Raw genomic sequence first — 115,343 nt, forward strand, 5'->3', positions numbered from 1 at the left:
TGAAATGTGCGGCAGTGTGATGCACATTGACTATGCAAAAGTAGCTGAAGGCTACGGCCTGAAAACGTACCGGGTCACGACAGAGCAAGGGTTGAAAGAAGCTATCGCTGACGCGAAAAAGCAGACGGTGTCTACGCTGATTGATGTAAAGGTGCTGCCGAAGACGATGACCGGGGATTATGAATCCTGGTGGCACGTCGGGGTTTCAGAGGTTTCTGAGCGTGAAAGTGTACGGGAGTCCTTTGAAGAAAAAGAAAAGCAGCTGCAGCATGCCCGGAAATATTAAATGGTTAAACGCGTTCATAGCCCCGGCTTTGGACGCTTTTTTTAACTGGAAATTATCTTTTTGATAAATCGCTTACATTTTTTCCGTTTACCCCTTGAATTACCTGAAAGGAAACGATAGTATAAACATAAGTTAAGCGCTTACTCAAAAACAATTATAATAACTATAAAAAACAGTGCAGGAGGTTCTAGGTCGTGGATAAAGTAAAGGTTGGAATACTGGGAGCGGGGCACATTGCTGCAGTGCATGCTGCTCTTTTAAAGCAGGATGAACGGGTCGAAATCGTTGGAATTGCTGATATTTTTGAAGAAAAGGCGAAGGAGCTGGCCGCAGAAGCAGGCCCGGAAGTTCAAACAGCGGGCTCCATCGAAGAGCTGATTGCACTTGGTGTGGACACGGTCTACGTCACCACGCCAAACACGATGCATGTCAGTCCGGTTCTTCATTGCTTGAAGAATAATGTAAACGTCTTCAGCGAAAAGCCAATGGCCACCTCGGAGGAAGAAGCAAAACAGATACGCGATGCCGCCCGGGAGTCTAAAGGCTGCTACAATCTTGGCATGAACCGCCGGTATGCCTATGTGTATAAAAAAATTAAAAGCTATATGGATTCGGGGCAGCTGGATGCGTACTCCGCCCATTTCAAAATGAACCGGGGAGAGCTGCTGTATCCTGCCTGGACTTCAGATCCAGCGAAAACTGGAGGCTTTTTATACGAAACGCCGTTTCATTTGATGGATCTCTGCCGCTATTATTTCGGGGAAGTAAAGAAAGTGAAATGCGAGGCAACACAGGCCGTGTCAGACAGCGAGCTTGATAACTTTGCGATTCTTTTAACCTTTGAATCCGGCCTGGTCATGACGTTCAACACCTTCGCCCATTCCGGATGGAGCTTCCCGTTTGAAGCAATTGAAATTTACGGCAAATACAGTACGGCGTCAACCGCTGAACTCGAAACGGTGAAAATTGCCTGCGGCCTTGAAGGGGAGATTGATTCCTCGGATTACCACCTTATGCCTGTCAGTAAAAAATGGGGATATGAAGAAGAAAACCGGCTGTTCATTGATGCTCTGGTCAACGGTACAGAACCGCCGGTAAATGCAGAGGAAGCGTACAAATCAACCTTCCTGTTAACAAGCATTTATGAAAGCGCTAAAACCGGTAAAGAAATAAATATTGCCGACCAGTTAAATAAAGTAATTTCTTAAGATAAAGAGAAAAGGAGTGGCCAGAGGCCATAAAGAAGAGCAGCTAAGTCAGGCGGACAGGAAAAACACAGGAGGTGCGCAAAATGGCACAGAACGATATAAGAGTAGCGGTGCTCGGGCTCGGACGGCTGGGACTGTTTCATGCAAGCAACATGATGAACAAAGTAAAAGGAGCCGAGCTGATACTGGTGTGTGATCCACTCGCCGAGCACGCCGAAATGGTGGCTGAACAGCTTGGGGTGGAACGCTGGACGTCTGACCCTGAAGAAGTGTTTGCCGACCAGGAAGTGGACGCAGTAGTGATTGTCACACCGACCAGTACGCACGCTGACATGATTACAAAAGCCGCCCGCAGCGGCAAGCAGATCTTTGTGGAAAAGCCGCTGACCTCCACGGTGGCAGAAGCCGAAGAGGTGATCAAAGTCGTTGAGGAGACCGGCGTTGTCTGCCAGGTCGGCTTCATGAGAAGGTACGACCCTGGCTTTCATGATGCCAAGGAGCGTATTGAAGCCGGAGAAATCGGCAAACCGATTTATTTTAAAGGCTTCTCCAGAGACAGCGGCTCACCGCCTGCCTCTTTCATTAAAAACAGCGGCGGCATATTTCTGGACTGCTCCATTCATGACTACGATATGGCCCGGTATTTAATGGGCTCGGAAATTTCTTCAGTTTCCGGCCACGGCCGCATTCTTATCAATTCCTTCATGGAAGAATACGGAGATGTCGATCAGGCGATTACGTATTTGGAATTTGAAAACGGAGGAGCCGGGGATGTAGAAGCAAGCAGAACGTCTCCGTACGGCCATGACATACGGGCAGAGATTATCGGCACCGAAGGAGCGATCTTTGTCGGTTCGCTCCGTAACAGCGATGTGACAGTGCAAAGCAGCTCGGGAAGCAACCACGAGATTGTGCCAAATTTCCAGACACGGTTCCGGGAAGCTTATATTCTCGAGCTCGAACAATTTATTAAATGCGTCAAAGGAGCCGAGGAGCCAAGGGTCACTTCACTGGATTCCAAAATCAATATGCAGGTAGCGCTTGCGGCCACCGAATCATTTAAACACAACGGAGAACGCATTTATATGAAGGATGTTCACCAGGATAAAGTTTATACCGACTAAATAGACACGGAAAAATATAACGAAATGATAAGAAAAGGGGTGCAGCATATGGCGGGACTTGGAAACTACGAGTTCCATCTCGGAATTGCAGCTATCAGCTGGGTGAATGATGATATTCCGGGACTGGGAGACCACTATTCACTGGATCAGATTCTAGGAGAAATGCGGGAAATCGGGTACGAAGCGACGGAAATGGGTCGCACCTTTCCACGTAACCTTGACGAATTAAAAGCAATTCTCGAAGCGCACGATATTACGCTTGCCAGTAAATTCGTCGGCACGCAGTTTTCCAATCTGCAGCATAAGGAACAGGAAGTCCGCGATTTCGAAGAATGGGTCCGGTTTTTGAAAGACATGGACTGCGAATACGTAATTGTGTGTGAAATGGGCAACTCGATGCACTGGGATAAAGATGATCCTGACAAAGCAAAAATTACAGCACCGTCAGAAGCACAGTGGAAAAGCATGGTGGACGGCTTGAACGAAGCCGGGCGCATCGCGGAAAAATACGGACTCAAGCTCGTGTATCATCCGCATGCCGGCACGATTGTAGAACAACGCGAGGACGTGGACCGCCTGATGGCAGAAACCGACAAGGATGCTGTATCGCTGCTGTATGATACCGGACATGCCTTTTTCGGCAACTACGACCCGATGGATCAGCTGACGCGCTACTACGACCGCATTAAGTACGTACACTACAAGGACGTACGGGAAGACATATGGAACAGGACGATTAAAGAAAACCTGACGTTCCGGGAAGCTGTACTCGAAGGCCTGTTCACCGTTCCCGGCGACGGCTGCATCGATTTTGCGCCTGTCCTTGAAGAACTGATGAAACGGGGCTACCGGGGATGGACAGTAGTAGAAGCAGAACAGGATCCAGACGTTGCCCCGCCGTATAAATATGCGAAAATGGCGAAGGATCATCTGGATGAAACGATGGACAGGATCCTGGAAAAATACGGGGAAAAAGCTGGCAGATAAACGAACGAAGGCATTTCGAGTGAATATCGAAATGCTTTTTTCTGCTTCAGGGAGCCTGCACTTCCGGAAGTTCGCAGTGAATTTTGTTTTCTCCTGGGCCAGAAAGCTTAAAAGAAAAGGCTCTCCCGGTGGATAGGAAGGAACGGAGGATTTATAATAAACGAAACGACAAAAATGAGGAAGATAAAATGAGACCGACAATTTACGACATCGCTGAGCGGGCCGAAGTTTCGATCGCTACAGTGTCAAAGGTGATTAACAACAAAGGAAAAATAGGGGAGAAAACCAAACAGCGGGTGCTCGCTATTATGGATGAGCTTGATTATCAGCCGAGCACGGTGGCTTCTGCTCTGACAGGAAAGCAGACGAATACGATCGGTCTGCTGGTTCCTGATATTGCCAACTCTTTTTTTGCCGAGCTTGCGAGAAGCGTGGAAGATACAGGGCATGCCGGCGGGTTCAATGTTGTTATATGCAATACCGACAATAATCCAGAAAAAGAAATTCAATATTTGTGGTGGCTGAATCAAAAAAGAGTGGACGGTATTATTCTGGGAACAGGCATACAAAACACGAAAGCGCTGCAGGATTTTATGAAACAGAACATTCCCCTCGCGCTCGTGGCGAGAGATGCTTCCGAGATTAACGTAGATACGGTGCTCGTTGATGATTACCGGGGCGGATACGCGGCTACGAAGCATCTGCTCGAAGCAGGACATTCCCGGATTGCTTTTGTTGTAGGCGAGATGAATAATTCGAGTGATACAGAGCGGCTGAAGGGCTTTTACGAAGCGTACGACGAGCACGGGGTAAACCGGGAGGAAGCAGTGATTGTAAAAGGCAATAATTCGATTGACGATGCTAAACAATCCATGCGCCAGATTCTGCAGGATAAGCCGGATATTACTGCAGTTTTTGCTTTGAATGACTTTTTAGCGATCGGCTGTATTCAGGCAGGCAAAGAAGCAGGACGCCGGGTGCCTGAGGATTTGTCGGTTGTCGGCTTTGATGATACATTTATTGCTACGCTGAGTGATCCGCCGCTGACTACAGTAGCGCAGCCCATCCTTGAAATGGGGCGGCTGGTGACCCAGATGCTTGTGGACCGGATCGGCGGCAAAAACGAAACGACGCGAACCGTTATTTTAAATCCGGAGCTGCACGTGCGTAAGACGACCGCAGGCATAAAAGAAGCAGAAAGGGATGTTAAGAGCTCATGAAATACAACACGCTTGGAAAAACAAACGAAGAGGTTTCTGTCGTAGGTATTGGAACATATCAATTCGGCGGCGAATGGGGGAAAACCTTTACTCAGAAAGAAGTCGATGGTCTGTTTGAAGCAGCAAGAACGGAAAACCTTAATTTTATTGATACCGCTGAATGCTACGGGGACCATCTTGCGGAAGAACTCACCGGCACAGCCATTCAAAAGGACCGCGATCAGTGGTTTGTAGCCTCCAAATTCGGCCATCATTTTCATGGGCCGAATGACCGGACCCGGCACTATGATCCAGAGGATGTGCAAAAGCAGCTCGAAGCCTCCCTCCGGGCGCTCCGGACAGATTACATTGATCTTTACCAGTTTCATTCGGGCACAGACGAAGAGTTTCAGGATGATAAGCTGTGGACGATGCTCGATAAACAGAAAAAAGCAGGCAAAATCCGTCATCTTGGCCTTTCCGTGAAAAAACAGGACTACATGAATCAGATCAGGCAGGCAGAAGCTGTCGGTGCAGAAACAATACAGCTCGTGTACAATCGTCTTGACCGTAACAACGCCGAGGATGCTTTTCCGGAATGTGACCGCCAGAATCTCGGTGTTATCGCCAGAGTCCCGATGGCGAGCGGCTACTTGAGCGGAAAATATACACCTGGAGCTTCCTTTGAAGAGAATGATGTCCGCCACCGTCATCCACAAAATGAGCAGGAAGCAGCCCTTCAGGAAGCCCTGCGGCTCAAGGAGAGTCTGCCGGATGATGTGCCTCTTGCCCAGTGGGCCCTTGCCTGGTGCCTGGCCAACTCAAGTGTGGATGCTGTCATCCCCGGCTGCAAAACGCCGGAGCAGCTGGTAAGCAACGCCAAAGCTGTAGACCTTCTTGATAATAAAGACAGTTCCCTGTTCACTATTTAACTGAACCAGCTGACGCCTTTTCCTGAATAGGGAGGGGCGTTTTTTACGTAAAGAATAGAAAATTGTCTTTGAAGTAAAGCTGTTGTTTCTTTCGGGAAGCAGAAGGGAATAGTGGGGTAATAATTCATAAACAGGAAGGATGAGGGAGTGTGGCAGAGGTAGAATACTGGAAACAGTTCGTAGTAGAACCACAAATGCTCGAGGCTTCAAAAACGGAAGTGTCTGACGTGTTGAAGGTTTGGAAGAACGGAGAAAAAGACGCAATCGTGATAGTGGATGAAGACAGCCGCCCAGTGGGTGTTCTCGATGAAACAAAAGTGTGGAATCACATCTACAAGGAAAAAAGCCTTGATAAAAAAATTAAGGACGGATGGATCTTAGAAGTTTCCCAGATTACGGAAGGACAGATTCCGGAATCATGGGAACAGCAGTATCCGCCAATCGCAGTCGTTAACAAAAAGGGGAGAGTCACCGGTGTCTGGACGGAAAAAGCGTTAAAAGAGCTACATACGTCTGAAACGGCTTCTTCCCCTACCTTCCGGCCCTCCATAGCCTCCTTCCGGCGTATCATAGGGGAAAATGAAGAGGTGCACCGGGCGATCCAAACAGCGAAGCGGGCCGCTAAAACGAAAACCCCCGTCTGGCTTTCCGGGGAAACGGGCACAGGCAAGGAATTGTTTGCCCAAGCGATTCATCAGGAAAGCGGCAGAACAGGAGAATTTGTAGCGGTGAACTGCGCCTCCATCCCGGACGCTAACCTTGAAGAGGAATTATTCGGAAAAGAAGTCCCAATGCAGCCCCAGCAGGGTGCTGTTGGCTTGCTTGAAGCAGCTCATGAAGGCACACTGTTTCTCGACGAAGTAGGCAATATGTCTATGGCGATGCAGGCAGCTCTTTTGCGCGTGCTTGAAGATTCGTATGTACGTAAGATTGGCAACGCAGCCCCGATTCCGGTAAACATGAAGATCATTTCTGCTACTAATGAAAATATTGAACAGCTGGTGGAGGAAGGGAAATTCCGCCGGGACCTGTATTACCGCCTGCATGTGGTACCCGTAGGCCTCCCGCCGCTCCGAGAGCGGACCGAAGATCTCCCGCTTCTGGTGGAATACTATAATACGCATTTTTCCACTGAGCTGGGTGTGAAGCCGTTAAAAATAACAAATAAAGCCATGGAAGCCATGAAACAGTATGACTGGCCGGGGAACATCCGGGAATTGATGAATGTTATTGAGCAGCTTTCTGCGATGCACGACGGCGGGAAAATACGTACGGAAGACCTTCCCATCTCTTCTGTGAAAGCCCGCGAAGCCACAGAGCCCGTTCAGGCAGCCCGGACCGAAAGCGCGAACGCAGCAAACTGGAAGGACCAGAAATCGGCCCAGGAGCAGACCATGATTAAGCAGGCGCTTGAAGAAGCAAACGGCAATAAGACAGAAGCTGCCAAAAAGCTTGGCATCCACCGGACAACGTTATATAAAAAAATGCGTGATCATCATATGTAACACAAAAAAAGCAGGAGCTCTCCTGCTTTTTTTATATACATAATATTATAGGGGTCAGGCCTTCTTTTCTTCATAGGCATACACCGACGATGTCCGGAAATACAAATACAAAGCCCCAATCGTCAGCAGTATAATGCCTGCCGTAATTTGATACAAATACTGATAGCCGACAGCATTCACTAAAAGTCCGAGAAAAAAGGAGCCAAGAGCGATGCCGGAGTCAAACATAATAAAAAATGTAGCGGTGGCATGCCCGCTTCGGTGCGGCTCAGCCGCCTGAATGGACATCGTTTGAAAACCAGGAAGAAGCGTTCCGTAACCAAGGCCGATCAAAGCGGCAGACAACAGCAGCATCCACCCGGCAGTGGTAAAGCTGAGTGTTACGAGGCCGATGGCGAAAATCAGCAGACAAGGGTACAGAACAGTGCCCGGCCCACGGGTATCAAATAACGGCCCGGCCACCGGGCGTGAAGCAATGACGACCACAGCGAACACGAGGAAAAAGAAACTCGATACCTGGATCAGACCCATGGCTTCGGCAAACAGGGACATGTATGAAATGACACCGGCGTAGGAAAAAGAAGCAAGCAGCCCGATAGAAGCAATTGGAAGCGCCCGCAGTTCGATAAAATCATGAATGGACAGCTTCTTTTTTTCAGTGTGCGGTGCGGCAGGAATTCCTGGATCCCGGGCAATGGCTGCGCACCAGACTCCAACAATCATAAATATGCCGAGCAGTATAAATAAAAGGGCAAAAGGAGCAAACTGTATTAGCGTCAGTCCGATGAATGGGCCGATGACGACGGCGACATTCATGGAGGTCGTGAAATAACCGAGGCCTTCCCCGCGTCGCTCATTTGGGATAACATCTGCAGCGATAGCGCCGGTAGCTGTGCTCAAAATGCCAAAAGGAATGCCGTGCACAAACCGGAGCAGCAGCAGCCCCGTATACGTATCGATAAAAAGGTATAAAAAAGTACAGAGAACAAACGCAGCGGCTCCCCAGACCAGCGCCCGTTTACGCCCGGTTTTTTCCATGATCTTACCGGCAAATATCCGGGTGATGATCGTAGCAACGAGCATAATCGTGACGATGAGCCCGCCCTGGGCACTGGTTCCGCCGAGGCTGCCGGTAACAAAAAGGGGAAGTGTAGTTAAAAGAGAATAGAATACGGTGAAAACCATGAAATTGGTAATCGTGATACTAATAAAATCCTTCGTCCAGATGGGATGGTCATGACGGCTCACTGTTTCCCGCTCCTTTCGTTCGTAATTTTTCCAAGCAGCTCATGCAGAACTTCCCGGTCCTGATCTGACAGCCGAGCGAGCGAACGCTTCTCTGCCTCTGCAACTCGTTCTTTAATTTCGGGCAGTATTTTTTTCGTGCTGTCGGTAAGGTGGATGACTTGCGTACGCCGGTCTGCGCCGGGACGTTTTTCGATCCACCCATTGCGATCCATCGTGGCGATGGTACGGGCAATCGTCGGTGCTTCCACCTGCAGATATTTCCGCATATGCGTCTGGGTGGCCGGACCGCCGGTATCAAGCACATACATAATCATATACTGCGCATGGGACAGCCCAAACGGGGCAAGCGTTTCGTTTAGCGTGTTCGAAAGTGTACGCGACCGCTGATGAATCATATGAATAAGCTGGTCTGATTCCATAAAAAAGAAAGCTCCTTTTGAATTTAATTAGCATGCTAATTAATTGCAGCTTCACCAGTATACGAAGTATTTGGATAAAGGTAAACCCTGGAACCGATTACGAAAATCAAAAAAAATAATAAAGCGTTTGCAATTTAGGGATGTATCTTTTAGAATGAAATAAATCGTTTTACTAAAACGTTTTATCAGGAGGGAAGCTATGCGTAAAAATGTGACGCTGCGTGATGTGGCAAAAGAAGCAAATGTTTCCATAAGCACCGTATCTCAGTTTATGAACGGTCGTTTTACATACATGGGTGAAGAAACAAAAGGGCGTATCGAGCAGGCCATTTCCCGGTTAAACTACCGGCCGAATGCGATTGCAAGAGGGCTGAAACAACAGAAAACGACGACGATCGGCGTTATTATCGCGAACGTGGTGCACCGGTTTTCCACGCTTGTGGTCAGAGCGATTGAAGATATGTGCATAAAGTACAATTATCACGTCATCATCTGTAATGCCGATGACGACGAAACGAAAGAAAAACAGTACATTGATATGCTGATGGCAAAGCAGATTGACGGAATGATTATTATCCCAAGCAGTCAGGACCGAAAAAATTATGAAGACATTCTAAGCTATCAAATTCCGTTAGTATTTCTGGATAGAACGGTAGAGCAGTCGGAAATCCCCTCTGTAGTGGTGAATAATTATAAGGCTTCGTACGATGCGGTAAAGCATTTGGCCGATAGAAAATACCGCAATATCGGCTTTATTGGTCCGGAGCTGAAGATGAACACAAGAAAAGAACGCTTCCGCGGGTTTGAGGATGCGCTCGAGGCAGAGGGGATCGCTGAAAATAAAAAGCTTGCATACCACGGGGAAGTCAGCGGTGCTCAGGAGGCATTAAAGGTAATGATGAAACAGCAGTCTCCTCCTGATGCGCTGTTTATCTCTAACGACCGCATGCTCGTAGAAGCACTGACATTTGCTAAAGAGCAGCAGCTCAGTATTCCCAAAGACCTTGCCCTGGTAACGTTTGATGAGGTGGAATACGCTGCTTTCTTTTCCCCATCGCTAACAACCATTGAGCAGCCGGCCTATCAAATGGGGCAAAAAGCAGCAGAGCTTCTACTGGAGCAGGTGAACGAGGGGGTGCCGGCCGAGAAATTAAGTCATGAATATATATATGAGACAGCTTTTCATGTACGGGATTCCACTGAAGCAAAAATATAAAAGGAGGTTTGAATGATGAAAAAAGTAAGCGTTACCATGATGGCGCTCGCCGCTGGAGTGCTCGCCGGCTGCAGCAGCGCCAGTACTGAAAGCACGGCCGGAGCTGAAGAAAATGTTCATTTAGTAGCCGCTACCCAGCTCGATGATCAGAGTCCCTACGCTGTCGGCTTGAGGGAATTTAAAGAAGTCGTAGAAGAAGAAAGCGATGGAAGCGTTACGGTGGAGGTACACACGAACGGGTCACTTGGCGGAAGCGAAGCAGAGCTTGCCCAGAGCGCCGAGACCGGGTCGGTGGATCTGGTGGTCGCTTCTCCAGGGTATTTGGCCCAAAAAGTAAAAGAGGTGGATTTTTTCTCCATTCTGTATCTTTTTGAAGACCGGGAGCACTGGGAGCGGGTAGTGGACGGCGAGGTAGGCGATGAAGTAGCACGTGTGACAGAAGAAAAATCAAATTTTAAAGTGCTTGATTACTGGTCGGCAGGAACGCGTAATTATTACGGAACGCAGCCAGTGGAAACGCCGGAGGATTTGGAAAATAAAACGGTCCGGACCCAGGATTCACCGGTGGTGACGAATACTTGGCAGGCGCTTGGCTCCCAGCCGACGAGTGTGGCCTGGAACGAGATGTATCAGGCGCTTCAGAACGGATTGACGGATGCAGCAGAAAATGATTTTACTAATATTTATTTAGCCAGTCATTACGAGGTAGCGGATCATCTGTCACTCACGGAGCACGACGTTACGACACGGGTATTTTTCACCACCCAGGAAGCGTACGACAGTATGAATGCCGAACAGCAGGAAGCAGTTGATACAGCGGTACAGGAGGCGACTGAAACTGCGCGTGCAACTGATGAGGAATTGGCCAGTGAGTATAAACAAAAGCTTCAGGAAGAAGGCATGGAAATCAACGAGGTGGATAAAGAAGCCTTTACCAGCCAGACAGAAAGCGTACGCAGAGATGCTGTAGAAAATCTCGGGATGGAAGAAGAATACGAAAGGGTCCAGGAACTAAAGGATGAATAGGTGGGTGAGAAGATGAGAGAATTTATCGATAAAATACAGCGAGTATTTTTGTGGGGAGGCGCAGCCGCCTTTTCGATTTTCTTTATATGCGTAGCGCTCCAGGTGATGACCCGCTACATTCCCGGAGTGGCCTTCCTCTGGTCAGCCGAGGTGGCCACATATGCCTTTATATGGATGGTGCTGCTCGGAGCGGCAGCAATGGTTAGAGAACGGCAGCACTTTACCGTGAGCATTCTTTTGGAGAAGCTGTCCGGGAAATATCTGCTGGGGCTCCAGATAGTTATCCATTTCTTTTTAGTTCTGTTCGGTCTCGCGTTTGTCATCCACGGGGTGCAGATTACGACCCAGTTCAGCAGCTGGACGCTGAACTACCTGCCGGGAGTCAGTCAATTTTTCATTTGGCTGCCTGTGCCAATTGCCGGAGCAGGAATCATACTGTTCGCTTTTCAGAATGCGATGGACCACTGGCGTCACTACCAAAATGTCGTGGAGGTGAATAAAAAATGATAACCGCGATTGGATTAATACTGCTCTTTTTAATATTAATGGTACTTGGCATTCCTATCGCATTTGTGATTGGCATCGTCAGCTATGTTGGTTTTCTCGTTATGGGAACGGTCCCGCTTGAAGCTGTTATCCAGCAAATGTTCGTCGGGTTAAACTCCTTTATTTTGCTTGCTGTGCCGCTGTTTATCTTTGCGGCAAATATCATGAATCGTGGTAAGATTTCCGAGCGGCTCATTCAGTTTGCGGTCTCACTCGTGGGCCATATCCGCGGAGGGCTGGCCCACTCCAACGTCGTCGTTTCTATGTTTTTCGGCGGAATATCCGGAGCGTCTACGGCTGATACGGCAGGGGTGGGGAAAATTCTGATCCCAAGTATGAAAAAGGAGCAGTACAGCACGGAAACGTCAGTGGCTGTAACTGCTACATCCTCCACTATGGGCATGATTATTCCTCCATCGATTCCGATGGTTATTTACGGAAGTCTGGCCGGGGTGTCGATTGGTCAGATGTTTATCGGTGGAATTATTCCAGGACTGTTAATCGGCGTTGGATTAATGTTGTTTATATCAGTCATCTCGAAGAAAAATAATTACCCGAAGCATGACCGGCTCGATACAAAGGCGATTGTCAAACACGGCATCCGGAGCTTTCCACCGCTGCTTACACCGATTATTATCCTTGTTGGCATCATGGGCGGGTTTGTGACACCGACCGAAGCGTCGATCATCGCCTGCATTTACTCGTTTATTCTGGCGTTCTTTTTTTACAGAAGCATCCGCCTGCGGGATATGCCGGAGATCGTTATTGAAACCTTGAAGCTCAGCTCGCTTACATTGTTTGCGCTGGCGACCGCCACGTCGCTTGGACGACTGATCAGCTTTAATAATATTCCAGCCCACATTTCCTCCTTTTTCGAGGAGTCGGTACCGTACGCTTGGCTTCTGATTGTGCTGATTATCGTTTTGTTTTTATTTGTCGGTATGTTTATGGACACTGTGCCTTCAATCATTTTGTTTGTACCCATTATACTGCCGGCAGCATCAGAGCTCGGCCTCGATCCCATTCATATCGGGATCGTCGTACTCATGTGCCTGGCTGTAGGTCTCGTGACGCCTCCGTACGGTCTGTGCCTCCTGCTTGCAAGTGCGATAGGCGGGCTTTCCATCAGCCGCTCCTTTAAAGCGACGATTCCGTACATTGGCATGATTCTGGTTGTGATTTTAGTAATTGCATTCGTTCCGGGCATTTTCATGTGGCTGCCGAATGCGTTTGAATAAGAATGGAGGCAGTAAAGATGCAGGACATCCTTACAATTGGCGACGCAATGATTACAATGAATCCGAAACAGCGGGGGCCGATGCGTTTTACGACTGAGTTTGAGCGGAAAATTGGCGGGGCCGAATTAAACGTGGCTGTCGGCTGCGCCCGCCTGGGGCTTCAAACAGGGATGATCAGCCGCCTGGGCCGCGATGAATTTGGCCGCCATATTTTTAATACCCTGCGCGGAGAAGGAATTGACGTTTCGGGAATAGCTTTTGAAGATGACTACGCTACTCCCGTGAATTTTAAAGAAACGCTTGAAAACGGTAATGGGCGTACGTTTTACTACCGCTTTCCATCACCGACAGAAGAAATAACATTGCAGCATGTGAAAGAACAGCTGACCGGGCAGCCGAAGGTATTTTATATTACCGGCGTGTTTGCTTCGCTCCGCCCGGAAAATGTGGAGATGCTCCGGGAAGCGTTGCGTTTTGCAGGGGAGTTGGGAGTGCTTACAGCTATGGATCCGAACATCCGTCTGCGTCTTTGGAATCAAGAAGAGGCGGGGGAGGCCATCCGGTCCCTGCTTCCATACGTAGATATCATGCTGAGTGGAAGAGATGAAGCGGATATGCTGTTCGGCGCACAGTCAATAGAAGAGCACCTTGCTTCTTTTCAATCGTATGGCATTGATCGTGTCATTATTAAAAACGGCAGTGAAGGAGCAGCCGGAAAACACGGAAGCAGGGAAACCGTGCATCAACCGGCGGAAAAAGTAGAAAAAGTGGCTGATACCGTAGGAGCAGGAGACGGTTTCAACGCCGGCTTGCTGTGCGGTCTGCTGCAGGGATATTCGCTGGAGAGGGCTTTGAGAATCGGCGCGGTAGCTGGAGCAAAAGTCGTACAGGTAGCAGGCGACAATGAAGGGCTGCCGCTTTTAGAGGAAGTGGAAGCAGCGCTTGGGAACGAAGAACGTGTGGAACGTTAAAGGAGGAAGCAATGAACATACAGCTGGCGTTGGACCGGTTAGCTTGGGACGAGTGTTTTAATGTCGTTCATCAAACCGAAGCGTATATCGACTGGATTGAAATAGGCACGGGGGTCATTAAAGAATATGGCATGGACATCGTCCGGCAGATGAAGCAGAAATATCCGGATAAAATACTGGTCGCGGATATGAAAACGTGTGATGCAGCGAGGGCAGAAACAATCCAGGCCTTCGAGGCAGGCGCAGATGTAACGACGGTGATGGCTTTTGCATCGGACGCTTCTATCCAGGCAGTATTCGAGACCGCTGAAGAATACGGTAAAAAAGCTTTTGTGGATCTGTTGAATGTGCAGGAAAAACAACGGCTTGAGGAACTCGATAAGCTTGGCATCCGCAGTGCTTCGCTGCATATAGGTAAAGACATGCAGCAGGCAGGAGCAGGCGATAATGATTATTACAAGCTGCTGCAAGCATTTCCGCACTGGGAAGTATCAGCAGCTGGTGGTTTAAAAGCGGATAACCTTCACAAAATCAAGGAGGCGCGTCCAGACGTAGTTATTATCGGAGGCGCTATTACAAAAAGCATAAACCCCCGGCAGGCAGCGGAACAAATACGATCGGAGGCAGACAGGCTATGAATGCAGAACACGTATTAAATACTATTTCCCGGGAAATAACAGAGGTTGTGGGCAGCGTGCGTGCAGAAGAAGTAGAACAGGCTGCAGCGAAGCTTAACCGGGCTCCAAGAATTTTTGTAGCCGGTGAAGGGCGCTCCGGTCTTGTCGGAAAAATGTTTGCAATGCGTCTCATGCACAGTGGATATAACGTGTTTGTAGTTGGTGAAACGATTACCCCTTCCGTGGGTGAGGGAGATTTACTTGTAGTATTATCCGGCTCAGGAAATACTTCGATTCTCGTTCATACGGCGGAACAGGCGAAAAAAAACGGAGCAGAGCTTTTGGTCTGCTCCACCAACCGGGATTCTTCCCTGGGAAAACTCAGCGATGCTTTTATCGCTGTTTCTGCCGCAACCAAAAAACGGCTGGAACATGAGCCAGAAACGATTCAGCCGTTGGGAAATCAGTTCGATCAGAGTCTGCATTTAATATTGGACGGTCTGATTATTGCTGCTGCCCATGCACACGGGGAAGCTGACTACGAGCAAATGGCCAGGCGTCATAGCAACATGGAATAGCACATATGTAGCAATCGGACCGGCCTTCAGCCGGTCCGGTTGTTTTTTTATGGAGCGAGCCGGTTTATTCGTCCATCTGCTGCTCATAGCGGCGTTTGTACTCCCAGAAGCCGGGTACTTCCGGCGGTTCATACGTGAGTATTTTTTCAATGCATTTCAGGCGGAGCTCCTGCTGAAGATCCTCACGCTCCTGATAGGAAGTTTGACGGAGCGCCTGCTGGATGAATGGTTCGAATTTTTGAAGCTCTTCATACAGCGCTTTCTCGCTCATGCGCTGATTTTTTGTGATCCGATTATTAGTCCTCATGCATCGTTTCCTCCTTTTTTGGTGAAGAGCAAGCCAAACGGTTTACATCCCGGCGCAAATGCTCAATCCGCTGTTCAATCCGCAAAAGCAGATAAAACGTTACAATGATAGGGAAGCCGACATTGGCCAGCAGTTCGACAACGGCACTGGAATCAATAATGTGCATCACTGCTCCTCCCGTTTCCCGGCATAAAAACGAAGTGTCTTCAAACCTTTTCGGTGGGCGTTTGACACTGCCTGGCGGCTGATTTGAAGGTGGCTGGCAATGTCTGTATCCTTCCACCCGCAGCTGTATTTTTTAGAAAAAATCCACTGCTGGTACGGAGTCAGCGAACGAAAGCCGAGCCAGACCGGATAATGGTGCAGCTCTTCTTCAAGGCTTTGCTCTGAGTCCTCACTGTAAAATGAACCGGTTTCTTCAAACAGGGCCTCCTGGTCGGACAGAGGAGTCCGCTGCTGGCGCCGGCGATGGTAACGATCGTAGCGGATTGCTTCCCAGTGCAGGGTTTTTAACATATAAGAACGCCAGACCACATCCTGGTAGTAACGCTTAAAAGATAGGTCAATGGCTTTGTGTGCCCAGGCAGCATCATCGTTTAAAGCCTGTTTCAACAGCTGCTGGTGCACAGCATCCTCCAGAAATTCGCGGATGAGCCGGGTACGCAGGAACGAATGATTTTTCTCTTTGAAAGCTTCCCATGCTTCTCTTTTTGAATCAGCGTATGATGAATGTGTCATAGATGCCTCCTCTCCTTACCCCTGTTGTTTATAAAAGACATCTTCAAGATAAAAAGTAAACCATATATACGAACATTTGTTCTTATATTTTATACGAACACTTTTCCGGGAAACAAGAAAATACTGAAATTAGAAAAATTTACAGGTTAAGTCCTGTTAAAAAAGACTCATCGGTGGCATAATGTGTTTACAAAAAGATTAGTTAAAAACAAAAGAGGGAATAAATATAAATCAGCTTCATGTAACAGGAGGGGAAAAAGTGAGTTTAACATCAGGGCCGTCAAGCAGGTACACTTTCTCCATTGAAGAGATGGCTGAAGAAATCATGAGCGTGATCGCTGAGTCCCTTCAAGTGGACTCTGTTTATATTGCAAAAAAAGAAGATACTTATATGGACGTATTGAGTGCTTACAACAACCGCGGGGATGATCTTGTTTCTGAAGGAATGAAAGTGGAGCACGAAGCATCGTTCTGTCAATACGTGCTGAAAAATGATGATCAGGAGTATTTTCACTTTTCCGATGCAGTGAGTAATGAAGAAACCAAAGAACTGCTGATGCCGAAAAATTTCAATGTACATACTTTTCTGGGCGTGTACATTAAAGACCAGGACGGCGGCCCGTTTGGCACACTGTGCGTATTGAACCGCGAGCCGCGTGAATTTAAGAAGGAAGAAATTTCGCTGATGCAGACATTTGGTAATTTATTGAGCTATCTGATCCGCGTAGACCGCATGGATGAAAAAATAGAGGTGCTCGGGTACCCGATTGTGCCGATAGGCGAAGGGATCGCTGTGCTCCCGCTCGTAGGGGCGATGGATGAAGCAAGATCCAACCGTTTGATGGAAACAGTACTGCAGGAAGTGTACGGCGGGAAATACGATTATTTTATGATCGATGTGTCTGGTGTTTCGGCTTTTAACGAAACGTTCACAACGTATATTTCCCAGGTCATTCAGGCGCTGAAGCTGATGGGCATTGACCCTATTCTAACCGGCGTCCGCCCGGACATGGCTGTTCAGGATATACGAAAAGATATTCTCGGCGAAAATATTATGATCGAAAAAAGCCTGGAAACAGCGCTGCAGTCTATTGGATTCCGACTGGTAAGAAAAGAGTAAATAAAAAAACCGGACCGTTTACATATCAAGTTGAAAGAAGGAACTGGTATGAATACAAAAGCAGAACAGATGGATGAAAGAGTGGAAAATGAAAACAAACTCACCGTGGCTGTGGTGGAACGCCTCGTTTCGGAGATTTTTGACATATCCCTGCAGAGTATTGCCGCGGACCCGAAAGCCCCTGGGGCCCGGAGGTCACAATCTGTTTTTGCAGCATGGACTGAAAAAGAATGGGAGGCCGCCGGCAAAGAGGAACTGCTTGATTATGCACTCGCCCGGCTGCCGTCCCCTCCGTCCGGTGAAATGGTGCGGCAGGTTATTAATGACGTGTACCGAGTGAATCTCAGCGGCATCTCCGCCCTCGAAGCATCGACATTTTCGCTCTTCTCCAAAGGAAAATGGATTAAGCAGAATGAGGACGATTTATTCGTACTGAACACCGGATCGACGGATACAGAGGTCACAGTCTCGGTAACAGAGCATTTTATACGGCAGACGGGGTCCGGCAGGCTGCCGGCGGGACTTTGCGGGGAGCTTGAAGCACTGGGATATGTTTACCTCCCAGCGAAAAATCAGCTGAATTATTCGAGTCCGGACGGTCGTCCGGTCGACGATGCATTTAAAAAGAAGACAATCGAGGCCCTTGAAAATGCAGGGCAGCAGAGCCAGGCGTAAACACCCTTTTATACAGAAAGGGTGCTTTTTTTATGGTAAATACGCCTTGAGGCGTAGAAAAGATAGACCCCGGGCTGCTCCCGGAAGCCGGGAAACCGGCGTAAGATAGAAGTACAGGAAGGGGGAAATACCATGTGGAAAAAAATCGGATTAGCAGCACTCATTACAGTCGCAGCAATCGTCGTTTTGTCGAACCTCGGGCCGTTGCTCTTGCTCGCAGCTGGAGTGGCACTGGCGTATATCGTCTACCGCCAGTTTCAGGAAAGCACGTCCACTGCGGCGAGGGTTTTCTGGGTAGTGGTGGGCATTGCAGCGATACTGCTTGCGCTCACCAACATCTATGCAGTCATCGCGCTTCTCGGTCTGTACGCTATATACTGGAGCGTGAAAAAATGGAGTGATGATGAAGTGGATATTGACCGCCGGACCAGAACGAAAGATCCGTTCACAGGCTTTGAAGAAGAATGGAAAAAACTAAAGCGCAGATAAAAAAGGAGGAAAGAGCCATGGCGGGCATTTGGCAGCAGTTCAAGGAGGATGTCGAACAGGAATGGGGGCGGTGGAACATGAAAAAGGAAACAGACAATCCGATCGCTTCGCTCAACCGCTATATTAAAGAAGCGGAGCGCGAAACGGAAAAGGTAAGCAGGCTTACAGACCGTCAGCGCAGGCTGGTTGAAGAGTTTCAGCACGAACAGGACGAAGCAGAAAAGATGCTTGATAAACGTAAGCAGCAGGCCGCGGTGGTAAAGCATTACGAAGAGAACGAGCTGTATGAGATTGCTTTGAGGGAAATTGAACAGTACGGCGAGCGGGCGCAAAAGCTTGCCACGATGAAAAAAGAAGCAGAAGAGCAGCTGCAGACACTCGAGAGGCGGCATCAGGAAATGGTGTATAAGCTGAAGGATATGCGTCTGAAACGGATGGAGTGGATGGGACGGGAAAATGTAGCCCGGGCCAATCACAATATCTCTAAACTATACGAAGAGAGCGGCCGCGAACCGGAAGCACGTTTTAAAGAAGTGGAACAGTATTTAGAAAGTATGGAACAGCATCATCAGCAGGAGTACGAGCATTCCACCTTCGACGAAAGGGTAGCCCGTCTTGAAAAGCGGAACACAGAGGCGGAGCAGGAAAAAGCGTGATAAAATAGAGACGCTGACCAGGGCGTCTCTATTTTTAACTTACATAAACAGCAAAGGAGGGTTCCTATGTTTTCCCATATATCAACGAAGATGATCCAATTCGTGTTTTTTACGGGAATCCTCCTGTTCATACTGGAATTTTTTTCGCACGGAGCCGGTTTAGTGCCTGTGCTCTTCTTTTTCGCCCTGTTTATTTTTATTGGAAAGCGGACGAAAAGGCGGACGCTTTCAGCCATTTTCTGGTGGATCGGGTGGATCGGCCTGGGCCTTACAGCGGTCACTCTCTGGGCTGTACAGTTCTGGGTAATTGCCTTTTTTGTTCTGCTGCTGCTGCAGATGCGCCGGTCGTCCAGGGAGCCTGTCGAAGAACAGGCAGAGGTGGAAGAGCTGGCCGGCAGGGTAGAAAATTATGAGCGGGAACAGCTGCTTGGCAACCGTCTGTGGGGGCGGGAGAAGGTCGGACGGAAGCCGTTTCACTGGAAGGACATTAACGTGATCGGCGGCGTGGGCGATAAAATTGTTGATGCCACCAATACAGTTTTGCCGGCGCAGGCGGTGGTTATCGTCCGTCACGGCCTTGGCTCAGTAACTGTCCATGTGCCGTACGAAGTGAACGTGATTATCCGCCACAGTACAGTGTACGGACGCGTGCGCCTGTTTGGGAAAGAAGAAGCAAAGCGGTGGAACCAGACGATCACTTATCACGCTCCTGCGACAGATGAGGAAGCTTCCACGCTTTATATTTTCACCTCGCTTATCAGCGGGGATCTGGAGGTGGAGCGGCGATGAACAGCTTTGTGAAAGCAGCCGGGTGGGGGATCGCTGCGGCTTTTCTCATCAGCGTCTCCACCGTCGTTCCGCTTCTTCTGCTGCTGCCTTTTGACATGTGGGACGTGCTGATGGGACAAACCATGAGTGGCCTGCCGTATGGCTTTTTGCTTGTCGTACTGATCGTTCTGCTTGGCACCGCTCTCGGGTTTTTAACGCTCCGGGCATGGAATGCCCGCTGGCAGCAGCTGCAGGCTGTGCTGGAGCGGTTGAGCAGAGGAAGCCCTAAAAATATCTGGCCGGCGGAGATGTACCGGGAAGTAGAAGAGCTGCGCACAGAGCTTGAAGCGGTGGAACGTCAGCTGCAGGGGCAGGCGGAACGCGGGCAGAAGCTGGCCACAGAACGGGCCGAGGACCGGGAAAAGAGCCTGCAGGAGGTTATTGCGCAGGAAAGGAACCGGATTGCCCGGGAGCTCCATGATTCGGTCAGCCAGCAGCTGTTTGCGGCTTCCATGATGATATCTGCGGTTAATGAGCGGTCCGGCATGGGGGAGGTTTCGAAGGAATGGCAGACCATCGAGCGGATGATTAACCAGTCCCAGCTTGAAATGCGGGCGCTGCTTCTTCATCTGCGGCCGGCGGCGTTGAATAAACAATCGCTGCAGGAGGGAATCACGCAGCTGCTGAACGATCTGACGGCGAAGGTGCCGCTGCAGATCAAGCAGGTGATTGAACCGTTTCCAATTGAAAAGGGAGTGGAGGACCAGCTGTTTCGGATCAGCCAGGAGTCCATTTCCAACACGCTTCGCCACGCGAAGGCGACCGAGCTGAAGGTATCGCTGCTGCAGCGCGAAGAATTTATTATTTTACGTGTCCAGGACAACGGCGTCGGGTTTTATATGGAGGAAGAAAAACCGGACAGCTACGGGCTGAGTACGATGAAGGAACGGGCGGAGGAAATCGGCGGACACTTTCATTTAGTGAGCCTGCCGGGAGAGGGCAGCCGCATCGATGTTAAAGTGCCCTGGCTGTCGAAGGGGGAAGAGGTATGATTACGATCCTGTTTGCAGATGACCACGAAATGGTTCGTATTGGGGTTACGTCGTATTTATCGACGCAGCCGGATATGGAAGTAACCGCTGAAGCCTCAAGCGGCCGGGAAGCGGTCAGGCTGGCTCTGGAACTCAGGCCGGATATTATCCTCATGGATCTGGTGATGGATGATATGAACGGCATTGAGGCGACAGAGAAAATTATGGAGGCTTGGCCGGCAGCCAAAATTATTATTGTTACAAGCTTTATCGATGATGAAAAGGTGTACCCGGCGCTTGAAGCGGGAGCGGTTAGCTATATTTTAAAAACCTCCCGGGCCGGAGAGATCGCAGCGGCGATTCGGAAAACACACGATGGGCAGTCGATTTTGGAGCCGGAAGTAGCGGGAAAGCTGATGACAAACATGAAACGGCGGGATCAAAGGGAACTGCATGAGGAACTGACCGCACGCGAGCTTGAGGTGCTGCGGCTGCTTGCAGAGGGGAAAACCAATATGGAAATTGCCGAAGAGCTGTTTATTGCCCTGAAAACAGCGAAGGTACACGTGAGCAGTGTCCTCCATAAGCTCCAGGTGCAGGACCGGACCCAGGCAGTTGTTTATGCTTACAAGCATCGTCTATTTTAAAAAGCTGCCCGCCCTGAGTAAGGGGAGCAGCTTTTTTAATACGGAGGGATCACGCCCACCACATGTCGACCGGACGCTCGGAAATATTGACGGAATTCAGATTTTGCACAGCCCGCTCGAAGCCTTCATCAAGTGACATGATTGGGTCTTCATGCTCGATGCTGACAACATGGTCATAGCCGAACGTTCGAAGCGCGCTGATCATATCGCTCCATTCCTTCATGCCGTGGCCGAAGCCGACCGACCGGAAACTCCAGGCACGGGTCTGCACGCTGCTGTAAGGCTGCATATCGGTGAGGCCGTACATGTTGACGTTGTCCTGGTCGATATACGTATCCTTGGCGTGAAAGTGGTGGATGGCTCCTTCTTTTCCAAGAATTTTAATCGCGGCTACCGGGTCGATCCCCTGCCACCACATATGACTCGGATCAAGGTTAGCACCTACCGCATCGTTGGTTGCTTCCCGAAGCTTCAGCACCGTGTACGGCGTATGAACGAGGAAACCGCCGTGAGGCTCAATGCCGACGTTTACGCCGTGTTCTTTAGCGTAGCTGCCGGCTTCCCTCCAATATGGAATGAGCTTTTGCTCCCACTGCCAATTGTAAATGTCCGAATACGCGCTCGGCCACGGGGCGACCGGCCAGTTTGGGTGCTTGGCGCTTTCGTCGCTTCCGGCGACACCGGAGAACGTATTAACGACCGGAATATTCAGCAGGCTTGCAAGCCGCACGGTTTTTTTGAATGTTTCGTCCGCATCCTTTGCTTCAGCCGGGTCCGGGGAAATCGGATTGGCGTGGCAGCTGAGCGCACTGACGGTTAAGCCCCGGGCATCCAGTGCTTCCTGGAACTGTTTGCGTGCATCTTCGCTGTTTAACAGCCTGTCTACATCTGCGTGATCATTGCCCGGATTGCCGCCAGTGCCGAGCTCTACGGCCTGCACTCCGGCACGTTTAACCTTATCGAGCATATCTGTAAAAGCCAAATCAGCATACAGGACGGTGAAAACGCCGATTTTCATTACTGAACACCTTCCTTCCCAATAGTCACAAACTGGCCGCGCTCGCTGGAGGCAAGAGCTGCCAGAATAACAGCGAGGGCCTGCTTTCCATCTGCTCCGGTTACCGGCACCTCCGTGTTCGAGATGATGCTTTCAGTAAAGGCGTTAATCACCCCGGAGCTTTCCTGGCCGCCGGCGTCATTGGTCTGAATGCCGCCCAGCTCGTAGCGGACCGTATGCCCGTTGGTATAGTGGGCAGTCAGCGAATGAACCGGGTCGTCTTCAAGGCGGAGGGTGCCTTTTTCGCCATAAATGATCGTTGAGTTGTCTTCCTCGGGAACATAAGCCCAGCTGGCCGTGAGGGTTCCGATTAAGCCTCCTGTTGTTTTAAGCAGGCATACAGCGTTATCATCCACTGTAATATTTTCCTTCGCATTGTTTTCCACGAAAGCAGCTACCTGGGTCACCGGCTCATCAAGCAGAAATTGAATCAGGTCGGATTTGTGCACTCCAAGATCTCCCATGGCGCCGATAAATGCTTCCTCCTTGCGGAAGAACCAGCTGTCCTTGCCATCGATGCTCCACCCCTCCGGGCCGCCGTGTCCAAATGTGGTCCGGAAGCTGAAGATTTTCCCCAGGTCGCCATTTGCAATCAGCTCTCTCGCCTTCACGTGTGAAGGCACGAAACGCTGGTTATGAGCGATCATTAATTTTTTACCGCTGCGTTTTTCAGCTTCGATCATTTCTTCAGCTTCCTGTTCGCTTGTCGCCATCGGTTTTTCACAGAGCACGTGCTTGCCGGCAGCCAGGGCGTCGATGCTGATCCGGGCATGCATATGATTAGATGTACACACGCTGACCGCCTCAATGGATTCATCCTTTAACAGTTCGTGATAATCCGTATAGGCCGAAGCCCCGAGACGGGAAGCTGTTTCTTCGGCGCGCTCCTTCACCAGGTCACAGACGGCCCGGATAGTGGTATGTTGATTTGCTTCATATTCTGGAATGTGGCGGTTTCTCGCGATGCTTCCGCACCCGATGACACCGATATTTACTGTTTTCATGTGATTTCCACTCCTTTTTATATAGTGATGTTTATTCTTTTACTGAACCGCTCGTAAGCCCGGAAACAATCCGGCGCTGGAAAATCAGAACGAGAATAACGATAGGTATCGTAACAATAACGGTGGCAGCCGAAATGTCGCCCCATGGGACTGTGTATTCGCTCTGATAGAATGAAATGCCGACCGGGATCGTCCGCCAGGCATCAGCGGTATTGATCGCCAGAGCGAAAAGATATTCGTTCCAGGCGGCGACGAAAACAAGAATCGCCGTGGTAAAGATGCCCGGGGTAGCGAGCGGCAGGATGATCTGACGGTACGTCTGAAATGGCGTAGCGCCGTCCAGCTTGGCTGATTCTTCAAGCTCCCAGGGGATTTTTTGAAAAAAGGTGGCCAGAATCCAAATCGCGAGCGGCAGGCTGATGGTGATATATGGAATAACGAGACCGATGTAGCTGTTGCGAAGTCCCGTGTCTGTCACAAAGTTAAAGATTGGAGACAAAATCGCAATTGGCGGGAACATCGATGAGGCCAACACAAGGCCTAAAATTAAAGTCTTGCCGCGGATAGGCAGCCGCGTAACCGCATAGGCCGTAAACGAAGCAATCAAGAGCGATAAAACCGTAGTCAGGCCGGAAACGACAAAGCTGTTGAGCATGTAGCGGAACAGCGGCCTCGTCGTAATCGCTGACGCATAGGACTCAAGTGTGGCGTTGGATGTAAACCAGGCGAACGACGTCAACTCATTCTGGGGCTTCAGGGAAGTTAAAAAGATCCAGATGAATGGAAACATAACGAGAAACACGAAGATAGCCAGGAAGATATAAAACCGGATACCGGCTTGGTTTTTAAACATGTACAGTCACTCCTTCCACTTATTTTTTCGCTCTTTCCGGAAACAGGTCTGAGCCAAGCAGCTTAACGAAGATAAAGCTGATGATGGCCACACAGACAAACACTATGACGGAAAGGGCAGAGCCGGCACCGAAGTTCTGCTGTTCAAACAGGGCTTTGTAGGCAAAAACGGAAATCGATTCCGTGGCGTTTGCCGGACCGCCGCCGGTCAGCACATAAATCAGGTCAAATACGCGGAAGGCATCCAGGGTCCGGAAGAGAAGGGCGACAAGAATTGCTGATTTTAACAGTGGCAGGGTTACAAAGAAGAACTTCTGTATTCTGCCAGCTCCATCGACTTCTGCTGCTTCATACTGGGTATTTGGTATCGTCTGCAGCCCGGCAAGCAGAAGAAGTGCCATATAAGGCGTCGTTTTCCAGACGTCTGCGAATATAATGGAAAACATGGATCCCGAAGCCGTCGTTAAAAGAGCGCCCGGGTCAGAAATTAAGCCAACCGCTGCCATATAGTGAGCGACAATCCCGGACTGTCCATCGAACAGATAGCTCCACATCATGGCAGCTACAGCTGTTGGAATGGCCCACGGTACGAGCACCGAAGCCCGGACGATGCCGCGTCCTTTGAAGGTCCGGTTGATTAGCAGTGCGACACCAAGACCGATAATCAGCTCAGCGCCGACGGAAACGATCGTAAAGAAGGTCGTATTTGTCAAAGCGGTCCAGGTCCGTCCATCGAGCAGGTAATCCGCGTAATTCTGCAGGCCGACAAAGTTCGAGGAGAGCACCGAGCCCTGCAGATTGCCAAGCTGGGCGGAAAGATAGCCTATTTCCACTGCCGTGTCCCCGTCCGCCTGCTGCTGCAAGGAATTAACGGCTTCGATCTGTTCATCCATTGCAGCTTCAAAGTCGCTGCCCCACGAGCCGTCGATGGATTGGATACGCAGGTTGTCATCTGTGATCGGCTCGTAGTCATTCAGCATGCTGTTAACTTCCTGATAGCTTGAAGCCATGGCGTCATCAGCCACAAGCTCTTCATGATGCTCCTGGACGACTGCCCAGGTTTCGTTAAACGTTTCCTCTCCTTCCGGATAAGCCTCGCTTAACTCATTGACATTTTGCTCGACAAGGTATCGGTTATCGGCGTATTCCTCGAGGTTCAGGCTTTCGCTCATGATTCGCTCCGACTTGGTAGGGTCATTCAGCCGGTAGTCAAACAGGCTGTTCCAGCCGGAAAGCATAATGGGCCATATAACGACGAGAAGAATCAAAACGAGCGCCGGGGCGACCATTGCGTAGCCTAATTGTTTTTCATTTAATTGAAATTTGCGTCCAGGTTTTCCAGCCATGGGGCTTCCTCCTTTGAATCCGTGTTATTCTTCATTCAAAACGGCGCTCAATTTGCGTTCCATATTGGCAGCAGCTTCTTCAGCCGTAATTTCTCCTGCCGCTGCCCGCGAAAGTTCAATCTGCATAATATCCGATACTTCCGGATAATCTGCTGTGACTGGACGCGGCACTGCATTTTGAAGCGTTTCGACGAAGGCATCATCCGCAAACAGAGCGTTTGCTTCCTGGATGTCTTCATCTTCATACAAAGACTCAATAGTAGGAGCCCGGCTGCCTTCGAGAGCACCGATTTTCTGGCCCTGCTCACTGGACATAAATTTCACGAATTCCCAGGAGGCTTCAACTTCTTCGGAGTTTTTATTGATCATGGTGGTCCATCCGCCGAGAGCAGAAGCGGTGCCGTCGCTGCCTGAAGGGAGCGTGGTGAAGCCGACATTGTCAGGAATATTGGAGATTTCCGGGTCGGTGGAAGTAGACAGCAGGTACGGCCAGTTCCTGGCAAAAACGGTGTTACCATTTATAAACGCGTTTTCTGTTTCAATTTCCTGGAAATTAAGAATGTTGTTTGGTACAAAGTCGGACTGGGTTATATCGATCATTTTTTGGATACCTTCAATGGCCTCCGGAGAATTAACGACTACTTCCTGATTTTCGTTAATGATCTGGCCGCCGTAGGCACCGATGTATTCAATGGCATTAGTGACGAGGCCCTCATACTGGGAAGCCTGCATCGAGTAGCCGAAGGAGGTGCCTTCTTCACCCTGAAGGTCTGCAGCCATCGTTTCGAGCTCTTCCCAGGTTTCCGGCGGCTCGTCTACAATATCGTTCCGGTAAAACAACAGCCCGGCATCTGTATACGATGGCATGGCAAACTGCCGTCCGTTATAGGAGGTGGATTCAATAGTGGCCGGGAAATGGGCATCAATATCGACGTTGTCTCTTTCAATCAGACGGTCGAGCGGAAGCGCATAGCCGGCCTGGGCAAATTCCGCCGGCCAGACGACGTCAGCCGCAAATACGTCGATTTCATCACTGCCGCTGCTTAAAATCGTAGCGTACTGGTTGTGCTGTTCTCCCGTATCAGGCGGCATCTCCCGTACATCCACATTGATGTTTGGATGCTCTTCTTCAAATGCCTTGATCGTGGCATCTGTGGCGTTAGTCGTATCCACACCGCGGGCGTACGTAATTGTGACTTCGTCTTCAGCAGTGGGGGAGATGTCCGCAGTTGAACATCCGGTGAGCATTATAAACGCTCCTGTAACGGCTGCAGCTTTCTTCATGCCTATTCCTCCTTATGTGAAATCGATTTCAAAATATCCGAAACGTTTTGGATGCCAGAGAGAAGCAGGAAAGAACCTACCTGCTTACCGGAATGCCGGTGGATTCCCGCACGGTTAACGAAGCAGGAATTATCAGGCTGGCAGGTGTATCTCTTCCTTCAATCTTCTCAATAAGTAATTCACAGGCTTTGCGCCCCAGCGTGTACCGGTCCTGACGGACAGTGGTCAGGGGCGGGGAAAAATACTCCGCGAGTACGAGATCGTCAAAGCCGACGATCGATAAATCCCGCGGCAGAACGTACCCAAGATGATGAGCTGCCCGCATGACCCCGTGAGCCATTAAATCACTTGCGCAAAAGACGGCGGTGATGTGCGGATGGGCCTTAAGCAGCCCGAGCGCTTCCTGCTCAGCCTTTTTTTCATCGAAGGCTGCCTCCCGCACGTATTCCTCCCGGTAGGGAAGACCGGACTCCCGAAGTGTTTCTTCGTAGCCTTTCCGGCGTTCTTTGGATACGTAGGCGTAATGATGGCCGTTAATAAATGCGATGTGTTCATGACCAAGTCCGATCAAATGTACCAGCGCCTGACGGGCGCCGTCAGCATTATCAGTAGTGACAAAGCTTGCGTTACCGCTTTCCACATGATTGTCGATAAATACGCATGGAAGCCCGGTAGCCGCCAATTCCTCGGTGGCGGAGTGGTCATGGGGAAGGTTCTGGGTGATGACCCCTTCGAGCTGTCGCTCCCGGCACATTTGGTAATACGTACGGTCCCCAGTAGGACGGGATTGAAACAGGATAAGGTCATAACCGCATTCGTTGGCGTATTCGTTTACACCGGCCAGAATATCAAGTGTGAACGTATCCTTCGGATTGGACGGAAAGGATTGGGAGGTTAAGAGCCCAATTGTCTTCGAACGATTCATAACGAGGCCGCGGGCGATGTGGTTTGGCGTATAGTCCAGCTGTTCGGCGATCTCCTGAATACGCTGGCGTGTCTGTTCATTGACGTCGCTGTATCCATTCAAAGCTCTCGAAACAGTAGTGACGGAAACGCCGGCTGCTTTAGCGATATCTTTTATGGTATTCATAGTTAGCCTCCGAAACGTTTTGGAAGAATGACTTTATTATAGAAAACGCTTTCATTTTACGCAACCCTAAATTGAAAATTTTTAAAAATTAAAACAAAAATTGTGCTTTTCCATAAATCATAAAAATTGATTAAAGCCGCTCCACCTAGTAAACTAGCGGTAAATAAGCGATAAGAAGGAGTGGACAGTATGGAGCATGCTTCAGGCAATAAAAGGACCGTCCAACCTAATAAACAACAAATGCTGAATCGGTTAAAGCGTATTGAAGGACAGGTGCGCGGCGTTCACGATATGGTGGAAAACGATCGGTACTGTGTCGATATTTTAAACCAGATTGCAGCTATTCAGTCTGCAACCAACAAAGTATCGCTGGCATTAATGGAGGACCATACCTCGCACTGTGTGGCGAATGCCATTAAAGAGGGTGAAGGCGAAGAATCCATTGAAGAGCTGATGACCGTTATGCGCCGGATGATGAAGTGATTTTTGACAATACCCCTCAGGTGTATTATATAATGAAGGTACAGAAAGGATGGTTGAAATGAAAAAAGAAACGATCCAGGTGGAAGGAATGAGCTGTGGACACTGCGTCTCTGCGGTAGAAGGCGGCGTCGGCGAACTGCAGGGCGTTTCCAGCGTGAAAGTAAACCTCGATACAGGTGCCGTAGACGTAGAATATGATCCTGAAGTAACTTCACGAAAAGATATTGATGAAGCGATAGATGATCAGGGATATGATGTTGTATCTGCATAAATGATTAATAAGGAGCGGATCGTGGCTGCACGATCCGCTTTTTTATCACAGTTTTGTTTGCTAAATACTATACGGGGGTATAATATTAAAAGAAAGCCTGCAATGGAAATGAGGTGCCGGTATGGAAATGCAGAAAACCAATAACAATCTTTCCCGCTGGAACGCATCCGTAGAGGGTATGACCTGTGCGGCCTGCTCCCGAAGAATTGAAAAGCAGGTAGGGAAAATGGAGGGGGTCTCGGAAGCCTCCGTTAACTTAACAACCGAGCAGCTTTCGGTGCAGTATGATCCAGATGAAGTATCGCCGCATGACATGGAAGAAAAAGTAGAACAGACCGGCTACAGCGTCCGTCGCAGCGAAGCGGTGTTTGACGTCTCCGGCATGACATGTGCAGCCTGTGCCAACCGGGTCGAAAAGAAGCTGAATAAAATGCCGGGCGTGTCGGAAGCTACCGTCAACCTGGCGATGGAGCGTGCCACGGTTCACTATCTGGACGGGGAAGTTTCTGTAGAAGACATGGAACAGGCAGTAGACAAATTAGGGTATGGGTTAACCGAACGGACCGAAGAAGAGACGGAGGATCCTAGAGAAAAAGAGCAGCGGAAAAAAGGATGGCAGCTGCTGATTTCTGCGCTTTTGACCCTCCCGCTTGTATGGACGATGGTGTCCCATTTCGGATTTCTGTCCTTTCTCTGGGCTCCGGAAGCACTGATGAACCCGTGGGTGCAGGTCGGTCTTGCAACGCCGGTTCAGTTTGTGATCGGCTCCACGTTTTACCGGAGCGCCTATAAATCACTGCGGAGCGGCAGTGCCAATATGGACGTGCTGGTCGCTCTTGGAACCTCGGCTGCCTATTTTTACAGCCTGTACTTTGTGCTGACGGGCAATGCGTCCGAAGGTCTGTATTTTGAAACTTCGGCTGTGATTATTACCCTCATCCTTCTCGGTAAATGGTTTGAAGCGAAAGCGAAGGGTCGCACCTCACGTGCCATCAAGTCGCTGCTTTCATTAAAAGCCGAAACTGCCCTGGTGGAACGGGGCGGGGAAGTAACAGAAATAAAGAGCGAAGATGTTCAGGAGGGCGACGTCGTCCATGTGAAGCCGGGAGCGAGAGTACCGGTGGACGGGGAGGTCATTGACGGCCGCTCGTCTGTGGATGAGTCCATGCTTACAGGCGAAAGTATTCCGGTGGACAAAGATACCGGGGATACGGTGATTGGAGCGACGGTGAATGGAAACGGGCGTATCCGCATGCGTGCGACCCGGGTCGGCAAGGACACGGCGTTATCGCAGATTGTGCGAGTCGTTGAGGAAGCGCAGGGCGGAAAGGCGGAGATCCAGCGCCTCGCCGACCGAGTATCCGGAGTGTTTGTGCCGATTGTGATTGGAATCGCGGCTTTGACCTTTCTCACCTGGATTCTTTTTGTGCAGCCCGGATCGCTTGAAGCGGCGCTTCTGCCGACCATTGCCATCCTTATTATTGCCTGCCCATGTGCTCTTGGTCTCGCAACACCGACATCCATTATGGCAGGTTCGGGCAGAGCGGCTGAAAACGGTGTGCTCTTTAAAGGCGGACAGTATTTGGAAAGCACGGGAGCCGTAGAGACGATTCTGCTCGATAAAACCGGCACAATTACAAAAGGGGAGCCGGCAGTGACTGATATTGTGCCGGCAGCCGGCTGGACAGAACAGGAGCTGTTGATGCACGCGGCCGGCGCGGAGGAATCCTCCGAGCATGCGCTCGCCCAGGCGATTGTCCGGGACGCGGGACAGAAAAATATTACGCTGCCGAGGGCGTCTTCGTTCGAAGCAGTACCCGGCAAAGGGGTGCTTGCAGCCACGGACGCCGGTACTGTAGTGGTCGGAACGAGTGTCTGGCTGGCGGAGCGCCGGGCGGAAGGTATTCCGGGAAGTGCAGAAAATGAAGCAATGGAAGATCAGGGAAAAACAGTGATGGGAGTCGCAGTAAACGACCGTTTTGCCGGGTGGATTGCCGTAGCTGATACAGTGAAAGAAACATCCAGACGGGCAGTGGAACGCATGCAGGCAGCAGGACTTGAAGTCGTCATGATTACCGGCGATAACGAAAAGACTGCCCGCGCCATTGCAGCCGAAGTAGGGATCGATCGCGTAATTGCGCGCGTGCTGCCGGAGCAGAAAAGCAGCGAAGTCACGCGGCTGCAGCGTGAAGGCCGGCGCGTAGCGATGGTCGGAGATGGCATTAACGATGCACCGGCGCTTGCGACAGCTGATATCGGGATGGCTGTTGGTACAGGAACGGATATCGCCGTGGAGGCAGCCGACATCACGCTGATGCGCGGGGATTTAAACAGCGCTGCTGATGCTGTGCTTATGAGCCGGGCCACGATGAAAAACATTAAAGAAAATTTATTCTTTGCATTTGTGTATAATTCCGTCGGCATTCCTATTGCGGCTATCGGCCTGCTCGCTCCGTGGGTGGCCGGGGCAGCCATGGCGTTCAGTTCCGTTTCTGTTGTGCTGAATGCCCTGCGCCTTCAGCGGATGAAAATTTCATAATAAAAACAGGCAGGGCCCAGCGGCTCTGCCTGTTTTCTATCCACCAGGAGAAGAAAATAATTGTGAATCCAGTTCATTACTATATTACTATGAACTTTCTTGGTTTGTGTTATAATAAACAGGAATTTATAGGTATAATATAATGGATCGAATGCATTTAATAAATGATTATCCAATTAAAAAGTGACTCAAGGAGGCTGTTCAAAATAGCTGCAAATTGTATGTCCCAATCCATAGGCAATGCTAAAATTGCTAATTCTGACTCTATCGATAAACTCACAAAGTGCCTGTATCAAACCGCCAATATCGAGCTCGGCAAATTAACAGCTTCGATAAACAGTGCCCAGGAAGAACTTAATTTATTAATGCAGGAAATTCAAAGGCTCCAGGGTAAATCCGTATGATGCCTGGATACATGCGAAGCACCTATCTATCAGCCTAAAGACAGACAGGGCATAGTGCCTCTGTCTGCTTTTAGGCTGCCCCTATTTTTTTATCCAAAAGGGCGGCGATAACGAACATAAAAATCATGCCGACGCTTACGACGAATAAGTCGGGCCCGATCCAGCGGGTGAATACAATGCTTAAAATTAATACAGAGAAAAAGGCGATAAATGTTACATTCGCTGCGGCGAACCGGTGCCGGCGGCCGTGCTGTTTAATGCGGGCGATGACGTAAATAGCGGCATTTAATGCCAGGCCGATAAATAAAAGGTAATACAGATTTAATGTTAGTTCCATGACTCATCGATCTCCTCAACTACGTTCTGGTATGTATTCGTGCACCGGGACGTCTTTTCATATCACTTTACATGGTAACATGAACTTGAAAAAGGCGGTAGGAAAGATAAACCATGCCTGCATATGCTACACTTGCCGTAGAAGTTAGTGATGGAAGGAAGGAACAATTACGATGCAGATAGAAAAATACGAAGGCATGCCTCCAAGCGAAGTGCTTCAGGGTATCCTATATTTACACGCTCAGCTTTTTGAAAAAATGGAACCAATGTACCAGACTCTCGAACAGGCAGAGGCGTCTCTCGTGCAGGTAGCGCGGGAGGAAGGAAAGATACTCGGCTACGACATCAGCTACGCGAAAGATGACAGCGTATGGTACAGCTGGCTGAACGGAATGGAAGAAGCATTTGAAGATGACGGATGGAGAAGCCGTCTTGTCGGCAACGTTCTTATTCATGCCCGGGAGCAGGGATATGAGGTGGTGCAGACGAAGCTTGCCCACCGGTACCCGGAATTTATTGATATGCTGCAGGCCGCGGGCTTTCAGGTGAAAGAGGAGTTAACAGATGAACGCATCTGGCTTGAGAAAAAGCTGTGAAAAGGGACCGTTTCCGGTCTCTTTTTTTATAGGCAGAAATCACGTATCTTCGTATAGTGCCTTTTCAAATTTGCAGTAGTTCCGCATACTGATGAAAAAGAAAAAGGAGGAAATCATATGAAAAATATCGAAGCCGGACTGCTGATCCTCCGGGTCGTGACAGGCGTGATATTTTTAGCCCACGGAGCAGATAAATTACTGAACGGAATGGGTGACCAGGCTGCATCGTTTGGCAGCATGGGCATGCCGGAAGGCACGGCTTACGCTGTAGCAGTCATCGAAGCCGCGGGAGGAATTTTACTGATTCTAGGACTGCTGACGCGTGTCGTGGCGGGGCTGTTTGCACTCATTATGCTTGGAGCGATTGTAACGGTCAAATGGCAGCAGGGACTGATTGGGGGCTTTGAGCTTGATCTTATACTGATGGCTGCCTCTATTCATCTGGCACTTACTGGAAGCCGCATGCTTGCCTTGAAAAAACGAAAAAAGAAACGTTCTTTCTGAAGCAGTAAACGGCCTGCAGGGATAAACCCCTGCAGGCCGTTTACTGTTTATGCATTTTCATTTGACGTATAAGGCTCCATCTTTTTCCACTGCGTACGAATAGTGGACGAGGCCACGCCGTAGCGTTCGGCGATTTCTTTCTGGGTGCCGCCTCCTACTGCGTATTCAAGGGCTGCTGCCTGGGCTTCCGGCTTGCGGATAACAGGATTTTCCTGTTCACAAAAGCGTGCCCACAGCTCTGAAGCTGCAGCTGCTGCGTCTTTAGACAGCTGATCGGAGTTTTCGAGCGCCTCCACTACCTTCTGCTGGTCGTCGTTCAGGCCTGAAGTGGATGCCGCAGCGGTCTCTGTTGTATCGGCCGCAGCATCTGAACCTGTTTCAGACGGGGTGGTGGAGGTGCTATCTGCTTCCTGGTATTTTTCCTGAAGATCATCCTTAAGTGTGCGAAGCACGTCCGGCAGGTGATGCGTGATCCAGCCGGCTTTATCCGCTTCGTTATCCGGAACAGAGCCGGTAACACTTTTAATGACGTCATCGCCGAAGTCCGGATGAAACGGCAGCAGGCCGAGCATTGGATACCATTTGTCCTCCACAGGAACTAAAAAGGCAAGGAATACAATGTTTTCCTGCAGGTCGCGGAAAAAGGACAGTGGTTCAATGTGGTGAACTTCATCGCTCAACAGGTCAGTGACTTCGTACCAGTCGTCGGTCATTTTATTCAAACGAAATAATGACAGGTTATGCCCGGTCCAGTTGGAATAAAGCCGTTGAAGCCGCGGGTGCTGACTGTTCTGCTCTATCTGCTGATGGATATTCATCCATTCCCTGCGCTCATTGCCGTGCAGTAAAAAGTCGGCAAGCGCCAGGTTTTGGACAAATTTATGCCAGGCATAAGGGAAATAGTTCGGCCGGTAGACACGGCGGTAATAATGGCTGAAATCCTTCCGGCTGTCTTTGTTCGCAGCGGCTGCAAGATCCAGCTGTATGTTGGTTACTTCTTCAGTCGTATAAGCTGGCTGGTTGGCGGGATCGCCGCAGCATTTTTTGTATTTTTTACCGCTGCCGCAAGGACACGGGTCGTTACGTGAAATACTCATACATTCAGGCTCCTTCTCACTAGTATGTTACTATTCCTTCAAATTCTAACATACATTGCCCCGAAATGGGGAATCCGTGCGCTTCAGGGGGGTGGAGACGTGAAAAAACCCTTCGCAGTGGAAGGGCTGTATTTGTATAATAAGAGACCTGCTTAATTAGCCGCTTGGCCGTTCGCATTTTCCCATACGCTGCGGAGTGTCTCTGCGCTGTGGTGGAAGTCTTGGGCTTCCTCTTCATTCAGTGGCAGTTCGATCACTTCCCGTATTCCCTCGCGGTTAATGACGGCCGGTACACCGATGCATAGATTATTTTCTCCGTACTGGCCGTCAAGGTGGGCGCTGACGGTCAAAACGCTGTTTTCGTTTTTAAGAATCGCGTTTGTAATACGGGTGAGTCCCATTGCGATGCCATAGCTGGTGGCGCCCTTACGCTCAATGATCTCATAGGCAGCCCCGCGGACGTCTTTAATCATGCCTTTCATTTCCTTCACATTTTTGTTTTCTTTTTCATCTGCGAGTTCTACTGCGTTTCGGCCGCCGACGTTTGCCTGGCTCCAGACGGCAAGCGATGTGTCGCCGTGTTCACCAATGATATAGGCGTGGGCATTCTGGGCAGCGGTATCAAAATAGTCACTCAGCATAAACCGCAGGCGGGCGGTATCCAGAATTGTCCCGCTTCCAATGACCCGTTCTCTTGGAAGCCCGCTGAACTGCTGGGTGGCATACGTAAGAATATCCACAGGGTTAGTGGCGATAAGGAATATTCCGTCAAAGCCGTTATCCATCACCTGACCGACGATATTTTTAAATATAGCCGTGTTTTTGCCTACAAGATCGAGACGGCTTTCCCCGGGTTTTTGGTTGGCACCGGCAGTAATACAGACAATGTCGGCATCCCGGCAGTCTTCATAGGTGCCAAACCATGTTTTAGTAGGATGCGGGGCAAAGGCTTTACCGTGATTGAGATCCATCACGTCCCCTTCGGCCTTGCGTTCATCCAGATCGATGATCACGAGCTCCTCGACGACGCCCTGATTAATTAACGAAAATGCATAGCCGCTGCCGACAGCTCCGGCTCCGACAACAACAACCCGGTGGACGTGATTTCTTTTCATATATAAAATCCCCTTTCGAATATGAATCATGTGAATGAATGAGCAATCTTTATCTATTTATATTGTGCACCATTTCACAAAGTGATGCAAGCACAGAAAATATATAATTGTGAACAAATGATGAACTTACGTGTTGGGAGGAAATCGAAACGGGAAAGGAGCAGAAGAGGGGGAATGACTCGATGGAAAATGCGTTAAAATATGCGCTGCCGACAGCGTTGACGTGGGCAGTGATTGGTCTGCTCGCCGGTCTGAATCTCGACAGAGGATGGCTGTGGGTGCTTGCTTTTGTAGTTTTCGGATTTCTCGTCAGCTTTGTTACAGTGATAATTGCGCAGTGGATTATTTCTAAAATAAATATGTAATTAGCGGCGGAGAAATTAGGGAATGGTATATGTAAAGCTTATAAGCGAAAAGGAGCGTGCAAGCATGGAGGATATAAACGGCCGGAGACCGGTGATAGCTATTACTGGCGCTAGTGGATATATCGGAAGAAACCTGATGAAGGAACTGAAAAAGCACGCGGATATTATTGCTCTGTCGAGAAACATAGACACAAAAGAAAACGAGGAGCATGTAACATGGCGCTCGTGTGACTTATTTTCATTAAAAGACGCGGAACAGGCACTTGAAGGTGCAGATTACGCTTTATACTTAGTTCATTCGATGATGCCGACGTCCAAATTAACTCAGGGAAGCTTTGAAGATATGGACGTTATCCTTGCCGATAATTTCGCGCGTGCCGCCGAGCAGAAGCAGGTGAAGCAGGTCGTTTATTTGAGCGGCATTATTCCTGAAGCCGACCGCCTGTCCCGTCATTTAAGCAGCCGGCTGGAAGTAGAAAATATCCTGAAATCGTACCGGACGCCTGTGACTGCTATACGAGCGGGATTGATTGTCGGGCCACAGGGCTCCTCGTTTCCTATTCTCGCAAAGCTGGTAAAGCGGCTGCCGGTCATGATCCTTCCGAAATGGACGCAGACCAAGACCCATCCGATTGCGCTTGCCGACGTATTAAACAGTCTGCAAAAAAGTATCGGGGAAGAATCGCTCTACAACCGTTCCATCGATGTTGGAGGGCCGGACGTAATGACCTACCGGAAAATGATGAACATCACTTCAAAGGTGATGGGGAAAAAGCGTTACGCAGTCACCGTGCCGTTTTTCACCGTGCGCCTTTCAAGACTGTGGGTGAGTGTAACTACAGGGACGCCGAAAAGCCTGGTTTATCCGCTGATTGAAAGCCTGATCCATCCAATGGTGGCTGACCCTGCCAAAAGTGTGAAGGGCATCAGTGATGGAAAAATTCCTTTCCGGGAGGCGGCAGAAAACTCTCTGAAGGAAAGCAGGAAGGAGCAGTCCTCGATTCTGGCACGCCTGAAGCCGGCACCTGTCGAGCGGAATGTACGCTCTGTCCAGCGCGTCACCATCCCAAGTGGAAGAGACGCAGACTGGACGGCCCGTTATTATATAAAGTGGCTTCCGAAGCTTCTGCGCCCATTCGTAAAGGTGGAAACGACCGATCGCTACCAGTACGGCCTGCGGCCTGCCTTTATGAAAAGAACATTTCTCGAGCTCTCCTATTCCAAGGAGCGCAGTGAAGAAGACCGGGCGCTGTACTATATTACCGGTGGACTCCTTGCACAGGTAAATGAAGGAGAACGGGGCCGGCTGGAATTTCGTAAAATTCCTCACACGAACCAGTGCATTGTAGCGGTACATGATTATGTTCCGGCTATGCCATGGTACTTTTATCAATATACCCAGGCGTTTATTCATCTTTGGATCATGAACCGCTTTAAAGCACACCTTGAAAAAGATCAGTGGACGTTAAGGAGGTCCCGTCAGCTCCAGCCGGAGTCATAATTTTCCTCGTTTAGTTTCACCTTTTTTAAGGAACACGGAAAAGGATATGAGTAGTCTGCATACAGAAGGGAGACGGTGCCGTATGAGCACCAACCAGTTGATCCGTGACTATTTTGTCAATCACGCAGCGGAAATGGCGAATTCATGGTACGAAACGTTGGAGGAATCAGACAGAGAATCTGCTTACGCAACGACTGACCCAAAAGAAGTTGAGGAACTGAAGTCTCAGACGTATGAGTTTCATTTATATTTCTCGAGTATTTTTATCGAGGATCGGAATACATGGGAGAATACCTTTGAAGTATGGATAGACGGCATTATCAGTGATCCTAAATACTTCCGGACGAAGGATGCGCGGGTCGTCCGGGAAATGATGAGGTACAGGGAGCAGTATACTGCCTATTTGAAGCGCTTTTATGCGGAAGAGCACGCAGAGCTCTCTGCGAATATGAAAGAACAGCTTCGGGAGCTCGTAACAAACGGCATGGATCAGATTATTCTTTCTTACGTGGAAAAATCCAACCGGCTGCTCCTTCAGAAATTAGAAGCGAGGGAAAGCATTATTAATGAACTGAGCGCTCCGGTTATCTCTCTGAATAAATCCTCCGCCCTTCTTCCGTTAATTGGAGAAATTGACGAAGAACGGGCTGCAGTAATACTCGAGCACACACTTGAGGCGTGCTCGAAAAAGCAGGTCTCTGAATTGTTTATTGACCTTTCCGGCGTAGCCGGCATCGATACCCACGTCGCTCATCAGATTTTCGGGCTGATCCGTTCGTTAAAGCTGATTGGCGTACAGCCTGTTCTGGCAGGCATGCGTCCCGAAATCGCCCAAACCTCCGTCAATCTTGGCATCAGATTTCAGGATGTGCCGATTGCCTCGTCGCTTTCCCAGGCAATGGACCAAAAGCATTAAAAAAGACCGGCGCCCTTTGAAGGGTGCCGGTCTTTTCTGCGTCTTTAACACAGATTCATCTGTGCTTAGACTTTTTCTACGACGTACGTTGGTTTCTCAACGAATTTTTTACCAGCGAGTTCTTCGGAATGATCGAAGTAGCCGCCGAATTTATAAACGACTTTGTACTCGCGGTCCGGCTCTGTAAACAACTGATTCTCGTTGTTAGAGATGACCGTGACATGGTTGTTTTCTACAAAGCTGTCGATTTCACTCGCTTTATAGTTTGTACCTGCAGTAAGTTCGGAAACGGATTGGCTTCCCATATATAATCGCTCCTTTGCGTTATAGTTTGTCCACTCGTTACAATACCCGGGTGAAACCTGTCTTAATCATACGATTTAATAGCCGCCCCGGATGCTTGGCTCTACGTCCTCTAAATAAAACTTCGTCAGCTTCTCCTGCTCCTCTTTCGAGAAGGAGGGAACACTGACCGCTTCGAGGCTGTCGGTTACCTGTTTTTCGTTACGGAATCCAGGTATGACACAGGTGACGTCCTCGTTATCCAGAATCCAGCGCAGAGCTGCCTGGGCCATTGTGCCCCGCTGCTCTTTAATCCACTGGAGGGAGGTGCTGAGCTCTACGCCCTTTTGAAAAGGAAGGCCGGCGAATGTTTCTCCGACATTGAAGGCGTCTCCGTCCCGGTTGAAATTGCGGTGGTCGTCTTCAGCGAATGTCGTTTCTTTTGTATATTTTCCGGTTAACAGTCCGCTTGCGAGCGGTACGCGGGTCAGGATACCGACGCCCTTCTTTTTCGCCTGTGGAAAAAGCCGTTCTGCCGGCTTCTGACGGAAAATATTGTAGATCACCTGAAGTGCCTTAACATTTGGATAATGCAGGCATTCCATGCCTTCCTCCACTGTTTCCACGCTGACTCCGTAGTGGCGGATTTTTCCCTGTGCCTGCAGGTCATCAAGTACCTTAAATACCGAGCCGTCTTTTAAAACGTCGATCGGCGGACAGTGAATCTGATAAAGATCCAGGCGTTCGCGTCCGAGCCGCTTCAGTGTAGCGTCCAGGTAGGCCGTGACACTTTCCCTGGAATAAGTATTTGGGTCATTAATATCGCCGCCACGCGCAAATTTGCTGGCCACGTGAATCTTGTCTTCTTTGCCTTTGGTTGCTTTTCCAATCAATTCCTCGCTGTGTCCATCCCCGTACACGTCGGCCGTGTCGAAAAAATTCACCCCGGCGTCCATGGCAGCCTCGAGGCCTTTGAGCGCTTCGGTATCGTTTGTTGCTCCCCACGCGCCGCCAATGGCCCATGTGCCAAAGCTCAATTCACTTACTTTTAGATCGGTATTTCCCAACTGACGATATTTCACACCGTCCACCTGCCTTTTAATCAAAGTATGGTAGGCTATTCCCGTTCAGCAGATATTTAAGCGTTCTCATGATTAATGGTTTTGATTTAGTGTAATGTTTCCTATAATAAAAGCAGCACATTTTAAAGGAGGCGGAGTCCTTGTATTTATTCAAAGAAAAACCGATCAGAAATACGATTGATGTCAATCAGCAGGCGCTTTCCCTTATTGAAGACGGCTTTCGGCGCCTGCAGGCAGGAGAAGTAACCATGCCTCCTGTACTCAGCATGCCCATTGCCGATAAAAATGGTGAAATGGATGCAAAAACGGCTTACGTCAAGGGCATGGACCAGTTTGCCCTGAAAATTTCGACCGGTTTTTTCGATAACCCGGACAAAGGGCTTCCAAGCCTTAGCGGCATGATGCTTTTGTTTCATTCGGATACCGGCTTTCCGGCAGCAGTGCTTCAGGACAATGGATATTTGACCGACGTGCGCACAGGAATTGCCGGCGCCGCGGCAGCCAAGTATTTGGCTAAAGACGAGGCAAGGATTGCAGGTATCGTCGGCACCGGCACACAGGCGCGCTTTCAGCTGCGGGCGCTGAAAATGGTACGGCCGTCAATTGAAAAAGTGTATGTGTACGGACGCAAAAAAGAACGGATTGAAGCGTATCAGCGTGAAATGGAGCATGAGCTTGGTGTTACGACGGAAGCTGCCGATCTTGAAACAGTAGTACGAAACTGCGACGTGCTCGTTACGACGACACCGTCGACAGAGCCGTTCATCAAAAAAGAATGGCTGCATCCGGGGCTTCATATTACAGCTATGGGCTCAGATGCCTCGGAAAAGAATGAAATCGAGCCGGACGTACTCGGAGCGGTGGATATTCTTGCCTGTGATGCGGCTTCGCAGGTATTTTCCATCGGCGAACACCGGACGGCAAAAGAAGCAGGAGTTATCGATGAAAGCAGCACCGTGGAAATCGGAGCGATTATCAGCGGAGATGCCCGTGGCCGGGAAACGATGGAGCAGGTAACCTTCTGTGACCTGACAGGCACCGGGGTGCAGGATACAGCCATTGCCGTCTACACGTACGACCAGCTCAAGGCCTCCGGAGAAGGACTTGAAATAACAGAAGACGAATAAACAGTGGGCGCCGGGTCAAGGATCCGGTGTCTTTTTTATGCTCTTTCCTGGAGAAAGGGTGGCGATTTTTGGAAAAAGTTATATAATAATTTGTAAACGGCTTCAATAAAAGGGGGAGCTCGGTGGTGGGCGAACGGAGGAAGGGTTGGATTTTTGCTGTTTTCTTTCTCGGCTGTCTGGCCAGCCTGGCGGCAACCGTTTATTTTGGTACGAAGGCTTTTTACGTGGAGCCGGTAAATTCAGAGGAAAACGAAGTGTACCAGACGAGAGCAGCGCTCATTATGGAAGAAGCAGGAAATCCCTACTGGGAACAGATTAAAGAGGGCGCGACTGAAGCCGGAGAAGAAGCGGGCATTTACGTCGAAACTTACGGGCCATCTAAAGCGGATAAAGATGAGCAGCTTGAAACGATGAACCGGATGATTGAAAGCAATGTAGACGCCATTATCACCCAGGGTATTGATGATCCTGTTTTCAGGGAGCTGGTACAAAAAGCGCTCGAAAAGGGGGTGCCGGTGATCACTGTAGACAGCGACGTGCCGGAAAGCGGGAGGCGTGCCTATATCGGGACGGATAATTATGAAGCCGGAATTTTGGCAGGTGAAGAGCTGCTTCGGAATACAGAAGGAATGCAGTATGTCGGCATCGTTTCCGGAAGTGCAGAAACGGTCAATCAGCAGGAGAGGGTGGAGGGATTCCGGGATGCTGTAGAAGCAAGCGGCCGCGTAGAAATCAAGGATATCGGGTATTCCGGGATTTCCGAGATCGGAGCCGCCCAGGCCGCTTATAGTTTATTAAAGGAGAACCCTGCCATTACGGCGCTGTATGGCACAAGTGCTTTGGATGCTGTTGGCATGGCGCAGGGAATCGAAGAGATTGAAGGGGTCGGCGACCTGTATGTGATCGGGTTTGATACACTGCCCGAAACAGTACAGCTGCTTGAAGAGGGCACAATTGATGCCACGGTCCGTCAGCATCCCGTGCAGATGGGGGAGCAGGCGGTATATGATGTGGCACGGCTGAATCAACAGCAGTACGTGCCGGCGGTACAGCATACAGACACCGTTATTTGGAGAGCTTCTGAAGCTGCCCGGGAAGGGGGAACGGAGCGGTGATACGGTCTATTCGTTCGAAAATGCTGTTTTTTTCCTTTGCGTTTATTCTGCTGTTTAACGCCGTAGCAATCGGTATTTACTGGAGTTCAGAGCGCATTACTAATGAATACAGTTCGAGCTTTGACCGCTTTGTATTACTGAATTCCATTTCCCGGCAGGCCGAAGAGTGGACAGCAGCGACGCAGCAGATAGCGACCAACCCATCACAGGAAACATGGGCAGCTTATTATCAGGCATCAGGGGAAATGAAAGCACTGACAGAAGAGCTGGGTAATGAAGAAAATCAGCCTGGATCCGTCGAAATGCAGAGCTACATGCAGCTGCTTGATTCACTCGAGCAAAACAGCGAAACGACTGCCGGATTTGTGCTTCAGGGGGATATCGAAAAATACGGAAGCAATCTCGCAGAAACCGAACAGTCGAACGCATATATACAGGAAAGCACCCTGACCCTTATCGATCAGTCCCTGACAGAGTACCAGCAGCTGTATGCCCAGCTGCAGGAGCGCAATACCTCGTTTCGCTATTTTATTATATGCTTGTTTGCCACGTCGCTATTGATTGCTGCTTTTATCGCCTTCCGTTTCTCTTCAAGCATTACAAAGCCGGTCGGCGAATTATCCCGGGCAGCAGAGGAAGTATCGCGCGGCCACTTTCAGGGGGAGCCTCTCCGTATCCGCTCCGGAGACGAACTGGAGCTTCTCGGCCGTACGTTCAACCGTATGCGGACAGACATTCATACGTATGTCGGCGAAATGGAAAAAAAGGCAGAAATGGATCAGCTCATGAAGCAGCTGGAGCTGAAGCATCTGCAGAACCAAATTAATCCGCACTTTTTATTCAATACCCTGAACACGATTTCAAAAATGGCTTATTTGGAAGATGCGGAGGAAACGTCGGAATTGATAGAGTCTGTTTCTTCCCTGCTGCGCTACAGCCTTGGAAATATCGAAAAAGAAGTAACACTTCGGGATGAGCTGGAAGTGATCCGGAGCTACTTTCATATACAGGAAACGAGGTTCCGGAACCGCTTGTCTGCACATATTGAAATTGAAACAGATGAGCTTGATGTCCCGATACCGAGATTGACGCTGCAGCCGGTAATCGAGAATGCCTTTATTCACGGAGTGGAAGGAATGGAGGAAAATGCTGAAGTACGTGTGCAGGTGCGTCTGGAGAACAGTCAGATCGTCGTCCGGGTGATGGATAACGGTAAAGGAATGAACGAGCGGCAGCGCCAGCAGCTTCTTGGTGCGGGGGAAGAGCAGGAAGCGCACGTTGGTCATTCCACTGGTCTTGGCATGCAGAACGTACGAAGGCGACTGGAATTATTCTTTCAGGCCGGGCAGCTTGTGGATGTGGAATCCGTGCCGGCACGAGGCACCACGGTAAAGCTGTGTATGCCGGTCAAAGAATGGCAGAAAGCAGGGGGGCAGGCAGGATGATACGACTTTTGATGGCAGAGGATGAATGGCTTGAACGTAAAGCGATGAAAAAGCTGATAGCGGCGCATTTACCGGAAATCACAGTAATCGGGGAGGCAGAGAACGGGCTCGACGCAGTGGAGCAGGCTATCGAAAGTAAGCCGGACATTGTGCTGATGGATATTAAAATGCCGGGATGTAACGGCCTCGAAGCCATACAGCGCATTCAGAAGGCGGCAGCCGGTATCCATTTTATTATGGTTACTGCCTATGATTCCTTCGACTATGCCCGGGAGGCGCTCGGGCTGGGCGTAAAGGAGTATTTGCTAAAGCCGGGCAAAAAGGAAGAGACTATTCAAACACTCATACGTGTGCAGGCGGCAGTGAACCGCAGCAGGCTGGAGCAGAAGCAATACAGAAGCAGAATGCAAAAGCTCCTTTTCCAAAGCGTCTGTCACGGAGAAGCGTACGAAAACCATGCCGATCTTCTTACAGAAGCAGTGCCGGGCTGCTCATACGGTTTTGCAGCAGTCATGCGGGAGGAGGAAATGCCGGAGGATATAGAAGAAAGAATGGCCCAGTGGACCAATGATTCTTTTCTTACAGACCGTCAGCCGGGCGGCTGGTTTCGGACTTTTTTCTTCCATGCGGGCAAAAACAGGGGATCTGAAGAGATCGAACGCCTGCGCCGCCGCATGCATTTTGAACTCGGGGAAAAAGCAGCGATAGGGGTTTCTGAAAAGGAATACGACATGAAACAGCTTTTCCAGGCTTATGTGGAAGCACTGTCCAGTCTTGAAAAAGGTCAGTACGCGCTTCCGGAACAGAGCAGCGAGTGGGTCTCCTCCATTGTGAATGCGCTGCGGACCGGGGAAGAAAAAGCCGCCGTCTATTATTGGAGCGAATGGTGGAACGCCCAGCCCCAAAAATCATCCAGGAGACATCTGTGGCTTCAGCTTGAAGAGCTGGTTAAGGAAATGGGCGGGACGCTCGAGGAGAACATGCCGTCGGATACTGCGGAATGGAAGCGTCTCCTTCATATTGTGGGAGCATACCGGGGGCTCCATTTTCGGGAGCATCACCAGATTGAAAAAGTAAAAGCCTACGTTAAAAATCACTATGCCAAGCCGCTCCAGCTTGAAGATATGGCAGGATATGTGCAGTGGAGCCCTGCATATTTTTCCCACCAGTTTAAAGAAGTAACCGGAGTGTCATTTGTTGATTACGTCACGCGTGTAAGGATGCAGGAAGCAAAACGGATGCTTCAGGACCGCGAACGGCCGTTAAAGGAAATCAGTATCAGTATCGGGTACAAAGACCCTAACTATTTCAGCCGTGTCTTTAAAAAGCAGGTGGGGTGCTCTCCAAAACAATATCAGCAAGGCAAAAAGTAATAGGATAAAGTAACCTAAAAATAATGCAGATAATCAAAAGATTGTATAGAAAATACTTCCATACAATCGCAGGAACCTAACTTATAATCAAAATTGTAAGCGTTATCATAAAATCATATTTATTCCTGCGAGGGGGAGGGTTCATGTTGAAAAAGAGTGTTGGTCTGGTAGGAAGTTCATTGCTGCTGTTCGGTTTGGCAGCCTGTGGGGGAGGCGGTTCGGATTCCGGCTCCGGTTCGGAAAATGAGGGCAGCTCCGGAGGCTCGGGGGAAGGTGGAAGCGACGCCGAAGTAGAAATCTTCAGCTGGTGGACAGGCGCTGGCGAGGAAGACGGTCTGATGGCTTTAATCGATATGTTTGAAGAGGAAAATCCCGATATTTCGGTGGAAAACGCCGCTGTAGCCGGCGGTGCTGGTACAAATGCTAAAGCAGTGCTCGCTACAAGAATGCAGGGTGACGACCCGCCATCCACGTTCCAGGTGCACGGCGGAGCTGAGCTGAATGACAGCTGGGTGGCAGCAGACAAAATGGAGCCGCTCAATGATTTTTACGAAGAGGAAGAGCTGAATGACAAGTTTCCGGAAGAGCTAGTGGATATGGTCAGCTCGGATGGCGATATCTACTCCGTACCGGTCAATATTCACCGCGGCAACGTCATGTTTTACAACATGGAAGTGTTTGAAGAAAACGACATCGAACCGCCAAGTGATATCGACGAATTTTTTGAAGTCGCAGAAGAGCTTGAAGCTGCAGGAGTGACGCCGCTTGCAATGGGTGATAAAGAATCCTGGCCGGCTACACAAATTTACGAAAACCTGCTGCTTGCCAACCTCGGTCCGGAAGACTACGAAGCTCTTTGGGAAGGGGAAGTCGGCTTTGATGATGAGCGCGTAGCAACAGCCACTGAACAGTTTGGGAAAATGCTTGAATATGTAAACGAAGATCACGCTTCGAGAAACTGGCAGGACTCAGCGCAGATGGTTGCAGACGGGGAAGCTGCCATGATTAACATGGGTGACTGGGCGAAAGGCTATTTTGTAAACGACCTTGGCCTGGAAGTGAATGAAGGCTTCGGCTACACGCCGTTCCCTGGAACATCGGAAGAATTCATAGTCATCACTGATACTTTCGGTCTGCCAAAAGGGGTGGAAAATCCGGAACAGGTTAAAGAATTCCTGAGCGTCCTCGGTTCGAAGGAAGGACAGGACGCGTTCAACCCATTAAAAGGATCGATCCCGGCACGTGTGGACGCGGATGAATCCAAATACGACGAATATGGCCAGGATACGATGGAAGACTTCCAGGAGACATCGCTCACGCCAAGTCTTGCGCACGGTTCAGCTGCCTCTGAAGGCTTCGTGACGAAAGCGAACCAGGCCGTAAATATCTTCGTCACCCAGGGCGATGAAGAGAAATTGATGGAATCGATGCAGACAGCACTTGAGGAAGAACAACAATAGGATGAATTAACAGAAAGAAGCCCCGTGCCGGTGAAAGCGGTGCCGGGCTTCTTTTGTTCAAAGGAGGGATGGAAGATGGCCGACGAAGTAATGGACAAAACAGCAGCAAAAGACCGGGTGAAACGTAAAAAAGCAGTCAGGGACCGCTGGTGGGCCGTGGCGTTTATCGCTCCCTCGTTTATACTGGTCGCTGTATTTGTATACGGATTTATCGGGTGGACAGGGTACGTCTCGCTCAGCAACTGGAACAGCCTGACACCGGACTTTTCGTTTGCCGGGTTCGCAAACTATATATACCTGTTCCAGGACTTCCGTTTTCAGGCGGATTTAAGGAACACTCTGTTTTTTACACTTTTATTTATCGGGTTTGTGATTGTAAGCGGGCTCGGCCTGGCGGTGCTTATCGACCAGAAGTTAAAGGCCGAAACGCTTTTCCGCAATATTTTTCTTTTTCCAATGGCGCTTTCCTTTGTTGTGACGGGGGTCGTCTGGCAGTGGCTTTTGAACCCGTCCACCGGCTACAATACATTTTTGGCGTTCTTTGGTATCGAACCGCTCTGGTACACCGACACGAATATTCTGGGCGGCTTTCAGTGGGGGAGTATTGAATTCGGTCTTCCTGTCGCTATTATCGCGCTTGTCATAGCGGCCGTCTGGCAGATGACCGGCTTTTCCCTGGCGATGTACCTGGCCGGTCTGCGCGGGATTCCGGAAGAGCTCCGGGAAGCTGCCCGGGTCGACGGGGCGTCAGAGTGGAAGGTATACATGAAGGTAGTCATTCCGCTGCTTCTGCCAATTACAGTAAGTGTTGTTATTATCATGGCGCACATTTCGCTGAAAATATTTGATCTTGTTTACGCGATGACCGGCTCGGGGGCTAATTTCGTAACCGACGTTCCGGGCGTGTATATGTTTGAAACCACATTCCGTGCCAATTACTATGCAAACGGGGCAGCCATCGCCATGGTAATGCTCATTCTGGTCGCTGTATTCATCGTACCGTACTTACTCGCCAATCGAAGGAGGGAAGGCTGATGGCCATTCGATTAACGCCGGTGTTCAAATACGCACTTGCCATTTTTATGTCGCTTTTGTTTTTATCACCGATCTACGTCATCGTAGTAACCAGCCTGAAGCCGCTCGATGAAGTGAGTCTCGCTACGATGTGGGCGTTTCCGACAGCGATCGACTTTTCAAGCTACGCGGAAGCCTTTTCTGCCCTGGCTCCGAACCTGGCGAACAGCTTTTATCTGGTTATCCCGGCAACGATTTTATCCGCGCTGCTCGGGGCGATGAACGGATATGTGCTGTCCAAATGGAAGTTCAAGGGCTCGGAAATTCTTTTTACCGTGCTGCTGTTCGGGATGTTTATTCCGTATCAGAGCATCCTCATTCCGCTCATCCAATTTCTCAGGAGTATTGAATTGTACAACTCGATTCCGGGGCTGATTCTCACCCACGTAGTGTACGGTCTGCCGATTACTACCCTGATGTTTAGAAACTTTTATGCCAATATCCCCGATACAATGATTGAAGCAGCGAAAATTGACGGCGCGGGTTTTCTGCAGATATTCCGGCGCGTCATTATTCCGCTATCCATTACGGGATTTGTCGTCGTAGCCATATGGCAGTTTACGAACATCTGGAATGAATTTTTGTTTGCGGTAACGATCACGAACGCAGACAGCCAGCCGGTTATGGTGGCGCTGCAGAATTTATCCGGCAGCCAGATCGTGCAGTGGAACGTGCAGATGGCCGGTGCCATGCTTGCCGCCCTGCCGACGCTTATAGTCTATATTGTGCTTGGAAGATACTTTGTCCGCGGTCTGCTTGCCGGCTCGGTTAAAGGATGATCAAAGCTTCTCTGCTCCGGCAGGGGAGCTTTTTTGTCTGCAGGCTTTTCAAATGATCAATTTTCCCTTCTCAATGCGTGAAGTCGTGTTAAAATAAGACAGTGATTAACCGGAACGTTAAAAGCGAGTATGTGCAGGCATAGAGAAAGGTGGCTCATCGTGGCAGACACAGCAAAGACCCCGGTAAAAGTCGCTATGACAACCAATATGCAGCAGGAAGATGAACGTGAAACCATCCAGCTGAACGCAGATGGCGAAATGTACGAAAAGCAGGAATGGACGTATGTCCGGTTCGAAGAAGAGCTTGAGGGCATAGGAAAGGTACAGACCACGCTGAAAATCGGAAATGCAGAGGTGATGGTACTCCGAAGCGGGGCCGTGGCCATGCGTCAGGTATACGCGTACGGCGAGCGTACCGAAGGCACCTACGACATGGGCTACGGCCGGCTTCATACAGAAGCGGTAACAGACCATCTGGCTGTGACAAAGGCCAACCTCGGCTGGGTGATGCATATTGATTTTCATTACCGGCTGGTACTGCAGGGGACGCCGGTAGGGCGTTACGAAATTTCGATCGTTATTGAGGAGGACGCATAAGCATATGAATATAATGGATCAGGTGAAAGAGCAGTTAAAAACAGAAATTGCGGCGGCAATTGAAGCGGCTGGACTTGCCCGGGGGGAGGACGTCCCGGAGATTGTGCTTGAAACCCCGAAGGAAAAAAGCCACGGGGACTTTGCCTCGAACGCGGCGATGAAGCTCGCAAGCGTGGCAAAAAAAGCACCTCGGGCGATCGCCGAAGACATCGTGAACCACTTAAACACAAACAAAGCCTCCGTCAAAGAGATTGAAATTGCGGGGCCCGGCTTTATTAACTTTTTTATGGATAACCGTTATTTGATTGATGTGATTCCGGAAGTGCTTGATCAGGGGGCAGAGTATGGCCGCTCTGATGTTGGAAAGCAGAAAAAGGTTCAGGTGGAGTTTGTATCGGCGAATCCGACCGGCAATCTGCATCTCGGTCATGCCCGCGGCGCGGCCGTTGGGGACTCGCTCTGCAACATTCTGGACTTTGCCGGCTACGACGTGACGCGTGAATATTACATTAACGATGCCGGCAATCAGATCGTAAACCTGGCAAGATCGGTCGAAAGCCGGTACTTTGAAGCCCTCGGCATGGAGATGGAAATGCCTGAAGGAGGCTATCAGGGAGCAGACGTGCGCCAGTTCGGCGAAGAGCTTGCAAGCGAACAGGGAGACCGGTTCGTCCACGTCGAGGAAGAGGAAAGGCTCGAGTTTTTCCGCGAGTACGGCCTGAAGCGTGAAATCGAAAAGCTGAAGCAGGATCTTGAGCAGTTCAGAGTCCGTTTTGATGTGTGGTATTCGGAAACCTCTCTTTATACAAATGGCAATGTTGAAGAAACGCTGCAATACCTGCACGACCAGGGAGAAACATACGAAGAAGATGGGGCGGTATGGTTCCGTTCGAGCCGTTACGGGGACGATAAAGACCGTGTACTTGTGAAAAACGACGGTACCTACACCTATCTGCTGCCGGATATTTCGTATCACCGGGACAAATTCGGCCGCGGCTTTGAAAAAGTTATCAATATCTGGGGAGCAGACCACCACGGCTATATTCCGCGTATGGAAGCAGCGGTACAGGCGCTCGGCCATGATAAAGAACAGCTCGAAACGCAGATCATTCAGATGGTGAACCTGTTTGAAAACGGCGAGCGTGTAAAAATGAGCAAACGGACCGGGAAGGCAGTAACCCTCCGGGATCTAATGGACGAAGTCGGCATTGACGCCACACGGTATTTCTTTGCGATGCGGAGTCCGGACACTCACATGGACTTTGACCTGAGCCTGGCTAAATCAGAGTCCAATGAAAATCCGGTATACTACGTGCAGTACGCTCATGCACGGCTTTGCAGCATTTTCCGTCAGGCGGAGGAGCGCGGCATCACTTTTGATCCGAAAGCCGATTTGACGCCGATCCACAGTGAAAAAGAAATGGACGTGCTGAAAAAAATCGGGGAATTTCCGGAAGAAGTCGCGATTGCAGCGGACAAATATGCTCCGCACCGCATGACCACCTATCTTCATGAACTGGCCTCTGCGTTTCACAGCTTTTACAACGCAGACCGCGTGATGGACGCGGAGGATGAGCCGAAAACCCAGGCAAGGCTCGTACTGGCGAAGGCAGTCCAGACGACAGTTCAGAATGGTCTCGATCTTATCGGCGTGAACGCGCCGGAAACGATGTAATAACGACGAAGGCACCGCCCGAAATGGGAGGTGCCTTTTTGTTATGCTTTCGCGGGAGCTTTTTCATATGCGGATTCGATCTGTTCGTCGACTGGGAACCTGGTTCCCACATAGGCTCGGGCCCGTTTAACAAACAGGGCGATAACAATCAGTGTTCCGACAGCTGCAATAATATAACTCAATTCCATCGGAAGTCCGAAGCCGATCGGCGCGTTCAAAATGTAGGTGAACGTTGCCATGGTCATGAACGTGGCTGGAATCGAAGCGACCCAGTGGTTTTTCCCGGCAAGCACGAGGTACATGGCACCGACCCACAGGGCGATCATGGCGGTGGACTGGTTGGCCCAGGAAAAGTACCGCCATAAAATGGTGAAGTCCATGTTCGTTAAAGCAAACGAAGCGACAAACAATGGGAGTGCGATCCAAAGACGGTTCGGCATTTTCTTTTGATTGATCCGGAAGTAGTCCGCAATGATCATCCGGGCGCTTCTAAACGAAGTATCGCCGGATGTGATTGGAAGAACGATAACCCCAATGACTGCGAGCGTACCGCCGACGGCACCAAGCATCGTCATGGAAACTTCACTAACCACAGCTCCGGGACCGCCGGCAGCGATGATTTCATTCAGGGACACGCCGTTAAAAATGCTCATGGCAGCAGCGGCCCAGATCATGGCGATGATGCCTTCGGCGATCATCATGCCATAGAAAATTTTTCTTCCGCTGCCTTCGCTCTGGGTGGTGCGGGAGATAATTGGTGTCTGGGTGGCATGAAAGCCGGAGATAGCCCCGCAGGAAATAGTTAAAAACAACAGCGGGAAAATAGGTGCCTGATCCGGGTGCATGTTTTGGAACGAAAGCTCCGGAATCGGCTGTCCCTGAACGATAAGCCCTCCTCCGATACCGACAGCGCTGAGCAGAAGGAGCGCCCCGAGAATTGGATAAATCTTGCCGATAATTTTATCGACCGGAAGAAGCGTTGCGAGAGTATAATAGGCGAAAATAACGGTAATAATAGCAGCAAGGCCGATTCCTGCTGGAAGAATACCGCTCAGCAGCTCCGCAGGAGCAGTGACGAAAACGGTTCCAACTAATAATAAAAGAAGCACTGAAAACCCGTTTACAATATGTTTCATCGACTTGCCGAGAAATTTGCCGGCAAGCTGAGGAAGGTGGGCGCCACCGTTCCGGATGGAAATCATTCCGGTTAAGTAATCGTGCACCGCTCCGGCAAATATAGCGCCGAACACGATCCATAAAAAAGCAACTGGGCCGTAAAGAGCGCCCATAATCGGACCGAAGATCGGGCCGACGCCTGCAATGTTCAGCAGCTGAATCATGGAATTCCGCTTCGTCCCCATAGGAAGGTAGTCCACGTTATCCTGTTTAGTGAAGGCAGGAGTCGCCCGTTTTTCATTTGTAGTGAATAATTTTTCAATAAAAGCGCCATATGTAAAATAACCGATAACCAGTAATGCTACTGCGATGATAAAAGTAATCATGATGTCGTCCTCCTGGAAAATTTGAATACGCTTACAGATTAGTTATACAATTGGAAATCATAAACGTCAAGCAGAAAATGAAGCAGGTCCGCGCGGTTTTTATTGCAGATAGGAAGGGTAAATAATGGTAGATCGAGAAGAATAACAGGAAGACATGCTACCATGCAGAAGGAGGAAACGATATGGCCGTAGTTATCCGTTCGATGGAGTATAAAGACTTGGACCGAATCCGTGAAGTAGCAAGAGACTGCTGGTATGACGCCTATGAGGGCATTATTCCGCTGCCGGCACAGGAGATGTATTTAAGTCAGGCCTACAACGATGAGATGTTAATGCGCCGAATATCCAAGCATACCTCCAAAGTAGCTGAAGTGGACGGGAAAGTCGTGGGATTTTCTGATTTAGGACCGATCGACGATAAGCGAAGCTGTAAAATGTCTGCTATGTACCTGCTTCCTGAATATCAAAGCCAGGGGATTGGAAAACAGCTGTTTGACGAAACGCTGATGGAAGAGCCGAATGCTAAAAAGATCCGCGTCTATATAGAGGAAAAAAATACACGCGGTCAGAAATTTTATGAAAAACAGGGATTCGAGAAAAAGGAAAAGCTTCAGGGGGAATTCGGCGGCTATCAGATTCCGATGCTTATTATGGAAAAAGAGATGTAAAAGAAAAGCGGAGGAAGCCTGACCAGCGATGCGTACCCTGGAAGAGCTTTGGAAAAGTGGCTTTTTCACTTTGACAAAGGTCTGAAGGGATGCGACATCGTTGGCTTCCGGAGCTGGACAGAGAAAAACGCGATTGGCGAATAGAGGAAACAGTAACACCCGGGTTAAAGGAAGTTCGACTAAGACCGCTGTCTCCTGTAGCAACGTCGAACTGGCCCGAAAAGCGGAGGGCGTTGGTCACCAGACCGAACGGCTCGTCGGTTTCAGTCGGCTTGAGACGAAGTCGCAAACGATCTGAAATCACGAATGGATTGGGCTGGTAACCCATGGAGCTGGACATGGCCTGACCCCGGGTCTTCGCTTCTATAAAATAAAAAAGCTGCTCCTCTTTTGTGAGGAAGCAGCTTTGCACTTGATAGATGATTATTTTAATGGGTTACTTCATTTTTTAATAGAACGATGCGGTGGTAAGGAAATTCTTCTTCTTTTCCCACAATTGGATAATCACTGAATTCTACAATAACCGTGCGTTCAAATTCAGAAATAACTTTCATTTCATAGCCTTCATAATGAACGACTTCTCCAGGTTCGAATTGGTCAAATTGTTTTTCGCCAGCCATTTACATCAACACCTTTTGACTTTATTAAGTTACATTACCCTTTTTTATAATGATTAAACATCACTTGAAAGTACAGGCATAATACGTATATTCTCGTGAAACAGGAACGATTTGTCAATATAGTTGCAGCAGACTTGTAAATCAGCTAAACTAATTGAAGTTTTTGAAGGAACGAAATAAATGGAGGATGGTCATGAGCCTGGAAGAAAAAGAGAGGAAGCTGCAGCAGCTCACAGCCAGGGAAGCGCTTCTTGGTGTTGCTATTGCTGTGGGCCATTTTATTTGGTGGTTTGGTTTTGCATATGGGCTTGGGGGCAGAGAGCCTCAGAATTATCAATACATACTGGGTATGCCTGACTGGCTTTTTTACAGCTGCGTACTCGGACCGGTGCTTTTACTCGTTACTCTTTGGTTTGTCGTAAAGTTCGTCCTCCGCGATATTCCTCTTGATCAGGAGGAAGACCGATGAATATAGAAGTGATTGTACCATTAGTCGTTTTTTTACTTTTTACGTTTGCGATCGGTATCTGGTCGGCTAAAAAAAGGTCGGGTGCCGCTTCTTTTCTTCATGACTACTATTTAGGAAGCCGTGAGCTTGGAGGACTGGTGCTGGCCATGACAATGGTTGCGACGTACGGCAGTGCGAGCAGCTTCGTTGGAGGTCCCGGCATTGCATACGACCGCGGGCTTGGCTGGGTGCTGTTATCCATGTCGCAGGTGGTTACCGGCTATTTCACGCTGATGATCCTCGGGAAGCGGTTTGCCGTCATGGCCCGCCGGTACCGGGCTGTCACACTGGTGGATTTTCTCCGCTCCCGCTACAATAACGGGCTGGTTGTCATTTTGGGAGCATTCAGCATTGTAATCTTTTTATTTTCCGCTATGGCCGCCCAGTGGGTAGGTGGAGCGAGACTGATCGAATCGGTTACCGGCATGAGCTATCAGGCGTCCCTGTTTCTGTTTGCAGCAGCGGTGCTGTTTTATGTAATCATCGGAGGCTTCCGGGCAGTGGTGGTGACAGATGCGGTACAGGGCATTATTATGGTCGTCGGTACGCTGATTATTTTTACCGCTACACTGATAGCCGGGGGCGGCATGAACAACATCATGACCTCCCTTTATCAGGAAAACCCAAACCTCGTTACACCGTTTGGCGCAGACGGGGATTTAACCGCCCTCTATGTATCGTCATTCTGGATTTTAGTCGGTGTGGGAGTGGTTGGCTTGCCCCAGGTGGCAGTACGGGCGATGTCATATAAAAGCTCGGCTGCTATGCACCGTGCGCTTCTTATCGGAACGGCAGTGGTTGCTTTTATGATGTTTGGAATGCATATGGCCGGTGTGATGGGCCGCGTCGTCGTCCCGGGCATTGAAGTTGCCGATACCGTTATGCCGGAGCTGACGATGAGCGTTCTTCCCGGATGGCTGGCCGGTATCGTGCTGGCAGCACCCATGGCGGCTATCATGAGCACCGTGGATTCTCTGCTTCTGATGATCAGCTCCTCAGTAGTCAAAGACGTATACATTAACTATATCAGGCCGGACGCTTCGGAAAACAAAATACGCCTGCTGAGTCTGATTGTTACAGCAGCAGTCGGCATTATCGTGGTAGCTATTTCGTGGAGCCCGCCGGAGTTTTTAATCTGGCTGAATCTGTTTGCCTTTGGAGGGCTGGAAGCCGCGTTTATCTGGCCAATCGTTTTAGGGCTGTATTGGAAAAAGGCAAATGGATGGGGAGCGCTTGCAGCGATGATCACCGGTATCGCGTCGTACATGATTATTTCAATCTGGCTCCCGGGGTGGCTCGGTATGCACGAAGTAGCCATGCCTGTTCTATTTTCGCTTGCAGCGTTTGTGCTCGTGTCTCTTGTTACAAGCCGGCAGCAGAACGAATGGAGGCCCCTGGAAAACAATTAGGCAGGTGGCCGGTAAATTCTATCAGTAAGAATTGAATAATAATTATGGAATTTTCCTTCGAAATATGTTTATAATTTTAGGTATGAATTTTCGTAGCGATGAAGCGATTAATATAAAGGAATCAGCATAAGGGCATGTTCGTGAAAAGGAGCGATGAAGCTGTGAAAATAAACGAGTTGAGCGAAGAAAAAGTAAGGGAAATGTCTTCGATGGAGCTGGCGTATATGATCCTCGAAGAAGAGGGCGGAGCATCAGGCTATACGAGAGTTATGGACCGTCTGACGGAATTAAAAGGGTACACAGAAGAGGAAAGAAAAAGCCGGATGATCAAATTGTTTACATCCATGAATCTGGATGGACGGTTTGTGCATCTGGGCGAAAACCACTGGGGTCTTCGCGGATGGTATCCTCTCGATCAGTCAGATGAAGAGCTGAGCCATACAGTACAGGGTTCCGATGAGCTTGCTGAAGAGATTGATCCGGAGGAAGAAACGTATGACGACGACCTTGTGGATATCTCTGATGACCTGGACGCCATCTCTAAAAAAGACGATGCCGATGAAGACACGTTTGATGATAACGATCTTGAAGGCTTTGAGCCGGGTAACTCGGGACCAGGCTTCGACGAAGATGAAGAAGATGAGGAAGAAGACAGTGGAAGCGACAATACAGAGGAAAGTGAAGAGGAGAACCGTTAATTTTATCTTGGTGAAATCTTGACTTTCGAAACTCGTATAGGTACAATCATTTTTGGGCTGTGACGTAAAGGTGAAAATGATACCTATATAAGCATGAACGACAAACAAAAGTGTGCCCCCTCCATATGGTGGCAGGGCGCCACTTTTGTTTTTTTTATGAACAAAGAAAAGCGAAGGAAGCCTGTTTAGCGGTATGGGCCCTGGAAGAACTATTTTAAAGAACATTTATATAAAGAGAGGCAGATAGGTATATGGCGAGTAAATATATTTTCGTTACTGGCGGCGTTGTATCTTCGTTAGGTAAAGGCATTACAGCAGCTTCCCTCGGAAGACTGCTTAAAAACAGAGGACTTAGTGTTACTATCCAAAAGTTTGACCCATATATCAACGTGGACCCGGGAACGATGAGCCCGTATCAGCACGGGGAAGTTTTCGTTACAGACGACGGAGCGGAAACAGACCTGGATCTCGGACACTATGAACGCTTTATCGATATCAACCTCAGCAAAAACAGCAATGTTACGACCGGAAAAGTATACTCCTCCGTTATTCGCAAAGAAAGGCGCGGCGACTATCTCGGCGGCACTGTACAGGTTATTCCGCACGTCACAAATGAAATCAAGGAACGGGTGTACCGTGCAGGAAGAGAAACAGGAGCCGATGTAGTAATTACAGAAATCGGCGGTACGGTCGGCGATATTGAAAGCCTGCCGTTTCTTGAAGCCATTCGTCAGATCAAAAGCGATGTCGGACGCGACAACGTAATGTACGTACACTGTACGTTAATTCCATACTTATCCGCAGCAGGAGAAATGAAATCCAAACCGACGCAGCACAGCGTCAAAGAGCTGCGCGGCATCGGGATACAGCCGAACGTCATTGTACTCCGGACAGAAAAGCCGGTACCAGAAAACATGAAGGAAAAAATTGCTTCGTTCTGCGACGTTCCTTCAGAGTCTGTTATTGAAGCAGGGGATGCAGAAGTGTTGTACCAGATCCCGCTTGAACTGCAGCGCCAGCATATGGATCAGATCGTCTGCGATCACCTGAAGCTGACAGCGCCACCGGCAGAAATGACGGAATGGACAGCGCTCGTCGACCGGGTGAAAAACTTAAGCAAAACGGTACGTATTGCCCTGGTGGGAAAATATGTAGCGCTTCCGGATGCGTATCTTTCAGTAGCAGAGTCGCTGAAGCACGCCGGCTATCACTTTGATGCAGACATCGAAATCGACTGGGTGCAGTCGGAGGATCTGGATAAAAATAATGTAGCGGAGCGTCTGAAGAATGCCGATGGCATTCTTGTGCCTGGAGGATTCGGCGACCGGGGTATCCAGGGCAAGATTGAAGCGATCACCTATGCACGTGAACAGAAAATTCCGTTTCTCGGAATTTGTCTTGGCATGCAGCTTGCAAGCGTGGAATTTGCAAGAAACGTGGCGGGCATAGAAGATGCGGGCTCGGCAGAATTTCATCCTGACGCCAAAAACGCAGTAATCGATCTGCTTCCGGAGCAGAAGGATGTAGAAGATCTTGGCGGAACGCTCCGGCTCGGTCTTTACCCTTGTAAGCTAAAAGAAGGCTCCCGGGCAAAGGAAGCTTACGATGAGGCAGAGATCGTCTATGAACGTCACCGCCACCGCTATGAATTCAGCAATGCGTACAGAGAGCAGCTCGAAAACCACGGATTTATTTTCAGCGGTACGAGCCCGGACGGACGTCTGGCAGAAATTATTGAAGTAGCAGACCATCCTTACTTTGTTGCTTCGCAGTTTCACCCGGAATTTGTTTCCCGTCCGACCCGCCCGCAGCCTTTATTCCGCGAATTTATCCGTTACTCCGCAGGGGAATAAATAAAAGTAAGCCTGGATGGTGTCTACGCCATCCAGGCTTCTTTTGTGCAGAATACTTCTGCTTTATTCGAGTTCATCCGATAATTCTTTAATATATAAATATAAAAGCTGACCGGCGAAGAAAGCCGATAAAGCAAATGGGTCCCCGTAGCGCTCTCCCTTTTCATCCGGAATGACCGGTTCGGCCGAGGGTGCTGTAATATGGCAGTTTAACGGCCCGAGCAGTTCATTTATCCGGGCGTCGTCCTGCGTGTAAATAATTAAAGGTGTTTCGCTGTTTTGGCATGTCTGGATAAACGAAAGCATCTCCTCGTGTTCGTCGGGGTGAATGATTAAAAGCAAACGGTCGACCTCGGACAGGGCTTCGGTCTCGGGAGAAGGTATAATGGCCGTTGTTCCTTCCGGGGCGTCCGGTTGAGCAGCAAGCGCCAGGGCAATGGAATGAGCGGACGGAGATCCCGCGACCCATAGCCTGCCCAGTCCCCTGACAGCCTGGACAGCCAGACGCGCTGCGTCTTCAAACTCTTCTTCCTGGTCCATGATGCTTTGAAATTTACCCTGAAGCTGGGTGGAAAAAATTTTCATGAAAATCCTCTTTTCTGCTGTGAAATTAATGGATGGCTGAAACATACGTGGTCATAAATCTCATAGTAATATATACTGCAGGGAGAAGAAAGTAGAGAAGGAGGAATTCATGCAATGGAACGGGTGTTAATTGTAGATGATCAAATGGGAATCCGGCTTCTCTTAAAAGAGGTACTCGAAGAAGAGGGGTACACCGTCAAAGAAGCACATAACGGCGAGCTTGCTTTACATATGGTGGAAGAATGGACGCCGGAAATTTTTATCATCGATATGAAACTCCCGGGGATCGACGGGCTTACCTTGCTTAAAGAGCTTCAAAGCGCCTCCCGCCTCGAAGACGCCTATGTGATTATAATGACTGCCTTTGGTGAAAAGGAACAGGTGGAAGCGGCCAGACAGAACGGAGCGGATTACTATATCGCCAAGCCGTTTGACATTGAAAACTTAAAGAGCGTCATCGGCAAACTTTCGCAAGAAGGGTGACAACTGGCCTCGATATGCTATAATGAAAAAAGAATTTGAGTAAGATCTACATAGCATAGTCGGTCTGTTTTCAAGCGGAAGTATCTGACAGTGAAGACGCCCTGATCATATTATTATTACGCTTTAATACACACTACCCGATGCAGCCTGAATAAAAGCTGCAGATGCTTTCGTGCGCTTAAATATATTTACTATGTATGGAAGCTGCTCAAACATTTTGCTTGAAACGAAGAGGGAGGATATTTTTTATGCCATTGGTATCAATGACGGAAATGCTGAAAACAGCACAAAAAAATCAGTATGCCGTAGGACAATTCAACTTGAACAACATGGAATTCACCCAGGCCATTCTTCAGGCGGCTGAAGAAGAAAAATCTCCAGTAATCTGCGGTGTTTCTGAAGGCGCAGCCCGTTACATGGGTGGCTTCGAAACAGTCGTTACTCTGGTAAAAGCGTTGATGAAAGAATACAACGTAACAGTACCTGTAGCCATTCATCTCGACCACGGTTCGAGCTTTGAAAACTGCATGAAGGCAATGAAAGCAGGGTTTACTTCTGTAATGATCGACGGATCCCACCATCCGCTTGAATACAACATTGAAATGACTAAGCGCGTTGTAGACGCTGCACACGCGATCGGCGTATCTGTAGAAGCCGAGCTCGGCCGTGTAGGCGGACAGGAAGACGACCTAGTCGTTTCTGAAGCGGAAGAAGCTTACGCTATTCCTGCAGAATGTAAAGAGCTTGTAGAGCAGACTGGTGTTGACTGCTTTGCAGCAGCGCTTGGTTCTGTGCACGGTCCATACAAAGGCGAGCCGAACCTCAGCTTTACCCGTATGGAAGAAATCCAGCAGCTCGTGGACGTTCCGTTCGTTCTGCACGGCGGTACAGGCATTCCAACAGAAGACGTGAAAAAAGCGATCCGTTACGGTCACGCAAAAGTGAACGTAAACACGGAAAGCCAGATGTCTTCTGCGGCGAAAGTACGAGAAGTGCTGGCAGAGCAGCCGAACCAGTATGATCCTCGTAAATACCTCGGCCCGGCACGCGATGCCGTCAAAGAAACAGTGAAGTTCAAAATGCAGGAATTTGGTTCTTCCAACCAGGCGTAATTAATGAGTATGAAGCGAAGAAAAGGGGGCCCGTTACCGGGCCGCCTCTTTCTCCGCCTTACTTTCTTCTTCTCATAGTAAAATGATTTGCAAGCGTTTGCTTGAACTGGATAAAGAGTACTAAATAATAGGAGGGAACATGCATGAAGTTTTTTGTAGATACAGCGAATGTTGATGAAATCAGAGAGGCGAATGACCTCGGGATTCTCGCCGGCGTCACCACGAATCCAAGTCTCGTCGCCAAAGAAGGCGTCGACTTTCATGAACGGTTAAAAGAGATTACGGCTATCGTCGACGGTTCTGTCAGTGCCGAAGTCATTTCGACTGAAGCAGAAGGCATGATCACGGAAGGCCGGGAGCTCGCAAAAATCGCTCCGAATATTACGGTTAAAGTTCCAATGACACTCGAAGGCATGAAAGCCGTAAAGGTCTTTACAGAAGAAAACATTCAGACAAATGTTACGCTCGTCTTTTCTTCCGTACAGGCGTTAATTGCGGCAAGGGCAGGAGCAACATACGTCTCCCCATTCCTTGGACGTCTGGACGATATCGGCCACAATGGCCTGGACCTGATCAGTGAAATTTCCGAGATCTTTAACGTTCACGGCATTGAAACGAAAATCATTGCTGCATCCGTGCGCCACTCTACTCACGTGGCAGAAGCAGCGGCCCGCGGCGCCCATATTGCGACCATTCCATTTAAGGTCGTTCCCGGCCTTCTGAAGCATCCGCTTACAGATCAGGGAATCGAAAAATTCCTGAGCGACTGGGAAAATCGCAAGCAGTAAAATAAAACAGCACAGGCTTCTGCAGGGTTTCTGCAGAAGCTTTTTTTGTATGAAAATTCAGCCAAATTCTCTTGCTAATAAGTGGAAAAACATCTATGCTGAAAAAAGAAAACACTTTTAACGATTAGTAGGACACAAATAGTATAAAAAGAAGAGTTCCTGCCCGGATCCGGACCCGGGCTTCAGCTTTTACATGCCGTCCATACAGACTGGCTGAGGATGCTGGATAATGACTATAGAGGATGATTGCATGCAGAAAATGATTATTGAAGGCGGCAGGCCGCTTGAAGGACAGGTATCGGTCAGCGGAGCGAAAAACAGTGCAGTGGCGCTTGTTCCGGCAGCGTTGATGGCAAATGGCCATGTGACTCTTGAGAACCTTCCCGACATTCACGACATCGACACGCTGGCTGAAATTTTGCAGGACGCTGGAGCGAATGTAAAAACAGAAAATCACCGAATGAAAATCAATGCAAAGAATGTTCGTCCGATACCGATGCCAAACGGCAAAGTAAAGAAGCTGCGTGCTTCCTACTATCTGATGGGGGCGATGCTCGGCCGGTTTAAAAAAGCGGTTATCGGCATGCCGGGCGGCTGCTATCTTGGCCCGCGGCCGATTGATCAGCATATCAAAGGCTTCGAAGCTCTCGGTGCCACGGTCGAAAATGAACACGGCTCGCTCCATATTCACGCTAAAGAGCTGACAGGCGCCCGCATTTATCTGGATGTGGTGAGCGTCGGGGCGACGATTAACATTATGATGGCGGCAGTCATGGCTAAAGGCCGGACAGTCATCGAAAACGCCGCGAAGGAACCGGAAATTATCGACGTAGCCACGCTTTTGACAAATATGGGAGCAAATATTAAAGGTGCGGGAACAAACGTTATCCGGATTGACGGTGTAGAAGAACTGAACGGATGCACTCATTCGATTATCCCTGACCGGATCGAGGCGGGCACCTATATGATTGCCAGTGCGGCTATGGGCAGTGAAGTAGTAATAGACAACGTCATTCCGGATCACCTCGAAGCGTTAACGGCCAAGCTCCGGGAAACAGGAACAGGTGTTGAATGGTATGACAATTCGGTCCGGATCACCGGGGCGGACCGGCTGCAGGCCGTGCAGTTAAAAACCCTCGTTTATCCCGGATTCCCTACTGATCTGCAGCAGCCGTTCACAGCGCTTATGACAAGAGCAGAAGGAAAAACGATTGTTCACGACACCATCTATCCGTCCCGGTTCAAGCATGTGGATGAACTATCGCGCATGGGAGCGGACGTGACTACCGGTGAAGGCACTGCGATTGTGCGGGGGCCGGCGCAGCTTCAGGGAGCACAGGTGGCAGCAAGCGACCTGAGAGCCGGAGCTGCCCTGATTGTAGCCGGGCTGATGGCTGAAGGCCGTACCGTTATTACCGGGTTTGAGCATGTGGCCCGGGGCTATGAAAAAATTGAGCACAAATTGCGTTATTTGGGCGCTGACATTCGTTTAGAGACTATCAGCGAACAGGAAATGCAGGAAATTCAAAATTCTTAAGCTTGGGGGAGTATAACAATGGAAAGAAGTCTATCGATGGAGTTAGTACGAGTGACCGAAGCAGCGGCGTTATCGTCTGCACGCTGGATGGGCCGTGGAAAAAAGGATGAGGCCGACGATGCGGCTACAAGCGCAATGCGCGATGTGTTTGACACGATCCCGATGAAAGGGACTGTGGTCATTGGCGAAGGGGAAATGGATGAAGCCCCGATGCTCTACATTGGGGAAAAGCTCGGGACCGGTTTCGGCCCGAGAGTCGATGTGGCGGTAGATCCGCTTGAAGGTACAGAAATCGTCGCCAGCGGCTCCTGGAACGCTCTCGCGGTGCTTGCCATTGCTGACCATGGAAGGCTTCTCCATGCTCCGGATATGTATATGGATAAAATTGCGGTAGGGCCTGAAGCGATCGGGACAATTGATATCGATGCGCCGGTCGCAGACAACCTGCACGCCGTAGCAAAGGCGAAAGGCAAGGATATCGAAGACGTTGTTGTCACTATTTTAGACAGAGAGCGCCATGCTAAACTGATTCAGGACGTCCGCGACACCGGGGCCCGCATCAAGCTGATTCCTGCCGGGGATGTGGCCGGTGCGATTAATACCGCCTTTGATGAAACAGGCGTGGATATACTGCTCGGCTCCGGAGGAGCTCCGGAGGGCGTTATCGCCGCTGTCGGACTTAAATGTCTGGGCGGGGAAATGCAGGGCAAGCTCCTTCCGCAGAACGACGATGAACTGGCCCGGTGCACAGAAATGGGTATTGACGACGTCAACCGCCCGCTTCTTATGTCGGATCTGGTCGGCGGGGAGGACTGCATCTTTGCCGCTACCGGTGTGACAGAGGGTGAGCTGCTGAAGGGCGTGAATTTTAAAAGCTCCAAAGCCACGACCCAGTCTCTTGTCATGAGGGCGAAATCAGGCACGGTCCGCTTTGTTGACGGCAAGCACAACGTGCAGAAAAAGCCGGATTTTGTTATCAGGGACGAATAGAACGGGCAGAGGGCAGGGATACCTGTCCTTTTCTCATTTTATACCGGAAGCGTTCCGTGCTGATAATTTCACTTGCAGACAGAGGCGTTCAAAGTTAAAATAATGAAGTACTATCCGTATTCGTAAAACGTTTACTGCCATTCAACAGTTCTCCTCTCCTTTATGCAGAGCATCCGTTCCTTTTCTTATCTTCCAATTATCCCAATACTTTTTGCCGGAAAGTCATAACGGAAATAAAAAAGGCAGCTTACATTCACAAAGTGTAAGTGTTTCTTCACGTTGACGGAACTAATATACATGATTATTTTTTTACATTCATAATAGAAAAAGAAAGTGGTGACCGCATTGGCAGTCAACATCGCAGAGCTCGAAACAATGACGCTGAAAGAATTGTACCGGCTCGCCAAAGAATACAAGGTATCGTATTACAGCAAATTAAACAAACGGGAACTTGTCTTTGCGATCTTAAAAGGACAGGCGGAAAAAGATGGCCTGATGTTTATGGAAGGCGTGCTTGAAATTATTCAGACAGAAGGCTACGGTTTTCTGCGCCCGATTAACTATCTGCCGAGCACGGAGGACATTTATATCTCTGCCTCGCAGATCCGCCGTTTTGACCTGAGAAATGGGGATAAGGTTTCCGGAAAGGTACGTCCGCCAAAGGATTCGGAGCGGTACCACGGTCTGCTGCAGGTGGAAGCAGTCAACGGGGAGGACCCGGACTCTTCGAAAGAGCGCCCGCATTTTCCGGCTCTGACACCGCTGTATCCGGACGAGCGCATGCAGATGGAAACTCATCCCAATCGCGCCTCTTCACGGATTATCGACCTGATTACCCCGGTAGGCTTCGGTCAGCGCGGACTCATTGTGGCTCCGCCAAAAGCCGGAAAGACGTCGCTTTTGAAAGAAGTCGCCAACAGTATTACTGAAAACCATCCGGAAACCGAGCTGATCGTGCTGCTTGTGGACGAACGTCCGGAAGAGGTTACAGACATCGAGCGTTCTGTAGACGGAGACGTAGCCAGCTCTACATTCGATGAGGTGCCTGAAAACCACATTAAAGTTTCTGAGCTTGTTCTTGAACGGGCGATGCGGCTTGTGGAGCACAAAAAGGATGTCGTCATTCTGCTCGACAGCATCACCCGTCTTGCACGGGCATATAACCTGGTGCTGCCGCCAAGCGGCCGGACGCTTTCCGGTGGTATTGACCCGGCAGCCCTTCACCGTCCGAAGCGCTTCTTCGGGGCGGCCCGTAATATTGAAGAAGGCGGAAGCCTGACCATCCTGGCAACGGCCCTTGTAGAAACCGGGTCGCGGATGGACGATGTGATTTATGAGGAATTTAAAGGCACAGGAAACATGGAGCTCCACCTCGACCGCCGTCTGGCCGAGCGCCGTATTTTCCCATCGATCGATATCCGCCGCTCGAGTACCCGGAAAGAAGAACTGCTCGTTTCTAAAGAGCATCTGGATAATTTATGGGCGATCCGCAAGACGATGAACGATTCCCCGGATTTCGTAGATCACTTTATCCGGCGCATTAAGCAGACCAAAACGAACGAAGAATTTTTTGAGGAGCTTCAAAAAGACAAGCAGGGAAAAGTAACGACCGGAAAGAAATAAACGAAATGAACGATTGATAAATTTCGGGGAAGTTGTTATAATCTCGTTATGTGTGAAAAAGAGAAGAATCGAAAGGAAGTGACCAGCTATGAAACAACAAGTGCATCCGGAATATCATAAAGTTGTATTTATGGATACAAGTACGGGATTCAAGTTTTTGAGCGGTTCGACAGAAAGCTCGTCTGAAACTATCGAATGGGAAGACGGAAACACGTACCCAGTAATCAAAATTGAGGTAAGCTCCGACTCCCACCCGTTCTACACCGGCAAGCAGAAGCAGAACACTGCCGGCGGCCGTGTGGACAAGTTCAAAAGAAAATACAACCGCTAAGCACAAAGGTTGGGTAAAGGCGGAAGCTGCGGCTTCCGCCTTTTTTATATCACGAGCACGAACCGAAACCGATAAGCAGGGGAGAAAAATATGGCGCAGTTATTTTTTAAATACGGAACAATGAACAGCGGCAAGTCCATCGAAATTTTAAAGGTGGCCCATAACTATGAAGAGCAGAACAAGCCAGTGCTCATCTTCACCTCCGGTCTGGATGACCGGCGCGGAGTCGGATTTGTAGCAAGCAGAATCGGAGTGGAGCGCGAGGCTGTGCCTGTGTTTGAAGAGACAAACATTTACGATATCGTTCGTCAGGAAGAAGAGCGCCCGTTCTGCATCCTCGTGGATGAGGCACAGTTTCTGTCCCAGGAGCATATCATTCAGCTCGCGGAAATTGTTGATAATCTTAATATTCCGGTGATGAGCTTCGGCCTGAAAAACGATTTTCAAAATGAACTGTTTGAAGGCAGCAAACACCTGCTGCTCTACGCGGATAAAATCGAGGAAATGAAGACCATCTGCTGGTTCTGTCATAAAAAAGCAGTCATGAATTTAAGACTCGACGGTAAGGGCCGGCCGATTTATACGGGCGATCAGATCCATATTGGCGGCAATGATTCCTACTATCCGGTATGCCGGAGATGCCATGCCAATCCGCCCATCGCCCTTTAAACAAAAAATAAGCCAGCCGGAGCAGTGCCGGCTGGCTTTATCTATTGCAGGGGCACAGTCACTTCGCCCGCCGGATCACCTGCTGGAGTGGATCCCACACTTTGTTGTACGGCGGAGCGTAGCTCAGGTCCAGATCCTCAAAATCAGTTACGGTCATACGGTGGAAGAGGGCGGTCGCCAGAACATCGAGTCGTTTATCTGTGCCGTCACCGCCGATCAGCTGGCCGCCGAGGATAATGCCTGTGTCCGGGCAGTACGTGACTTTAATATGAAGCTTACTATTTCCCGGGAAATAGCCGGCATGGCTCGAGGTAGTAAGCATCTCACTGCGGTAAGGAAAGCGCATGTCAGCAGCCTCCGCTTCGGAGATGCCGGTTTTCCCAAGCGTCAGGCTGAAAAAGCGGAGAATGGAGGTGCCGGTTACTCCTTTAAAGGACTTTACGCTTCCGGCCATGTTTAGGCCGGCGACCCGCCCCTGCTTGTTGGCATGCGTGCCGAGCGGAAGATAATCGTCGATCTCTTTGATCCTATGGAACTGGGTGGCACAGTCGCCGGCAGCATAAATGCCGGGAATGTTCGTTTCCATGTAGCGGTTCACCTGAAGGGCCCCGTTCGCTTGCCGGAACAGGCCGCATTTGGACACCATTTCTGTATTCGGGCGCAGTCCGACGCCGGCAATCATCGCATCGGTATCGATCACCCGGCGATCGGTATGAACGGCTTCCACCCGGGTTCTCCCCGAAAGATGCTGAATGTTTTCCTCAAACAGCAGCTCAATGCCGTTCGCTTCCGCTTCCTCAGCGATATAGGCTGCCATATCCGGATCGAATATGCCGGCAAGCTGATCGCCGCGCTGCAAAAGCGTCACTTTCTTTTCGGCGTGAATACAGTTCTCTGCCACTTCAAGGCCGATATAGCCTCCGCCCACGACAGTGACGTGGTTGACGTGCGCAAGATCTGCTTTGATCGTTTCGGCATCCGGAATCGTTTTTAGCGTATGAACACCTTCAAGCTCCCGTCCCGGCCAGTCCGGCAGAAGCGGGCGCCCGCCGGAAGCAATCAGAAGCTTATCGTACGTAACCTGAAACGGCTTGCCGGTGCCGGTATGTATACCGGTCACTTCTCTTTTATCCGCATCGACGCTGGTCACCTCATGGTTCACCCGGGCATCGATGCCGTACTTTTCCCGGAATGTATCGACGTCGCGGGCGATTAAATTCGCGCTGTCATCGACTTCACCTCCGAGTATGTAAGGGAGACCGCACTGGGCGTAGGAATAAATCTCTCCTGCTTCGAGCGTAATAATTTCTGCATTTTCGTCCTGCCGGTAGATCTGCATAGCTGCACTCATGCCGGCAGCATCTCCGCCAATAATAACGTATTTCATCGTTTTTCCCCCTTCTGCTGAAACAATAGGCATTTACAGGGCGGTTTCCCCGCTCCTGCGCTGATCAAACGAAATTTCTGGATGCGGTGGTATTTTGACGCCCCTATGCCCCTGTATTATAATTAGTATACTGTAAAGGAGAATGAGAAGCGTGTAAAACGTAACGAAATACATTCCAGCCGGATAAAATTTAAAAAATAGAGGTGAACGGTGTGTTAGAGCGACTACAGACGGTAGAAGACCGTTATGAATATTTAAACGAACAGCTGAGCGATCCGGAAATCGCAAACGATCCGAATAAAATTAAGGAGCTGTCCAAGGAGCAGGCACAGATGCAGCGGACAGTGGAGGTTTACCGGGAGTATAAAGAAGCCCGGCAGCAGCTTGATGAAGCGAAATCGATGCTTGAAGACGAGCTCGATGCAGAAATGAAAGACATGGTAAAATCGGAAGTCGAAGAGTTGAGCGAGCGTATTGAAAACCAGGAGGAAGAGCTCCGGAGACTTCTTCTTCCAAAGGATCCAAACGATGATAAAAACGTTATTATTGAAATACGCGGAGCCGCGGGCGGGGAAGAAGCGGCGCTGTTTGCCGCTGATTTATACAAAATGTACTCCCGTTATGCAGAGAAGCAGGGATGGAAAGCAGAAGTTGTGGAATCGAACGCGAGTGAGCTCGGCGGCTACCGGGAAATCATTTTTATGATTAACGGCGATTCGGCATATTCGAAAATGAAATATGAAAACGGGGCCCACCGGGTTCAGCGGGTGCCAAGCACGGAATCAGGCGGACGCGTGCATACATCCACAGCTACCGTAGCTGTCCTTCCGGAAGCCGAGGAAGTGGAGGTGGACATTCACGATAAGGATATCCGCGTTGACACGTTTGCAGCGAGCGGGCCCGGCGGCCAGAGTGTAAACACGACTATGTCGGCGGTGCGGCTGACCCACGTGCCGACAGGCATTGTCGCTTCCTGTCAGGACGGAAAATCCCAGATTAAAAACAAAGAAAAAGCAATGACGATTCTTCGTGCCCGGGTGTATGACAAATTCCAGCAGGAAGCCCAGGCGGAGTACGATGAAAACCGGAAATCAGCGGTAGGAACCGGGGACCGTTCCGAGCGGATCCGAACGTACAATTTTCCACAGACGCGCGTAACCGACCACCGTATCGGCCTGACGCTGCAAAAGCTGGACCAGATTCTCCAGGGAGAGCTTGACCAGATTATCGAGCCGCTAGTAATGGAAGAACAGGCCGAGCTGATGGAAAAAGCAGGCGAAGCGTAATGAAAGAAGAACTACTTGTATTTGAAGCCCGGAGATGGGCTTCTTCTTTTTTGAGTGAGCACGGAAGAGAAGAGACGGCAGCCGACTGGCTTCTGGAGCATCATCTGAAGCTTTCCCGGACCCAGCTGCTGACCGCTGCGAGAGAGCCGGTGCCGTTACAGGCATGGGAGCATTTTCAGCAGGACGTGCGTCTTCACGCAGCCGGGACGCCGGTGCAGCATTTAACCGGCAGCAGCTTTTTTTACGAGCGCGAGTTTCACGTCAATCCGGATGTGCTGATTCCCCGGATGGAAACCGAGGAGCTCGTCTGGCACGTGATCGACTGGGTGCAAAAAAACAATGAGCTGAATGCTCCGAGAATTGTCGACGTTGGCACAGGCAGCGGCATCATCGCAGTTACGATCGCGCTGGAGCTTTCGGCGGCACAGGTGCAGGCCGTTGACATTGACACCCGGGCGCTTGAAACGGCTAAACGAAACGCAGAACGGCTGCAGGCGCCGGTCACCTTTCATCAGGAATCGTTTCTTGAAGGCATGGCCGCCCGGAAAGAACAGGCGGACGTTATTGTATCCAATCCTCCCTACATTCCAAAGGAGGAATGGGAGCAGCTCGACCCGCTTGTCCGGGACCAGGAGCCTGCGGTTGCTTTAATTGGTAAAGGAAAAGAAGGAATCCACAGCTATGAAGAAATTATCAAATATGCTGCCGAAGTTTTGGCTCCGGGCGGGCTGCTTGCCTTTGAAATCGGCTGGCAGCAGGGGAAAGCAGTGATGGAGGCAGCTGAAAAAGTGTTTCCGGGAAAAAGGATCCAGGTAATTAAAGACTTGAATGGGAACGACCGAATCGTTACAGTTGTGAATAAGTAAGAAAGTTATCCACTATTTGTGGATAACAAAAGACAAATACCTCCATATATGTGGAAAACATTAAATTTTCGTAAATAATGTGAAATAAAAGACTGAATTAACAGCATAAATTAAAGTTATCCACAGAAAATAAGCTCCTGTTAACAATGTGAAAAACCTAAATTAATGTAAAATAAACCCTGTTGTTAAGGCATTTTAAATTTTTGGAAGGAACGAAAGCTGAATGAGTTATAAACAGACGGTTATAAAAAATGTGGATAAAATAAATGAAGCATCGGCGGAAAACTCTGTACTAAAGGAGATGGGGCTGTGGATAAAGCAGGGGAAAACAGTGGCTCTCCCGACGGAAACGGTTTACGGTCTAGGGGCAAGCGCATTGTCTACGGATGCTGTCCGGGCAATTTTTGAAGCTAAAAACCGTCCGCCCGACAATCCGCTGATTGCCCATATTGCTGACCGTGCTCAGCTCCCTGCGCTCGGGGTTACATGGACAGAGAGCATGGAAAAGCTGATGGACGCATTCTGGCCCGGTCCATTGACGCTCATATTCCCATTGACGGAAGCAACCCCTCTGTCGCCTCTTGTAACGGCAGGGTTATCCACAGTAGCTGTACGGATTCCGGAGCACGAGGTGGCAAAGGCAGTATTGGCACACGCAGGTGTGCCGGTCGCAGCGCCGAGTGCCAACCGGTCCGGATCCCCGAGCCCGACCACGGCGGAGCACGTCTACAGTGACCTGCACGGGAAAATTGATGCGGTGATTGATGGCGGCCCGTGTGGATACGGAGTGGAGTCCACCGTCGTGGACTGTACGTCAGAAGTATGCTGGATTCTGCGTCCGGGAGGAGTTACTAAAGAGCAGATCGAGCAGGTGCTCGGCCCGGACACAGTCCGCTATTCGCAAAGTGCTCCTTCAGAGGAAGCACCTGCAGCACCGGGGATGAAATACCGTCACTATTCGCCGGCGACATCCCTCTATTTAATGAAAGGGCCGGAGGAAGCATGGCAGGAAAAGCTCCGGGCCTGCCAGGAGGAAGGAAAGAAGGTAGCGGTGCTTGCTGTGGAAGAGAAAAAATCAGCGTGGATGCAGGCGGATGCTTTTCTTAGTTTAGGCTCGAGCCGGGTGCCCGAAGAAACGGCAGCAAAATTGTACGCTGTTCTTCGTGAATTAGATACAATGGAGGTGGACGCTGCTTTCTGTGAAGTTTTTTCAAAAGAAGGGATTGGGACCGCACTCATGAACCGTCTGGAAAAAGCAGCATCTTCAGAACAATGAAAACTTCTGCAAGGAGTCGATGACGATGAGTTATCACGTATTGTTTATTTGTACAGGGAACACGTGCCGGAGTCCGATGGCTGCTGCGCTGATGAAGCACCATTATCCGGAGGTGGAGGTGGCTTCAGCCGGTGTAATGGCTACAAATGGAGAGCCGGCAGCAACAGAAGCCGTCCGGACGATGGATGAAAGACAGGTGGAGATGGATCATGAATCCCAGCCGCTCACAAAGGAATTAATCGACTGGGCGGACGTTATCTTTGCAATGACCCAGGGGCATAAAGATATTATGCAGCGGATGTTTCCGGGTACGGAAACGAAAACGGTGCTCTTAAAGGAATATGCCCAAAGCGATGGGGATAAGGATATTGGAGACCCTATCGGCGGAGGCCGGAAGGTATATCACGAAACGGCAGAGGAAATGGAAGAAGCGCTTCAGGCAGCATGGGAGCGGTACAGGAAAGAAAAGTCGCTGGACTGAGCCTGGAGATTTACAGGCGGATGGATACGTGAGAGACTGAAAACAGTACAATCAAACGGAGGAGAGGTTGACATGAAAGTAGCATTGGGTGCCGATCACGGCGGATATGAATTAAAAGAGGAAATTAAAGCTGTACTGGATGAAGCAGGGGTGGAATACGAAGACCTGGGCTGTGACTGCAGTGATTCTGTGGACTACCCGGACTATGCGGTTCCGGTGGCTGAAAAAGTAACGGCCGGCGAAGTGGACCGGGGGATTCTTGTCTGCGGTACGGGCATCGGCATGTCGATTGCTGCGAATAAAGTTAACGGCATCCGCTGCGCGCTGGTCCATGACGTATTCAGTGCAAAGATGACCCGGGCGCATAACGACAGTAATGTACTGGCGATGGGCGCTAGAGTTATTGGATCCGGCCTTGCCGGCGAAATTGTCAAAGCTTGGATCAGCACGGAGCACGTGGGGGGCCGTCACGCCGACCGTATTCAAAAAGTATCAGCTATTGAAGAATAAGGAACGAAGAAAGGATGAGTTGTCATGGTGAACAAAGCAGAATGGCAGCAGCCTTTACGGGAATTGTTAGCTTCATTAAAGGAACAGGCATCACTCCGCAGCGGCCAGGTGCTTGTGATTGGCACGAGCACCAGTGAAGTGCTCGGCGAGCATATCGGTAAGGCAGGATCTGAGGAAGTCGCCGAAGCGCTGTTTGATGTCTTTCAGGAGTTCCGGGAAGAAACCGGTGTACATCTTGCGTTTCAGGGATGTGAGCATATTAATCGTGCGCTTACGGTGGAAAGGGAGACGGCAGAGGCTTACGGTCTCGAAGCTGTAAGCGTGGTGCCCCACCCGAGAGCAGGCGGTTCGATGAGCTCGTATGCGTATAAACACATGAGCGAGCCGGTTGTCATCGAAGCAGTAAAAGCAGATGCAGGCATTGATATCGGATCCACCCTGATCGGTATGCATTTGAAGCCGGTGGCGGTTCCGGTACGCGGCCCGCAGAAGCAGATTGGTTCTGCCTATGTAACGATGGCAAAAACACGGCCCAAGCTGATCGGCGGGGAGCGTGCCCGCTACGAATAGTCTCCGGAAAAAGAATCGCATGCTGCGGTTCTTTTTTCTTCAGATGCAGAAAGGAAATAAAGAAATTCGAAAAAATTTCGTAAGGTACGGAATTTCCTAAAAAATACGTGTTACAATGAAAAACATAGTAACATGGAGAGAAAAATAACGAATGAAATATTCGCGGAAAAGATAATCGTTCGTTATTGTACCGAAAGGGAAGGGAGATTTACAGATGGAAACAAAGGTAAATGCAGAAAGTGTACAAACGCAGGATCCGGCCATATTTGAGGCAATGCAGAAGGAGCTGGGGCGCCAGCGCGACAAGATCGAGCTGATCGCTTCGGAGAACTTCACGAGCCGTGCAGTAATGGAAGCGCAGGGGTCTGTGCTTACCAACAAATATGCGGAAGGCTACCCGAATCGCCGCTACTACGGCGGTTGTGAGCATGTGGACACGGTCGAACAGCTCGCCATTGACCGGGCGAAGGAACTATTCTCGGCAGAATATGCGAACGTGCAGCCTCACTCCGGCGCCCAGGCAAATATGGCGGTTTACTATACGATTTTAAATCACGGTGACACGGTGCTTGGCATGAACCTTTCCCACGGCGGCCATTTAACCCACGGAAGCCCCGTCAACTTCAGTGGTGTTCAGTACAATTTCGTGGAATACGGTGTGACTAAAGAAGATCAGGTGATTGATTACGGTGAAGTGCTTCGCGTGGCAAAAGAAACGCAGCCGAAATTAATCGTCGCCGGTGCAAGTGCGTATCCGCGTGAAATTGACTTTAAAAAATTCCGTGAAATCGCCGATGAGGTGGATGCGTACTTGATGGTTGATATGGCACACATTGCCGGACTGGTAGCAGCAGGAGTGCACCAAAACCCGGTTCCTCATTCGCACTTTGTTACGACAACAACACACAAAACGCTGCGCGGACCGCGTGGAGGGCTCGTGCTTTGTAAGGAAGAGTTCGGCAAAAAGATTGATAAAGCAGTATTCCCGGGTCTGCAGGGCGGACCGCTTATGCACGTGATTGCGGCGAAAGCTGTTGCCTTCGGCGAAGCACTGCAGAAGGATTTCGTCACGTATTCCGAAAACGTCGTGAAAAACGCGCGAAGCTTAAGCGACTCGTTGCAGAATGAAGGAATTAACGTCGTTTCGGGCGGCACCGACAACCACCTCGTGCTGATGGATACCCGCAGCCTGGAGCTGACAGGGAAAATAGCGGAAAAAGCGCTGGACGAAGTCGGCCTCACAGCGAACAAAAATGCCATTCCGTATGATCCGGAAAAGCCATTCGTTACAAGCGGTATCCGTCTAGGTTCTGCAGCTGTTACGTCCCGAGGCTTTGGGGAAGAAGAAATGAAGGAAATAGGCGCCATCATTGCCTATACGCTGAAAAACCATGAAGACGCGGAAGCATTAAAAGAAGCGGCTGAGCGCGTGAAAACTTTAACGGGCCGTTTCCCAATTTACGAATATCTGTAAGATGGCGGGCCCCGGTCAAAAAAGGGGCATGAATACAGCTGTTCTCCTATTTAAAGGAGGCAGCTGTTTTTTTATTCCTTTTGGCGGACGCCTTTGTTTTTCAGGGGTGAATGCAAGTGTGTTAGGGTATATGTAGATTGGGAAAAGGAGGAGTTCAAATGGTTTTTGCACTAAATGAAAAAGCGCCGATGTTCACGCTTGCTGATGTAAACGGCGAAGAATTTAAACTCGAAGAAAAAATAGGTAAGGGATGGCAGCTGCTCGTGTTTTTCCGGGGTTCATGGTGTCCGGTATGTAAGGAAGAGCTGCAGGCCTGGGAAGAGCACCGCGGTTTTTTTGAAAATAATAATGTAAATATCACAGCCATCTCCACCGATAATCCTGAGGACCTGCGTACGATGACCGAAGAATACGGACTCACGTTCCCGGTGCTTGTCGACGAAGCACTGAAGGTACTCGACGATTACGGCGTCTTTTATCACAGCTCGGAAGCGCCATATGAAGATCACGGAGCCCACGGGGAGCCTGCATATTTTCTGATCGACGAAGAAGGCAGATTTTTATACCAGCACCGCCAGACAAATCCATTCGGCCGGCCGGGTCCGAAAGAGCTGCGCAAAACGGTAAAATACATTGAAGACAATTTAAAATAAACGTTCGCAGCAGTGCATCCGGGCGCTGCTGTTATTTCCAGCAGCACGCAGAAGTTGCGGCATATTTCTGTCATTTTATATAACCTTGAATCCATCACGCTTTTTAGGTAGAATTTCTAAAGAATATGTTCGATAGGGACATGGGTTAATAAGCACCGGCTGATGCCGGGGAAAAAGGAGCCGACTATACTTATGGGAAATGTACATGTACTGGATCATCCGCTCATTCAACATAAACTTACATTCATCCGGGACGTCTCAACAGGAACGAAGGAATTCCGGGAGCTTGTCGATGAAGTCTCTACCCTGATGGCGTTTGAGATTACAAGAAACCTTCAGCTTCAGGAAGTAACGGTGGAAACTCCGGTGGGACCGGCCAAATCCTATACGCTTGCAGGCAAAAAGCTGGGAGTGGTGCCGATTTTGCGCGCAGGACTCGGCATGACCGACGGTATCATCAAATTGATCCCGGCAGCAAAAGTAGGGCACGTCGGGCTGTACCGGGATCCGGAAACGCTGCAGCCGGTAGAATATTATGTGAAGCTTCCGAGTGATGTCGAAGAGCGGGAATTTATCGTGATTGATCCGATGCTTGCGACAGGCGGTTCTGCTATTGAGGCATTGAACAGCCTGAAAAAACGCGGAGCCCAGAATATCAAGCTCATGTGTTTAATCGCAGCGCCTGAAGGAGTGGCACTCGTTCAGGACGCACATCCGGACGTGGACATTTACCTGGCTTCGATGGATGAGAAGTTAAACGACAAAGGCTACATTGTTCCGGGCCTCGGGGACGCAGGAGACCGTTTATTCGGCACGAAATAATAGATGAGAGAGCTTTTCCGCACGTACGGGAAAAGCTCTTTGATTTATAAAAGGATATTCTGTTAATGAGGCGGGGCAGTGGCAGAACACGTTCATGCTTTCTGCCCAGCTTTTACCTGGCTTGAAGATATGAAAATGTCACTTAATAGACACAAAATAGAAAATGCCTGAAACACGCGACAATACAGGGTTTTCGTTAATTTCATCCATTGACATCATGTGGCGGCTATTGTACGATGATGAAGAACGTATGATAAGGTTTACATATGGGAGAAATTTGTATTTCCTTCATGAACGGCAGGATCCACGCAATTGTTTCTTTTTTTTGCCAAAAACATGCAGGGGACAACCACGTTACATAAAGTTGTGTAAAAATTCTCTCAATGGATTTCGTAGTGTATTAACGGACTAATGAGTCTGTTTCGGAGGAAAAGGTGGCCCGCGCATGAATGATACAAGCTTGTATCTCCGCTCGTTATTTATAGGATTGGCTGGCATGCTTGTATTGTTTGGTGCTCCGGCGCTGATTCCAGCGTTCCGGCAGGAAGCAGTGAGCTTATTTGCAGGAGCGTGCGGAGGAGCTTTTAATATCTGGCACGCCCACCGGGAGACAAAACGAATCCAGAAGGCGGTACTCGCGGAAAAAAAGATTTTTCCGTTTGGCATGGCCACAAGGCTCGCAGTAGGAGTAGTCATTGCCATGCTCTATGTCCGGTTTCCGGAACAATTCCGTCTGCTTTACCTTGTGATTGGATTGTTCAGTCCTTATCTGCTGCTTTATGCTTTATCCGTTCACTTCAGCAAAGAAAAGTAGTTTTTCAGCTGCAGCGCACAATCGACTAACATAGTAAAGGGGTGACTGAGACTTGAATATAGAGCACGAATCGCCGTATATCTATGATTTGTTTGGTATACCCGGCTTCCACATCAATCTTTCCAATGTCATGATGCTGACTATTGCAGCAGCCATTGTGTTCATCATTGGATTGGTGAGTGCGCGGACTCTCTCTATGAGACCGACTGGCATGCAGAATGTGTTTGAAATGGTAATTGAATTCGTCCGCAATATGATTGGAAGCACCATGGACTGGAAAACCGGAGAACGTTTCTTCGGACTTGGAATTACGATTTTCCTGTTCATACTGGTAGCGAATCTGCTCGGGATTCCGTTCATGCTGATTAATGATGAAACTCACGTGCTTTGGTGGAAATCACCGACGGCTGATCCGGTTGTGACGATGACACTTGCCGTTATGGTAATTGTGCTTTCACACTTCTACGGCATCAAGCTTCGCGGAGCGAAGGAGTACGGAAAGAACTACTTCCGTCCAAAGAAATTTCTCTTCCCGATTAACATTCTTGAAGAGTTCACCAACACATTGACACTCGGGGCACGGCTTTTCGGCAACCTTTATGCCAAAGAGATACTGCTGACGCTTCTGGCGACGGTGGGTACAACCTTTCCAATCGGTACCGCTCTTGGTATTATCCCAATGGTTGCCTGGCAGGGATACAGCCTGTTTATCGGTTTTATCCAGGCGTTTATCTTCCTGGTACTAACGATGGTCTACATTTCACACAAAGTGGAAACGGATCATTAATCACAGCAGCATCTGCGGAAACAACGAAACAACAATATATTTTTAAACTAATTTAAGGAGGATTTGCACATGGGTCTTTTAGCAGCTGCAATCGCAGCAGGTTTAGCAGCAATTGGTGCAGGTATTGGTAACGCAATCGTAATCAAAGGGGCAATCGACGGTACTTCCCGTCAGCCGGAGCTTGGCGGCAGATTGCAGACACTTATGTTCATTGGTATCGGTCTTGTTGAGGCAGTGCCGATCATCGCAGTCGTTGTTGGTTTTATCACGCTTTTCCAATAAACATACGTTTTGGAAAGGGAAGCAAAATGGCGGAGTGGGGGAACTGGCTTCGCCATTCCTTTTGTATATCTAAGAAAGGAGTGAAATCTTTTGCCATCTACATTTGCGTTCGGAGATGTGCTTTTCTCACTTTTTACGTTTGTCATTTTACTGCTTTTGCTTCGCCGGTTCGCCTGGGGTCCAATTGTGGAGCAGATGAAAAAACGTGAAAATCACATTTCCAATGAAATAGAGACAGCGGAAAATCACCGTCAGGAAGCGGAAAAATATTTAGAAGAGCAGCGGGTGGAAATGGAGAAAGCGCGCGAAGAAGCGCAGTCCATCATTGAAACGTCCCGTAAAACAGCTCAGGAGCAGTCCAAGGAAATTATCCGGGAATCCCACGAAGAAGCTAACCGTGTGAAAGATAATGCCCTCGCTGATATTACGAGAGAGCGGGAGCAGGCAGTTGAAGCGCTTCGTGCCCAGGTTGGCCAGCTTTCTGTGTTAATTGCGACGAAAATTATTGAAAAAGAATTAGATGAAGAAGAACAGGAAAAACTGATTCAGGAATACGTACAGGAAAGCGGCGGTCGCTTATGAGTAATCCAACCCTGGCGAAACGCTATGCCCGTGCACTGTTAAAGAGTGCGGAAGAACACGGGGCTCTTGAAGAGACCAAGCAGGAATGGGAAGCGATGCTCGAAGTGTTCCACACGCATCCGGAGATTGCTCAGGTTTTCAGATACCCGTCGATCAGCCGTGAAAGAAAGCAGTCTTTCATTGCGAGTACATTTGGTTCCTGGAGTGAGCGCAGCCGTTCAATGCTGAATGTGCTGCTTGACCGGAAACGGCTTCACCTGATTGATGAAGTGGCAGTGGAAGTAATTGCGCTGATTAACGACCGTCTCGGCATTGCCAACGCGGTCGTTTATACCGTGAAGCCATTAACGGATGAAGAGAAGCAGGCAGTCTCCCGCAAGTTTGCCCAGCGGGTCGGAAAGCGTGAGCTTTATATTGAAAACAGAGTGGATCCTTCGCTCATTGGCGGCATGAAGGTGCACATTGGACATACAATTTTTGACGGAAGCATTCAAGGTCAGCTAGACCGCTTGCAGCGTAATATAACGCAAACGAATTTATCATGAATGGGGTGAATCCTGGTGAGTATCAAACCCGATGAAATTAGTTCTTTAATTAAACAGCAGATTGAACAGTTTGAAGCGGAAACAGAGTCCAAAGAAGTCGGCATCGTCATTCAGGTAGGGGACGGTATCGCCCGCGCCTACGGCCTGGACAACGCGATGGCCGGTGAACTTCTGGAATTTGAAAACGGCGTCATGGGTATGGCGCAGAACCTTGAAGAAGGCAACGTGGGTATTATTATTCTCGGCGCCTATGAAGAAATTCGTGAAGGCGACCAGGTCAAACGGACCGGCCGCATCATGGAAGTGCCGGTCGGCGAAGAGCTGCTCGGACGTGTAGTTAACGCACTTGGCCAGCCTGTAGACGGACTCGGCTCCACCAACACGACCAAATCCCGTCCAATTGAAAGCGGAGCACCGGGAATTATGGACCGTCAATCGGTATCCGAACCGCTCCAGACCGGTATTAAAGCCGTGGACACAATGATTCCTATCGGACGCGGCCAGCGTGAGCTCATTATCGGCGACCGCCAGACCGGTAAAACGGCAGTTGCGATCGATACGATTTTGAACCAAAAGGACGAAGACGTTATCTGCATTTATGTGGCTATCGGACAGAAGGACTCCACCGTGGCAGAAGTCGTGGATACGTTCCGTCAGAAAGGCGCGCTTGATTACACGATTGTTGTAAACGCCGGAGCTTCCGAGCCTGCACCAATGCTTTACCTGGCTCCGTATGCCGGAGCTTCCATGGGCGAAGAGTTTATGTACAACGGCAAGCACGTGCTTATTGTGTATGATGACTTAACAAAACAGGCGAACGCCTACCGTGAACTTTCCCTTCTCCTTCGCCGCCCGCCAGGCCGTGAAGCCTTCCCGGGGGACGTCTTTTATCTTCACTCCCGTCTGCTCGAACGTGCAGCAAAGCTGAGTGATGAGAGAGGCGCTGGTTCAATGACCGCTCTTCCAATCATTGAAACCCAGGCAGGGGATGTGGGTGCCTACATTCCAACAAACGTGATTTCCATCACCGACGGCCAGATCTTCCTGCAGGCGAACCTTTTCAACTCCGGCGTCCGTCCGGCCATCAACCCGGGTATTTCCGTATCCCGTGTCGGCGGCTCGGCTCAGACGAAGGCAATGAAAAAGGTATCCGGTACGCTCCGTCTGGACCTGGCTTCGTTCCGTGAACTTGAAGCCTTCTCCCAGTTCGGTTCCGACCTGGACAAATCGACGCAGGACAAACTGGCCCGCGGGGGAAGAACAGTAGAAGTACTCAAACAGGGACTGCACCAGCCGCTTCGGATGGAGCTGCAGGTCGCAATTGTGTTTGCCCTGACAAGAGGATTCCTGGACAACATCCCAACAGACGACATCCGCCGTTACGAAAAAGAACTGCTTGCGTATCTTGAATCAAGTCATTCAGAGCTTTTGGCAGGTATTCGTGACACTGGAAAACTTCCGGACGAAGAAGAGTTCAAACAGGCGATTCAATCGTTTGAGAAGTCATTTAACCCTTCAAAATAAAGAGTGCCGAACGTAAAAAGGTTCAAAAGGTGGTGAACAGATGGCTTCCTTAAAAGAAATTAAAGGCCGTATCCAGTCGACGAAAAAAACGAAGCAGATTACAAGTGCCATGGAAATGGTCTCTGCGTCGAAGCTGAATAAGGCCCAGCAAAATGCTCAGCGATATGAGCCGTATACGAAAAAAATTAAAGACGTTGTTTCCGGCATCGCTGCCGGCAGCAGCGGTATCTCCCACCCCATGCTTGAAGAACGTCCTGTAAAGAAGACCGGCTACATTGCCATATTTACAGATCAGGGGCTTGCAGGGGCATATAACTCGAACATTCTTCGGGACTTAATGCAAAAGCTGCGGGAGCGTCACCAGTCAAAGGACGAATACAGTGTGATTGTAATCGGCCGGACGGGACGGGACCTGTTAAAACGTTACGGCATTCCAATGTTCGATGAAATTACGGGTCTGCCGGACCAGCCGTCCTTTAACGATATTAAAAACGTTACGCGTCTTGCCGTTGATTTGTATGCAAATGAAGACGTGGACGAATTGTATATCTGGTACAACCACTTCATTAACCCGATCCAGCAGAAGGTAACAGAAAAGAAACTGCTGCCGTTGACGGAGGAAGTAAGTGAAGAGGACAGCAAAGGCACGGCCCAGTATGAATACGAGCCTTCGCCGGAAGCGATTTTAAAGCAGCTTCTTCCGCAGTATGCAGAAAGCTTAATCTACGGAGCCCTGCTTGATGCCAAAGCCAGTGAGTTCGGGGCCCGGATGACAGCGATGAGTGCAGCAACCGATAATGCCAACAACATGGTCGATGATTTAACCCTTTCCTACAACCGTGCCCGCCAGGCGGCCGTTACGCAGGAAATTACCGAAATCGTCGGCGGCGCAGCTGCGCTTGAATAGAAGAATCATTTCGTCCGGCCGAGCCGGACAGTAAGGAGGGGAACAATTACAATGAGTGAAGAAAACGGTCGAATTACTCAGATTTTGGGACCGGTTATTGATGTTCAGTTCCCAAGCGGTCAGCTTCCGGAACTAAACAACGCGCTCCGCGTATCACAGCCGGCCACTGAAAATAAGGATGCAATTGAAGTTACTCTCGAAGTTGCGCAGCATTTGGGCGACAACTCCGTGCGGACGATCGCGATGTCTTCGACAGACGGTTTAATCCGCGGAACAGAAGTGACCAACACAGGAGGGTCTATTTCTGTTCCAGTTGGAAATGACACGCTGAGCCGCGTATTTAACGTTCTTGGTGAACCTATTGATATGAAAGAGCAGGTGGCAGACAGCGTCGAACGCAAGCCGATCCACCGCAAGCCGCCACAATTTGACGAGCTCGCTGTGGAAACGCAGGTGCTTGAAACAGGCATTAAAGTCGTAGACCTGCTTGCCCCTTACGTAAAAGGCGGAAAAATTGGTCTGTTCGGCGGTGCCGGCGTAGGGAAAACCGTACTTATCCAGGAGCTCATCAACAATATTGCCCAGGAGCACGGCGGGATTTCCGTGTTTGCAGGGGTAGGGGAGCGTACTCGTGAAGGTAACGATCTTTACTTTGAAATGAGCGATTCCGGTGTTATTAATAAAGCAGCCATGGTGTTCGGCCAGATGAACGAACCACCAGGTGCCCGGATGCGCGTAGCTCTGACCGGCCTGACAATGGCAGAGCATTTCCGTGATGAAGAAGGGGCAGACGTACTTCTATTTATCGACAACATTTACCGTTTCACGCAGGCAGGCTCGGAAGTATCCGCCCTTCTTGGCCGGATGCCGTCCGCCGTTGGGTATCAGCCAACGCTTGCGACCGAAATGGGACAGCTGCAGGAGCGTATCACTTCCACGAAAAAAGGATCGGTTACGTCGATTCAGGCAGTGTATGTGCCGGCCGATGACTATACGGACCCGGCTCCGGCAACAACGTTTGCCCACCTTGACGCGACAACCAACCTGGAGCGCCGGCTAACAGAAATGGGTATTTATCCAGCTGTTGATCCGCTCGCTTCCACATCACGTGCGCTTGCACCGGAGGTTGTCGGTGAGGAGCATTACGATGTTGCCCAGCAGGTGAAACAAACAATCCAGAAATACAATGAACTCCAGGATATTATCGCAATCCTCGGGATGGAAGAGCTTTCCGAAGAAGACAAGCTCACGGTAAACCGTGCCCGCCGCATTCAGTTCTTCCTTTCGCAGAATTTCCACGTGGCAGAGCAGTTTACCGGCCAGAAGGGTACGTATGTATCCGTGCAGGATACAGTGCGTGGATTTAAGGAAATTCTTGACGGGCAGCACGATGACGTACCGGAAGACGCCTTCCGCCTTGTCGGCCCGATTGAAGATGTAGTGGAAAAAGCAAAATCTATGTCCTAAGGACGACACGGGGGAGGGAGAACACAGATGGCAACGATGCATCTCAGCGTAGTGACTCCGGACGGGTCCGTCTTTGATGGAGAAGTAGAGATGGTCAGTGTTCGTGCGGAAAGTGGCGAAATGGGGATTCTCCCCGGCCACGTTCCAACCGTGGCTCCTCTAAAAATCGATGCAGTCCGCATTAAGTATGACAATAAAGTAAAATTACTGGCTGTGAGTGAAGGATTCGTAGAAGTCCGCTCTGACGCCGTTAATATTTTGGCGGAATCTGCAGAAACTCCAGGAGAGATCGATCCGGAACGGGCCCGCATCGCCAAAGAGCGGGCGGAGGAACGACTGGACCGGATAAATGAAGAGGAAATTGATATTATGCGGGCACGCCTTGCGTTAAAACGGGCCAACACCCGCCTGAAGGTTTCCGAAGGCTCATAAAGACACATCTGAAGAACCGTTTTTCCAAAAGGAGAAACGGTTCTTTTGTTTTACATGCGCATGGTATCCGGCAGGCAATAGTGAAGTGAAGTTAAATAAAACAGCACCCGCCTTTTCTAAAGAAGATAGAACTATAGATGTTTGATTATGAATCCTTTATAATAAAATATGCTTATAGTTATACAAACTTTCATAAAAATAGTACAAGCCCCCGTGAACCCAATGACCGCCGCACATAGTAGCAGAACCTTCGTCTCTTGTTTTCCCATGTGCATTTGATTATTCTAAAACGTGGCCCAAAATTTGCAAAGAACGTTGTACAGCAACAAAGAAAGGCATGATGGCATGAATCCGGACGGCCAGGAAGCACTAATACATATCCTGCTTCATCTCTCTTTTTTTATCCTGACCTGGTGGTGTCTGCAGGCATTTCGGTTTGACGTTTTTATCCGGAGGCCGGAAAGCCTGAAGGGAAGACTTTTGATTATTTTGTTCGCTATTGCAATCAGCTATTCTGTAAGCAGCTTCTTTATCGATTATTTTGATTTTTCTTTGTATCTTCGTTACCTGTTTTTCACACTTTTGGCATAAAAGATTATGAAAATGCGGGAGCGGGTAAAGGATTCTGTATGAAACTCATCGATACTGCTAAAATGGACACGGAAAAACTGTCTCTTTACCTCTGTAACGTTTTGAGACGGGAAGCGACTAATGAAAAGGCTAGACAAATGGACGAAAGAAAAGCACAGCTCTTTTAGGTAAAGCACGCAGCACAAAAAGATAATATGCATAAGTATAGCGGAGGGAATTAAATTGGATAAAATTATTGTACAGGGAGGCAGACGCCTAAAGGGGTCCGTCAAAGCAGAAGGAGCAAAAAATGCGGTTCTGCCTGTTATTGCAGCTACTCTTTTGGCAGAAGAAGGGCAAAGTACACTTTATGATGTTCCGCCGCTCGCAGACGTAGACACAATCTCCAATGTTTTGCGCCATGTTGGAACAGAAGTTAATTACGAGAACCACCGCTGGACGGCTGACGCCACCGGAGATCTTTCCACAGAGGCCCCGTTTGAGTATGTCAGTAAAATGCGGGCTTCGTTTCTCGTCATGGGTCCGCTTCTGGCAAGAAAAGGGATTGCCCATATTGCACTTCCGGGGGGATGTGCGATTGGCTCCCGTCCAATCGATCAGCACCTGAAAGGTTTTGAAGCGATGGGTGCCCACGTCGAAATCGGCAATGGCTATATCGAAGCGAAGGTAGAAGAACGCCTGCAGGGAGCACGCATTTATCTCGATTTTCCAAGCGTTGGTGCTACGGAAAATATTATGATGGCCGCTGCTCTTGCAGAAGGTACCACAACGCTTGAAAATGTCGCAGAAGAGCCGGAAATCACGGATCTTGCCAACTTTATTAACGCTATGGGGGGCAAAGTACGCGGCGCCGGGACCGGCACCATCCGCATTGAAGGTGTAGATAAATTAACCGGAGCGGAGCATACGATTATTCCGGACCGGATCGAAGCAGGCACCTTTATGATTGCTGCTGCGATCACCGGAGGAGAAGTATTCGTCGAAGGGGCAATGCACGAACATTTACGCCCGCTTGTAGCAAAAATGCGGGAAATGGGTGTGAAAATTGAAGAAAGCGACGGAGGCATGCTTGTCACTGGCCCGGATATTTTAAAGCCGGTCGATATTAAGACGATGCCGCATCCTGGCTTCCCAACAGACATGCAGGCGCAGTTTATGGCGCTTCTAACCCAGGCAAAGGGCACCGGCCTTATTACAGAAACGGTTTTTGAAAACCGCTTTATGCACGTAGAAGAATTCCAGCGTATGAACGCAAGCATCAAAATTGAAGGGCGCACGGCTATTATCAGCGGCCCGAAAAAACTGCAGGGCGCTGAAGTGTCAGCTACCGATCTCCGTGCAGGCGCCGCTTTGATCGTTGCCGGTCTCGTAGCAGAGGGAGAAACAACGGTAACAGAGCTCCGTCACCTTGACCGTGGATATGTAGACTTTCATAAAAAGCTGCAGGGTCTCGGCGCAAATGTAAAACGCGTAAATGCAGACGAGGAAGCAGACACTTCCATGAAAACAGCCCAGCGCTCTTAATTAAGTTTTCAATAAAGCAGGCCATCACTATTCAGTGGTGGTCTTTTTATGCTTTAAGAGTAGGTATATAGTATCCGTCGAAATAGGATATACTTCACTAAATGCGGGCTTATATTCCTCGGATTAGACGTTTGTGGTAAAATAGAACTAATTATAAATGTGGACGATTTGAAGATAGAAGCATGCCCAGCCAGGCTTACGTTCGGCCTACATTACGGAAACGGGGAATACAATTATGCTGAGGGGTTTTTATAACGCTGCGTCGGGGATGACAGCCCAGCAGAGAAAAACGGATATGCTGAACAATAATATTGCCAACGCCAACACACCGGGCTACAAATCCGATCAAAGTGCGATCCGGACGTTTCCACAGCAGCTGCTGCATGCGGAAAATGCAGGAAAAGGGCCGCATACGATCGGCTCACTTGGCACAGGCGTCTACATGCAGGACCAGACTCCTTCGTTTACTCCGGGAGAGCTGGAGGAAACTAACGCGCCAGCCGATGTTGCTCTGCTCGAAGCAGAGGTGCCGGATGAAAACGGTACAGTGCTGTTCACGGTCCAGGGAGAAGACGGAACGGCCTACACCCGGAACGGAAACTGGACAGTGGATGCAGAAGGATTTTTAACGACCTCGGAGGGGCAATACATACTAAATAACGAAGGCGCCCCTGTGGAAACGGGAAATGAAAATTTTCAAATTACTGAAGACGGCACGGTGCTGCTTGAAAACGGTGGGGAAGCCGGTCAGCTGGGTGTGGCTTATGCACCGGACACCAACGATTTAGTCAAAACCGAAGCGGGTCTTTTTGAAGCGGAGGAGGAGCTTGGCGCTGTAGCGGATAATGAAGACGTCCGCTATCAGATGAAACAGGGGTTTCTCGAACAGTCCAACACCGACTCCACCCAGGCGATGACGGAGCTGATGGAAGCGTACCGGATGTTCGAATCCAATCAGAAAGTGATGCAGACGTATGACCGCAGCATGGAAAAGGCTGTGAATGAAGTCGGACGGCTCGGTTAACTATAGGGTGAACCTATAAAATAGAATTCAGGAGGAAGAGAGCATGTATTCGGGATTACGCATACCATTTCAATCCATGGGCTCTGTCCAGCAGCAGATGGATACCATCAGCAATAACCTCTCCAACGCGGAGACAGCTGGATTTAAATCACGACAGGCGACATTCAGTGAAATGATGTACCAGCAGCAGGACAACATGCCAATGCCGGAAAACGGCACCGGCCGGCTTACTCCTCCGGGGATACGAACAGGCGGCGGAGCATCAGTCGGCCAGACAGCGCTTCGCATGGAGCAGGGATCGCTGAAAGAGAGTGAACGGGAGCTCGATTTTGCTCTTGAGGACACGGATGCTTTTTTCCAGATAGAAGCAGAAGACGGGGTGGTTGAATATACAAAAGACGGGCAGCTGTATCTGTCAGAAAACCCTGAGACGCCTGGAAGCTATACACTCGTTGATCAGAACGGCGGATTTGTATTAAACGAAGCCGGAGGAAGATTTGATATTCCTGCAGGAGCTTCAGAGTTTTCAATGCAGGAAAACGGGGAACTGACAGCTGTAACGGCAGCCGGTGACACAGTGAACCTTGGTTCATTTGGCGTGGTACAGGTAGAGCGCCCACAGGCGTTAACGTCTGTCGGGGGCAATCGGTATCGTTTTGAGGATTTAGATGGACTCGGGGCAGCGGAAGATGATATGGTTATAGAAGCTGACCCGTCCAGCGTAAAGCAGGGAATGGTCGAGCAGTCTAATGTGGATTTATCGAATGAATTAGTAAATATGATGAATGCCCAAAGACAATACTCGTTTAATTCCCGCGCGTTGACGCAGGGAGACCAGATGCTTGGATTAATTAACAGTATTCGATAAGTCTTTGCGGTTAAGGGAGCATAGATAGTACATATGAACAATCAGGACAACCATACAAGGACTTCCAGGCCGAATAGAAAAGCGCAGCTGAAAAGAGGCGCGCAGAAGGTACGTGCACGTCTTCAGCATCTGCTCTGGTGGCATTGGCTGATTATTATTTTAGTTCTGGCTTTTATCTGCTCGATTATCGGCTTGATGATCGGCTATGCGGTCGGGGGAGGCAACCCTTTTCAGGCTTTAAACCCATCGACCTGGCTGGAGATTTACCGGTTAATCCGAGGAAATTAGCATAAAAAGTGAGGAAAAAATGATGCTTTCAATAGAACAAATTAAAGAGATTATTCCCCACCGCTACCCGTTTCTGCTTGTCGATAAAATTATCGAGGTAGAACCCGGGGAGCGGGCGGTAGGCATTAAAAATGTCAGCGCCAATGAAGAGTTTTTCAACGGGCACTTCCCTGACTATCCGGTGATGCCGGGAGTGCTTATTATTGAAGCGATCGCCCAGGCCGGCGGCGTCGCGCTGATGCAGCAGGAAGACATGAAAGGAAAGCTCGCCCTGTTTGCAGGCATTGATGAATGCCGATTCAAAGGGCAGGTGAAGCCGGGAGACCAGCTGCGCCTTGAAATGGAGGTCACCAAACAGCGACGCTCCATCGTTAAAGGAAAAGGCACAGCTTCCGTAGACGGCAAGGTCGTAGCAGAAGCGGACCTGATGTTTGCGATTCAATAGTAAAAAAGACTGCAGCCAGAGCCGGCTGCAGTCCTTTTTTATTGTCTGCTGCTATTCATCATTTTCCTCTAATGCATCTTCAATGTGTTCTTTAAGGGCTGGCCCCATCGTTCGGGAATAAAGGGTGGAAATATGGTGGTTGTCCCGAAAAGTAATGACGTTGCCGATCACAGGGTCACACGTGTCGTCATCACAAAAATAAGGCGACATATCAGCAAAGGTAACGTTGTCTGGAATCTCTTCTTCTTCTGTATTTTCCCACGGAGGGTTTTCAGATAATACTTCATCTCTTGGTACGGCGCAATCGGCCGGATCGTCGCTTTCTTCCAGGCAGGCAGGGATGTCCTCCTGCATTCTCGGGTTGTCCCGTATCGCGAATATTTCCGTATGGCCTTCGAATTCTTCCCAGATCCCAAGGTAGCCTTCTGGTATGGTGCCTCCAGCATTTACATTAGCGGTAGTAAAAAGTAAATCAGGATCGTTTTTCTTCAGCGGTTCAATGGAATCTTCATTCCACTGCATGCATGAGTCAGAAAGTGTACCGTCAAAATCATCTGTAGAAAAACGGCAGCCATCTTTATTAAACACATCGATCTGCAGGCTCAGCTCCTCAGACATTTTTTCAAGGGCTGGAAACCAGTGGCCGGAATGAGAACCGCCTACCAGGGCAATGGTATATTCGGGATCGGTCGTGTCCCCGTAAGAACACATGCTGATTTCCGTCTCCTCCAGATCGGAATAGCACTCGCTCTCAGAATAAAATTCCGGCATCTCGCTTTCAGCCTGCACCACATTATCGAGGGGGTCAATGTCAGGGTTCGGTTCAATATCCTCTGATATTGCCCGGGCCCCTGGGTAGTCCGTAACTGTATAATCTTCGCTGATAGTGGATTGACTTTTTTCGACGTAATTATCCCATACTCCAGCTGCCGTAAGGGCCGGAAGCAGAAATACAACCAGAGCCGTTACTACTTTTGTTTTTGATTGTTTGATATTGATTTTTCTTATAGGTGCTTCAATGACTTTGACAGAGAGCGCCGAAGTGACGAAGGCAAGAGCTATAATAGCAATGCCGCCCTTGATCGATACCGTTGTATTGTCGAAATAGGCAAAATAAAAGATAAGAATTGGCCAGTGCCATAAATAAAATCCGTAGGAAATGCTACCGAAATATAGAAATGGTTTGGAGCCCAGCAGTTTGTCCACACCGAAGCGGCTGCTGTTTTCAGCTGCTGTGATAATCAGCAGAGCCCCGGTGGTTGGAAGCAAAGCAGCAAAGCCCGGAAAAATGGTGGATACAGGGAGGACAAGCCCTGTTAAAGCGACAATTGCAAGTCCCAGCCACCCAAGAAAAAAACCAATTGATTTCCTCAATGTCAGGTACGGAAGAAGCAAAGCGACAATGCCGCCAAGGCTGAACTCCCATACCCGGGCGAACGTGTCAAAATAAGCCCAGGGCTGATTAATGGAAGTAACGTAGATAGAGTAACTAATAGATACAACAAAGACAATAGTCAACACGCTCAGCAGGGTTTTACGAACAGGCGTTTTAAATGCTTTTTTTGCAAGAAAATAAGCAGCCAGTATAAGTAGAGGCCAGGTGACATAAAACTGTCCCTGAATGGAAAGAGCCCAAAAGTGCTGGAATGGGCTGGCATCGTTATTTTGAGCCAAATAGTCTACTGCGCTCGTAGCTAGTTCCCAGTTTTGAAAATACAGCGCCGAAGCAAACATCTCTGCAACAATCTGGTCCCACTGAGATTGAGGCAGGAGCAGAATAGAGCCGGCCATCGTAAATAAAATAACGATTACAGCAAGAGGCAGTAGCCGGCGGCCTAACCCGAGCAGATATTCAGAGAGGTTAATTTTTCCTTCACGTTCAAACCTCGATAACAGCGATGTAGTAATTAAGTAGCCAGAAACGACGAAAAATACGTCTACTCCGCCTGAGACCGAACCCAGCCAGATATGATAGACAGCTACTAAAAAAGCAGCTACAGCACGTACCCCTTCGATTTCAGGTCGAAATCTTTTATCGGGGGTTCTCAAATCATTCATTATAAACATCTCCATGCATTAAGCTTTTCTAAGTATAAATAAAATCTGAATTAAAACGAATAAGAATGGTTTTGAGTTTCATTATCTATATTGAACCTTTTATTCCAATAATGCTCCTTTCCTTATTTATCCTACATAATTTTATCACACGTAGATTAAAAGACCGTAGCAGTTATTTAAATATTAGCTGAAATTTCAGGCTGAGACATTGAAATTTATTTGAATTAAAAGGTCGAGCGTAAAAAGTAAAGCTGTTTTCTGAAAAAAGCGGTTAAAATTGATGCGAAGATCTCGTTTTCAGGATCCTTATATTGATATATATCATGTGCAGATTCACTAAAAAGCATTATATTACACAGCAAGGATGATTTTTGAAAGAATGTTTGCTGGATATTTTGAACGGCTTTTGTGATTTTTAAAGATAAATATTAAAATTTTAATATTTATCTTTAAAAAACTCTCAACAAACTTTTTCATTAATCAGTAGTAACTAACATAGTACTAATGTGAATGAGTAAAAATTCACTAGAGGAAAAGAAAAAGAAAGAACAAAAGAGAAAAAGAAAGAATAAAAAAAGGATAAAAAATAAATTACATTTTTATCCTTTTTTGAAAGTGTATTTTTTTATGTATTTCTAGTATTATGACCCTACAAGTTTAAGAAATGAGGGTAATAATGAGAGAAAAATTGCTTTTTAGTTCAGGGGTCGTGGCTCTTATTTCACTAATGACGTTCTCTGTATCTCCGTCAGAGGTGAAGGCTGATGAGTCCAAACGACTGATGGGAGACACTCGGACTGATACTGCTATTGAACTGTCAAAGGAGGGATGGGCATCGAGTGATTCTGTTATATTAGCTCGTTCCGATTCCCCGGCAGATGCGCTAGCTTCTGCGGGTCTGACTTCTTCGACGGATTCACCAACGTTATTAACAGGAACTGAAGACCTGGATTCGGAAGTACTTAATGAAATTGAACGCCTGGGTGCGGAAAATGTATACATATTAGGCGGATCGGCTGCCATAAGTGACAGTGTAGAAAATGAACTGTCTGAACAAGGGTTAAATGTTGTCCGGGCATCGGGAGACACACGCTACGGTACGGCAAAAGATGTAAATGAGAAAGCGGGGCTGGATACAAGCAGTACGGCTATAGTGGTAAATGGAAGAACAGTAGCCGATGCGTTGAGTGCCTCAAGTATAGCGGCAAACAAAGACCTTCCAGTATACTTGACCAAAGAAAACGGTATGCCGGAGGATCTCCCGTCCAGTGTGGAGCATGTAGTAATGTTCGGAGGATCTGCGGCTATCGATACTTCCGTTGAAGATACACTCGAAAGTCAGGGCAAAAGTGTGGAAAGAATAAGCGGGGACGACCGTTATGAAACGAGCATCAAAGCTGCAGAATGGGGCGGTCTGAGCGGGGAGGTAAATCTGCTTGCGCGGGGAACTTCTACAAAATCGGATCAGGAAGACTATCCAGATGCTGTAGCTGCTGGAGGTCTGGGCAACAGATTGAATGCTCCGGTAGTGCTGACCCATCCCGATAAAGCTGCTTCAGCAGTGAAAAACTTTCTGAGCTCCCGGCCAACGTATGTGCTTGGAGGAGAGGGAGCGATAGCGGACAATGTTTTAACCGATTTAGGAATTAATATCTCTGCTGAAGGAGAACCAGAAGAAGCCTCAGAAAATGACAGTTTCCCCGAAGGAGAGGCGGTGAGAACGGCAGAGGTCGATGCATTAGATAAACTTAATGTGCGTACCGGACCTTCTGCGGATGACGAAAAAATAGGAAGCCTGTCAGATGGCGAAGAAGTGGATATATATGAGACGGCTGACAATGGCTGGGCTCTTATTAAACACGAAGAAACCACGGGCTATGTTAGTGGAGCCTATCTTGAAAATGTAGAAGGGGTTTCTGACACTGAAGAAGAGCCTGTTAATGATGCTCCTCCGGAAGAAGAGATTGAGCGGACGGCGGAAATCGTTTCAGTGGATAATCTTAACGTGCGGACCGGGCCTTCCGTGGATAACGAAAAAATAGGAAGCGTATCAGGTGGAGAAGAAGTAAACATATATGAAACAACGGATAATGGCTGGGCGCGCATCAAATACGGGGAAACCATGGGCTATGTAAGCGGCGTTTATCTCGAAGAAATTCAAAAAATAACCTCTGTAACTGACAAGGTGATCGCTGTGGATCCCGGACACGGAGAACAGGACCCGGGCGCTGTAGCTAACGGCATTGAGGAAAAAGATGTGGCATTAAGTGTAGCACTGAATCTCCAAGAAGAATTGGAAAATGCAGGGGCTGAGGTGGTCATGACCCGTTCAGATGATACTTTTCTAGAATTGGATGAACGCTCAGATCTCGCAAATGAAAAAGAAGCAGACTCCTTTGTGAGTGTACACGCGAACGCCTCTATCACCGAAGAGGCGACTGGGCAGGAAACGTTCTTTTATTCCGCCAGTGAAGAAGGAGAAGAATTGGCCGAATCCATTCAGGAAGAGTTGGTACAGATTATCGATTCTTTGGACCGAGGAACCCAGGGAGCGGATTTTGCGGTATTAAGAGAGACTGCCATGCCTGCTACGCTTGTAGAACTTGGATTTCTGACAAATGAAGAAGAATCAGAAATTCTAGGCACAAGTGAATTCCAGCGGGAGGCCGGGACGGCTATCTTTGAGGGGATAGAAAATTATTATGAAGAAAAATAATTCCGGTGGGAGGAGCCTTGCATGAAAGGCTCCTCTTTTCCAAACTTTAAGTTTTTACATAAAGAAGAAAGTGGTTGATGATGTGAAGTACATTATTGTTATGAACCTAGCGCTATTTAGCTTATTAGTACTCCCTCAAATAGTCAATGCGGCAGAAACCGAAAAAATCATCGTGGAATTTCATAACGAAGAACAAAAAAGCTTTGCTACAAATTCTGAAAGAAACATTGAGACCATTGAAGTGCCTGAGGGGGACGCAGAAGAGCGGCTGGCTGAACTAGAAATGGATGAAAACGTAAGGTATGCAGAAAAAGAGGTTTTTTACGAGTTGTCTCAGACACCTAATGATCCGAACTTTGAAGAACAGCGGGATTATTTTGAAAATATTAATTTTCCGGCTGACTGGAAGCAGTACGGCATGGAATCAAAATCAACGGTAGCTGTACTGGACAGCGGTATAGAGCAAGGTCATGAGGACCTAAGTTCAGCTGTTACGTCTCCGTATAATGCTGTCACTGGAAGCGATGATGTTTTGGATGAGGTAGGCCATGGAACGCATGTGGCTGGAATAGCTGGTGCTATTACCAATAACAGGATCGGCATGGCTTCGTTAGGTAAATCAGTTAATATTATACCGGTGAAGGTTGGAGGGAGCCAAAATATCAGCAGCATTGATATTGCAAAAGGAATTGATTACGCATCAGACCACGGGGCAGATGTAATCAACCTCAGCTTGAGCGGCAGTCAGCCTTCCCAGGCAGTAGAAGAAGCTGTCAACGAAGCAGAGGCAGGAGGAGCAATAGTAGTATCTGCAGCTGGTAATAATTCTTCTACAACTGCTGAATATCCCGCCGCTCATGAGAATGTTATATCGGTAGGATCTGTTCAGAATTCCACTTCTGAATTATCCGGCTTCTCTAACTTTGGGTCTTCTGTGGATGTTACCGCACCGGGGGAAGAAATACTGAGTACTTGTACGCCAGGAAATCAGCTGCCTTTTTATAACTGTGATACAGAGGATCCGTATATTACATCGGAAGGGACTAGTATGGCAGCTCCTGTTGTATCTTCTTATGCAGCTTTATTAAAAGCAGCCAACCCGTCGCTTGAAAACGAGCAAATCCGCTATCTGATCGAAAATTATTCTGATCAGGGGACTGCAAGCAGCGAGTCCATCAAATACGGTTTGCTTGACACAGAAGCTACTATTCAATCATACAAAGAGGAAGCAAGACTCGCTGGAAAAACTTCTATTAATACATCAATTGAAATTTCTGAAGAGGGTTGGCCCAGTGTCCCGGAGACGGAGATTGATGCTCCCAACGGAGAACGAATTTTCGGCAGAACCGCTGTAGTGGCCAGCAACCACAGCTTTGCTGATGGATTATCAGCAAACACGGTAGCAGGCGAAGCAGAAGCTCCAATTCTGATCACGAAATCAAAATCATTAAGCAATGACACAGTGGAGGAACTGAATCGTCTCGGAGTGGAGAATGTCATTTTGGCCGGAGGCACAGCAGCAATAGACAGCAGCGTCAACGATAGTTTGAAAGCGAACGGGTTCGAAACCTATCGCTTTTCGGGTGAAACGAGATATGAAACGGCTTCAGCACTTAATGAAAGCAATGCAAAAGCAGGGGGTAAAGTAATAATAGCCTCTGGGGAGAACTTCCCAGATGCCCTTAGTGCTTCACCAATTGCGTATGATGAAAATATCCCCATTATTTTCGTGAAAGAAAACGAGATCCCTGAAGCTACTCAGAAATTTCTAGATAAATATAATTTTTCCAAAAAGTATATTGTAGGTGGACCCGCAGTCATTAGCGAAAATGTAAGTGCAGAACTAAGCGGTGTGGAACGCATCTACGGAGAAACAAGATACGAAACCACTTTAAAAGTAAATGAGTATTTTGACCGTGACGATTCTTTTTATCTGCTTGCGACAGGGCAGAAGTATTCAGATGCTCTTGCAGGAGGCGCCTTGGCTGGACGAACATCCAGTTCGATGCTAATGACCAAAAAGGAGACACTTCCTTCTATAGTAGAAGACTTTGTTGCAAATGAAAATTCGGAATCCTCCGAGTTGGACTTTTTGACGCTTGGGGGAGAAGCAGCGATATCGAACCAAGTGGCTTGGAGGATGGATGCGTTGATTTATGAAGATTATTATCAGTCAAGGATTTCAGATAGCAGTTTGAAAAAAAGAGATTAGAAGGAGGATGAATATGAGGTATCATTTTTCAGTCGGAAAATCATTGCTTTCATTTGGAATCATTTTCGGTCTTTATTCGACGACGGCTGAAGCTGAAGCATTAGAAGTGCCCGAGGAAAAAGTAACGGAAGGCTCGTCGGCGACACTTAATACAGACGACGGAAAAAAGGTGGAAATTGACAATTTAGAGGAAGAAGCGAGAGTTAAAATCGGAGGTGAAGACTTGGCCGCTAAAGAACACCTTCGTGCCTCTAAAATGACAGAATTAACAATGAATGATTCTACATTACTGCTTATGGAATATCGTATGCCCGGCACTTCCAATGAATTGATTTTTGAAGTATACAATTTATCGAATAACAATGAACAAATCTATCAATCTGAAGGGCTGAACAGAGGGACCGTAAGCGTTGAGAAGGGGACTATAAGCTATGCAGAACCCGTTGGCGAAAACAATGCAGCAGCTTCAAGTCCAGAGAAGGTTAACATAACTTCGTTGGAAGGTGATGAACAAGGTTTAGAGAACTCGGAAAGCCGGACTGTAACTATAGAAGAATACCAGGAGGCCTTTGGCGAACCGGAGAAGGGGAAAAATTTCGCTTCAGCCGACAATCCCCAGGCGAAAGAGATTAACAAACTTTTAACCTCAAAAGCTGAAGAAAATGATATCCCCCCGGAAGTTTTAAAAGCTATCGCCTGGCAGGAAAGCGGCTGGAGGCAGTTCGAGGAAGGTGAGCCGTTAATTGGTTTTGATGGCATAGGCATTGGAATTATGCAGGTCTCCCCAGGCTACACCGGACTTCCGGAAGAAGAAGAGGATGATTTTGAAGAACGATTAAAAACGGACATCGAATTTAATATTGATATGGGTATCAAAATACTTCTGAATAAATGGGGAATGAGCAGACTTCCTACAGTTAATGACGGTTCCAAAGAAGTGATCGATAACTGGTATTTCGCTGTGATGGCATATAATTCGATCTCAGAAAGAAACGATCCAGAAGAAGCGGATGCTCCTTATCAGGACTTAGTATTTAGTCATATGCAGGGAGAATTCGGAGCATTAAACATTCACGATTTTCCTGTAGATGAGCTGGAAATCACTTATCCGCACGAAGACAATCCGGAATTAATGTCGTTTGAAGAAAAGCAGCAATATAACCTAAGCCATGCACTAACACGTTCCAGACACAATTATGAAGAAGAAAATATTGTTTCAGTCAGAAATGAGTCCCCGGTATATGACAGCGTTAATGGGGAAATTATCGATGGGTTGAGCGTGGATGAAATAGCGAATATTGAAAGCGGTCTGCAATTTGATTCCGAACGAACCCATCATTACGGCTGGTATCAGGTGAAGCTACAGGACGGAACGGAAGGCTATATCAGATCCGGGGAAATTACAAATGAACGTTTAGCGGGGGCACTCCGTTACGATAGTGCAGTTGAAGTTTCCAGGGAAGGATGGTCGACCTCAGACACGGTCGTTCTTGCGACGGGAGAGGATTTCCCGGATGCTTTGGCGGGAACTCCTCTGGCATATCAACAGGATGCTCCCATTTTGTTGACGAAAGAATCGGAATTACCGGAGGCTACAGAAGAGGAAATTGAACGTTTAGGAGCAGACAACGTGATTATACTGGGAGGTTCGAAAGCTGTAGATGAAGATATAGAAGCACAGCTGCGCGAAAACGGAGTCAATGTGGAAAGAATCGCAGGGGAAACGAGATATGAGACATCCGAATTAATTGCGGAGCGCATAGAAAATCAAGATGAATTTGTGCTTGCAAACGGCAGAACCCATGCTGATGCTTTAGCTGTGGCACCTTATGCGGCAAGAAATCAAACACCTATCCTTTTGACACGGGAGGAGACGGTTCCAGAGCCGACGGATAAAGCGTTACAGGAAGCCGGTGGAATAAAGATTGTTGGAGGCGTAGCGGCTGTATCAGCTTCCATTGCTGATGATTATTCTAATACGGAGCGTTACAGTGGGAGTACCAGGTACGAAACCGCCTCAACCGCTATTAACGAACTCGGTATGTCAAAAGAAAATGGGTTCATGGTGAATGGCAGAGACTTTCCGGATGCCCTGACAGCATCTGTCCTTGCGGCTAAAGTGGATGCAAGCTTGATTCTCTCAGAAGAAGAGAGTGTGCCACGGTCTACGCAGGAGCTTGGAGGAGATAATTTCACTCAGTTCACTGTGGTCGGAGGCCATGAAGCAGTTAATTCTCTTGCGGCACTGAAATTTAAAAATGATAAATAGTTTTTTAGTTAAATATTTAAAAAAGTGTTGGACACCTTGAACTGATCTCGTTAAATAGACAGTGAAAATAAATAAAATTCTTAAATGGCTTGCCCCCGGTATTTCAAAGGGGGCAAGCCATTTAACTATTCCTGCCATTATGTTAAAAACTCTTCCCTGGGGACCCTGGTCCAGGCATCTGGATACTAGCGGCATGCTATGTTACAGACCGGACTCTGCGATAGCCTTGGATGCTCGGGAGGTATACAAAAATCCTGAACGCTGTGAATTATCGGTTGGCACAGTTCCGACTCAGGTGCTGTGCCAGACGTGTGGGGTGATGCTTTGTCTAACTTAATTTACACTTTGAAATGTGTAAAAAACGTACAGTAATAATGGATTAATTTAATTGAGTAACATGTAACCAATGTATAAGTAATAATGAGTATAAACAAGAAAATAAGAGAAAACAAAAGATATATTTTAGTGCTTACATTTTTACCCTTTTTACAGTGTATTTTTTCTTAAGGTTTTCTAGTATTATTGGACTAGAATATATTTAAGAAAGAGAGGGTAAGAATGAAAAACATTTTTCGTATGATAGTTTTCCCTGTTCTGATATTTGTTTTATTGTTTTCACTCGTGCCTTTAGATACAGAGGCAGCCAGTTCTAAACGAATCAAAGGGGATACCAGAATAGGCACTGCGGTCGAACTTTCTAAAGAAGGCTGGTCCTCAAGTAACTCAGTGATTCTAGCTAGATCTGACGAGCCGGCGGACGCTTTGGCATCAGCAGGTCTTGTGGGAAGTACAGACGCCCCCGTATTGTTAACGAAAACAGGCAGTGTTGATACAGAGGTTTTGTCAGAAATTAAACGACTTAATGCAAAAAATGTCTACATATTAGGCGGTACGAAAGCAATAAGCAATAATGTTAAAAGTCAGTTAACAAATAACGGATTAAATGTAACGAGAGTTTCAGGAGACACTCGTTACAGCACTGCAGCAGCAGTAAATAAACAAGCTGGATTATCTAATGCAAGTACAGCAATCATTGCTAACGGACAGACGGTGGCAGATGCATTAAGTGCTTCAAGTATTGCCGCAAATAAGAACATTCCTATTTATTTATCCAGAAACTCGAGCCTGCCTTCCGATCTCCCAAGCAGTGTTAAAAAGGTTATTATTTTTGGGGGTTCAGCAGCGGTAAGTGATTCCTTAGAGTCTTCGTTAAAGAATAAAGGCATAGCTACTGAACGTATTAACGGAAGCACAAGATACGAAACCAGTGTGAATGCAGCGAAATGGGCGAATCTTTCCGGGGGAGTTAACTTATTGGCCAGAGGCACTTCCATCAGCTCAAGCAAAGAAGATTATCCAGATGCAGTAGCAGCGGTGGGTCTTGGAAACAAAATCCAAGCGCCAATTGTCCTTACACCACCAGATTCTTCTAACAGCACGGTGAAAAACTATATAGGCTCTAAGCCGGTATACGTTTTAGGTGGAAGTGCAGCAGTATCGGATAATGCTTTAAGTAATCTTGGAGTAAGTCTTTCAAGCGAAAATGATTCAAGCAGTGAAGAGCAGGAAAAGCCAAGTGACGGCAAAATTATCGAAACAGGTACTGTAGTAAACGTCACTAATTCTTTAAACGTCCGCAGTGGTCCGTCCGGAAGCAATGATTGGATAGGCTCCCTGGCTAAAGGCGAAAAAGTAGACATTTACGACATCACAAGTAATAACTGGGCCAAAATTAATTATAATGGCTCTTATGGTTATGTCAGCATGAACTACATTGATACAGGAAAAGCAGAAGAGAAAGTAATTGAAACAGGCACTGTGAATGTGAGTAATTCATTGAATGTTCGTTCAGGCCCTTCAGGAAGCGATGAACGCATCGGTTATTTATTGAATGGCCAAACTGTAGAAATATATGAAATCAGCAACAACTGGGCCAAAATTAAATATGATGATGGATATGGTTACGTCAGTATGAGCTATATCAATACGAAAAGTACTGTATCCAGTGCTTTGGATGGCGAGCTTATAGCTATTGATCCAGGGCACGGTGGTAAAGATCCTGGTGCTGTAGCGAATGGAGCCCAGGAAAAAGACATCGTATTGAGTGTAGGTTTAAGGCTTAAAGACAAGCTGGAAGCAGCAGGAGCAGAAGTAATAATGACCCGTTCGAATGATACCTTTGTTGAGCTGAGGGAAAGAGCGAATATTGCTAACCGTGCTAAAGCAGATTCATTTTTGAGCATTCACGCTAATGCTGTTTACAGTACTTCTGTCACTGGCCAGGAAACGTTTTATTACCCTGGAAGTGAAGAAGGACAAGAGTTAGCTGCAGCTGTACAGGACGAATTACTTAAAGCTGTCGGTACTAAAGACAGAGGCGTAAAAAGTGCTAATTTTTCAGTGCTCCGGAATACAGCTATGCCAGCCAGCCTTGTAGAGCTTGGTTTCATTACTAATGCCGAAGAAGCTAAGTTAATGAAAAGCAGTGATTTTCAAAATAAAGCTGCTACAGCAATGTATAAAGGAATCGAAAAGTATCACGAAGAGAATTAAATAAGAAAGTGGAGCCTTTAAGTTGGGGCTCCTTTTTTCTAAATATATTTAGATTGTATGGGAGAAAGTAGTTGATGATGTGAAATTTATTTCTCTGGCTTTTTTAGGGGCTCTCGTATTTTTATTTGTTCCCCATGTGACGTATGCAGAAGAAACTAAAACAATCGTAGTGGAATTTAAAAATGATAAATCTAAGACATTCTCTGCTAATACTGATCAGGACATAAATACTATTGAAGTGCCAGTAGAAAAAGCAGAAGAAAAGATGAAAGAATTAAAAAAAAATCCAGAAGTTGAGTACGCAGAATTTGAAGTATTTTATGAATTATTTGAATTTCCAAATGATCCACTATACGAACAACAAGAAGGCTATTTTCAAAACATCAATCTACCGGGAGTGTGGGATAGCTACACATCTTCAGATAAGTCAGTAGTGGCGGTGCTAGATAGTGGGATCAATCAAGATCATGAAGATCTCTCGTCAGCCATTATCAAGCCATACAATGTGATAGAAAAAAGTAATGAAGTTACTGACAACGTTGGACACGGGACACATGTAGCTGGTATCGCAGGAGCAATAACTGATAACAATGCAGGTGGGGCTTCGGTTGGTAGAAATGTAAATATCATCCCCGTTAAAGTCGGTGATTCCACTGGAATCAGCAGTGTAAATATTGCTAAAGGAATCAATTATGCTGCTGAAAATGGAGCAGATGTTATCAATTTAAGTCTTGGAGGAGACAATCCTTCTCTGGCTGTTGAAAATGCTGTGAAGGAAGCTGTAGAAAAAGACATAATCGTGGTTGCCGCTGCTGGAAATGACTCTTCAACGACAAAGCAATACCCAGCGGCTTTAAAAAACGTAATATCTGTAGGGGCAATAGAAGAATCGACTAAAACTTTGGCTTCTTTCTCTAATTACGGAGAATGGGTAGATGTTACAGCTCCTGGAGACAGTATACTGAGTACCTGTACAAAAGGAGACCGATGGCCGTTTAGTAGCTGCAAAAGTTCCTATCCATATGTGGAAGCTAACGGCACCAGCATGGCAGCACCTGTTGTATCTTCCTATGCTGCTTTATTGAAATCGTATAACCCTTCTTTAACTACTGAGCAGATCAGGTATCTTATTGAAGAACCTTCTACCAGTAATAACTCTGTCAAATTTGGCACTATCGATACGTCTTCTTCACTTAGTAAATATCAGACGGAATCGCGTTTATCCGGAAAAACTTCTGTAGATACTTCGATTGAAATATCAATGAAAGGGTGGCCAGAGGGCGTTCCCACAACTGAGGTCAATAGCGAGGGGCTAACAAGTATTTCAGGTAAAACTGCAATTCTTGCAAATAATTCTAATTTTGCAGATGGTTTAACTGCCAATACTTTAGCAGGTCAAATAGACGCACCGATATTATTGACTTTTGCTAATCGGATAAGTGAAAAAACAATTGCAGAACTAGAACGCCTCCAAGTGAATAATGTCGTTATAGCTGGTGGCACCTCCGCAATCTCCATGGAAATAGAGACAGTTTTAGCAGAAAATGATTTCAATACTATAAGGTTGTCAGGGCCTACCAGGTATTCTACGGCAGCCGAATTGAATTCTTACAGCGCAAAGATAAATGGAGAAGTCATTGTAGTTTCAGGGGAGAACTTCCCGGATGCTTTAGCAGTTTCTTCATATGCTAATCAAAAAGAGATTCCAATTGTCTTTGTTAAAAAAGATATGATTCCAGAGGCTACACAAGAATTTTTAAACAAGTACAATTTTTCTAAAGCTTATGTAATAGGTGGCACAGGAGTTATCAGCGATACCGTTAAGAATAAGCTGCCAAATGCTGAAAGAATATTTGGAAATACGAGGTATGAAACAGCACTGGAGGTAACAAAGAGGTTCAACGAAGATGCAGATTCTTATCTTCTGGCAACCGGTGAAAATTTTTCTGATGCCTTGGCTGGCGGGGCCTTAGCTGGAAGAGAAAACCATGGTTTGCTTTTATCACGGAGTAATTCCATACCAGACTCAGTAAGAGCATTTGTAACTAATAAACAATATGAAGCCAACCCTCCAGAGGAATTTTACACTCTAGGAGGAAAAGCAGCGATTACCAGTCCAACACTATGGCAAATGGATTCGCTCATTTACTCAAATTATTACATGAATAGATTGCTAAACTCAGATCTTAAAAAAAGGTAATAAAGAAAGAGGCGTAAAAATGCTTACCCAATTAAAATCGTTATGTGTTTTATCGGTCGCAGGGTTACTATTTGCTCTGAATACTACTGTAGCACAGGCATCTGGATTAGAAATGAAGCAAGAGTCTGAAACATTAGATGAAAAAAGTTCTGTTTCTTTAGAGGACGGCAGCAAGGTCGTGGTCAGTAATAATCAAGAAAGTACGAAGGTATCAGTTGAGGGAGAAACTATAATTAATAAAGAATTTCTGAAAACCTCTCAAGTGACTGAGCTTTCTGTAAACGAACAAACATTGCTTTTAACAGAATATCGTGTACCCGGGAGTGCTAATGAATTAATTTTCGAAATTTACAACATTTCTGAGGATAATAAAAAGCTTTATGAGTCCGACTCATTAAACCACGGATTGGTGGATGTAGTGAATGGAGAGATTATATACGGCGAGCCTGAATTCAGTGAGGAAGAAAATGAAGCGTCACCATCAATTGTTGATATGGTAGTATTGAACGGAAATGAAGAAGGTTTTGAAGAAAAAGAAGAAAAAGCAGTATCGAACGAGGCTTTCCAGGATAAAATTGGAAATGAAGAAGAAATAACCACATTTTCTTCGCAGAGCAATCCTTCCGCAGAAGAAATAAATAAATTATTGACTCAAAAAGCAGAAGAAAATAATATCCCTCCGGAAATATTAAAAGCTATCGCCTGGCAGGAAAGCTCCTGGCGCCAGTTTGAAGGAGGAGAGCCGTTAATTGGTTTTGACGGGATTGGAATTGGTATTATGCAGGTCTCTCCCGGATATACTGGTTTGCCAAACGAAAACGATCCGGCTTTTCAAGAAAAATTAAAGAATGATATCGAGTTTAACATTGAAGTAGGCATAGAAATTTTACTGAACAAATGGGATATGGGTCGTCTTCCTCAAGTAAATGACGGTTCGAAGGAAGTTATTGATAATTGGTATTTTGCTGTTATGGCTTATAACGGTATTTCAGACCGAAATGATCCTGCTAAAACAAATAGAGCCTATCAGGATATTATTTTCCAGCACATGAAAAGTTCCTTCGGGGAATTAAATGTGGAATCATTCCCTACAGATAAGCTTAAAATCACCTATCCTGATGAAAACAGACCTACATTAATGTCTTTCGACGAAAAGAAACAATATAACCTTGAGCATAAATTGACCCGTACAAAGCATAATTTTGAAAAAGAAGATATTATCTCCACAACAAGCGAAGCACCTGTATACGATGAAATTAACGGGGAAATTATAAGCGGCATAAGTAAAAGTGATGTAGCAGAAATTAAAAATACAATTCAGTATGATTCTGATCGCCTGCATCATTTTGGCTGGTACAATGTAGAGTTGCCAAGTGGAAAAAACGGATACGTGCGCTCAGGCGAAATTAACGATAATAGATTTGACGGTTCTACTCGTTATGAAACGGCTGTAGAAGTTTCTAGAGAAGGGTGGAATAGCGCAGACACGGTAGTTTTATCTACAGGAGTGGATTTTCCAGATGCTTTGGCAGGTACACCGCTAGCTCATCAGGAAGATGCCCCGATCCTATTAACTAAACAAGAGAGCTTACCTGAAGAAACTTTAAACGAAATTAAAAGGCTTTCCCCAAATGAAGTTATTATTTTAGGAGGAGAAGCAGCAGTATCAAGCAGCGTTGAAAACGAACTGAATAATCTTGGTGTACAATCGACAAGAATAGCAGGCAAGGATCGTTTCGAAACAGCACAAAAAATTTCACAAAAAATATCGAACCCAAGTAATGAATATGTAGTAGCTAATGGTTTTTCTTTTGCTGATGCTTTGGCAGCGGCACCGTATGCTGCTAATTCTGGAAAGCCCATTCTGCTCACGCGTGAGATAACTCTGCCACAGGCAACTAAAGATACGTTAAAAGGGGCAGATGAAACACTAGCCGTAGGTGGCACAGCAGTGATTTCTAAGCAGCTGTATTCAGAACTTCCTAACGCTGAACGTATAAGTGGTTCTACTCGTTATGGAACAGCATCTGAGATTGTAAAACAATTAGAATTTAATAAAGACAATGCTTATATGGTGAATGGAGAGAACTTTCCTGACGCGCTTACAGGCTCAGTACTAGCAGCAAAAAATCAAGCGCCTCTGCTCCTTACAAAATCGAATGGCCTGCCTTCAGAAACAATAGGTCTGAAATCCTCCTTTAAGACAAGTGGACTTTATGTAATAGGAGGAACAGCAGCAGTGGGATCCAACAGTGCATTAGAATTCAAAAAGTAAGCTTTAAAGTAACAGTCTTTGTTAATAATTATATTAGCAAAGACTGTTTTATTTTTGAGCTAACATGCCATAATGGAAGAACTATGAATCACAATCACAAAGTTGGAGGCGCTTATGAATATATTATTTATTACAAACATGTTTCCATCAAAAGACCATCCGCAGTTTGGAATATTTGTTGAAAATCAGGTGAAAGCATTAACAAAACAAGACCAGGAAATACTAGTCCTGGGGATTAATCAACCTTCTTCAAGCAGGGGGAAAGTAATAAAAAAATATTTTCAGTGGGGATATAGATGGGGCAAAACAGTATTAAACTCTTTGAAAACCAAAGTAGACATTGTGCATGCGCATTATACTTTTCCTTCCGGTATGCTGGCACTAATGTTTAAAAAATTAACTAAAACCCCTTACGTGGTTACGTGCCATGGAGGCGATATAAATAAAATGGCAGAAAAAAATGAGTACCTTAAACGTATTACCTTCATTATTTTGAAAAAAGCGGATCATGTGATTGTGGTGGGGCCAGAATTATTGGAAAAAGTTCAAAAAGAATATGAAGTGCCTTCCCATAAAATTAATCAAATTAGTATGGGTGTAAATAAAGCAATGTTTCATCCGGTTCCAAAAGTAGAAGCGCTACAGGCTACACAATTGAACTCAGAGGAAATAAATATTTTATTTGTTGGAAATTTAGTGGAAGAAAAAGGAATAGAAGATTTGCTGAAGGCCTGGAAAATTACAGTGGAAAAAGAAAAAAATATCAGACTGCATGTAGTGGGCAGCGCCAAGAATGAGGCTTACAAGGAGAAAATAACAGATTTAATCCAGAAAGAAAATATGGAAGCTACGGTCAGTTTTCACGGTGCTAAGCCTCAGTCTGAACTGAAAAATTGGTTTTCCTCTGTAGATATGCTTGTAGTGCCTTCAAGAAATGAAGGTTTTGGTTTAGTGGCTTTAGAGGCAATGGCCTGCGAGACACCTGTGGTAACTACGGATGCTGGAGGTCTTAAGTACATAGCTGCAAAAGGCAGAGGCTTAATGGCCAATGCTGGTGACCCCGAAAGCTTAAGTGAAAACATTTCTGCTATGTTAAATCTTAATGAAGAAGAAAAAGAGACAATGATCAAGAAAGCATTAATATTTGTTGAAGAAAATGAAGTGAATAATTTAAATAAAAATGTTTTAAATATATATGAAAAGGTCATAAATTATTATAATTAAATATAAGCATAAACTAACTATTTCTACTGCAGGTTTAATGGTATAATTTTATAGGTTAAGCTCAAAATCTTTATAAAGTTTCTTATGCAGGCAAATCGGGGAGGATTCCTAATGATTACAGCGATTGCTCTGGTTTCATGCTTTTTAACAGCGTTGATATTAACGCCCTTAGTTAAAAAGCTGGCTTTTATGATAGGAGCGACAGACAATCCTAACGACCGAAAAGTTCATACAGGTGAAATGGCACGCTTAGGCGGTTTGGCTATTTACGTTTCTTTTATATTAGGTCTTTTCATTTTGAAACCGGAAAATGAATATCTTCCTTTTATCTTTGCAGGCGGAACTTTAGTATTTTTAATAGGTGCTTTGGATGATATAAAAGAACAATCAGCTAAAATGAAATTAATTGCTCAGCTTGCAGCTGCCATTATAGTGATAGCTGGAGGAGTACAGTTAGAATTTATTAACCTGCCGTTCGGCGGAGTTTTAGAATTGGGATTTTTAAGCATCCCTATTACATTGCTTTGGATTATTGGTATTACCAATGCTATAAACTTAATTGATGGTCTGGATGGCTTATCAGCAGGGGTTTCAGCGATTGTCCTGGCCACTATTTCAGCTTTGAGCATTGTTCAGGGTGACATTTTCATCGTTGCTATGGCTATCGCTCTCTTGGGCGGAACTTTAGGGTTTTTGGTACACAACTTTCATCCGGCAAAGCTATTTATGGGGGATTCTGGAGCCCTGTTTCTTGGCTTCATGATTGCTGTAATTGCTTTGTTAGGTTTTAAAAACGTAACCGTTTTTTCGTTAATTGTTCCTCTACTCATCTTAGCCGTTCCTATTTCTGATACACTCTTTGCGATAATCAGACGGGCATTACAGAAGCAGTCTTTTTCAACGCCTGACAAATCGCACTTACATCATTGCCTGCTGCGCCTGGGATATACGCATAGACAGACAGTTCTAATTATATACTTGATCAGTGCTATCTGCAGTGTAGCTGCTGTTGTATTTACACTTTCAACGCTATGGGTTTCTATTGTAGCATTGTTAGTAATGATTATTGCTATTGAAATTTTAGCGGAAAGTGTCGGATTAGTCAGTAATTCTTACAGGCCGTTCCTAAGATTCTTAAAAAAAATTTCTGGAGGAACAAAAGAATAATATTAAAAACTACTGGTTCTTTAGTAATAAAGGCCAGTAGTTTTATGATTTTAATTGTGCTTATTATTTTGATTTGCTTTTGTAAGGAGAGAGAACAAACACAGCTTCAGGAGGCATTTTTCCAAATAGCAGGCTGGCTGCTTTTGGTGAGAGCTTATGAATAGTAAAGATGACTAAATAACAAAAAACAACTACAGTAATGTAGCGAAGCAGGATGTCTACATGAAAAAGATAATTGTTATGCATAGGGATAAATCTTGCTGCTTCTTTTAAAATGAATGGATGAATTAAATAAAAACCAAAGGAATACAGCGCTACCCTCTTTATGCATTCAGTGATTTTGGTAGAAGCAGTCTGAGCGGTTCGCTCTGCTAAACGAAAGAAAAATAAGCTGCCTATAAATAAGAAAACCATTGAAATTAGCTTGTAGGGGTCCCAGGAAAAATAGTAATTGTTCATCTCGTAGACCTGGTAATAGTAGACGGCAGCCAAACTCCCAAAGATTAACGTTATGGTGCCCCAAAACCAATTACTATTTGAATAAGCTTTCTTTCTTTGTTGTACATAATAAATGCCTAGCCATCCACCTAAGAGAAAAGTTGAAAGGCTATTGAAAAACAAACTGAATTCTACCAAGTCAAATTTTAAATTTAGAAAATAATATATGTATTCAATTATAAAACCAACGAGCCAAAGGTATTTGCGTAGCCATACGCTGGATTGGGCTGCATAAACAAATAAAGGAAGAAAAAGGTAAAACTGCACTATAAGAAATATAAAATGTAATTGATAATAGGAGGTGCCGGTAAGAATTCTTTGGGGAATTTCTGTTATAGCCAGGGCTCTATCGCCAGTAGCGACAGAATACATCTCGTAAAATAATGCCCAAATAAGATAAGGTATGATTATAAAAGTGACTCGTTTTTTATAATAATCCTTTAAAGTAGATTTATTTAATGTTTTGGGAAATAAATTATAGAAAAACACCAGCCCGGTAATCATAATAAAAATGCCTGCTTCAATGCGGGCAATACGGTTAATAAAATGGTATTTTTCATAGGCTCCACTTTCCAGGGGGAGAGTAGTAGAAAATGTGCCTGTCACGTGGACGAACACTACTAGAAGCATTGCTACAAACCGTAAATAATATATAGATTCGATCCTCATGTATAAGATACCTCATTTTTGTCATTGTCTGATCCTATTTAAGAATAGTATGAAAGGATTGTAAAGCGAATTGGAAGAAAATGCATCAAAACACATATGATAAAATAAATGATGACTTTGCTTTGGCAATACATCTAGATAGAGAGGGAGCGCTATTGACGAGAAAAATAGGTATTACAAGTCTCATTTTTATTACTGTAACACTTTTTTTGAAAATTTCCGGCTTGTTAAGGGACATGACCATAGCCTTCTATTTTGGTGATTCTTATTTAGCAGATGCATATTTAGCGGCTTTTATCATTCCTAACATGCTTTTTTTGTTTATGATTAATGGTATGAAAAACGCTTTGGTCCCGGGGTATATTGAGGCAAAGCATGTTAATCAGGGGAAAAATTACCTGAACCAGATTCTTAAAAGTATTGTATATATAGGCATTCTGTTTGGAGTTCTTGGAGCGTTATTATCGCCTGTTTTAATCAGGGTTTTATACCCCAGCTTTAATAATGAAGCTACGGATATCGCCGTCAATGTATCTATCATACTTTTTGCTGCTCTTATATTTGTAGGAATAAATTCTGTAATGGAAGCATACCTGGATGCTGAGAACTTGTTCTCTTTATCCGCTTTTTCACAAATGATTGTGATACTTTCCAGTATAGCAGGTGCCGTTTTGTTTGCTGGAGAGCTGAGTGTCTATTCGTTAGCACTTGGTTATCTTATTGGTTCTATTATCTCGCTTGTATTTAAAGTTCCTGTTTTATCCAGGCGGAATATGATAAATTTGGGCACTAAATTAAATCTCCCTGAGCTCTCTGCTTTCTACCGGATTTTTATCCCAGTTGCTATGACTGTGATGGTGGGTCAAATTAATTTGGCAGTAGACAATGTATTTGCCAGCTATTTCCAGGAGGGAGTAGTTACATATATTAATTATGCAAAAAATTTGGTTCACTTTCCTCAGCAAATCTTTGGTATTACGATTGCAACGATCATGTTCCCCATGCTGGCGAAAGCGATGGCTGCAAATGATGAACCCTCTTTTAAGCGGGGGATAGAAAACGGATTAAATGTAATGTACTTAGTGGTGATTCCTGCTATCGTTGGCATGTTTGTGTTAATGCCTAACATTATAAGTCTTGTTTATCAAAGAGGAGCCTTTAGTGAAGAAGCGGTTATAAACACTAGTGAGGTGGCCTATTATTATTTTGGCTCTGTCCTGTTTTTTAGTTTGAACAATGTATCTAACAAAGGACTTTATACTTTAAAAAAAGGTCACTACGTTTTAATTATCGGTTTAATTACTGTGGTTCTGAACGCTGTGTTTAATTATATATTTACCACCTGGATAGGTTATGTGGGGATTCCTTTAGCATCTTCTGCTGTTGGCTTGCTTTACGCACTTGCCTGTTATATCGTCTTTTCAAAAACGATTAATGGATTAGATCACAAGCACGTCCTGAAAGAATTCACCAAAATAACATTAAGCGTAGTAATAATGGGTGTCGCGACATTTTTACTCAAAACTCAAGTTCTTCACAATTTCAGCAATTTTTTTCTTATTATGATCATTGCGTTGGCAGGAGCGCTTATATATATAATATCCATCTGGCTTTTTAAAGTGAAGGCTCTTAAGGTTTTAATAACTAATTTTAGAAAGAAGGTATAAATATTGAAACAACAGCTGAAGTATCTTATAAAATACATGGAACCGGCGATTAATAATGTTACGCTGAAAGTATTAAACCACGAGTACCGGGCAAAACAGGTGCCTGTAAAACCTTTAAGCTCAAACAAAGTATTAGTGTTTGTCCCGCACGTTGATGACGAAACTATTGGTCTGGGGGGGACGATTAAAAAATATACTTCTCTCGGAGCAGAAGTAAAAGTAGTATTAGTGACAGATGGTTCAAAAAGCGTTTCTTCTCTTTCAGGAGAAGAATTATCGAGTCAGCGCAAGAGTGAAATGGAAAAAGTACAGTATATGCTGGGATTTGATTCGATAGAGTATTTAACTCTCCCCGACGGCAATGTAGAAATCAGTGAACGCAACATTCAAAACGTGCTTAACATCATTCAGGATTTTCAGCCGGATGTTATCTATACAAATGTATTAGTGGATGCCCATTTGGATCATGTAAATACTTCAATTTTGTTAGCCGAATCGTTAAAACATTTTAACGTGAAAGACTCGCTGAAAATATATATGTATGAGATAAATTGTCCGATTCCGGTCGCTTACATAAATACGTTAATCGACATTACAGAAGAATTGCCCTTAAAACAAGAAACAATCAATGTTTTCGCTTCCCAGGCTATCGATTTTGACGGCTTTATTAATTTAAATATAGTCAAAAGCAATTTAAGCGCAGAACGGTCAATGAAAGCAGGGGAAGTTTTTCTGGGCCAGGATGCAGGAGATTTTATAAACTTCGCTGAATATATAAAAAATAAACAGGAAAATTTCCCTGCTCTTTTTAAACAGGCAAACAAGACAGTGACTTTACTATGGGCTTATTTTCAAAACAAAAAAGCCAAAGAAAGAATTTATAAGGAAGGATTATCTTATGCCAGTATTCAAAGAAAATTAAGGGATAAGTAAAGTGCTTGAAAGAGAAAATGACTGCTTCCAAAGCCACTATTTTTCATGGGTGAGCTGTGCTAGGCTGTATAAGTTATAATAGAAGAATGAAACTTTTTAAAAAACCGACTAACGTTAATGTAGGGGGAGCTTTATGCTTATAAACAAGGAAAGACGTCCAATGGCAAATGTAATGCAATTAATATTATTAGCATATATATTAATACAGCCTATACTGGATTTACTGGTGTTTATAGGTTTGCCAATTTCGACTTTGGTGAGAGCTGCCGTCATTCCCGCAGGTATGCTTTATATATTGTTTTTCTTAAAGGGAAATCAAAAGAAGTATATCGTCGGTTATTTTGTGGTTTTACTACTCTATTTTGGAATGCATACAGGTTTAAACTATTATTTAAAAGATCCCTTTTCCATTACATTTGAGCTCCAGAATATTGTCAAAACAATTTATTTTCCTACAGTAATGTTTGTGTATTATACATTTTTCAAACAGTATTTTTCCAAAAAATCATTAAAGCAATGGCTCCCATTAGTATTCACAATTAATTTAACATTCATCAGCTTAATCGTTTTCCTGGCGGGTATCACAGATACTGGAAAACGAACATACGGATTTTTAGAAAAAGAAGGGCAGACAGGCTGGTTTTTTTCAGGAAATGAACTCAGTGCTATCATGACAATGATTCTTCCTTTTGTGGTCCTCTATTTATTAAGAAAAACTAATTTTGTCCAGCAGATTATAGTGTTTTTCATAGTAGTTTTATCAATGTGGGCGATGCTCACTGTCGGAACTAAAGTTACGTTAATTGGTGTAATAATATCGGCCGGATTAGGGTTTATTATTAGCATCGTGAGACTGCGTCATAAAGAATGGTTGAATTTTATATTAATGGCACTGCTTATTATAGGTTTAGTTGGATTTATTCCTTCTTCCCCCATCGGAAATAATTTAGGGCTGGCTATAGAAACAAATGAGCAGGAGAGCGCAGGTCAGGAAGAAGAGGAAGATAGTGGCGGCGGAGATAACGGTCAGATAGAATCAGAGGACGAGACTACCAAACAAAGATTTGAAGAGAGCTTAAGTAATATTCCTATGCACTCGGTTTTGTTTAGTGGTCGGGTAGATTTTATGGCGGAATCAATGCAGCAATATGTAAACGCTCCGACAGCCCAAAAAGCATTCGGTATGGGAAGAAGCGGCAATTATGTATCGGCAGACTCCGCAAAATCAATTGAAATGGACTTTTTTGACTGGTTTTTCAACTTTGGAATTCTAGGATTTGTTATTTTACTCCTGCCTTTTTTCTACATGATTTCTGCGTATGTTAAGAATATCGTAAAAGCAGGAAGAAGCGCCTTAAATGTTTATGCAGTTACTTCGCTTTTATGCGCTGGTATGGGTACTGGAGCAGCTTTTATAGCCGGCCATGTGCTGTCCTATCCTGGTTCTGGCTTGTATCTTGCGATAGTATACGCTGCGCTTGTTGGCTTTTCAAAAAAAGAAAACAGCGACTACTCCGATTTTAATTCAAAAAAAATTGACAGAAAGTGGTAATCATGAAAAAAATACTGCTTATTTCTTCTGTGGGAGGGCATCTGACGCAACTTCTGCAGCTTAAACCATTATTCGAAAAATATAACTACCATATTATTACTGAAAAAACAGAGGTTACGAAAAGCTTAAAAGCAAAATACCCAATTTCTTTTTTAACTTATGGAGCGAGGAACTACCCTTTAAGATATGTTTTTAAATTCTCCTACAATATATTAAAATCACTTTTGCTTTTTTTGAGGCACAGGCCAGATGTCGTAATTACTACGGGAACCCATACTGCGGTACCTATGTGTTATATAGCAAAATTGTTCCGAAAAAAGGTAGTCTATATCGAAAGCTTTGCCAAATCTCATTCTCCAAATATGGCTGGAAAAATGGTCTATCCAATCGCGGATTTGTTCATTGTCCAGTGGGAGTCTATGAAAGAATTTTATCCGAAGGCAGTCTATGGAGGTAGTATCTATTGATTTTCGTGACTCTTGGCACGCATGAACTACATTTTACAAGAGTGTTGAAAGAACTGGAAGCTTTGAAGAAAGAGGGAAAGATTCAGGAAGAGGTTATCGTGCAGAATGGAAACACGAGGTTTAGCAGCGATCATCTGCAATTGATTCCTTTTATGTCTATGGAAGAAATGGAAACTTATATTAAAAATAGCAGCTTTGTAATAAGTCACGCTGGAACCGGGTCGATAACAACGAGCTTAAAACTTGGAAAGAAAGTAATAATCGTGCCCCGGCTGCAAAAATTCAATGAACATAATGATGATCATCAGCTTGAATTATCGGAAACGTTTTCCCGAAACGGGTATGTGCTTCCCTGTTATGAAGAGGATAGACTTGAAAACGTTATTGAAGAATTGAAGAACTTTACTCCTCAAGTTTTTACGGCAGATAATACTAAGATGCTGAATATTTTGGAAAATTTTATTGAAGGAGAAAAACCGGATGCTGATTAGAAAATATGAAAAGGGTGATGAAACAGGGATCATAACTCTCTTTCATAAGGTTTTTAATAAAGAACTGCCTTTGAAAGTATGGCAATGGAAGTATAACGATGAAATAAATGCACGGGAGTCGAAGGTTTTTGTAGCTGTAGAAAACGACACCATAGTGGGGCACGTGGCGGTGCTGATATTTCCCGCAAGATATAATAATAAAAACATAAAAGTAGGTCTTCGTGTAGATACGATGGTAGATCCTGAATACCGTGGGCAGGGATTATATCAAAAGCTTACAAACATATTGCTGACGGAATTAAAAGAACATAGAAGAGATATTTCATTTTTGTATGGTTTACCAGCGGAAAAGGCAAAAAATGTGCTGTTAAAGACCACAGAAGCTGTGCATCTCGGAGACCTTACGAGAAAGGTTAAAGTGAATTTAATCAAGAAGAATAAATTTTCTTATCGTTCTCCAAATCAAGACGAAGTAATGGAAGAAATACGTTGGTTTGACGATAGGTTTGATCAGTTTAAGCAGGAGAAAGAAGATCCGGAAGCTGTCGCACTGATAAAAAATCATCACTTTCTCAACTGGCGTTATATTACTAATCCTTTAAATGAATATAAAATTTTTGCGATCAGCGAATTCGATCAAATAAAAGGATATGTAGTGTTAAAAATGGAAGTTAAAAAAATATTTAATAAAAGAGTGTCTGTGGGTTTTATTGTTGACTGGAGCGTATCAAAAAATGAAGATACCGCCACGTTTGAAAAACTTTTAAAAATTACAGATAGCTATTTAAAAAAAGCATTGTTTATTCAAATATGGGAACCTGTCAATCCTACAATAAACAATGCTTTGAAAAAACGTTTATATATAAATAAAAAGGAAAAAATAAACCCGCTGGTGGTTCACAGTAATAACGAAAACGCTGCTGAAATGAACTTTTCAGATTGGGGATTGAAAATGGGCGACGTTGATTCATTTTAAGTTTATAAAGCTTTGTGAAGACAAGAAATAATGATTAATTAAAGCTGTGAAGGGGAAAGGAGAGGTTGGACAAGATAACGAAAGGAGAGTCAATGTAATGGGATTTATACTATTTCTTATCGTCGGCGGCCTGATTGGCTGGCTTGCCGGTTTAATATTGGGCAAGGACATCCCGGGCGGCATTTTAGGTAACATTATCGCAGGTATTATCGGTGCCTGGATTGGCGGGGCCATCTTTGGTTCCTGGGGGCCGGTCATCGGCAGTATTGCGATTTTCCCGGCGTTAATCGGTGCGATTATTTTCGTCGTCATTCTAAGCTTTATTTTAAAAGCCATCCGCTAATAATAAACGAAGCCGTCCTTTTATCGGGGCGGCTTCGTTTTATGACAGGGCACGGTTTTTACTGATCTGCTGTAGAGCTGTATTAATGCCGAGAACCTCTGTCGCAATATGACCCATGCCGGGAAACGTTTCAAGGGTGGAACGCTCGATATGGTTGGCTAGATAGATCGCGTGCCGGAGGGGGATAATTTCGTCTTCCTCACCCGCCCAAATGTAAGCCGGGGTGTCGATGTTTTCCAAATGGTAGGCCCAGGGTGTCATCAGCGTCTGGAGATCGCGGAGGAAGCCTTCAGCAGAATGGGCGGATTCCTGGACCGCAAACCTCCATTTATCCAGAATAGACGGAGTCACGTACTGCCGTTCTTCCCTGGAAAGCTGTTCGGATTCCGTCTGGAAGATTTTATCCTCCATATTCGTCTGCTCCCATCGGCTGCGCAGAAGCTCCGGTGCTTCCTGGATCGTTTGCAGTGGCGCTTTTAAAGAGGTGTCGAGCAAGCGAAACAGTTCAGGATCCTCCGTGGGACCGAGCGAACCAACTAAATGGAGCTCGCTGACGCGCCCCTTCAGAAGACTGGTGCTGGTTGCTGCGTATGGACCTCCGCAGCCGACACCGATCAAGGAACAGCGCTGGATTTCAAAATGATTCATTACCTCGTCGATATCCTTGGAAAACTGCAGAAAAGTGCCATGAGGATCGGGAGTGGAGAGGCCGTAGCCCGGGCGGTCAACAGAAATAATACGAAGAGAGTTGGAAGCGGCAGCTTCTTCTCCAATTGCGGCTTCAAGCCGGGAGCTTCCGACTCCGTGTACATAAAGGACAGGTGTTCCGTCCGGGTCACCGAACATGGAAATACTAAGCATACGGCCATCGCGTAAAGAAAGCGCTAATTGTTTCAATCGTTCCCTCCTCCTCTTTCTGTGCGGGTATTCACTTGTAAAAGATGCGTAGGTATATTCTAGCATACAATATGAAAAACGGAAGAATTTCATTCAGAACAAAACGGCCCCCGTGATGGAGAGCCGTTTTTTTATCCATTTTATACCGTCCGGGTCCAGTTCAGCACATCTTCCTTGTCCCCGGTCTGAATGCCAGTGATCGTATCGTACAGCTGTTTGGCTAGAGGGCCTGTTTCTTCATTATTGATTTTATAGGTCTGGGCGTCCCAGCGCAGCTTGCCTACAGGAGAAATGACCGCTGCTGTGCCGGTGCCGAAAATTTCCTCAAGCGTGCCCGCTTCGTATGCCGTACGTATTTCTTCCATATCGATGCGGCGTTCCTCCACAGGAATCTCCCAGTAATGCAGCAGTTCAATGACAGAGTCACGGGTGATTCCTTCAAGAATACTTCCATTCAGCGCAGGAGTTACGACCTTTCCGCTGATTTTAAAGAAAATATTCATGCTGCCGACCTCTTCAATATAGCGCTGCTCTACGCCGTCCAGCCACAGCACCTGGTCGTACCCGGCGCTTCCGGCCTGCTCCTGGGCTTTTAGGCTGGCTGCATAGTTGCCGGCTGTCTTGGTGAATCCGACGCCGCCGCGGACACTGCGAACGAATTCGTTTTCCACGTAGATGCTGACCGGCTTCATGGCATCGCCGCCGCTTCCGTAGTAAGAGCCGACAGGCGTTAAAATAATCAGCAGCTTGTAGGAGGAGGATGGTTTTACACTGAGGCTTGCTTCTGTCGCAATCACAAACGGGCGGATATACAACGACTGGCCCTCTCCGCGTGGAATCCAGTCACGCTCAAGCGAAACAAGCTCCTTTAAAGAATCTATCAACAGCTGCTCGTCGATCTCCGGAATGCTCATCCGGCGGTTGGACTGGTTCAGCCGCTCGAAGTTTTTTTCCGGACGGAAAAGCATAATGTTGCCCCCGGAATAATACGCCTTCATCCCTTCAAAAACAGCCTGGCCGTAATGGAAGACAAGACTCGAAGGATCCATGGTAAGCGGCTGATAAGGTACGATTCTCGGATCAATCCATCCTTCT

115 protein-coding genes (2 of these 115 only partly in view) are annotated in these 115,343 nt (G+C 47.4%); 91 read left to right on the top strand and 24 right to left on the bottom strand.

The window, feature by feature from the left end:
• From iolD to ACTRXF_RS04025, 7 genes are all read left to right on the top strand, one after another.
• Window positions 1-286: the end of a 3D-(3,5/4)-trihydroxycyclohexane-1,2-dione acylhydrolase (decyclizing) gene (gene iolD, locus ACTRXF_RS03995; protein WP_474277916.1), read on the top strand. Its footprint begins 1,634 nt before the window's first position; the window shows 286 of its 1,920 coding nt (coding positions 1,635-1,920); its start codon lies beyond the left edge, outside the window; it ends in the stop codon at window positions 284-286.
• Between the two features lie 194 nt (window positions 287-480).
• A complete protein-coding gene (locus ACTRXF_RS04000; protein ID WP_474277918.1) occupies window positions 481-1,494 on the top strand; it encodes a Gfo/Idh/MocA family protein in 1,014 nt (337 codons plus the stop codon).
• 83 nt (window positions 1,495-1,577) lie between these two features.
• Entirely contained in the window at window positions 1,578-2,618 is a 1,041-nt protein-coding gene (iolG, locus tag ACTRXF_RS04005) for an inositol 2-dehydrogenase (RefSeq protein WP_474261385.1), read from the top strand.
• Between the two features lie 48 nt (window positions 2,619-2,666).
• Entirely contained in the window at window positions 2,667-3,605 is a 939-nt protein-coding gene (gene iolE, locus ACTRXF_RS04010; protein ID WP_474261386.1) for a myo-inosose-2 dehydratase, read from the top strand.
• 188 nt (window positions 3,606-3,793) lie between these two features.
• Window positions 3,794-4,825 (top strand): LacI family DNA-binding transcriptional regulator, encoded by a 1,032-nt coding sequence (locus tag ACTRXF_RS04015; protein WP_474277920.1) that lies wholly within the window; start codon window positions 3,794-3,796, stop codon window positions 4,823-4,825.
• Complete coding sequence (locus ACTRXF_RS04020; RefSeq protein ID WP_474261388.1) at window positions 4,822-5,736, top strand: aldo/keto reductase; 915 nt, start codon at window positions 4,822-4,824, stop codon at window positions 5,734-5,736. Before ACTRXF_RS04015 ends, ACTRXF_RS04020 begins: the two co-directional genes overlap by 4 nt.
• Before the next feature lie 149 nt (window positions 5,737-5,885).
• A complete protein-coding gene (locus tag ACTRXF_RS04025; protein WP_474261389.1) occupies window positions 5,886-7,241 on the top strand; it encodes a sigma-54 interaction domain-containing protein in 1,356 nt (451 codons plus the stop codon).
• 54 nt (window positions 7,242-7,295) lie between these two features.
• Here ACTRXF_RS04025 and ACTRXF_RS04030 read toward each other — a convergent pair whose 3' ends face one another.
• Window positions 7,296-8,489, bottom strand: a complete 1,194-nt coding sequence (locus ACTRXF_RS04030; RefSeq protein WP_474277922.1) for an MFS transporter — start codon at window positions 8,487-8,489, stop codon at window positions 7,296-7,298.
• Window positions 8,486-8,908 carry a MarR family winged helix-turn-helix transcriptional regulator gene (locus tag ACTRXF_RS04035; protein ID WP_474277924.1) on the bottom strand — a complete coding sequence of 141 codons (423 nt, stop codon included), beginning with the start codon at window positions 8,906-8,908 and terminating at the stop codon, window positions 8,486-8,488. The genes ACTRXF_RS04030 and ACTRXF_RS04035 overlap by 4 nt, the downstream gene beginning before the upstream one ends.
• Before the next feature lie 199 nt (window positions 8,909-9,107).
• Between ACTRXF_RS04035 and ACTRXF_RS04040 the strand changes: the two genes are divergently transcribed.
• The 7 genes from ACTRXF_RS04040 to hxlB are packed head-to-tail and all read left to right on the top strand — an operon-like array spanning window position 9,108 to window position 15,100.
• Window positions 9,108-10,124: a LacI family DNA-binding transcriptional regulator gene (locus ACTRXF_RS04040; RefSeq protein WP_474277926.1), complete on the top strand. Its 1,017-nt coding sequence runs from the start codon at window positions 9,108-9,110 to the stop codon at window positions 10,122-10,124.
• A gap of 15 nt (window positions 10,125-10,139) precedes the next feature.
• Entirely contained in the window at window positions 10,140-11,150 is a 1,011-nt protein-coding gene (locus ACTRXF_RS04045) for a TRAP transporter substrate-binding protein (protein WP_474277928.1), read from the top strand.
• Window positions 11,151-11,162: 12 nt separating this feature from the next.
• A complete protein-coding gene (locus tag ACTRXF_RS04050; protein WP_474277930.1) occupies window positions 11,163-11,657 on the top strand; it encodes a TRAP transporter small permease in 495 nt (164 codons plus the stop codon).
• Window positions 11,654-12,934, top strand: a complete 1,281-nt coding sequence (locus ACTRXF_RS04055) for a TRAP transporter large permease (protein WP_474277932.1) — start codon at window positions 11,654-11,656, stop codon at window positions 12,932-12,934. Before ACTRXF_RS04050 ends, ACTRXF_RS04055 begins: the two co-directional genes overlap by 4 nt.
• A gap of 17 nt (window positions 12,935-12,951) precedes the next feature.
• Window positions 12,952-13,905 (top strand): sugar kinase, encoded by a 954-nt coding sequence (locus tag ACTRXF_RS04060; RefSeq protein ID WP_474277934.1) that lies wholly within the window; start codon window positions 12,952-12,954, stop codon window positions 13,903-13,905.
• A gap of 11 nt (window positions 13,906-13,916) precedes the next feature.
• Complete coding sequence (hxlA, locus tag ACTRXF_RS04065; RefSeq protein WP_474277936.1) at window positions 13,917-14,543, top strand: 3-hexulose-6-phosphate synthase; 627 nt, start codon at window positions 13,917-13,919, stop codon at window positions 14,541-14,543.
• Window positions 14,540-15,100: a 6-phospho-3-hexuloisomerase gene (gene hxlB, locus ACTRXF_RS04070; protein WP_474277938.1), complete on the top strand. Its 561-nt coding sequence runs from the start codon at window positions 14,540-14,542 to the stop codon at window positions 15,098-15,100. The genes hxlA and hxlB overlap by 4 nt, the downstream gene beginning before the upstream one ends.
• A gap of 64 nt (window positions 15,101-15,164) precedes the next feature.
• On the opposite strand, the gene ACTRXF_RS04075 is transcribed toward hxlB, so the two are convergent.
• Genes ACTRXF_RS04075 through ACTRXF_RS04085 form a run of 3 tightly spaced genes read right to left on the bottom strand, consistent with a single transcriptional unit; the run spans window position 15,165 to window position 16,145 of the window.
• On the bottom strand, window positions 15,165-15,371 hold the full coding sequence (locus ACTRXF_RS04075; RefSeq protein ID WP_474278113.1) for a helix-turn-helix domain-containing protein: 207 nt from the start codon (window positions 15,369-15,371) through the stop codon (window positions 15,165-15,167).
• 25 nt (window positions 15,372-15,396) lie between these two features.
• Complete coding sequence (locus ACTRXF_RS04080) at window positions 15,397-15,573, bottom strand: YvrJ family protein (protein ID WP_474262407.1); 177 nt, start codon at window positions 15,571-15,573, stop codon at window positions 15,397-15,399.
• Window positions 15,573-16,145, bottom strand: a complete 573-nt coding sequence (locus ACTRXF_RS04085) for an RNA polymerase sigma factor (RefSeq protein WP_474277940.1) — start codon at window positions 16,143-16,145, stop codon at window positions 15,573-15,575. Before ACTRXF_RS04085 ends, ACTRXF_RS04080 begins: the two co-directional genes overlap by 1 nt.
• 259 nt (window positions 16,146-16,404) lie before the next feature.
• Here ACTRXF_RS04085 and ACTRXF_RS04090 point away from each other — a divergent pair, with 259 nt between their 5' ends.
• The 7 genes from ACTRXF_RS04090 to ACTRXF_RS04120 all read left to right on the top strand — a co-directional run bounded on the left by ACTRXF_RS04090 (window position 16,405) and on the right by ACTRXF_RS04120 (window position 21,531).
• Window positions 16,405-17,265, top strand: a complete 861-nt coding sequence (locus tag ACTRXF_RS04090) for a GAF domain-containing protein (protein ID WP_474277942.1) — start codon at window positions 16,405-16,407, stop codon at window positions 17,263-17,265.
• A gap of 48 nt (window positions 17,266-17,313) precedes the next feature.
• Window positions 17,314-17,940, top strand: coding sequence for a hypothetical protein (locus ACTRXF_RS04095; protein WP_474277944.1), 627 nt, complete (start codon window positions 17,314-17,316; stop codon window positions 17,938-17,940).
• A 132-nt stretch (window positions 17,941-18,072) separates the two neighbouring features.
• Window positions 18,073-18,429 (top strand): lmo0954 family membrane protein, encoded by a 357-nt coding sequence (locus tag ACTRXF_RS04100; protein ID WP_474262403.1) that lies wholly within the window; start codon window positions 18,073-18,075, stop codon window positions 18,427-18,429.
• A gap of 17 nt (window positions 18,430-18,446) precedes the next feature.
• A complete protein-coding gene (locus ACTRXF_RS04105) occupies window positions 18,447-19,085 on the top strand; it encodes a PspA/IM30 family protein (protein ID WP_474262402.1) in 639 nt (212 codons plus the stop codon).
• A gap of 66 nt (window positions 19,086-19,151) precedes the next feature.
• The gene (liaF, locus tag ACTRXF_RS04110) at window positions 19,152-19,874 is read left to right on the top strand and encodes a cell wall-active antibiotics response protein LiaF (protein ID WP_474277946.1); all 723 of its coding nucleotides are present in this window, start codon (window positions 19,152-19,154) and stop codon (window positions 19,872-19,874) included.
• The gene (locus ACTRXF_RS04115) at window positions 19,871-20,905 is read left to right on the top strand and encodes a sensor histidine kinase (protein ID WP_474277948.1); all 1,035 of its coding nucleotides are present in this window, start codon (window positions 19,871-19,873) and stop codon (window positions 20,903-20,905) included. Before liaF ends, ACTRXF_RS04115 begins: the two co-directional genes overlap by 4 nt.
• Entirely contained in the window at window positions 20,902-21,531 is a 630-nt protein-coding gene (locus ACTRXF_RS04120) for a response regulator (RefSeq protein ID WP_474262399.1), read from the top strand. The genes ACTRXF_RS04115 and ACTRXF_RS04120 overlap by 4 nt, the downstream gene beginning before the upstream one ends.
• Before the next feature lie 49 nt (window positions 21,532-21,580).
• Here ACTRXF_RS04120 and ACTRXF_RS04125 read toward each other — a convergent pair whose 3' ends face one another.
• The 6 genes from ACTRXF_RS04125 to ACTRXF_RS04150 all read right to left on the bottom strand — a co-directional run bounded on the left by ACTRXF_RS04125 (window position 21,581) and on the right by ACTRXF_RS04150 (window position 28,164).
• Window positions 21,581-22,549, bottom strand: a complete 969-nt coding sequence (locus ACTRXF_RS04125; protein ID WP_474277950.1) for a sugar phosphate isomerase/epimerase family protein — start codon at window positions 22,547-22,549, stop codon at window positions 21,581-21,583.
• Window positions 22,549-23,592: a Gfo/Idh/MocA family protein gene (locus tag ACTRXF_RS04130; protein ID WP_474277952.1), complete on the bottom strand. Its 1,044-nt coding sequence runs from the start codon at window positions 23,590-23,592 to the stop codon at window positions 22,549-22,551. The genes ACTRXF_RS04125 and ACTRXF_RS04130 overlap by 1 nt, the downstream gene beginning before the upstream one ends.
• Window positions 23,593-23,623: 31 nt before the next feature.
• Complete coding sequence (locus ACTRXF_RS04135) at window positions 23,624-24,445, bottom strand: carbohydrate ABC transporter permease (protein WP_462865690.1); 822 nt, start codon at window positions 24,443-24,445, stop codon at window positions 23,624-23,626.
• A gap of 19 nt (window positions 24,446-24,464) precedes the next feature.
• Window positions 24,465-25,790 carry a carbohydrate ABC transporter permease gene (locus ACTRXF_RS04140; RefSeq protein WP_474262396.1) on the bottom strand — a complete coding sequence of 442 codons (1,326 nt, stop codon included), beginning with the start codon at window positions 25,788-25,790 and terminating at the stop codon, window positions 24,465-24,467.
• A gap of 24 nt (window positions 25,791-25,814) precedes the next feature.
• On the bottom strand, window positions 25,815-27,074 hold the full coding sequence (locus tag ACTRXF_RS04145; RefSeq protein WP_474277954.1) for an ABC transporter substrate-binding protein: 1,260 nt from the start codon (window positions 27,072-27,074) through the stop codon (window positions 25,815-25,817).
• Between the two features lie 76 nt (window positions 27,075-27,150).
• Window positions 27,151-28,164 (bottom strand): LacI family DNA-binding transcriptional regulator, encoded by a 1,014-nt coding sequence (locus ACTRXF_RS04150; RefSeq protein WP_474277956.1) that lies wholly within the window; start codon window positions 28,162-28,164, stop codon window positions 27,151-27,153.
• A gap of 180 nt (window positions 28,165-28,344) precedes the next feature.
• Between ACTRXF_RS04150 and ACTRXF_RS04155 the strand changes: the two genes are divergently transcribed.
• The 4 genes from ACTRXF_RS04155 to ACTRXF_RS04170 all read left to right on the top strand — a co-directional run bounded on the left by ACTRXF_RS04155 (window position 28,345) and on the right by ACTRXF_RS04170 (window position 31,861).
• Window positions 28,345-28,647, top strand: a complete 303-nt coding sequence (locus ACTRXF_RS04155; RefSeq protein WP_474262393.1) for a metal-sensitive transcriptional regulator — start codon at window positions 28,345-28,347, stop codon at window positions 28,645-28,647.
• Window positions 28,648-28,705: 58 nt separating this feature from the next.
• Window positions 28,706-28,918 (top strand): copper chaperone CopZ, encoded by a 213-nt coding sequence (copZ, locus tag ACTRXF_RS04160; protein WP_474262392.1) that lies wholly within the window; start codon window positions 28,706-28,708, stop codon window positions 28,916-28,918.
• Between the two features lie 127 nt (window positions 28,919-29,045).
• The gene (locus tag ACTRXF_RS04165) at window positions 29,046-31,457 is read left to right on the top strand and encodes a heavy metal translocating P-type ATPase (protein WP_474278115.1); all 2,412 of its coding nucleotides are present in this window, start codon (window positions 29,046-29,048) and stop codon (window positions 31,455-31,457) included.
• A gap of 221 nt (window positions 31,458-31,678) precedes the next feature.
• Window positions 31,679-31,861, top strand: a complete 183-nt coding sequence (locus ACTRXF_RS04170) for a hypothetical protein (RefSeq protein ID WP_474262389.1) — start codon at window positions 31,679-31,681, stop codon at window positions 31,859-31,861.
• 70 nt (window positions 31,862-31,931) lie between these two features.
• Here ACTRXF_RS04170 and ACTRXF_RS04175 read toward each other — a convergent pair whose 3' ends face one another.
• Entirely contained in the window at window positions 31,932-32,198 is a 267-nt protein-coding gene (locus ACTRXF_RS04175) for a hypothetical protein (RefSeq protein ID WP_474262388.1), read from the bottom strand.
• 172 nt (window positions 32,199-32,370) lie between these two features.
• On the opposite strand from ACTRXF_RS04175, the gene ACTRXF_RS04180 reads away from it, so the two are divergent.
• Together ACTRXF_RS04180 and ACTRXF_RS04185 are read left to right on the top strand one after the other, a co-directional pair.
• Window positions 32,371-32,793, top strand: coding sequence for a hypothetical protein (locus tag ACTRXF_RS04180; RefSeq protein ID WP_474262387.1), 423 nt, complete (start codon window positions 32,371-32,373; stop codon window positions 32,791-32,793).
• Window positions 32,794-32,910: 117 nt separating this feature from the next.
• Window positions 32,911-33,297 carry a DoxX family protein gene (locus ACTRXF_RS04185; protein WP_474262386.1) on the top strand — a complete coding sequence of 129 codons (387 nt, stop codon included), beginning with the start codon at window positions 32,911-32,913 and terminating at the stop codon, window positions 33,295-33,297.
• Window positions 33,298-33,344: 47 nt separating this feature from the next.
• On the opposite strand, the gene ACTRXF_RS04190 is transcribed toward ACTRXF_RS04185, so the two are convergent.
• Both ACTRXF_RS04190 and ACTRXF_RS04195 read right to left on the bottom strand, forming a co-directional pair.
• A complete protein-coding gene (locus ACTRXF_RS04190) occupies window positions 33,345-34,394 on the bottom strand; it encodes an SEC-C metal-binding domain-containing protein (protein WP_474262385.1) in 1,050 nt (349 codons plus the stop codon).
• A 152-nt stretch (window positions 34,395-34,546) separates the two neighbouring features.
• Window positions 34,547-35,509, bottom strand: coding sequence for an L-lactate dehydrogenase (locus ACTRXF_RS04195; protein ID WP_474262384.1), 963 nt, complete (start codon window positions 35,507-35,509; stop codon window positions 34,547-34,549).
• A gap of 182 nt (window positions 35,510-35,691) precedes the next feature.
• Between ACTRXF_RS04195 and ACTRXF_RS04200 the strand changes: the two genes are divergently transcribed.
• The 3 genes from ACTRXF_RS04200 (at window position 35,692) to ACTRXF_RS04210 (ending at window position 38,291) form a co-directional block, all read left to right on the top strand.
• The gene (locus ACTRXF_RS04200) at window positions 35,692-35,874 is read left to right on the top strand and encodes a hypothetical protein (RefSeq protein WP_091613249.1); all 183 of its coding nucleotides are present in this window, start codon (window positions 35,692-35,694) and stop codon (window positions 35,872-35,874) included.
• 64 nt (window positions 35,875-35,938) lie between these two features.
• The gene (locus ACTRXF_RS04205) at window positions 35,939-37,375 is read left to right on the top strand and encodes an NAD(P)H-binding protein (protein ID WP_474262383.1); all 1,437 of its coding nucleotides are present in this window, start codon (window positions 35,939-35,941) and stop codon (window positions 37,373-37,375) included.
• Window positions 37,376-37,457: 82 nt separating this feature from the next.
• A complete protein-coding gene (locus tag ACTRXF_RS04210) occupies window positions 37,458-38,291 on the top strand; it encodes an STAS domain-containing protein (protein WP_474262382.1) in 834 nt (277 codons plus the stop codon).
• 65 nt (window positions 38,292-38,356) lie between these two features.
• Here ACTRXF_RS04210 and ACTRXF_RS04215 read toward each other — a convergent pair whose 3' ends face one another.
• Window positions 38,357-38,596 carry a hypothetical protein gene (locus ACTRXF_RS04215; RefSeq protein ID WP_474262381.1) on the bottom strand — a complete coding sequence of 80 codons (240 nt, stop codon included), beginning with the start codon at window positions 38,594-38,596 and terminating at the stop codon, window positions 38,357-38,359.
• A 75-nt stretch (window positions 38,597-38,671) separates the two neighbouring features.
• On the bottom strand, window positions 38,672-39,655 hold the full coding sequence (locus ACTRXF_RS04220) for an aldo/keto reductase (RefSeq protein WP_474277959.1): 984 nt from the start codon (window positions 39,653-39,655) through the stop codon (window positions 38,672-38,674).
• A 140-nt stretch (window positions 39,656-39,795) separates the two neighbouring features.
• Between ACTRXF_RS04220 and ACTRXF_RS04225 the strand changes: the two genes are divergently transcribed.
• The 9 genes from ACTRXF_RS04225 to argS all read left to right on the top strand — a co-directional run bounded on the left by ACTRXF_RS04225 (window position 39,796) and on the right by argS (window position 50,300).
• A complete protein-coding gene (locus ACTRXF_RS04225; RefSeq protein ID WP_474277961.1) occupies window positions 39,796-40,782 on the top strand; it encodes a cyclodeaminase in 987 nt (328 codons plus the stop codon).
• Between the two features lie 122 nt (window positions 40,783-40,904).
• Complete coding sequence (locus ACTRXF_RS04230; protein ID WP_474277963.1) at window positions 40,905-41,897, top strand: substrate-binding domain-containing protein; 993 nt, start codon at window positions 40,905-40,907, stop codon at window positions 41,895-41,897.
• A complete protein-coding gene (locus tag ACTRXF_RS04235; RefSeq protein ID WP_474277965.1) occupies window positions 41,894-43,342 on the top strand; it encodes a sensor histidine kinase in 1,449 nt (482 codons plus the stop codon). The genes ACTRXF_RS04230 and ACTRXF_RS04235 overlap by 4 nt, the downstream gene beginning before the upstream one ends.
• Entirely contained in the window at window positions 43,339-44,715 is a 1,377-nt protein-coding gene (locus ACTRXF_RS04240) for a response regulator transcription factor (RefSeq protein ID WP_474277967.1), read from the top strand. The genes ACTRXF_RS04235 and ACTRXF_RS04240 overlap by 4 nt, the downstream gene beginning before the upstream one ends.
• Window positions 44,716-44,858: 143 nt before the next feature.
• Window positions 44,859-46,175, top strand: a complete 1,317-nt coding sequence (locus ACTRXF_RS04245) for an ABC transporter substrate-binding protein (protein WP_474277969.1) — start codon at window positions 44,859-44,861, stop codon at window positions 46,173-46,175.
• Window positions 46,176-46,265: 90 nt separating this feature from the next.
• Entirely contained in the window at window positions 46,266-47,210 is a 945-nt protein-coding gene (locus ACTRXF_RS04250; protein ID WP_474278117.1) for a carbohydrate ABC transporter permease, read from the top strand.
• The gene (locus ACTRXF_RS04255; RefSeq protein ID WP_474277971.1) at window positions 47,210-48,028 is read left to right on the top strand and encodes a carbohydrate ABC transporter permease; all 819 of its coding nucleotides are present in this window, start codon (window positions 47,210-47,212) and stop codon (window positions 48,026-48,028) included. Before ACTRXF_RS04250 ends, ACTRXF_RS04255 begins: the two co-directional genes overlap by 1 nt.
• 159 nt (window positions 48,029-48,187) lie before the next feature.
• Window positions 48,188-48,625: a YwiB family protein gene (locus tag ACTRXF_RS04260; protein ID WP_322525549.1), complete on the top strand. Its 438-nt coding sequence runs from the start codon at window positions 48,188-48,190 to the stop codon at window positions 48,623-48,625.
• A 4-nt stretch (window positions 48,626-48,629) separates the two neighbouring features.
• Window positions 48,630-50,300, top strand: a complete 1,671-nt coding sequence (argS, locus tag ACTRXF_RS04265; RefSeq protein ID WP_474277974.1) for an arginine--tRNA ligase — start codon at window positions 48,630-48,632, stop codon at window positions 50,298-50,300.
• 41 nt (window positions 50,301-50,341) lie between these two features.
• Here argS and ACTRXF_RS04270 read toward each other — a convergent pair whose 3' ends face one another.
• On the bottom strand, window positions 50,342-51,802 hold the full coding sequence (locus tag ACTRXF_RS04270) for a carbon starvation CstA family protein (RefSeq protein ID WP_474277976.1): 1,461 nt from the start codon (window positions 51,800-51,802) through the stop codon (window positions 50,342-50,344).
• A 182-nt stretch (window positions 51,803-51,984) separates the two neighbouring features.
• Here ACTRXF_RS04270 and ACTRXF_RS04275 point away from each other — a divergent pair, with 182 nt between their 5' ends.
• Window positions 51,985-52,470, top strand: coding sequence for an N-acetyltransferase family protein (locus ACTRXF_RS04275; RefSeq protein ID WP_474277978.1), 486 nt, complete (start codon window positions 51,985-51,987; stop codon window positions 52,468-52,470).
• Window positions 52,471-52,898: 428 nt separating this feature from the next.
• Here the strand turns inward: ACTRXF_RS04275 and ACTRXF_RS04280 are convergent, their stop codons facing one another.
• A complete protein-coding gene (locus ACTRXF_RS04280; protein ID WP_022794603.1) occupies window positions 52,899-53,090 on the bottom strand; it encodes a hypothetical protein in 192 nt (63 codons plus the stop codon).
• 193 nt (window positions 53,091-53,283) lie between these two features.
• Between ACTRXF_RS04280 and ACTRXF_RS04285 the strand changes: the two genes are divergently transcribed.
• The 4 genes from ACTRXF_RS04285 (at window position 53,284) to ACTRXF_RS04300 (ending at window position 57,558) form a co-directional block, all read left to right on the top strand.
• Window positions 53,284-53,559 (top strand): YhdT family protein, encoded by a 276-nt coding sequence (locus tag ACTRXF_RS04285; protein WP_474277980.1) that lies wholly within the window; start codon window positions 53,284-53,286, stop codon window positions 53,557-53,559.
• Window positions 53,556-55,007: a sodium/pantothenate symporter gene (gene panF / locus ACTRXF_RS04290; RefSeq protein WP_474277982.1), complete on the top strand. Its 1,452-nt coding sequence runs from the start codon at window positions 53,556-53,558 to the stop codon at window positions 55,005-55,007. The genes ACTRXF_RS04285 and panF overlap by 4 nt, the downstream gene beginning before the upstream one ends.
• Window positions 55,008-55,168: 161 nt before the next feature.
• Window positions 55,169-55,705 (top strand): DNA-directed RNA polymerase subunit delta, encoded by a 537-nt coding sequence (gene rpoE / locus ACTRXF_RS04295; protein WP_474262366.1) that lies wholly within the window; start codon window positions 55,169-55,171, stop codon window positions 55,703-55,705.
• A gap of 251 nt (window positions 55,706-55,956) precedes the next feature.
• Window positions 55,957-57,558: a CTP synthase gene (locus tag ACTRXF_RS04300; protein ID WP_474262365.1), complete on the top strand. Its 1,602-nt coding sequence runs from the start codon at window positions 55,957-55,959 to the stop codon at window positions 57,556-57,558.
• 63 nt (window positions 57,559-57,621) lie between these two features.
• Here ACTRXF_RS04300 and ACTRXF_RS04305 read toward each other — a convergent pair whose 3' ends face one another.
• Window positions 57,622-58,143, bottom strand: coding sequence for a DUF2529 family protein (locus tag ACTRXF_RS04305; protein WP_474262364.1), 522 nt, complete (start codon window positions 58,141-58,143; stop codon window positions 57,622-57,624).
• 114 nt (window positions 58,144-58,257) lie between these two features.
• On the opposite strand from ACTRXF_RS04305, the gene ACTRXF_RS04310 reads away from it, so the two are divergent.
• The 8 genes from ACTRXF_RS04310 (at window position 58,258) to ACTRXF_RS04345 (ending at window position 65,676) form a co-directional block, all read left to right on the top strand.
• Window positions 58,258-58,626: a response regulator gene (locus ACTRXF_RS04310; RefSeq protein WP_474262363.1), complete on the top strand. Its 369-nt coding sequence runs from the start codon at window positions 58,258-58,260 to the stop codon at window positions 58,624-58,626.
• Window positions 58,627-58,874: 248 nt separating this feature from the next.
• Window positions 58,875-59,738 (top strand): class II fructose-1,6-bisphosphate aldolase, encoded by an 864-nt coding sequence (gene fba, locus ACTRXF_RS04315; protein ID WP_319632668.1) that lies wholly within the window; start codon window positions 58,875-58,877, stop codon window positions 59,736-59,738.
• A 143-nt stretch (window positions 59,739-59,881) separates the two neighbouring features.
• Window positions 59,882-60,526, top strand: coding sequence for a fructose-6-phosphate aldolase (gene fsa, locus ACTRXF_RS04320; protein WP_091613202.1), 645 nt, complete (start codon window positions 59,882-59,884; stop codon window positions 60,524-60,526).
• Between the two features lie 250 nt (window positions 60,527-60,776).
• Window positions 60,777-62,063 carry a UDP-N-acetylglucosamine 1-carboxyvinyltransferase gene (locus ACTRXF_RS04325; protein ID WP_474262427.1) on the top strand — a complete coding sequence of 429 codons (1,287 nt, stop codon included), beginning with the start codon at window positions 60,777-60,779 and terminating at the stop codon, window positions 62,061-62,063.
• A gap of 18 nt (window positions 62,064-62,081) precedes the next feature.
• Window positions 62,082-63,053 carry a class II fructose-bisphosphatase gene (glpX, locus tag ACTRXF_RS04330; RefSeq protein ID WP_322525559.1) on the top strand — a complete coding sequence of 324 codons (972 nt, stop codon included), beginning with the start codon at window positions 62,082-62,084 and terminating at the stop codon, window positions 63,051-63,053.
• 345 nt (window positions 63,054-63,398) lie between these two features.
• Window positions 63,399-64,676, top strand: a complete 1,278-nt coding sequence (gene rho, locus ACTRXF_RS04335; protein WP_322525560.1) for a transcription termination factor Rho — start codon at window positions 63,399-63,401, stop codon at window positions 64,674-64,676.
• Window positions 64,677-64,764: 88 nt separating this feature from the next.
• Window positions 64,765-65,007 (top strand): type B 50S ribosomal protein L31, encoded by a 243-nt coding sequence (locus tag ACTRXF_RS04340; RefSeq protein ID WP_022794589.1) that lies wholly within the window; start codon window positions 64,765-64,767, stop codon window positions 65,005-65,007.
• Between the two features lie 90 nt (window positions 65,008-65,097).
• A complete protein-coding gene (locus ACTRXF_RS04345) occupies window positions 65,098-65,676 on the top strand; it encodes a thymidine kinase (protein WP_474262362.1) in 579 nt (192 codons plus the stop codon).
• 58 nt (window positions 65,677-65,734) lie between these two features.
• Here the strand turns inward: ACTRXF_RS04345 and ACTRXF_RS04350 are convergent, their stop codons facing one another.
• A complete protein-coding gene (locus ACTRXF_RS04350; RefSeq protein ID WP_474277984.1) occupies window positions 65,735-67,063 on the bottom strand; it encodes an FAD-dependent oxidoreductase in 1,329 nt (442 codons plus the stop codon).
• Between the two features lie 212 nt (window positions 67,064-67,275).
• Between ACTRXF_RS04350 and prfA the strand changes: the two genes are divergently transcribed.
• The 24 genes from prfA to fabZ all read left to right on the top strand — a co-directional run bounded on the left by prfA (window position 67,276) and on the right by fabZ (window position 87,081).
• A complete protein-coding gene (gene prfA / locus ACTRXF_RS04355; RefSeq protein WP_322525642.1) occupies window positions 67,276-68,349 on the top strand; it encodes a peptide chain release factor 1 in 1,074 nt (357 codons plus the stop codon).
• Window positions 68,349-69,215, top strand: a complete 867-nt coding sequence (prmC, locus tag ACTRXF_RS04360; RefSeq protein ID WP_474277986.1) for a peptide chain release factor N(5)-glutamine methyltransferase — start codon at window positions 68,349-68,351, stop codon at window positions 69,213-69,215. Before prfA ends, prmC begins: the two co-directional genes overlap by 1 nt.
• A 223-nt stretch (window positions 69,216-69,438) precedes the next feature.
• The gene (locus ACTRXF_RS04365) at window positions 69,439-70,491 is read left to right on the top strand and encodes an L-threonylcarbamoyladenylate synthase (protein ID WP_474277988.1); all 1,053 of its coding nucleotides are present in this window, start codon (window positions 69,439-69,441) and stop codon (window positions 70,489-70,491) included.
• Window positions 70,492-70,516: 25 nt separating this feature from the next.
• Window positions 70,517-70,972 (top strand): low molecular weight protein arginine phosphatase, encoded by a 456-nt coding sequence (locus tag ACTRXF_RS04370; protein ID WP_474277990.1) that lies wholly within the window; start codon window positions 70,517-70,519, stop codon window positions 70,970-70,972.
• Between the two features lie 72 nt (window positions 70,973-71,044).
• Complete coding sequence (gene rpiB / locus ACTRXF_RS04375) at window positions 71,045-71,482, top strand: ribose 5-phosphate isomerase B (RefSeq protein ID WP_474262356.1); 438 nt, start codon at window positions 71,045-71,047, stop codon at window positions 71,480-71,482.
• A 24-nt stretch (window positions 71,483-71,506) separates the two neighbouring features.
• On the top strand, window positions 71,507-72,052 hold the full coding sequence (locus tag ACTRXF_RS04380; protein WP_474277992.1) for a TIGR01440 family protein: 546 nt from the start codon (window positions 71,507-71,509) through the stop codon (window positions 72,050-72,052).
• Window positions 72,053-72,266: 214 nt separating this feature from the next.
• A complete protein-coding gene (gene glyA / locus ACTRXF_RS04385) occupies window positions 72,267-73,526 on the top strand; it encodes a serine hydroxymethyltransferase (protein ID WP_474277994.1) in 1,260 nt (419 codons plus the stop codon).
• A 158-nt stretch (window positions 73,527-73,684) separates the two neighbouring features.
• Window positions 73,685-74,179 (top strand): peroxiredoxin family protein, encoded by a 495-nt coding sequence (locus ACTRXF_RS04390; protein ID WP_474262353.1) that lies wholly within the window; start codon window positions 73,685-73,687, stop codon window positions 74,177-74,179.
• A 192-nt stretch (window positions 74,180-74,371) separates the two neighbouring features.
• Entirely contained in the window at window positions 74,372-75,001 is a 630-nt protein-coding gene (upp, locus tag ACTRXF_RS04395; RefSeq protein WP_474262352.1) for a uracil phosphoribosyltransferase, read from the top strand.
• A 445-nt stretch (window positions 75,002-75,446) separates the two neighbouring features.
• The gene (locus tag ACTRXF_RS04400) at window positions 75,447-75,815 is read left to right on the top strand and encodes an ATP synthase subunit I (protein ID WP_474262351.1); all 369 of its coding nucleotides are present in this window, start codon (window positions 75,447-75,449) and stop codon (window positions 75,813-75,815) included.
• 58 nt (window positions 75,816-75,873) lie between these two features.
• Window positions 75,874-76,602 (top strand): F0F1 ATP synthase subunit A, encoded by a 729-nt coding sequence (atpB, locus tag ACTRXF_RS04405; protein ID WP_474262426.1) that lies wholly within the window; start codon window positions 75,874-75,876, stop codon window positions 76,600-76,602.
• Window positions 76,603-76,671: 69 nt separating this feature from the next.
• The gene (gene atpE, locus ACTRXF_RS04410; RefSeq protein WP_022794575.1) at window positions 76,672-76,884 is read left to right on the top strand and encodes a F0F1 ATP synthase subunit C; all 213 of its coding nucleotides are present in this window, start codon (window positions 76,672-76,674) and stop codon (window positions 76,882-76,884) included.
• 90 nt (window positions 76,885-76,974) lie between these two features.
• Entirely contained in the window at window positions 76,975-77,466 is a 492-nt protein-coding gene (gene atpF, locus ACTRXF_RS04415; RefSeq protein ID WP_474262350.1) for a F0F1 ATP synthase subunit B, read from the top strand.
• Entirely contained in the window at window positions 77,463-78,011 is a 549-nt protein-coding gene (locus tag ACTRXF_RS04420) for a F0F1 ATP synthase subunit delta (RefSeq protein ID WP_474262349.1), read from the top strand. The genes atpF and ACTRXF_RS04420 overlap by 4 nt, the downstream gene beginning before the upstream one ends.
• 15 nt (window positions 78,012-78,026) lie before the next feature.
• Entirely contained in the window at window positions 78,027-79,535 is a 1,509-nt protein-coding gene (gene atpA, locus ACTRXF_RS04425; RefSeq protein ID WP_474277996.1) for a F0F1 ATP synthase subunit alpha, read from the top strand.
• A gap of 40 nt (window positions 79,536-79,575) precedes the next feature.
• Window positions 79,576-80,442: an ATP synthase F1 subunit gamma gene (atpG, locus tag ACTRXF_RS04430; RefSeq protein ID WP_022794571.1), complete on the top strand. Its 867-nt coding sequence runs from the start codon at window positions 79,576-79,578 to the stop codon at window positions 80,440-80,442.
• A 51-nt stretch (window positions 80,443-80,493) separates the two neighbouring features.
• The gene (gene atpD / locus ACTRXF_RS04435) at window positions 80,494-81,909 is read left to right on the top strand and encodes a F0F1 ATP synthase subunit beta (protein ID WP_474277998.1); all 1,416 of its coding nucleotides are present in this window, start codon (window positions 80,494-80,496) and stop codon (window positions 81,907-81,909) included.
• A gap of 27 nt (window positions 81,910-81,936) precedes the next feature.
• Window positions 81,937-82,341, top strand: coding sequence for a F0F1 ATP synthase subunit epsilon (locus ACTRXF_RS04440; protein WP_462867445.1), 405 nt, complete (start codon window positions 81,937-81,939; stop codon window positions 82,339-82,341).
• 303 nt (window positions 82,342-82,644) lie between these two features.
• Complete coding sequence (locus tag ACTRXF_RS04445) at window positions 82,645-82,932, top strand: DUF1146 family protein (RefSeq protein ID WP_462867443.1); 288 nt, start codon at window positions 82,645-82,647, stop codon at window positions 82,930-82,932.
• 222 nt (window positions 82,933-83,154) lie between these two features.
• A complete protein-coding gene (murA, locus tag ACTRXF_RS04450; protein WP_474278000.1) occupies window positions 83,155-84,456 on the top strand; it encodes a UDP-N-acetylglucosamine 1-carboxyvinyltransferase in 1,302 nt (433 codons plus the stop codon).
• Between the two features lie 235 nt (window positions 84,457-84,691).
• Window positions 84,692-85,480: a flagellar hook-basal body protein gene (locus ACTRXF_RS04455; protein ID WP_474278002.1), complete on the top strand. Its 789-nt coding sequence runs from the start codon at window positions 84,692-84,694 to the stop codon at window positions 85,478-85,480.
• Window positions 85,481-85,523: 43 nt separating this feature from the next.
• The gene (locus ACTRXF_RS04460) at window positions 85,524-86,348 is read left to right on the top strand and encodes a flagellar hook-basal body protein (protein ID WP_474262344.1); all 825 of its coding nucleotides are present in this window, start codon (window positions 85,524-85,526) and stop codon (window positions 86,346-86,348) included.
• A gap of 33 nt (window positions 86,349-86,381) precedes the next feature.
• A complete protein-coding gene (locus ACTRXF_RS04465) occupies window positions 86,382-86,636 on the top strand; it encodes a DNA-directed RNA polymerase subunit beta (RefSeq protein ID WP_474278004.1) in 255 nt (84 codons plus the stop codon).
• Between the two features lie 22 nt (window positions 86,637-86,658).
• Window positions 86,659-87,081, top strand: a complete 423-nt coding sequence (gene fabZ / locus ACTRXF_RS04470; protein WP_027847263.1) for a 3-hydroxyacyl-ACP dehydratase FabZ — start codon at window positions 86,659-86,661, stop codon at window positions 87,079-87,081.
• Window positions 87,082-87,132: 51 nt separating this feature from the next.
• On the opposite strand, the gene ACTRXF_RS04475 is transcribed toward fabZ, so the two are convergent.
• Window positions 87,133-89,139 carry an acyltransferase family protein gene (locus tag ACTRXF_RS04475; RefSeq protein WP_474278006.1) on the bottom strand — a complete coding sequence of 669 codons (2,007 nt, stop codon included), beginning with the start codon at window positions 89,137-89,139 and terminating at the stop codon, window positions 87,133-87,135.
• Between the two features lie 676 nt (window positions 89,140-89,815).
• Here ACTRXF_RS04475 and ACTRXF_RS04480 point away from each other — a divergent pair.
• From ACTRXF_RS04480 to ACTRXF_RS04515, 8 genes are all read left to right on the top strand, one after another.
• Window positions 89,816-91,855, top strand: a complete 2,040-nt coding sequence (locus ACTRXF_RS04480) for an N-acetylmuramoyl-L-alanine amidase (RefSeq protein ID WP_474278008.1) — start codon at window positions 89,816-89,818, stop codon at window positions 91,853-91,855.
• A 70-nt stretch (window positions 91,856-91,925) separates the two neighbouring features.
• Window positions 91,926-94,067, top strand: a complete 2,142-nt coding sequence (locus ACTRXF_RS04485) for a S8 family serine peptidase (RefSeq protein ID WP_474278010.1) — start codon at window positions 91,926-91,928, stop codon at window positions 94,065-94,067.
• Between the two features lie 13 nt (window positions 94,068-94,080).
• The gene (locus tag ACTRXF_RS04490) at window positions 94,081-96,336 is read left to right on the top strand and encodes a cell wall-binding repeat-containing protein (protein WP_474278012.1); all 2,256 of its coding nucleotides are present in this window, start codon (window positions 94,081-94,083) and stop codon (window positions 96,334-96,336) included.
• Window positions 96,337-96,894: 558 nt separating this feature from the next.
• Window positions 96,895-98,889, top strand: a complete 1,995-nt coding sequence (locus ACTRXF_RS04495; protein ID WP_474278014.1) for an N-acetylmuramoyl-L-alanine amidase — start codon at window positions 96,895-96,897, stop codon at window positions 98,887-98,889.
• A 79-nt stretch (window positions 98,890-98,968) separates the two neighbouring features.
• Window positions 98,969-101,089 carry a S8 family serine peptidase gene (locus ACTRXF_RS04500; RefSeq protein WP_474278015.1) on the top strand — a complete coding sequence of 707 codons (2,121 nt, stop codon included), beginning with the start codon at window positions 98,969-98,971 and terminating at the stop codon, window positions 101,087-101,089.
• A 19-nt stretch (window positions 101,090-101,108) separates the two neighbouring features.
• On the top strand, window positions 101,109-103,364 hold the full coding sequence (locus tag ACTRXF_RS04505) for a cell wall-binding repeat-containing protein (RefSeq protein ID WP_474278017.1): 2,256 nt from the start codon (window positions 101,109-101,111) through the stop codon (window positions 103,362-103,364).
• A gap of 114 nt (window positions 103,365-103,478) precedes the next feature.
• The gene (locus ACTRXF_RS04510) at window positions 103,479-104,588 is read left to right on the top strand and encodes a glycosyltransferase family 4 protein (protein ID WP_474262338.1); all 1,110 of its coding nucleotides are present in this window, start codon (window positions 103,479-103,481) and stop codon (window positions 104,586-104,588) included.
• Between the two features lie 114 nt (window positions 104,589-104,702).
• Entirely contained in the window at window positions 104,703-105,755 is a 1,053-nt protein-coding gene (locus ACTRXF_RS04515) for a glycosyltransferase family 4 protein (protein WP_474262425.1), read from the top strand.
• Between the two features lie 63 nt (window positions 105,756-105,818).
• On the opposite strand, the gene ACTRXF_RS04520 is transcribed toward ACTRXF_RS04515, so the two are convergent.
• The gene (locus ACTRXF_RS04520) at window positions 105,819-106,922 is read right to left on the bottom strand and encodes an acyltransferase (RefSeq protein WP_474262337.1); all 1,104 of its coding nucleotides are present in this window, start codon (window positions 106,920-106,922) and stop codon (window positions 105,819-105,821) included.
• An 80-nt stretch (window positions 106,923-107,002) separates the two neighbouring features.
• Between ACTRXF_RS04520 and murJ the strand changes: the two genes are divergently transcribed.
• The 7 genes from murJ (at window position 107,003) to ACTRXF_RS04555 (ending at window position 113,351) form a co-directional block, all read left to right on the top strand.
• Window positions 107,003-108,589: a murein biosynthesis integral membrane protein MurJ gene (gene murJ / locus ACTRXF_RS04525; RefSeq protein ID WP_474262336.1), complete on the top strand. Its 1,587-nt coding sequence runs from the start codon at window positions 107,003-107,005 to the stop codon at window positions 108,587-108,589.
• Window positions 108,590-108,592: 3 nt separating this feature from the next.
• A complete protein-coding gene (locus tag ACTRXF_RS04530; RefSeq protein ID WP_474278019.1) occupies window positions 108,593-109,522 on the top strand; it encodes a PIG-L deacetylase family protein in 930 nt (309 codons plus the stop codon).
• A gap of 133 nt (window positions 109,523-109,655) precedes the next feature.
• The gene (locus ACTRXF_RS04535) at window positions 109,656-111,074 is read left to right on the top strand and encodes an O-antigen ligase family protein (protein ID WP_474262334.1); all 1,419 of its coding nucleotides are present in this window, start codon (window positions 109,656-109,658) and stop codon (window positions 111,072-111,074) included.
• Window positions 111,075-111,076: 2 nt separating this feature from the next.
• Window positions 111,077-111,541 carry a PssD/Cps14F family polysaccharide biosynthesis glycosyltransferase gene (pssD, locus tag ACTRXF_RS04540; protein WP_474262333.1) on the top strand — a complete coding sequence of 155 codons (465 nt, stop codon included), beginning with the start codon at window positions 111,077-111,079 and terminating at the stop codon, window positions 111,539-111,541.
• 5 nt (window positions 111,542-111,546) lie between these two features.
• Window positions 111,547-112,032 carry a PssE/Cps14G family polysaccharide biosynthesis glycosyltransferase gene (gene pssE, locus ACTRXF_RS04545; RefSeq protein WP_474262424.1) on the top strand — a complete coding sequence of 162 codons (486 nt, stop codon included), beginning with the start codon at window positions 111,547-111,549 and terminating at the stop codon, window positions 112,030-112,032.
• Entirely contained in the window at window positions 112,022-113,008 is a 987-nt protein-coding gene (locus ACTRXF_RS04550) for a GNAT family N-acetyltransferase (RefSeq protein ID WP_474278021.1), read from the top strand. The genes pssE and ACTRXF_RS04550 overlap by 11 nt, the downstream gene beginning before the upstream one ends.
• A gap of 97 nt (window positions 113,009-113,105) precedes the next feature.
• A complete protein-coding gene (locus tag ACTRXF_RS04555; protein WP_022793506.1) occupies window positions 113,106-113,351 on the top strand; it encodes a GlsB/YeaQ/YmgE family stress response membrane protein in 246 nt (81 codons plus the stop codon).
• A gap of 39 nt (window positions 113,352-113,390) precedes the next feature.
• On the opposite strand, the gene ACTRXF_RS04560 is transcribed toward ACTRXF_RS04555, so the two are convergent.
• Together ACTRXF_RS04560 and ACTRXF_RS04565 are read right to left on the bottom strand one after the other, a co-directional pair.
• Window positions 113,391-114,248 (bottom strand): alpha/beta fold hydrolase, encoded by an 858-nt coding sequence (locus ACTRXF_RS04560; protein WP_474262331.1) that lies wholly within the window; start codon window positions 114,246-114,248, stop codon window positions 113,391-113,393.
• Between the two features lie 140 nt (window positions 114,249-114,388).
• Window positions 114,389-115,343: the 3' portion of a branched-chain amino acid aminotransferase gene (locus ACTRXF_RS04565; RefSeq protein ID WP_474278119.1), read on the bottom strand. 122 nt of this gene lie beyond the right edge of the window; 955 of the gene's 1,077 nt are visible here — the last part of the coding sequence; the start codon falls outside the window, past its right edge; its stop codon occupies window positions 114,389-114,391.

The sequence above is a fragment of the Marinococcus sp. LNHM3E3-2.2 genome, assembly GCF_056034385.1.

What these genes read in the sequence shown, in the direction of transcription:
- ACTRXF_RS04390 (WP_474262353.1), top strand. Translation starts at nt 73,685, where the DNA reads ATGGTTTTTGCACTAAATGAAAAAGCGCCGATGTTCACGCTTGCTGAT.
- ACTRXF_RS04240 (WP_474277967.1), top strand. Translation starts at nt 43,339, where the DNA reads ATGATACGACTTTTGATGGCAGAGGATGAATGGCTTGAACGTAAAGCG.
- prmC (WP_474277986.1), top strand. Translation starts at nt 68,349, where the DNA reads ATGAAAGAAGAACTACTTGTATTTGAAGCCCGGAGATGGGCTTCTTCT.
- ACTRXF_RS04145 (WP_474277954.1), bottom strand. Translation starts at nt 27,074, where the DNA reads ATGAAGAAAGCTGCAGCCGTTACAGGAGCGTTTATAATGCTCACCGGA.
- panF (WP_474277982.1), top strand. Translation starts at nt 53,556, where the DNA reads ATGAATATAGAAGTGATTGTACCATTAGTCGTTTTTTTACTTTTTACG.
- ACTRXF_RS04215 (WP_474262381.1), bottom strand. Translation starts at nt 38,596, where the DNA reads ATGGGAAGCCAATCCGTTTCCGAACTTACTGCAGGTACAAACTATAAA.
- ACTRXF_RS04275 (WP_474277978.1), top strand. Translation starts at nt 51,985, where the DNA reads ATGGCCGTAGTTATCCGTTCGATGGAGTATAAAGACTTGGACCGAATC.
- pssD (WP_474262333.1), top strand. Translation starts at nt 111,077, where the DNA reads ATGAAAAAAATACTGCTTATTTCTTCTGTGGGAGGGCATCTGACGCAA.
- iolG (WP_474261385.1), top strand. Translation starts at nt 1,578, where the DNA reads ATGGCACAGAACGATATAAGAGTAGCGGTGCTCGGGCTCGGACGGCTG.
- ACTRXF_RS04305 (WP_474262364.1), bottom strand. Translation starts at nt 58,143, where the DNA reads ATGAAAATTTTTTCCACCCAGCTTCAGGGTAAATTTCAAAGCATCATG.
- fsa (WP_091613202.1), top strand. Translation starts at nt 59,882, where the DNA reads ATGAAGTTTTTTGTAGATACAGCGAATGTTGATGAAATCAGAGAGGCG.
- rpiB (WP_474262356.1), top strand. Translation starts at nt 71,045, where the DNA reads ATGAAAGTAGCATTGGGTGCCGATCACGGCGGATATGAATTAAAAGAG.
- ACTRXF_RS04340 (WP_022794589.1), top strand. Translation starts at nt 64,765, where the DNA reads ATGAAACAACAAGTGCATCCGGAATATCATAAAGTTGTATTTATGGAT.
- ACTRXF_RS04130 (WP_474277952.1), bottom strand. Translation starts at nt 23,592, where the DNA reads ATGAAAACAGTAAATATCGGTGTCATCGGGTGCGGAAGCATCGCGAGA.
- ACTRXF_RS04465 (WP_474278004.1), top strand. Translation starts at nt 86,382, where the DNA reads ATGAACAATCAGGACAACCATACAAGGACTTCCAGGCCGAATAGAAAA.
- ACTRXF_RS04085 (WP_474277940.1), bottom strand. Translation starts at nt 16,145, where the DNA reads ATGACACATTCATCATACGCTGATTCAAAAAGAGAAGCATGGGAAGCT.
- ACTRXF_RS04510 (WP_474262338.1), top strand. Translation starts at nt 103,479, where the DNA reads ATGAATATATTATTTATTACAAACATGTTTCCATCAAAAGACCATCCG.
- ACTRXF_RS04150 (WP_474277956.1), bottom strand. Translation starts at nt 28,164, where the DNA reads ATGAATACCATAAAAGATATCGCTAAAGCAGCCGGCGTTTCCGTCACT.
- ACTRXF_RS04365 (WP_474277988.1), top strand. Translation starts at nt 69,439, where the DNA reads ATGAGTTATAAACAGACGGTTATAAAAAATGTGGATAAAATAAATGAA.
- ACTRXF_RS04325 (WP_474262427.1), top strand. Translation starts at nt 60,777, where the DNA reads ATGCAGAAAATGATTATTGAAGGCGGCAGGCCGCTTGAAGGACAGGTA.
- ACTRXF_RS04350 (WP_474277984.1), bottom strand. Translation starts at nt 67,063, where the DNA reads ATGAAATACGTTATTATTGGCGGAGATGCTGCCGGCATGAGTGCAGCT.
- hxlB (WP_474277938.1), top strand. Translation starts at nt 14,540, where the DNA reads ATGAATGCAGAACACGTATTAAATACTATTTCCCGGGAAATAACAGAG.
- ACTRXF_RS04115 (WP_474277948.1), top strand. Translation starts at nt 19,871, where the DNA reads ATGAACAGCTTTGTGAAAGCAGCCGGGTGGGGGATCGCTGCGGCTTTT.
- ACTRXF_RS04300 (WP_474262365.1), top strand. Translation starts at nt 55,957, where the DNA reads ATGGCGAGTAAATATATTTTCGTTACTGGCGGCGTTGTATCTTCGTTA.
- ACTRXF_RS04555 (WP_022793506.1), top strand. Translation starts at nt 113,106, where the DNA reads ATGGGATTTATACTATTTCTTATCGTCGGCGGCCTGATTGGCTGGCTT.
- murJ (WP_474262336.1), top strand. Translation starts at nt 107,003, where the DNA reads ATGCATCAAAACACATATGATAAAATAAATGATGACTTTGCTTTGGCA.
- ACTRXF_RS04165 (WP_474278115.1), top strand. Translation starts at nt 29,046, where the DNA reads ATGCAGAAAACCAATAACAATCTTTCCCGCTGGAACGCATCCGTAGAG.
- glyA (WP_474277994.1), top strand. Translation starts at nt 72,267, where the DNA reads ATGGAAACAAAGGTAAATGCAGAAAGTGTACAAACGCAGGATCCGGCC.
- ACTRXF_RS04270 (WP_474277976.1), bottom strand. Translation starts at nt 51,802, where the DNA reads ATGATTACTTTTATCATCGCAGTAGCATTACTGGTTATCGGTTATTTT.
- hxlA (WP_474277936.1), top strand. Translation starts at nt 13,917, where the DNA reads ATGAACATACAGCTGGCGTTGGACCGGTTAGCTTGGGACGAGTGTTTT.
- ACTRXF_RS04495 (WP_474278014.1), top strand. Translation starts at nt 96,895, where the DNA reads ATGAAAAACATTTTTCGTATGATAGTTTTCCCTGTTCTGATATTTGTT.
- ACTRXF_RS04185 (WP_474262386.1), top strand. Translation starts at nt 32,911, where the DNA reads ATGAAAAATATCGAAGCCGGACTGCTGATCCTCCGGGTCGTGACAGGC.
- copZ (WP_474262392.1), top strand. Translation starts at nt 28,706, where the DNA reads ATGAAAAAAGAAACGATCCAGGTGGAAGGAATGAGCTGTGGACACTGC.
- ACTRXF_RS04520 (WP_474262337.1), bottom strand. Translation starts at nt 106,922, where the DNA reads ATGAGGATCGAATCTATATATTATTTACGGTTTGTAGCAATGCTTCTA.
- ACTRXF_RS04455 (WP_474278002.1), top strand. Translation starts at nt 84,692, where the DNA reads ATGCTGAGGGGTTTTTATAACGCTGCGTCGGGGATGACAGCCCAGCAG.
- ACTRXF_RS04040 (WP_474277926.1), top strand. Translation starts at nt 9,108, where the DNA reads ATGCGTAAAAATGTGACGCTGCGTGATGTGGCAAAAGAAGCAAATGTT.
- ACTRXF_RS04195 (WP_474262384.1), bottom strand. Translation starts at nt 35,509, where the DNA reads ATGAAAAGAAATCACGTCCACCGGGTTGTTGTTGTCGGAGCCGGAGCT.
- upp (WP_474262352.1), top strand. Translation starts at nt 74,372, where the DNA reads ATGGGAAATGTACATGTACTGGATCATCCGCTCATTCAACATAAACTT.
- ACTRXF_RS04135 (WP_462865690.1), bottom strand. Translation starts at nt 24,445, where the DNA reads ATGTTTAAAAACCAAGCCGGTATCCGGTTTTATATCTTCCTGGCTATC.
- ACTRXF_RS04060 (WP_474277934.1), top strand. Translation starts at nt 12,952, where the DNA reads ATGCAGGACATCCTTACAATTGGCGACGCAATGATTACAATGAATCCG.
- atpD (WP_474277998.1), top strand. Translation starts at nt 80,494, where the DNA reads ATGAGTGAAGAAAACGGTCGAATTACTCAGATTTTGGGACCGGTTATT.
- ACTRXF_RS04095 (WP_474277944.1), top strand. Translation starts at nt 17,314, where the DNA reads ATGAATACAAAAGCAGAACAGATGGATGAAAGAGTGGAAAATGAAAAC.
- ACTRXF_RS04460 (WP_474262344.1), top strand. Translation starts at nt 85,524, where the DNA reads ATGTATTCGGGATTACGCATACCATTTCAATCCATGGGCTCTGTCCAG.
- ACTRXF_RS04505 (WP_474278017.1), top strand. Translation starts at nt 101,109, where the DNA reads ATGCTTACCCAATTAAAATCGTTATGTGTTTTATCGGTCGCAGGGTTA.
- ACTRXF_RS04535 (WP_474262334.1), top strand. Translation starts at nt 109,656, where the DNA reads ATGCTTATAAACAAGGAAAGACGTCCAATGGCAAATGTAATGCAATTA.
- ACTRXF_RS04400 (WP_474262351.1), top strand. Translation starts at nt 75,447, where the DNA reads ATGAATGATACAAGCTTGTATCTCCGCTCGTTATTTATAGGATTGGCT.
- ACTRXF_RS04050 (WP_474277930.1), top strand. Translation starts at nt 11,163, where the DNA reads ATGAGAGAATTTATCGATAAAATACAGCGAGTATTTTTGTGGGGAGGC.
- glpX (WP_322525559.1), top strand. Translation starts at nt 62,082, where the DNA reads ATGGAAAGAAGTCTATCGATGGAGTTAGTACGAGTGACCGAAGCAGCG.
- ACTRXF_RS04550 (WP_474278021.1), top strand. Translation starts at nt 112,022, where the DNA reads ATGCTGATTAGAAAATATGAAAAGGGTGATGAAACAGGGATCATAACT.
- ACTRXF_RS04255 (WP_474277971.1), top strand. Translation starts at nt 47,210, where the DNA reads ATGGCCATTCGATTAACGCCGGTGTTCAAATACGCACTTGCCATTTTT.
- ACTRXF_RS04100 (WP_474262403.1), top strand. Translation starts at nt 18,073, where the DNA reads ATGTGGAAAAAAATCGGATTAGCAGCACTCATTACAGTCGCAGCAATC.
- iolE (WP_474261386.1), top strand. Translation starts at nt 2,667, where the DNA reads ATGGCGGGACTTGGAAACTACGAGTTCCATCTCGGAATTGCAGCTATC.
- ACTRXF_RS04370 (WP_474277990.1), top strand. Translation starts at nt 70,517, where the DNA reads ATGAGTTATCACGTATTGTTTATTTGTACAGGGAACACGTGCCGGAGT.
- ACTRXF_RS04045 (WP_474277928.1), top strand. Translation starts at nt 10,140, where the DNA reads ATGAAAAAAGTAAGCGTTACCATGATGGCGCTCGCCGCTGGAGTGCTC.
- ACTRXF_RS04125 (WP_474277950.1), bottom strand. Translation starts at nt 22,549, where the DNA reads ATGAAAATCGGCGTTTTCACCGTCCTGTATGCTGATTTGGCTTTTACA.
- ACTRXF_RS04015 (WP_474277920.1), top strand. Translation starts at nt 3,794, where the DNA reads ATGAGACCGACAATTTACGACATCGCTGAGCGGGCCGAAGTTTCGATC.
- ACTRXF_RS04140 (WP_474262396.1), bottom strand. Translation starts at nt 25,790, where the DNA reads ATGGCTGGAAAACCTGGACGCAAATTTCAATTAAATGAAAAACAATTA.
- ACTRXF_RS04210 (WP_474262382.1), top strand. Translation starts at nt 37,458, where the DNA reads ATGAGCACCAACCAGTTGATCCGTGACTATTTTGTCAATCACGCAGCG.
- ACTRXF_RS04475 (WP_474278006.1), bottom strand. Translation starts at nt 89,139, where the DNA reads ATGAATGATTTGAGAACCCCCGATAAAAGATTTCGACCTGAAATCGAA.
- ACTRXF_RS04285 (WP_474277980.1), top strand. Translation starts at nt 53,284, where the DNA reads ATGAGCCTGGAAGAAAAAGAGAGGAAGCTGCAGCAGCTCACAGCCAGG.
- ACTRXF_RS04120 (WP_474262399.1), top strand. Translation starts at nt 20,902, where the DNA reads ATGATTACGATCCTGTTTGCAGATGACCACGAAATGGTTCGTATTGGG.
- fba (WP_319632668.1), top strand. Translation starts at nt 58,875, where the DNA reads ATGCCATTGGTATCAATGACGGAAATGCTGAAAACAGCACAAAAAAAT.
- ACTRXF_RS04380 (WP_474277992.1), top strand. Translation starts at nt 71,507, where the DNA reads ATGGTGAACAAAGCAGAATGGCAGCAGCCTTTACGGGAATTGTTAGCT.
- ACTRXF_RS04020 (WP_474261388.1), top strand. Translation starts at nt 4,822, where the DNA reads ATGAAATACAACACGCTTGGAAAAACAAACGAAGAGGTTTCTGTCGTA.
- ACTRXF_RS04055 (WP_474277932.1), top strand. Translation starts at nt 11,654, where the DNA reads ATGATAACCGCGATTGGATTAATACTGCTCTTTTTAATATTAATGGTA.
- fabZ (WP_027847263.1), top strand. Translation starts at nt 86,659, where the DNA reads ATGCTTTCAATAGAACAAATTAAAGAGATTATTCCCCACCGCTACCCG.
- ACTRXF_RS04105 (WP_474262402.1), top strand. Translation starts at nt 18,447, where the DNA reads ATGGCGGGCATTTGGCAGCAGTTCAAGGAGGATGTCGAACAGGAATGG.
- atpG (WP_022794571.1), top strand. Translation starts at nt 79,576, where the DNA reads ATGGCTTCCTTAAAAGAAATTAAAGGCCGTATCCAGTCGACGAAAAAA.
- ACTRXF_RS04080 (WP_474262407.1), bottom strand. Translation starts at nt 15,573, where the DNA reads ATGCACATTATTGATTCCAGTGCCGTTGTCGAACTGCTGGCCAATGTC.
- ACTRXF_RS04180 (WP_474262387.1), top strand. Translation starts at nt 32,371, where the DNA reads ATGCAGATAGAAAAATACGAAGGCATGCCTCCAAGCGAAGTGCTTCAG.
- ACTRXF_RS04345 (WP_474262362.1), top strand. Translation starts at nt 65,098, where the DNA reads ATGGCGCAGTTATTTTTTAAATACGGAACAATGAACAGCGGCAAGTCC.
- ACTRXF_RS04190 (WP_474262385.1), bottom strand. Translation starts at nt 34,394, where the DNA reads ATGAGTATTTCACGTAACGACCCGTGTCCTTGCGGCAGCGGTAAAAAA.
- ACTRXF_RS04440 (WP_462867445.1), top strand. Translation starts at nt 81,937, where the DNA reads ATGGCAACGATGCATCTCAGCGTAGTGACTCCGGACGGGTCCGTCTTT.
- atpE (WP_022794575.1), top strand. Translation starts at nt 76,672, where the DNA reads ATGGGTCTTTTAGCAGCTGCAATCGCAGCAGGTTTAGCAGCAATTGGT.
- argS (WP_474277974.1), top strand. Translation starts at nt 48,630, where the DNA reads ATGAATATAATGGATCAGGTGAAAGAGCAGTTAAAAACAGAAATTGCG.
- ACTRXF_RS04280 (WP_022794603.1), bottom strand. Translation starts at nt 53,090, where the DNA reads ATGGCTGGCGAAAAACAATTTGACCAATTCGAACCTGGAGAAGTCGTT.
- ACTRXF_RS04075 (WP_474278113.1), bottom strand. Translation starts at nt 15,371, where the DNA reads ATGAGCGAGAAAGCGCTGTATGAAGAGCTTCAAAAATTCGAACCATTC.
- ACTRXF_RS04200 (WP_091613249.1), top strand. Translation starts at nt 35,692, where the DNA reads ATGGAAAATGCGTTAAAATATGCGCTGCCGACAGCGTTGACGTGGGCA.
- ACTRXF_RS04310 (WP_474262363.1), top strand. Translation starts at nt 58,258, where the DNA reads ATGGAACGGGTGTTAATTGTAGATGATCAAATGGGAATCCGGCTTCTC.
- ACTRXF_RS04250 (WP_474278117.1), top strand. Translation starts at nt 46,266, where the DNA reads ATGGACAAAACAGCAGCAAAAGACCGGGTGAAACGTAAAAAAGCAGTC.
- ACTRXF_RS04170 (WP_474262389.1), top strand. Translation starts at nt 31,679, where the DNA reads ATGTCCCAATCCATAGGCAATGCTAAAATTGCTAATTCTGACTCTATC.
- ACTRXF_RS04480 (WP_474278008.1), top strand. Translation starts at nt 89,816, where the DNA reads ATGAGAGAAAAATTGCTTTTTAGTTCAGGGGTCGTGGCTCTTATTTCA.
- ACTRXF_RS04205 (WP_474262383.1), top strand. Translation starts at nt 35,939, where the DNA reads ATGGAGGATATAAACGGCCGGAGACCGGTGATAGCTATTACTGGCGCT.
- ACTRXF_RS04175 (WP_474262388.1), bottom strand. Translation starts at nt 32,198, where the DNA reads ATGGAACTAACATTAAATCTGTATTACCTTTTATTTATCGGCCTGGCA.
- liaF (WP_474277946.1), top strand. Translation starts at nt 19,152, where the DNA reads ATGTTTTCCCATATATCAACGAAGATGATCCAATTCGTGTTTTTTACG.
- ACTRXF_RS04490 (WP_474278012.1), top strand. Translation starts at nt 94,081, where the DNA reads ATGAGGTATCATTTTTCAGTCGGAAAATCATTGCTTTCATTTGGAATC.
- ACTRXF_RS04245 (WP_474277969.1), top strand. Translation starts at nt 44,859, where the DNA reads ATGTTGAAAAAGAGTGTTGGTCTGGTAGGAAGTTCATTGCTGCTGTTC.
- ACTRXF_RS04420 (WP_474262349.1), top strand. Translation starts at nt 77,463, where the DNA reads ATGAGTAATCCAACCCTGGCGAAACGCTATGCCCGTGCACTGTTAAAG.
- ACTRXF_RS04035 (WP_474277924.1), bottom strand. Translation starts at nt 8,908, where the DNA reads ATGGAATCAGACCAGCTTATTCATATGATTCATCAGCGGTCGCGTACA.